Annotated in this window: 118 protein-coding genes, 1 tRNA gene and 1 pseudogene; 65 read left to right on the top strand and 55 right to left on the bottom strand. The window is 58.6% G+C overall.

Annotated elements, in window-relative coordinates:
* The first annotated feature begins 392 nt into the window (after positions 1 to 392).
* From FIV38_RS09930 to FIV38_RS09905, 6 genes are all read left to right on the top strand, one after another.
* On the top strand, positions 393 to 1,487 hold the full coding sequence (locus FIV38_RS09930) for an ABC transporter ATP-binding protein (protein WP_029293318.1): 1,095 nt from the start codon (positions 393 to 395) through the stop codon (positions 1,485 to 1,487).
* A complete protein-coding gene (locus tag FIV38_RS09925; RefSeq protein WP_092239083.1) occupies positions 1,487 to 2,584 on the top strand; it encodes an ABC transporter ATP-binding protein in 1,098 nt (365 codons plus the stop codon). The genes FIV38_RS09930 and FIV38_RS09925 overlap by 1 nt, the downstream gene beginning before the upstream one ends.
* On the top strand, positions 2,581 to 3,447 hold the full coding sequence (locus FIV38_RS09920; protein ID WP_029293322.1) for a carbohydrate ABC transporter permease: 867 nt from the start codon (positions 2,581 to 2,583) through the stop codon (positions 3,445 to 3,447). Before FIV38_RS09925 ends, FIV38_RS09920 begins: the two co-directional genes overlap by 4 nt.
* Before the next feature lie 10 nt (positions 3,448 to 3,457).
* Entirely contained in the window at positions 3,458 to 4,258 is an 801-nt protein-coding gene (locus FIV38_RS09915; RefSeq protein ID WP_017735079.1) for a carbohydrate ABC transporter permease, read from the top strand.
* 10 nt (positions 4,259 to 4,268) lie between these two features.
* The gene (locus FIV38_RS09910) at positions 4,269 to 4,541 is read left to right on the top strand and encodes a DUF2160 domain-containing protein (RefSeq protein ID WP_029293327.1); all 273 of its coding nucleotides are present in this window, start codon (positions 4,269 to 4,271) and stop codon (positions 4,539 to 4,541) included.
* A 166-nt stretch (positions 4,542 to 4,707) separates the two neighbouring features.
* A complete protein-coding gene (locus FIV38_RS09905; protein WP_092239087.1) occupies positions 4,708 to 6,450 on the top strand; it encodes an ABC transporter substrate-binding protein in 1,743 nt (580 codons plus the stop codon).
* Between the two features lie 73 nt (positions 6,451 to 6,523).
* Here the strand turns inward: FIV38_RS09905 and FIV38_RS09900 are convergent, their stop codons facing one another.
* The 23 genes from FIV38_RS09900 to FIV38_RS09785 form a co-directional block, all read right to left on the bottom strand.
* Positions 6,524 to 6,838: a helix-turn-helix domain-containing protein gene (locus FIV38_RS09900; RefSeq protein ID WP_070995473.1), complete on the bottom strand. Its 315-nt coding sequence runs from the start codon at positions 6,836 to 6,838 to the stop codon at positions 6,524 to 6,526.
* Entirely contained in the window at positions 6,835 to 7,179 is a 345-nt protein-coding gene (locus FIV38_RS09895) for a type II toxin-antitoxin system RelE/ParE family toxin (RefSeq protein ID WP_070995472.1), read from the bottom strand. The genes FIV38_RS09900 and FIV38_RS09895 overlap by 4 nt, the downstream gene beginning before the upstream one ends.
* A 236-nt stretch (positions 7,180 to 7,415) precedes the next feature.
* Entirely contained in the window at positions 7,416 to 8,879 is a 1,464-nt protein-coding gene (nuoN, locus tag FIV38_RS09890; RefSeq protein WP_029293335.1) for an NADH-quinone oxidoreductase subunit NuoN, read from the bottom strand.
* A gap of 7 nt (positions 8,880 to 8,886) precedes the next feature.
* On the bottom strand, positions 8,887 to 10,419 hold the full coding sequence (gene nuoM, locus FIV38_RS09885; protein ID WP_029293337.1) for an NADH-quinone oxidoreductase subunit M: 1,533 nt from the start codon (positions 10,417 to 10,419) through the stop codon (positions 8,887 to 8,889).
* 39 nt (positions 10,420 to 10,458) lie between these two features.
* Positions 10,459 to 12,312 (bottom strand): NADH-quinone oxidoreductase subunit L, encoded by a 1,854-nt coding sequence (gene nuoL / locus FIV38_RS09880; RefSeq protein WP_029293339.1) that lies wholly within the window; start codon positions 12,310 to 12,312, stop codon positions 10,459 to 10,461.
* Positions 12,309 to 12,617, bottom strand: coding sequence for an NADH-quinone oxidoreductase subunit NuoK (gene nuoK / locus FIV38_RS09875; RefSeq protein ID WP_003174727.1), 309 nt, complete (start codon positions 12,615 to 12,617; stop codon positions 12,309 to 12,311). Before nuoK ends, nuoL begins: the two co-directional genes overlap by 4 nt.
* Positions 12,618 to 12,619: 2 nt before the next feature.
* Positions 12,620 to 13,123: an NADH-quinone oxidoreductase subunit J gene (gene nuoJ / locus FIV38_RS09870; RefSeq protein WP_092239089.1), complete on the bottom strand. Its 504-nt coding sequence runs from the start codon at positions 13,121 to 13,123 to the stop codon at positions 12,620 to 12,622.
* A gap of 9 nt (positions 13,124 to 13,132) precedes the next feature.
* Positions 13,133 to 13,681, bottom strand: a complete 549-nt coding sequence (gene nuoI, locus FIV38_RS09865) for an NADH-quinone oxidoreductase subunit NuoI (protein ID WP_003174725.1) — start codon at positions 13,679 to 13,681, stop codon at positions 13,133 to 13,135.
* A gap of 11 nt (positions 13,682 to 13,692) precedes the next feature.
* Entirely contained in the window at positions 13,693 to 14,700 is a 1,008-nt protein-coding gene (nuoH, locus tag FIV38_RS09860) for an NADH-quinone oxidoreductase subunit NuoH (protein WP_017737147.1), read from the bottom strand.
* Positions 14,697 to 17,411, bottom strand: a complete 2,715-nt coding sequence (gene nuoG, locus FIV38_RS09855) for an NADH-quinone oxidoreductase subunit NuoG (protein ID WP_070995471.1) — start codon at positions 17,409 to 17,411, stop codon at positions 14,697 to 14,699. The genes nuoH and nuoG overlap by 4 nt, the downstream gene beginning before the upstream one ends.
* 135 nt (positions 17,412 to 17,546) lie before the next feature.
* On the bottom strand, positions 17,547 to 18,902 hold the full coding sequence (nuoF, locus tag FIV38_RS09850) for an NADH-quinone oxidoreductase subunit NuoF (protein WP_029293356.1): 1,356 nt from the start codon (positions 18,900 to 18,902) through the stop codon (positions 17,547 to 17,549).
* Entirely contained in the window at positions 18,899 to 19,396 is a 498-nt protein-coding gene (gene nuoE, locus FIV38_RS09845; RefSeq protein ID WP_029293358.1) for an NADH-quinone oxidoreductase subunit NuoE, read from the bottom strand. The genes nuoF and nuoE overlap by 4 nt, the downstream gene beginning before the upstream one ends.
* A 2-nt stretch (positions 19,397 to 19,398) precedes the next feature.
* On the bottom strand, positions 19,399 to 21,183 hold the full coding sequence (nuoC, locus tag FIV38_RS09840; RefSeq protein WP_029293360.1) for an NADH-quinone oxidoreductase subunit C/D: 1,785 nt from the start codon (positions 21,181 to 21,183) through the stop codon (positions 19,399 to 19,401).
* 72 nt (positions 21,184 to 21,255) lie between these two features.
* Entirely contained in the window at positions 21,256 to 21,930 is a 675-nt protein-coding gene (locus tag FIV38_RS09835) for a NuoB/complex I 20 kDa subunit family protein (protein ID WP_012724951.1), read from the bottom strand.
* Positions 21,931 to 21,940: 10 nt separating this feature from the next.
* Positions 21,941 to 22,354 (bottom strand): NADH-quinone oxidoreductase subunit A, encoded by a 414-nt coding sequence (locus FIV38_RS09830; protein ID WP_003219575.1) that lies wholly within the window; start codon positions 22,352 to 22,354, stop codon positions 21,941 to 21,943.
* A 658-nt stretch (positions 22,355 to 23,012) separates the two neighbouring features.
* Entirely contained in the window at positions 23,013 to 24,338 is a 1,326-nt protein-coding gene (aceA, locus tag FIV38_RS09825) for an isocitrate lyase (RefSeq protein ID WP_003219577.1), read from the bottom strand.
* Positions 24,339 to 24,846: 508 nt separating this feature from the next.
* Positions 24,847 to 25,572, bottom strand: coding sequence for a secretin N-terminal domain-containing protein (locus FIV38_RS09815; protein ID WP_092239091.1), 726 nt, complete (start codon positions 25,570 to 25,572; stop codon positions 24,847 to 24,849).
* 325 nt (positions 25,573 to 25,897) lie between these two features.
* Entirely contained in the window at positions 25,898 to 26,320 is a 423-nt protein-coding gene (locus FIV38_RS09810) for a GNAT family N-acetyltransferase (RefSeq protein ID WP_029293368.1), read from the bottom strand.
* Complete coding sequence (locus FIV38_RS09805) at positions 26,313 to 27,482, bottom strand: ribosomal protein uL16 3-hydroxylase (protein WP_029293370.1); 1,170 nt, start codon at positions 27,480 to 27,482, stop codon at positions 26,313 to 26,315. The genes FIV38_RS09810 and FIV38_RS09805 overlap by 8 nt, the downstream gene beginning before the upstream one ends.
* A gap of 84 nt (positions 27,483 to 27,566) precedes the next feature.
* Positions 27,567 to 28,937 carry an adenylosuccinate lyase gene (gene purB / locus FIV38_RS09800; RefSeq protein ID WP_029293372.1) on the bottom strand — a complete coding sequence of 457 codons (1,371 nt, stop codon included), beginning with the start codon at positions 28,935 to 28,937 and terminating at the stop codon, positions 27,567 to 27,569.
* Between the two features lie 125 nt (positions 28,938 to 29,062).
* Positions 29,063 to 29,686 carry a high frequency lysogenization protein HflD gene (gene hflD, locus FIV38_RS09795; RefSeq protein WP_005789104.1) on the bottom strand — a complete coding sequence of 208 codons (624 nt, stop codon included), beginning with the start codon at positions 29,684 to 29,686 and terminating at the stop codon, positions 29,063 to 29,065.
* Positions 29,683 to 30,807 (bottom strand): tRNA 2-thiouridine(34) synthase MnmA, encoded by a 1,125-nt coding sequence (gene mnmA, locus FIV38_RS09790; protein ID WP_090291412.1) that lies wholly within the window; start codon positions 30,805 to 30,807, stop codon positions 29,683 to 29,685. The genes hflD and mnmA overlap by 4 nt, the downstream gene beginning before the upstream one ends.
* 59 nt (positions 30,808 to 30,866) lie before the next feature.
* Positions 30,867 to 31,313 carry an NUDIX hydrolase gene (locus FIV38_RS09785; protein WP_029293378.1) on the bottom strand — a complete coding sequence of 149 codons (447 nt, stop codon included), beginning with the start codon at positions 31,311 to 31,313 and terminating at the stop codon, positions 30,867 to 30,869.
* 514 nt (positions 31,314 to 31,827) lie between these two features.
* Here FIV38_RS09785 and FIV38_RS09780 point away from each other — a divergent pair.
* Positions 31,828 to 32,724 carry a DMT family transporter gene (locus FIV38_RS09780; protein WP_092239093.1) on the top strand — a complete coding sequence of 299 codons (897 nt, stop codon included), beginning with the start codon at positions 31,828 to 31,830 and terminating at the stop codon, positions 32,722 to 32,724.
* Between the two features lie 107 nt (positions 32,725 to 32,831).
* Positions 32,832 to 33,686 carry a LysR family transcriptional regulator gene (locus FIV38_RS09775; RefSeq protein WP_158682844.1) on the top strand — a complete coding sequence of 285 codons (855 nt, stop codon included), beginning with the start codon at positions 32,832 to 32,834 and terminating at the stop codon, positions 33,684 to 33,686.
* Between the two features lie 52 nt (positions 33,687 to 33,738).
* On the opposite strand, the gene FIV38_RS09770 is transcribed toward FIV38_RS09775, so the two are convergent.
* A complete protein-coding gene (locus FIV38_RS09770; protein WP_092239097.1) occupies positions 33,739 to 35,964 on the bottom strand; it encodes an NADP-dependent isocitrate dehydrogenase in 2,226 nt (741 codons plus the stop codon).
* Positions 35,965 to 36,459: 495 nt separating this feature from the next.
* Between FIV38_RS09770 and icd the strand changes: the two genes are divergently transcribed.
* On the top strand, positions 36,460 to 37,716 hold the full coding sequence (gene icd / locus FIV38_RS09765; RefSeq protein ID WP_029293387.1) for an NADP-dependent isocitrate dehydrogenase: 1,257 nt from the start codon (positions 36,460 to 36,462) through the stop codon (positions 37,714 to 37,716).
* An 82-nt stretch (positions 37,717 to 37,798) separates the two neighbouring features.
* Here the strand turns inward: icd and cspD are convergent, their stop codons facing one another.
* Entirely contained in the window at positions 37,799 to 38,086 is a 288-nt protein-coding gene (gene cspD, locus FIV38_RS09760; protein ID WP_032866679.1) for a cold shock domain-containing protein CspD, read from the bottom strand.
* A gap of 224 nt (positions 38,087 to 38,310) precedes the next feature.
* Between cspD and clpS the strand changes: the two genes are divergently transcribed.
* Complete coding sequence (clpS, locus tag FIV38_RS09755) at positions 38,311 to 38,679, top strand: ATP-dependent Clp protease adapter ClpS (RefSeq protein WP_029293391.1); 369 nt, start codon at positions 38,311 to 38,313, stop codon at positions 38,677 to 38,679.
* 29 nt (positions 38,680 to 38,708) lie between these two features.
* Positions 38,709 to 40,979 (top strand): ATP-dependent Clp protease ATP-binding subunit ClpA, encoded by a 2,271-nt coding sequence (clpA, locus tag FIV38_RS09750; RefSeq protein ID WP_092239099.1) that lies wholly within the window; start codon positions 38,709 to 38,711, stop codon positions 40,977 to 40,979.
* A gap of 186 nt (positions 40,980 to 41,165) precedes the next feature.
* Here clpA and infA read toward each other — a convergent pair whose 3' ends face one another.
* From infA to aat, 3 genes are all read right to left on the bottom strand, one after another.
* Positions 41,166 to 41,384 (bottom strand): translation initiation factor IF-1, encoded by a 219-nt coding sequence (gene infA / locus FIV38_RS09745; protein WP_002553999.1) that lies wholly within the window; start codon positions 41,382 to 41,384, stop codon positions 41,166 to 41,168.
* A gap of 100 nt (positions 41,385 to 41,484) precedes the next feature.
* Positions 41,485 to 42,192: an arginyltransferase gene (locus FIV38_RS09740; protein ID WP_029293558.1), complete on the bottom strand. Its 708-nt coding sequence runs from the start codon at positions 42,190 to 42,192 to the stop codon at positions 41,485 to 41,487.
* Between the two features lie 55 nt (positions 42,193 to 42,247).
* Positions 42,248 to 42,928: a leucyl/phenylalanyl-tRNA--protein transferase gene (aat, locus tag FIV38_RS09735; RefSeq protein ID WP_029293560.1), complete on the bottom strand. Its 681-nt coding sequence runs from the start codon at positions 42,926 to 42,928 to the stop codon at positions 42,248 to 42,250.
* A gap of 521 nt (positions 42,929 to 43,449) precedes the next feature.
* On the opposite strand from aat, the gene FIV38_RS09730 reads away from it, so the two are divergent.
* The 6 genes from FIV38_RS09730 to cysG are packed head-to-tail and all read left to right on the top strand — an operon-like array spanning position 43,450 to position 50,938.
* Complete coding sequence (locus tag FIV38_RS09730; RefSeq protein WP_029293562.1) at positions 43,450 to 45,858, top strand: DNA translocase FtsK; 2,409 nt, start codon at positions 43,450 to 43,452, stop codon at positions 45,856 to 45,858.
* Positions 45,859 to 45,915: 57 nt separating this feature from the next.
* Positions 45,916 to 46,539: an outer membrane lipoprotein periplasmic chaperone LolA gene (gene lolA / locus FIV38_RS09725; protein ID WP_029293564.1), complete on the top strand. Its 624-nt coding sequence runs from the start codon at positions 45,916 to 45,918 to the stop codon at positions 46,537 to 46,539.
* Positions 46,540 to 46,549: 10 nt separating this feature from the next.
* Positions 46,550 to 47,875, top strand: coding sequence for a replication-associated recombination protein A (locus FIV38_RS09720; protein WP_029293566.1), 1,326 nt, complete (start codon positions 46,550 to 46,552; stop codon positions 47,873 to 47,875).
* On the top strand, positions 47,872 to 48,246 hold the full coding sequence (gene crcB, locus FIV38_RS09715; protein ID WP_092239102.1) for a fluoride efflux transporter CrcB: 375 nt from the start codon (positions 47,872 to 47,874) through the stop codon (positions 48,244 to 48,246). The genes FIV38_RS09720 and crcB overlap by 4 nt, the downstream gene beginning before the upstream one ends.
* A 16-nt stretch (positions 48,247 to 48,262) precedes the next feature.
* Positions 48,263 to 49,543, top strand: a complete 1,281-nt coding sequence (serS, locus tag FIV38_RS09710) for a serine--tRNA ligase (RefSeq protein ID WP_029293570.1) — start codon at positions 48,263 to 48,265, stop codon at positions 49,541 to 49,543.
* Positions 49,544 to 50,938, top strand: coding sequence for a siroheme synthase CysG (gene cysG / locus FIV38_RS09705; RefSeq protein WP_092239104.1), 1,395 nt, complete (start codon positions 49,544 to 49,546; stop codon positions 50,936 to 50,938).
* Here the strand turns inward: cysG and FIV38_RS30685 are convergent.
* From FIV38_RS30685 to FIV38_RS09670, 8 genes are all read right to left on the bottom strand, one after another.
* Positions 50,923 to 51,045 carry a hypothetical protein gene (locus FIV38_RS30685; RefSeq protein WP_262499496.1) on the bottom strand — a complete coding sequence of 41 codons (123 nt, stop codon included), beginning with the start codon at positions 51,043 to 51,045 and terminating at the stop codon, positions 50,923 to 50,925. The genes cysG and FIV38_RS30685 overlap by 16 nt on opposite strands.
* Positions 51,046 to 51,067: 22 nt before the next feature.
* Complete coding sequence (locus tag FIV38_RS09700) at positions 51,068 to 52,063, bottom strand: glutathione S-transferase family protein (RefSeq protein ID WP_092239106.1); 996 nt, start codon at positions 52,061 to 52,063, stop codon at positions 51,068 to 51,070.
* Positions 52,064 to 52,151: 88 nt separating this feature from the next.
* The gene (locus FIV38_RS09695; RefSeq protein ID WP_092239108.1) at positions 52,152 to 53,153 is read right to left on the bottom strand and encodes a glycosyl transferase family protein; all 1,002 of its coding nucleotides are present in this window, start codon (positions 53,151 to 53,153) and stop codon (positions 52,152 to 52,154) included.
* A complete protein-coding gene (locus FIV38_RS09690) occupies positions 53,150 to 53,485 on the bottom strand; it encodes a TusE/DsrC/DsvC family sulfur relay protein (protein ID WP_029293579.1) in 336 nt (111 codons plus the stop codon). Before FIV38_RS09690 ends, FIV38_RS09695 begins: the two co-directional genes overlap by 4 nt.
* Positions 53,482 to 53,775: a sulfurtransferase complex subunit TusB gene (gene tusB, locus FIV38_RS09685; RefSeq protein ID WP_092239110.1), complete on the bottom strand. Its 294-nt coding sequence runs from the start codon at positions 53,773 to 53,775 to the stop codon at positions 53,482 to 53,484. The genes FIV38_RS09690 and tusB overlap by 4 nt, the downstream gene beginning before the upstream one ends.
* The gene (gene tusC, locus FIV38_RS09680; protein WP_070995989.1) at positions 53,775 to 54,125 is read right to left on the bottom strand and encodes a sulfurtransferase complex subunit TusC; all 351 of its coding nucleotides are present in this window, start codon (positions 54,123 to 54,125) and stop codon (positions 53,775 to 53,777) included. The genes tusB and tusC overlap by 1 nt, the downstream gene beginning before the upstream one ends.
* Position 54,126: 1 nt before the next feature.
* A complete protein-coding gene (gene tusD / locus FIV38_RS09675) occupies positions 54,127 to 54,519 on the bottom strand; it encodes a sulfurtransferase complex subunit TusD (RefSeq protein WP_092239111.1) in 393 nt (130 codons plus the stop codon).
* 87 nt (positions 54,520 to 54,606) lie between these two features.
* On the bottom strand, positions 54,607 to 55,278 hold the full coding sequence (locus FIV38_RS09670) for a Bax inhibitor-1/YccA family protein (protein ID WP_029293588.1): 672 nt from the start codon (positions 55,276 to 55,278) through the stop codon (positions 54,607 to 54,609).
* 152 nt (positions 55,279 to 55,430) lie between these two features.
* On the opposite strand from FIV38_RS09670, the gene FIV38_RS09665 reads away from it, so the two are divergent.
* Positions 55,431 to 55,521 (top strand) — tRNA-Ser (locus tag FIV38_RS09665).
* A gap of 114 nt (positions 55,522 to 55,635) precedes the next feature.
* Here FIV38_RS09665 and FIV38_RS09660 read toward each other — a convergent pair.
* From FIV38_RS09660 to FIV38_RS09635, 5 genes are all read right to left on the bottom strand, one after another.
* The gene (locus FIV38_RS09660; RefSeq protein WP_092239113.1) at positions 55,636 to 56,685 is read right to left on the bottom strand and encodes a tyrosine-type recombinase/integrase; all 1,050 of its coding nucleotides are present in this window, start codon (positions 56,683 to 56,685) and stop codon (positions 55,636 to 55,638) included.
* A 1-nt stretch (position 56,686) separates the two neighbouring features.
* Complete coding sequence (locus FIV38_RS09655; RefSeq protein ID WP_092239115.1) at positions 56,687 to 56,929, bottom strand: DUF4224 domain-containing protein; 243 nt, start codon at positions 56,927 to 56,929, stop codon at positions 56,687 to 56,689.
* A 2-nt stretch (positions 56,930 to 56,931) separates the two neighbouring features.
* The gene (locus tag FIV38_RS09650; RefSeq protein ID WP_092239117.1) at positions 56,932 to 57,153 is read right to left on the bottom strand and encodes a hypothetical protein; all 222 of its coding nucleotides are present in this window, start codon (positions 57,151 to 57,153) and stop codon (positions 56,932 to 56,934) included.
* A gap of 465 nt (positions 57,154 to 57,618) precedes the next feature.
* Positions 57,619 to 58,374 (bottom strand): hypothetical protein, encoded by a 756-nt coding sequence (locus tag FIV38_RS09640; RefSeq protein WP_092239118.1) that lies wholly within the window; start codon positions 58,372 to 58,374, stop codon positions 57,619 to 57,621.
* On the bottom strand, positions 58,371 to 58,670 hold the full coding sequence (locus tag FIV38_RS09635; RefSeq protein WP_268876942.1) for a DUF4406 domain-containing protein: 300 nt from the start codon (positions 58,668 to 58,670) through the stop codon (positions 58,371 to 58,373). Before FIV38_RS09635 ends, FIV38_RS09640 begins: the two co-directional genes overlap by 4 nt.
* 312 nt (positions 58,671 to 58,982) lie before the next feature.
* Here FIV38_RS09635 and FIV38_RS09630 point away from each other — a divergent pair, with 312 nt between their 5' ends.
* Complete coding sequence (locus FIV38_RS09630) at positions 58,983 to 59,216, top strand: hypothetical protein (protein WP_092239403.1); 234 nt, start codon at positions 58,983 to 58,985, stop codon at positions 59,214 to 59,216.
* 60 nt (positions 59,217 to 59,276) lie between these two features.
* Here the strand turns inward: FIV38_RS09630 and FIV38_RS09625 are convergent, their stop codons facing one another.
* Positions 59,277 to 60,056, bottom strand: a complete 780-nt coding sequence (locus FIV38_RS09625) for a DUF2786 domain-containing protein (RefSeq protein WP_092239120.1) — start codon at positions 60,054 to 60,056, stop codon at positions 59,277 to 59,279.
* 54 nt (positions 60,057 to 60,110) lie between these two features.
* Between FIV38_RS09625 and FIV38_RS29950 the strand changes: the two genes are divergently transcribed.
* Together FIV38_RS29950 and FIV38_RS09620 are read left to right on the top strand one after the other, a co-directional pair.
* A complete protein-coding gene (locus FIV38_RS29950) occupies positions 60,111 to 60,272 on the top strand; it encodes a hypothetical protein (protein WP_159439633.1) in 162 nt (53 codons plus the stop codon).
* Positions 60,273 to 60,367: 95 nt separating this feature from the next.
* The gene (locus FIV38_RS09620; RefSeq protein WP_092239121.1) at positions 60,368 to 61,180 is read left to right on the top strand and encodes a hypothetical protein; all 813 of its coding nucleotides are present in this window, start codon (positions 60,368 to 60,370) and stop codon (positions 61,178 to 61,180) included.
* A gap of 141 nt (positions 61,181 to 61,321) precedes the next feature.
* On the opposite strand, the gene FIV38_RS09615 is transcribed toward FIV38_RS09620, so the two are convergent.
* The 6 genes from FIV38_RS09615 to FIV38_RS09595 all read right to left on the bottom strand — a co-directional run bounded on the left by FIV38_RS09615 (position 61,322) and on the right by FIV38_RS09595 (position 64,525).
* Positions 61,322 to 62,137: a DUF2303 family protein gene (locus FIV38_RS09615; protein WP_092239123.1), complete on the bottom strand. Its 816-nt coding sequence runs from the start codon at positions 62,135 to 62,137 to the stop codon at positions 61,322 to 61,324.
* Between the two features lie 43 nt (positions 62,138 to 62,180).
* Positions 62,181 to 62,528 (bottom strand): hypothetical protein, encoded by a 348-nt coding sequence (locus FIV38_RS09610; RefSeq protein ID WP_078467578.1) that lies wholly within the window; start codon positions 62,526 to 62,528, stop codon positions 62,181 to 62,183.
* Positions 62,529 to 62,636: 108 nt separating this feature from the next.
* On the bottom strand, positions 62,637 to 62,921 hold the full coding sequence (locus FIV38_RS09605) for a hypothetical protein (RefSeq protein ID WP_092239125.1): 285 nt from the start codon (positions 62,919 to 62,921) through the stop codon (positions 62,637 to 62,639).
* Between the two features lie 549 nt (positions 62,922 to 63,470).
* Positions 63,471 to 63,635, bottom strand: coding sequence for a hypothetical protein (locus FIV38_RS29945; protein WP_167362656.1), 165 nt, complete (start codon positions 63,633 to 63,635; stop codon positions 63,471 to 63,473).
* 2 nt (positions 63,636 to 63,637) lie between these two features.
* Positions 63,638 to 64,072, bottom strand: a complete 435-nt coding sequence (locus FIV38_RS09600) for a tellurite resistance TerB family protein (protein ID WP_065948833.1) — start codon at positions 64,070 to 64,072, stop codon at positions 63,638 to 63,640.
* Positions 64,073 to 64,141: 69 nt separating this feature from the next.
* Positions 64,142 to 64,525 carry a response regulator transcription factor gene (locus FIV38_RS09595; RefSeq protein ID WP_092239127.1) on the bottom strand — a complete coding sequence of 128 codons (384 nt, stop codon included), beginning with the start codon at positions 64,523 to 64,525 and terminating at the stop codon, positions 64,142 to 64,144.
* 358 nt (positions 64,526 to 64,883) lie between these two features.
* On the opposite strand from FIV38_RS09595, the gene FIV38_RS09590 reads away from it, so the two are divergent.
* The gene (locus tag FIV38_RS09590; protein WP_092239129.1) at positions 64,884 to 65,201 is read left to right on the top strand and encodes a DUF1654 domain-containing protein; all 318 of its coding nucleotides are present in this window, start codon (positions 64,884 to 64,886) and stop codon (positions 65,199 to 65,201) included.
* 38 nt (positions 65,202 to 65,239) lie between these two features.
* Here the strand turns inward: FIV38_RS09590 and FIV38_RS09585 are convergent, their stop codons facing one another.
* On the bottom strand, positions 65,240 to 66,067 hold the full coding sequence (locus FIV38_RS09585) for a S24 family peptidase (RefSeq protein ID WP_092239131.1): 828 nt from the start codon (positions 66,065 to 66,067) through the stop codon (positions 65,240 to 65,242).
* Between the two features lie 90 nt (positions 66,068 to 66,157).
* Between FIV38_RS09585 and FIV38_RS09580 the strand changes: the two genes are divergently transcribed.
* The 39 genes from FIV38_RS09580 (at position 66,158) to FIV38_RS09390 (ending at position 95,688) form a co-directional block, all read left to right on the top strand.
* Positions 66,158 to 66,364 carry a hypothetical protein gene (locus FIV38_RS09580; protein ID WP_092239133.1) on the top strand — a complete coding sequence of 69 codons (207 nt, stop codon included), beginning with the start codon at positions 66,158 to 66,160 and terminating at the stop codon, positions 66,362 to 66,364.
* Positions 66,365 to 66,510: 146 nt separating this feature from the next.
* Entirely contained in the window at positions 66,511 to 66,735 is a 225-nt protein-coding gene (locus FIV38_RS09575; protein WP_139273603.1) for a hypothetical protein, read from the top strand.
* Positions 66,732 to 67,442 carry a helix-turn-helix domain-containing protein gene (locus tag FIV38_RS09570; RefSeq protein ID WP_092239137.1) on the top strand — a complete coding sequence of 237 codons (711 nt, stop codon included), beginning with the start codon at positions 66,732 to 66,734 and terminating at the stop codon, positions 67,440 to 67,442. The genes FIV38_RS09575 and FIV38_RS09570 overlap by 4 nt, the downstream gene beginning before the upstream one ends.
* The gene (dnaB, locus tag FIV38_RS09565) at positions 67,435 to 68,820 is read left to right on the top strand and encodes a replicative DNA helicase (protein WP_092239139.1); all 1,386 of its coding nucleotides are present in this window, start codon (positions 67,435 to 67,437) and stop codon (positions 68,818 to 68,820) included. The genes FIV38_RS09570 and dnaB overlap by 8 nt, the downstream gene beginning before the upstream one ends.
* The gene (locus FIV38_RS09560) at positions 68,820 to 69,029 is read left to right on the top strand and encodes a hypothetical protein (RefSeq protein WP_092239141.1); all 210 of its coding nucleotides are present in this window, start codon (positions 68,820 to 68,822) and stop codon (positions 69,027 to 69,029) included. The genes dnaB and FIV38_RS09560 overlap by 1 nt, the downstream gene beginning before the upstream one ends.
* Positions 69,026 to 70,321: a tyrosine-type recombinase/integrase gene (locus FIV38_RS09555; RefSeq protein WP_092239143.1), complete on the top strand. Its 1,296-nt coding sequence runs from the start codon at positions 69,026 to 69,028 to the stop codon at positions 70,319 to 70,321. The genes FIV38_RS09560 and FIV38_RS09555 overlap by 4 nt, the downstream gene beginning before the upstream one ends.
* Positions 70,322 to 70,326: 5 nt before the next feature.
* On the top strand, positions 70,327 to 70,662 hold the full coding sequence (locus FIV38_RS09550) for a hypothetical protein (protein WP_092239145.1): 336 nt from the start codon (positions 70,327 to 70,329) through the stop codon (positions 70,660 to 70,662).
* A gap of 3 nt (positions 70,663 to 70,665) precedes the next feature.
* Positions 70,666 to 71,019, top strand: coding sequence for an antiterminator Q family protein (locus tag FIV38_RS09545; RefSeq protein WP_092239148.1), 354 nt, complete (start codon positions 70,666 to 70,668; stop codon positions 71,017 to 71,019).
* Between the two features lie 118 nt (positions 71,020 to 71,137).
* Complete coding sequence (locus tag FIV38_RS09540; RefSeq protein ID WP_092239150.1) at positions 71,138 to 71,818, top strand: hypothetical protein; 681 nt, start codon at positions 71,138 to 71,140, stop codon at positions 71,816 to 71,818.
* Between the two features lie 193 nt (positions 71,819 to 72,011).
* The gene (locus FIV38_RS09535; RefSeq protein ID WP_092239152.1) at positions 72,012 to 72,518 is read left to right on the top strand and encodes a hypothetical protein; all 507 of its coding nucleotides are present in this window, start codon (positions 72,012 to 72,014) and stop codon (positions 72,516 to 72,518) included.
* A gap of 45 nt (positions 72,519 to 72,563) precedes the next feature.
* On the top strand, positions 72,564 to 72,878 hold the full coding sequence (locus FIV38_RS09530; RefSeq protein ID WP_235861141.1) for a phage holin, lambda family: 315 nt from the start codon (positions 72,564 to 72,566) through the stop codon (positions 72,876 to 72,878).
* 88 nt (positions 72,879 to 72,966) lie between these two features.
* Positions 72,967 to 73,227 carry an HNH endonuclease gene (locus FIV38_RS09525; protein ID WP_235861142.1) on the top strand — a complete coding sequence of 87 codons (261 nt, stop codon included), beginning with the start codon at positions 72,967 to 72,969 and terminating at the stop codon, positions 73,225 to 73,227.
* Between the two features lie 156 nt (positions 73,228 to 73,383).
* On the top strand, positions 73,384 to 73,827 hold the full coding sequence (locus tag FIV38_RS09520) for a terminase small subunit (protein WP_092239158.1): 444 nt from the start codon (positions 73,384 to 73,386) through the stop codon (positions 73,825 to 73,827).
* Positions 73,827 to 75,506, top strand: coding sequence for a terminase large subunit (locus FIV38_RS09515; RefSeq protein WP_092239160.1), 1,680 nt, complete (start codon positions 73,827 to 73,829; stop codon positions 75,504 to 75,506). Before FIV38_RS09520 ends, FIV38_RS09515 begins: the two co-directional genes overlap by 1 nt.
* Positions 75,503 to 75,694 carry a hypothetical protein gene (locus tag FIV38_RS09510; protein WP_092239163.1) on the top strand — a complete coding sequence of 64 codons (192 nt, stop codon included), beginning with the start codon at positions 75,503 to 75,505 and terminating at the stop codon, positions 75,692 to 75,694. Before FIV38_RS09515 ends, FIV38_RS09510 begins: the two co-directional genes overlap by 4 nt.
* Positions 75,694 to 76,905: a phage portal protein gene (locus FIV38_RS09505; protein ID WP_092239165.1), complete on the top strand. Its 1,212-nt coding sequence runs from the start codon at positions 75,694 to 75,696 to the stop codon at positions 76,903 to 76,905. The genes FIV38_RS09510 and FIV38_RS09505 overlap by 1 nt, the downstream gene beginning before the upstream one ends.
* Positions 76,883 to 77,542, top strand: coding sequence for an HK97 family phage prohead protease (locus FIV38_RS09500; RefSeq protein ID WP_092239167.1), 660 nt, complete (start codon positions 76,883 to 76,885; stop codon positions 77,540 to 77,542). The genes FIV38_RS09505 and FIV38_RS09500 overlap by 23 nt, the downstream gene beginning before the upstream one ends.
* A gap of 10 nt (positions 77,543 to 77,552) precedes the next feature.
* The gene (locus FIV38_RS09495) at positions 77,553 to 78,758 is read left to right on the top strand and encodes a phage major capsid protein (protein ID WP_092239169.1); all 1,206 of its coding nucleotides are present in this window, start codon (positions 77,553 to 77,555) and stop codon (positions 78,756 to 78,758) included.
* Positions 78,759 to 78,799: 41 nt separating this feature from the next.
* Positions 78,800 to 79,213 carry a HeH/LEM domain-containing protein gene (locus tag FIV38_RS09490; RefSeq protein WP_092239171.1) on the top strand — a complete coding sequence of 138 codons (414 nt, stop codon included), beginning with the start codon at positions 78,800 to 78,802 and terminating at the stop codon, positions 79,211 to 79,213.
* Positions 79,206 to 79,523: a head-tail connector protein gene (locus FIV38_RS09485; RefSeq protein WP_092239173.1), complete on the top strand. Its 318-nt coding sequence runs from the start codon at positions 79,206 to 79,208 to the stop codon at positions 79,521 to 79,523. Before FIV38_RS09490 ends, FIV38_RS09485 begins: the two co-directional genes overlap by 8 nt.
* Positions 79,520 to 79,840 carry a phage head closure protein gene (locus FIV38_RS09480; protein WP_234451244.1) on the top strand — a complete coding sequence of 107 codons (321 nt, stop codon included), beginning with the start codon at positions 79,520 to 79,522 and terminating at the stop codon, positions 79,838 to 79,840. Before FIV38_RS09485 ends, FIV38_RS09480 begins: the two co-directional genes overlap by 4 nt.
* Positions 79,837 to 80,307, top strand: a complete 471-nt coding sequence (locus tag FIV38_RS09475; protein WP_092239175.1) for an HK97-gp10 family putative phage morphogenesis protein — start codon at positions 79,837 to 79,839, stop codon at positions 80,305 to 80,307. The genes FIV38_RS09480 and FIV38_RS09475 overlap by 4 nt, the downstream gene beginning before the upstream one ends.
* A gap of 5 nt (positions 80,308 to 80,312) precedes the next feature.
* Positions 80,313 to 80,660, top strand: a complete 348-nt coding sequence (gene gp17, locus FIV38_RS09470; RefSeq protein WP_092239177.1) for a tail completion protein gp17 — start codon at positions 80,313 to 80,315, stop codon at positions 80,658 to 80,660.
* Positions 80,661 to 80,668: 8 nt separating this feature from the next.
* The gene (locus tag FIV38_RS09465; RefSeq protein ID WP_092239178.1) at positions 80,669 to 81,136 is read left to right on the top strand and encodes a phage tail protein; all 468 of its coding nucleotides are present in this window, start codon (positions 80,669 to 80,671) and stop codon (positions 81,134 to 81,136) included.
* Positions 81,136 to 81,606, top strand: a complete 471-nt coding sequence (locus FIV38_RS09460; protein ID WP_139273604.1) for a phage tail assembly chaperone — start codon at positions 81,136 to 81,138, stop codon at positions 81,604 to 81,606. Before FIV38_RS09465 ends, FIV38_RS09460 begins: the two co-directional genes overlap by 1 nt.
* Before the next feature lie 23 nt (positions 81,607 to 81,629).
* A complete protein-coding gene (locus FIV38_RS09455; protein WP_092239407.1) occupies positions 81,630 to 81,947 on the top strand; it encodes a phage tail assembly protein T in 318 nt (105 codons plus the stop codon).
* Between the two features lie 59 nt (positions 81,948 to 82,006).
* The gene (locus FIV38_RS09450; RefSeq protein ID WP_092239181.1) at positions 82,007 to 82,477 is read left to right on the top strand and encodes a hypothetical protein; all 471 of its coding nucleotides are present in this window, start codon (positions 82,007 to 82,009) and stop codon (positions 82,475 to 82,477) included.
* 223 nt (positions 82,478 to 82,700) lie between these two features.
* A complete protein-coding gene (locus tag FIV38_RS09445) occupies positions 82,701 to 85,892 on the top strand; it encodes a tape measure protein (RefSeq protein WP_159439634.1) in 3,192 nt (1,063 codons plus the stop codon).
* The gene (locus FIV38_RS09440) at positions 85,892 to 86,230 is read left to right on the top strand and encodes a phage tail protein (protein WP_092239185.1); all 339 of its coding nucleotides are present in this window, start codon (positions 85,892 to 85,894) and stop codon (positions 86,228 to 86,230) included. Before FIV38_RS09445 ends, FIV38_RS09440 begins: the two co-directional genes overlap by 1 nt.
* On the top strand, positions 86,227 to 86,913 hold the full coding sequence (locus FIV38_RS09435) for a phage minor tail protein L (protein ID WP_092239187.1): 687 nt from the start codon (positions 86,227 to 86,229) through the stop codon (positions 86,911 to 86,913). Before FIV38_RS09440 ends, FIV38_RS09435 begins: the two co-directional genes overlap by 4 nt.
* 6 nt (positions 86,914 to 86,919) lie before the next feature.
* The gene (locus tag FIV38_RS09430; RefSeq protein ID WP_092239189.1) at positions 86,920 to 87,672 is read left to right on the top strand and encodes a C40 family peptidase; all 753 of its coding nucleotides are present in this window, start codon (positions 86,920 to 86,922) and stop codon (positions 87,670 to 87,672) included.
* Complete coding sequence (locus FIV38_RS09425) at positions 87,672 to 88,268, top strand: tail assembly protein (RefSeq protein WP_229752165.1); 597 nt, start codon at positions 87,672 to 87,674, stop codon at positions 88,266 to 88,268. The genes FIV38_RS09430 and FIV38_RS09425 overlap by 1 nt, the downstream gene beginning before the upstream one ends.
* A gap of 9 nt (positions 88,269 to 88,277) precedes the next feature.
* The gene (locus tag FIV38_RS09420; RefSeq protein WP_092239191.1) at positions 88,278 to 92,195 is read left to right on the top strand and encodes a TipJ family phage tail tip protein; all 3,918 of its coding nucleotides are present in this window, start codon (positions 88,278 to 88,280) and stop codon (positions 92,193 to 92,195) included.
* A 20-nt stretch (positions 92,196 to 92,215) separates the two neighbouring features.
* On the top strand, positions 92,216 to 92,611 hold the full coding sequence (locus tag FIV38_RS09415) for a hypothetical protein (RefSeq protein ID WP_235861144.1): 396 nt from the start codon (positions 92,216 to 92,218) through the stop codon (positions 92,609 to 92,611).
* A 1-nt stretch (position 92,612) separates the two neighbouring features.
* The gene (locus tag FIV38_RS09410; protein WP_092239193.1) at positions 92,613 to 93,338 is read left to right on the top strand and encodes a hypothetical protein; all 726 of its coding nucleotides are present in this window, start codon (positions 92,613 to 92,615) and stop codon (positions 93,336 to 93,338) included.
* A 65-nt stretch (positions 93,339 to 93,403) separates the two neighbouring features.
* On the top strand, positions 93,404 to 94,135 hold the full coding sequence (locus FIV38_RS09405) for a hypothetical protein (RefSeq protein ID WP_146492550.1): 732 nt from the start codon (positions 93,404 to 93,406) through the stop codon (positions 94,133 to 94,135).
* Positions 94,136 to 94,137: 2 nt separating this feature from the next.
* Complete coding sequence (locus FIV38_RS30680) at positions 94,138 to 94,686, top strand: tail fiber assembly protein (RefSeq protein ID WP_092239197.1); 549 nt, start codon at positions 94,138 to 94,140, stop codon at positions 94,684 to 94,686.
* Between the two features lie 61 nt (positions 94,687 to 94,747).
* On the top strand, positions 94,748 to 95,173 hold the full coding sequence (locus FIV38_RS09395; RefSeq protein ID WP_092239199.1) for a cell wall hydrolase: 426 nt from the start codon (positions 94,748 to 94,750) through the stop codon (positions 95,171 to 95,173).
* Positions 95,173 to 95,688 carry a lysis system i-spanin subunit Rz gene (locus FIV38_RS09390; RefSeq protein ID WP_092239201.1) on the top strand — a complete coding sequence of 172 codons (516 nt, stop codon included), beginning with the start codon at positions 95,173 to 95,175 and terminating at the stop codon, positions 95,686 to 95,688. Before FIV38_RS09395 ends, FIV38_RS09390 begins: the two co-directional genes overlap by 1 nt.
* Before the next feature lie 8 nt (positions 95,689 to 95,696).
* Here the strand turns inward: FIV38_RS09390 and FIV38_RS09385 are convergent, their stop codons facing one another.
* From FIV38_RS09385 to FIV38_RS09375, 3 genes are all read right to left on the bottom strand, one after another.
* Positions 95,697 to 96,566, bottom strand: a complete 870-nt coding sequence (locus FIV38_RS09385) for a hypothetical protein (protein WP_092239203.1) — start codon at positions 96,564 to 96,566, stop codon at positions 95,697 to 95,699.
* Positions 96,567 to 96,730: 164 nt separating this feature from the next.
* Positions 96,731 to 97,426 carry an SOS response-associated peptidase family protein gene (locus FIV38_RS09380; RefSeq protein ID WP_092239205.1) on the bottom strand — a complete coding sequence of 232 codons (696 nt, stop codon included), beginning with the start codon at positions 97,424 to 97,426 and terminating at the stop codon, positions 96,731 to 96,733.
* Positions 97,427 to 97,448: 22 nt separating this feature from the next.
* Complete coding sequence (locus FIV38_RS09375; protein ID WP_092239207.1) at positions 97,449 to 97,796, bottom strand: coiled-coil domain-containing protein; 348 nt, start codon at positions 97,794 to 97,796, stop codon at positions 97,449 to 97,451.
* 521 nt (positions 97,797 to 98,317) lie between these two features.
* Between FIV38_RS09375 and FIV38_RS30910 the strand changes: the two genes are divergently transcribed.
* A complete protein-coding gene (locus FIV38_RS30910) occupies positions 98,318 to 98,482 on the top strand; it encodes a lysis system i-spanin subunit Rz (protein WP_139273612.1) in 165 nt (54 codons plus the stop codon).
* Between the two features lie 328 nt (positions 98,483 to 98,810).
* On the opposite strand, the gene FIV38_RS09365 is transcribed toward FIV38_RS30910, so the two are convergent.
* Together FIV38_RS09365 and FIV38_RS30320 are read right to left on the bottom strand one after the other, a co-directional pair.
* Positions 98,811 to 99,110, bottom strand: coding sequence for a hypothetical protein (locus FIV38_RS09365; protein ID WP_092239209.1), 300 nt, complete (start codon positions 99,108 to 99,110; stop codon positions 98,811 to 98,813).
* Positions 99,111 to 99,646: 536 nt separating this feature from the next.
* Positions 99,647 to 99,997: pseudogene (locus FIV38_RS30320) on the bottom strand (hypothetical protein).
* 327 nt (positions 99,998 to 100,324) lie between these two features.
* Here FIV38_RS30320 and FIV38_RS09355 point away from each other — a divergent pair.
* Together FIV38_RS09355 and FIV38_RS09350 are read left to right on the top strand one after the other, a co-directional pair.
* Complete coding sequence (locus FIV38_RS09355; RefSeq protein WP_092239211.1) at positions 100,325 to 100,840, top strand: hypothetical protein; 516 nt, start codon at positions 100,325 to 100,327, stop codon at positions 100,838 to 100,840.
* Positions 100,837 to 101,226, top strand: a complete 390-nt coding sequence (locus tag FIV38_RS09350; protein ID WP_092239213.1) for a hypothetical protein — start codon at positions 100,837 to 100,839, stop codon at positions 101,224 to 101,226. Before FIV38_RS09355 ends, FIV38_RS09350 begins: the two co-directional genes overlap by 4 nt.
* A 216-nt stretch (positions 101,227 to 101,442) precedes the next feature.
* Here the strand turns inward: FIV38_RS09350 and FIV38_RS09345 are convergent, their stop codons facing one another.
* On the bottom strand, positions 101,443 to 102,015 hold the full coding sequence (locus tag FIV38_RS09345; protein ID WP_092239215.1) for a PAS and helix-turn-helix domain-containing protein: 573 nt from the start codon (positions 102,013 to 102,015) through the stop codon (positions 101,443 to 101,445).
* Between the two features lie 171 nt (positions 102,016 to 102,186).
* Between FIV38_RS09345 and FIV38_RS09340 the strand changes: the two genes are divergently transcribed.
* On the top strand, positions 102,187 to 103,530 hold the full coding sequence (locus FIV38_RS09340) for an MFS transporter (RefSeq protein WP_092239217.1): 1,344 nt from the start codon (positions 102,187 to 102,189) through the stop codon (positions 103,528 to 103,530).
* Positions 103,531 to 103,687 lie beyond the last annotated feature (157 nt).

The following is a 103,687-nucleotide window of genomic DNA, read 5'->3' as shown; positions in this document are numbered from 1 at the left end:
TTTGGGCTGCGAAGCAGCCCCAATAAGCCGAATGCGTTGTACCAGATACACCGCAGCGGCTGGTTTTGGGGCTGCTTCGCAGCCCAGCGCGGGGCAAGCCCGCTCGCCACAGGGGAGTTCGTCAGTTTCTGAAAGTTGTGTAAATACTTATGGCCATCGCAGGCAAGCCAGCTCCCACAGGTTGAACGGTTTTGCTGAGCTTATTCAGTGTTGTTCAGAACTGTTCATTGTCAACCCGGCGGTTGTTCAATTGTTCAGCTGTGAATGTTCATTTCTGTTCAGCACTGAGCAACGGTTCTGCCTAAGTCCCTATTAAATAAATGCTTTTTGTTATTGGCACGAAACTCGCTCTGACCTTGGAAGAACAATTCCAATAAGAAAAAGGGCGTGTCATGTCATTGACCCTGGAACATGTGACCCGCGTTGTCGAAGGCCAGACCTGGATCGACGACGCCAACCTGCGCTTTGAAGCCGGCTCCTTCAATGTGTTGCTGGGCCGTACGCTGTCTGGCAAAACCAGCCTGATGCGCCTGATGGCCGGCCTGGACAAGCCTGACAACGGGCGCATCCTGATGAACGGCGTCGATGTCACCCACAAGCCAGTGCGCTTGCGCAATGTTTCAATGGTGTACCAGCAGTTCATCAACTACCCGACCATGACCGTGTTCGAGAACATCGCCTCGCCTTTGCGCCAGGCCGGGGTGTCCAACGAACTGATCCGCAGCAAGGTGCTGGAAACCGCGAAGATGCTGCGCATCGACAAGTTCCTGCAACGTCATCCCCTGGAGCTGTCCGGTGGCCAGCAGCAACGCACGGCCATGGCCCGGGCGCTGGTGAAGGACGCCGAATTGATTCTGTTCGACGAGCCGCTGGTGAACCTGGACTACAAACTGCGTGAAGAGCTGCGTCAGGAAATGCGCGAGCTGTTCAAGGCTCGCAACACCATTGCCATCTATGCCACCACGGAGCCCAACGAGGCCTTGGCGCTGGGCGGCACCACGACCATCCTCCACGAAGGTCGGGTGATCCAGAGCGGCAAGGCCGCCGAGGTCTATCACCAACCGCAGACGGTATTGGCGGCCGAGCTGTTTTCCGAACCGCCCATCAACCTGATGCCGGGGCGTATCAGCGGTAATGAAGTGAGTTTCGCCAACGATGTGCACTTTCCGTTGAACGTGGACCTGCGCCCGATTGGTGAGGGCGAGTTCCGGTTCGGCGTGCGCCCCAGCCATATCAGCCTGGTGCCCAGCAACGACGATGACCTGGAACTGGCGGTAACCGTGGAAGTGGCGGAGATCAGCGGCTCGGAAACCTTCCTGCATGTGCGCAGCGAGCATTTCTTGCTGGTGCTGCACCTGCCGGGAGTCCACGAGTACGACGTGGATGCGCCGATCCGGATCTATATTCCGACCCATAAACTGTTTGTGTTCGATGGCCAGGGCCGGTTGGTCCAGGCCCCCGGGCGTCGTGTCGCGAGGGTTGCCTGATGGCCGAGATCCATTTGCAGAACCTGGCGCATAGCTACAGCCCTACACCTGCAGGGCCTGAAGATTACGCCATTCGCGAAATGAACCACATCTGGGAGCAGGGCGGCGCCTACGCCTTGCTCGGTCCTTCGGGCTGTGGCAAGTCAACCTTACTCAACATCATCTCCGGCTTGCTCAGCCCTTCGGAAGGCCAGGTGCTGTTCGACAGCACGGTGGTGAATGACCTCACCCCGGAAAAGCGCAATATCGCTCAGGTGTTCCAGTTCCCGGTGGTCTACGACACCATGACGGTGTTCGATAACCTGGCATTCCCCCTGCGTAACCAGGGGATGGCCGAGGCGAAAGTGCACAGCAAGGTGCAGGAAATTGCCGAAGTGCTCGACCTGCAGAACCTGCTGGGCAAAAAAGCCCGCAACCTCAGTGCCGATGAAAAGCAAAAGGTCTCAATGGGCCGTGGCCTGGTGCGCGATGACGTCTCCGCGATTCTGTTCGACGAGCCGCTGACGGTGATCGATCCGCACCTGAAGTGGAAACTGCGGCGCAAGCTCAAGCAGATCCACGAGCAGTTCAACATCACCATGGTCTACGTCACCCACGACCAATTGGAGGCCTCGACCTTTGCCGACAAGATAGCGGTGATGTACGGCGGGCAGATTGTGCAGTTCGGCACACCGCGGGAGTTGTTCGAGCGTCCCAGTCATACCTTTGTCGGCTATTTCATCGGTAGCCCGGGGATGAATCTGATTGAGGTGCAGGCCGATGCAGGTGGGGTACGGTTTGGCGGAACACATCTGGCGTTGTCCGAGGTGCAGCAGTGGCAACTCGCGGAAAAGGACTACAAAAAACTCCAGGTCGGTATTCGTCCCGAGTTTATCCATGTCTGGGATGAGCCCAATACCGACGCGTTGCAAGCCGACGTCATACATGTCGAAGACCTGGGCACCTACAAGATCCTGACCCTCAACCTCGACGGCGCGCCGTTGAAAGTGCGTCTGGCCGAAGACAAACCGGTGCCCGAGGGCCGGGCCTCGATCAGTTTTCCGGCGCAATGGCTGATGGTGTATGCCGACGATTACCTGCTGGAGGCGCGGCCATGAACAAGGTGCAGAACAACAAGGCCTGGTGGCTGGTGTTGCCGGTGTTCCTGCTGGTGGCGTTCAGTGCGGTGATCCCGATGATGACCGTGGTCAACTACTCGGTGCAGGACATTTTCGATCAGTCCAGCCGCTATTTCGTCGGGGCCGACTGGTACAAACAAGTGCTGCTGGACCCACGTCTGCATGACTCGCTGTTGCGCCAGTTCATCTATTCGGCATGTGTGTTGCTGATCGAGATCCCCCTGGGTATTGCCATTGCCCTGACCATGCCCACCAAAGGCCGCTGGTCGTCCCTGGTGCTGATTGTGATGGCCATCCCGCTGCTGATCCCGTGGAACGTCGTCGGCACCATCTGGCAGATCTTCGGCCGTGCCGATATCGGCCTGCTGGGCTCGAGCCTGAATGCCATGGGCATCAACTACAACTACGCCGCCAACACCATGGATGCCTGGGTCACGGTGCTGGTGATGGATGTATGGCACTGGACATCCCTGGTGGCGCTGCTCTGCTACTCGGGGCTGCGGGCTATACCGGATGTGTACTACCAGGCGGCGCGGATTGATCGGGCATCGGCCTGGGCCGTATTCCGACATATCCAACTGCCGAAGATGAAGAGCGTGCTGCTGATCGCGGTGATGCTGCGTTTTATGGACAGTTTCATGATCTATACCGAGCCTTTTGTACTGACCGGCGGTGGGCCGGGAAATGCGACGACCTTTCTCAGTCAGACCCTGACCCAGATGGCTGTCGGTCAATTCGACCTGGGCCCGGCTGCCGCGTTTTCCCTGGTGTATTTCCTGATCATCCTGTTGGTGTCCTGGCTGTTCTACACCGCCATGACCCACTCCGACGCCAACCGCTGAGGCCGCCAACATGAGCAAGCGCAAAGTCATTCCGCTGCTGATCTACATCCTGTTCCTGCTGGTGCCGATCTACTGGCTGTTGAACATGTCCTTCAAGAGCAACACCGAAATCCTCGGCGGCCTGACGCTGTTTCCGCAGGATTTCACCTTGGCCAACTACAAGGTGATCTTCACCGACCCCAGTTGGTACACCGGGTATCTCAACTCGCTGTACTACGTGAGCCTGAACACGGTTATTTCCCTGACCGTGGCGCTACCGGCGGCCTACGCGTTTTCGCGCTATCGCTTCCTTGGCGACAAGCACCTGTTCTTCTGGCTGCTGACCAATCGCATGGCGCCGCCGGCGGTGTTCCTGTTGCCGTTTTTCCAGCTGTATTCGTCCATTGGCCTGTTCGATACCCATATCGCCGTGGCCCTGGCCCACTGCCTGTTCAACGTACCGCTGGCGGTGTGGATCCTGGAAGGCTTTATGTCAGGGGTGCCCAAGGAGATCGACGAAACGGCCTACATTGATGGTTATAGCTTTCCGAAGTTTTTCGTGAAGATCTTTATCCCGCTGATTGGCTCGGGAATCGGTGTCACGGCGTTTTTCTGCTTTATGTTTTCCTGGGTCGAACTGCTGCTGGCGCGCACCCTGACGTCCGTCAATGCCAAGCCGATTGCCGCCGTGATGACCCGCACCGTGTCCGCGTCGGGCATTGACTGGGGCGTGCTGGCGGCTGCCGGAGTGCTGACCATCCTGCCGGGCATGCTGGTGATCTGGTTTGTTCGCAACCATGTGGCCAAGGGCTTTGCCCTGGGCCGGGTCTGAGGAAACGATGATGGAATGGATGGCCTGGACCACCCCGACTGCGCTGTTTTTTGCGGCAATTGCCTTGTTGCTGGCAGGCATGACCACGTGGGAACTGCGCTCGCCGAGCATTCCCCGGCGCGGTTTGTTACCGATCAGCACGACACGTGGTGATCGCTTGTTTATCGGTCTTCTCGGGAGCGCCTACCTGCATCTGCTGGTGATCGGCGTTACCGGCTGGAGCATCTGGGTGGCGTCCGCGCTGTCTGTGGTGTGGCTGTTGTCTGTGATGCGTTGGGGCTGAGGTGGTCCCCATACCCCTGTAGGAGCGAGCTTGCTCGCGAAAGTCGTCAACGATAACGCAGGTTGTCTGGATTAACGCGGTGTCTTGGGGTTTTTCGCGAGCAAGCTCGCTCCTACACGGGGCGGGGCTTCTGTCGGACCCGTCTGAAATCAACCAGGAGGTCTCTATGTTCGATAAAAACAATAAGCTGCGACATAGCATTTCATTGGCCGCCGTCTTGGCCCTCAGCGGTTTGAGTGCTGTGGCCTGGGCCGATGCGTACGAAGATGCCGCGAAGAAGTGGATCGGCAGCGAGTTCAAACCGTCCACCCTGACGGAGGCCCAGCAGCTTGAAGAACTGAAGTGGTTTATCAAGGCCGCCGAGCCGTTTCGTGGGATGAAGATCAATGTGGTGTCGGAAACCCTCACCACCCACGAGTACGAATCCAAGGTGCTGGCCAAGGCCTTCAGTGAAATCACCGGGATCAAGCTGACCCACGACCTGCTGCAGGAAGGCGACGTGGTGGAGAAACTGCAAACCCAGATGCAGTCGGACAAGAATATCTATGACGGTTGGGTCAACGATTCCGACCTGATTGGCACGCACTTTCGCTATGGCAAGACCGAGTCCATCACCGACCTGATGGCCAACGAAGGCAAGGACTTCACCTCGCCGACCCTGGACCTCAAGGACTTTATCGGCATCTCGTTTACCACCGCGCCGGACGGCAAGATCTATCAGTTGCCCGACCAGCAGTTCGCTAACCTCTACTGGTTCCGTGCCGACTGGTTCGAGCGCGCCGACCTCAAGGCCAAGTTCAAGGAAAAGTACGGCTATGAACTGGGCGTGCCAGTGAACTGGTCGGCCTATGAGGACATCGCCAAGTTCTTCAGTGAAGACGTCAAGGAAATCGACGGCAAGCGCGTGTATGGCCATATGGACTACGGCAAGAAAGATCCTTCCCTGGGTTGGCGCTTTACCGATGCCTGGTTCTCCATGGCCGGTGGTGGCGACAAGGGCCTGCCCAACGGCTTGCCGGTGGACGAGTGGGGGATCCGGGTCGAGGATTGCCACCCGGTGGGGTCTAGCGTGACCCGTGGCGGCGACACCAACGGCCCGGCTGCGGTATTTGCCACGCAGAAGTATGTCGACTGGATGCGCGCCTATGCGCCACCGGAAGCGGCAGGCATGACCTTCTCCGAGTCCGGGCCGGTGCCGTCCCAGGGCAACATCGCGCAGCAGATCTTCTGGTATACCGCCTTTACCGCTGACATGACCAAGCCCGGCTTGCCGGTGATGAACGCCGACGGCACGCCGAAGTGGCGCATGGCACCGTCGCCACGCGGGCCGTATTGGGAGGAGGGGATGAAGCTGGGGTATCAGGACGTGGGTTCCTGGACGTTCCTCAAGTCCACGCCTGAGAAACAAAAACTCGCGGCTTGGCTCTACGCGCAGTTCGTGACGTCGAAAACCGTTTCCCTGAAAAAAACCATCGTCGGCCTGACGCCCATCCGCGAATCCGACATCAACTCCCAGGCCATGACCGACCTAGCCCCCAAACTCGGCGGCCTGGTGGAGTTCTACCGCAGCCCGGCGCGGGTGCAGTGGACACCGACGGGCACCAACGTGCCGGATTATCCGCGCCTGGCCCAACTGTGGTGGAGCCACATTTCGGAAGCCGCCAGCGGCGAGAAAACCCCGCAACAGGCGCTGGATGGCCTGGCCAAGGACCAGGACGCGATCATGACGCGCCTGGAGCGCTCCAAAGTGCAGCCGATCTGCGGGCCGAAGATGAACCCCGAGCGCGATGCCCAGTACTGGTTCGACCAGCCGGGCGCACCGAAGCCGAAACTGGCGAACGAGAAACCCAAGGGTGAAACCGTGAACTATGCCGATTTGCTCAAGTCGTGGGAGGCGGCGCGCAAGTGAGGTAGGGCGGATAGCAAAACGGCACCGTGAGGTGCCGTTTTTGCTGATGTGGGAAAGATCGCTTCACCTACGATCAGCTAAGCAACGCCAGGCGCTCCACCGTATCCGGGAATTTTGATACCAGACGAATCAACGTGGCTGCCTGGGCATTGGGGCGTGCGCGACCTTGCTCCCAGTTTTCCAGGGTGCGTGTATTGGTGCGTAGGTACATGGCAAATACAGCACGGGAAAGATTGAGTTGTTGTCGTACTGCAATCACGTCTTCAGCGGTAAGAGGGGCCAGTTTGTTTTGCTGCACGGTATGAGTACGTAGGGTGACCTTGCCTTGGCGCTCGTTGGCCAAGGCATCGAAGCCTTCGACCAGTTCGGAATAAATGTCACGTTTCATGTGAATCCTCTCGCGTTGATTTCCCTGTCCAGCAGTTGCTTGAGGGCTTTTTTGTGTTGTGGGCTCAAGTCGCTTTGCTCGTGCTTGCCGTACAGCGTGAACAACCAAAATTGAGTGCCGCCTGACCACCAGTAGTAGATGACGCGTAATCCACCCCGTTTGCCTTTGTTTCGTCGTTCATCGACGAAGCGCAGCTTGCGTAACCCACCGGTGCCTTCCATCACGGCTCCCGCTTCGGGGTTCTTCATTAGCTCTTGTTGAAAGCCGTGAAACAGTTCGTCAGTCAGGTAGTCCTTGCGGTACCGCTCAAAGGGCGGCAATTCGATAAATAGAGCATCCATGTTCTGTACGTAGCCTGCGTATAGTTTGGTGGCCCATCTGCCAGGGGTCAAGTGAGCCTGACGTGGGATTCTTCCTAAAGCGCATACACCATACGAGCGGCTCTGGCAGGTATATGCCAGACACGGAGGCATTTCAGTAAGGAATATTCCTTGAGGGGCAGGGAGCTTGAACCTTTCCCAGAAACGCAAAACGGCACCCTAAGGTGCCGTTCTGTTTACTGCTTGAGCTTAAGCGATCAACCCGCCATCACCGCATGCTGCACCAGGGTGAGCAACGGTTGTGGGTACACGCCCAGGAAGAATGCCAGCAGGGCGATAGCCAGCAGCATCACGCCGCCTGCTTTCTGTTCCCAGTGCAACTCGGCATCCACACGGCGCAGGTTTGGCTCGATCAGGTACAGGGTGACCATCACGCGCAGGTAGTAGAACACGCCGATGGCACTGCCCAGCACCAGGGAGGCAACCAGCCACCATTCGTGCGCTTCGACACCGGTTGCGACGATGTAGAACTTGCCGATAAAACCTGCGGTCAGCGGGATGCCGGCCAGGGACAGCATCATCACGGTCAGCACGGCGGTCAGGTACGGACGGCGCCAGAACAGGCCGCGGTATTCGTACAGGGCGTCGGCGTCACGGCCTTTGTAAGGCGAGGACATCAGGGTAATCACGCCAAACGCGCCGAGGCTGGTGATCACGTAGGTGACCAGGTACACGCCGATGGCTTCCACGGCCAGGCCTTTGCTCGCCACCAGGGCGATCAGCAGGTAGCCGAAGTGGGCGATGGACGAGTAACCCAGCAGACGTTTGAGGTTGTTCTGGGTCAGGGCCAGCAGGTTACCGAATAGGATCGACGCAATGGCGATCACGGTCAGCACGTCGCTCAGCACGCCGGTGTTGGCGGCAGGGGAGATCTGGAACAGACGCACCATCACCGCAAACACTGCAACCTTAGAGGCGGTTGCCAGGAACGCGGCCACTGGCGCCGGGGCGCCTTCGTACACGTCTGGGGTCCACAGGTGGAACGGTACCAGCGACAGCTTGAACGCCAGGCCGATCAGCATCATGGCCAGGCCCAGTTGGGCGATGGGCGCAGGCATGCTGGTGGTGGCCAGGGCGTGGCCGATACCGCTGAAGCTCAGGCTGCCGGCTTCGGCGTAGAGCAGGGCCATACCGAACAACAGGAACGCGGAGCCGGCGGCCGACAGCACCATGTACTTGATGCCGGCTTCCAGGGAGCGCTTGTTGAAGAAGGCGTACGCCACCAGGCCGTAGGTCGGGATCGACAGCAGTTCCAGGCCGATGAACAAACCGGCCAGGTGCTGCGCGCTGACCAGCACGATACCGCCGGCCGCAGCCAGCAGGATCAGCAGGTACAGCTCTTCGCGGTTGCCCGGGTAGCCGGTGCCGCCTTCGCCGAGGTAAGCGTGGGCGAGGGTGACGCAGGCCAGTGTCGCAACGAGGATCAACGCGGTGTACAGCAGCGCGAAGTCATCGATCATGACCAGCGGGGTGACCGCCAGCGGGGCGACCTTGAGTGCCGGGATAATCGACAGCAAGGCCAGGTTCAGGCCTGCGGTGGACAGCAGGAACGTCTGCGAGTGATTGCGGCGCCAGGCGATTGCCAGCATCACCACCACAATGGTGAGGCTGGTAATCAGCAGCGGCGCAAGCGCGATAAAGTGTTGGATCGTGAATTCCATAGCGCTCTTACCGGGCCGAAGCGAGTTGAGTGAAGGCGGTGCTCAACCACTGCTGCACGCCATGCATCGTGGCGGCAGAGGTGTCGAGGAACGGTTGCGGATACACGCCGATGTACACCAGCAGTACCGCAAGGCCGAGCACCATGATCAGTTCGCGAGCATCCATCCCTTTAAGGACGGCGTCCGACTTGGTCGGGCCGAAGTAGGCGCGGTGGATCATGATCAGCGAGTAGACCGAACCGAACACCAGGCCGGAAGTGGCAATCGCGGTGATCCATGGCGCACTGACGAAGCTGCCCATCAGGATCAGGAACTCACCGACAAAGTTACCCGTACCCGGCAAGCCCAGGGACGCGGCGGCAAAGAACAGGCTGATCGCCGGCAGGTACGCGATACGCGACCAGATGCCGCCCATCTCACGCATGTCACGGGTGTGCAGGCGCTCGTACAACTGGCCACTGAGGATAAACAGTGCGGCGGCTGAAACACCGTGGGCCAACATCTGGATCACTGCGCCTTGCAACGCCAGCTGGCTGCCGGAGTAGATGCCGATCAGTACGAAACCCATGTGGGAAACGGACGAGAAGGCAATCAGACGCTTGATGTCGGTTTGCGCGAAGGCCAGGAATGCACCGTAGAAGATCCCGATCAGACCCAGGGTCATGGCGATCGGCGCAAACTCGGCCGAAGCATTCGGGAACAGCGGCAGGGCGAAACGCAGCAGGCCGTAGGCCGCCGTCTTCAACAGGATACCGGCCAGGTCCACGGAACCTGCGGTTGGCGCCTGGGCGTGAGCGTCAGGCAGCCAGGAGTGGAACGGCACCACCGGCAGCTTCACCGCGAAGGCGATGAAGAACCCGAGCATGAGGATGTACTCGGTGGTCATCGACATCTTGGTTTTCAACAGGTCGGCGTAGTTGAAGGTAATCACGCCGGTGTTGTTGAAGTTGACCAGTACCAGGCCCAGGATCGCCACCAACATGATCAGGCCGGAAGCCTGGGTGAAGATGAAGAACTTGGTCGCCGCGTAGATCCGGGTTTTCTTGCCGTCCGAAGAGCTGTGACCCCAGAGCGCGATGAGGAAGTACATCGGCACCAGCATCATTTCCCAGAAGAAGAAGAACATGAACAGGTCGAGGGCGAGGAATACGCCGACCACGCCGCCCAGGATCCACATCAGGTTCAGGTGGAAGAAGCCCACGTGACGCTCGATTTCTTTCCAGGAGCAGAGTACCGAGAGGATACCCAGCAGGCCGGTCAGCAGGATCATCAACAGCGACAGGCCGTCGAGGGCCAGGTGCACGTTGATGCCGAAGCGTTCGATCCAGACGTGCTTGAACTCAAGCGCGAAGGTTGGATCGACACCCGGTGCCGGAGCAAATGAATAGTCGCCATGGGCCCACAGCCAGAGGCCGAGTGCGAGTTCCAGGGACATGGTCAGCAACGCAATCCAGCGGGGCAGGGTGGCGCCGAAGCGTTCACCCATCCAGCAGAGCAGGCCGCCGATAAAGGGGATCAGGATTAGCCAGGGCAGAATCATGACGGGCTCGTTTCCTTTCGCAAGTTCGCAAAGTTCATATCAGACCGCTACCACTACGATGGCGCCGATCACCAGCACGGCACCAGCCGCCATGGAAGCTGCATACCAACGCAATTGGCCGGTCTCGGTGCGGCTCAGGGCGGTGTGACCGGCCTTGGCAGCACGCGGGATCAAACCAATGGTCTGGTCGAGCGGGTCTTTGCGCAGTACATGGCTGATCGCAAGGTAAGGCTTGACGAACAGTTTGTCGTAGATCCAGTCGAAGCCCCAGGCGGCGAACCACCAGGCCGAAAGGAAGCGGCCAATGCCACTGTTGGCCACGGCAGTGACGAAGCGACGCTTGCCGAGGAACAGCATGGCCGCCAGCAGGATACCGGCGATGGCGATGGCGCCCGAGGCGATTTCCAGGCTGTGCTTGGCGTCACCGCCAGCATGTCCAACACTTTGTGGCAGTACGCCAGCCAGTGGCGGGGTGATCATGGCGCCGACGAAGGTCGACAGGATGATCAGCACCGACAGCGGCAGCCAGTGGGAGATGCCGTGGCCTGCGTGGGCTTCAGTCTTGGCTTCACCGTGGAAGGTGATGAAGATCAGGCGGAAGGTGTACAGCGAGGTCATGAACGCACCCACCAGACCGGCGTACAGCAGGCCTTGGTTACCGCTGGCAAAGGCTTCCCAGAGGATTTCGTCTTTGGAGTAGAAACCTGCGGTCACCAGTGGCAGGGCTGCGAGTGCGGCACCACCGACGATGAAGCTGGCGTAGGCCAACGGCAGTTTCTTCCACAGGCCACCCATCTTGAAGATGTTCTGCTCGTGGTGGCAGGCAACGATCACCGCACCGGAAGCCAGGAACAGCAGGGCCTTGAAGAAGGCGTGGGTCATCAGGTGGAAGATCGCGCCGTCCCAGGCGCCGACGCCCAGGGCCAGGAACATGTAGCCGATCTGGCTCATGGTCGAGTAGGCGAGGATGCGCTTGATGTCGGTCTGCACCAGCGCGGCGAAGCCGGCCAGTACCAGGGTCACGCCACCTACCAGGCCCACCAGGTGCAGGATTTCTGGCGCCAGGGTGAACAGGCCGTGGGTACGGGCGATCAGGTAGACACCGGCGGTCACCATGGTGGCGGCGTGGATCAGTGCCGACACCGGGGTAGGACCGGCCATGGCGTCTGCCAGCCAGGTTTGCAGTGGCAGTTGTGCCGATTTACCGACAGCGCCACCCAGCAGCATCAGGGTCGCCAGGGTGATCCAGAAGTCGCCGACCTGGAATTTCTGTGGTGCCAGCACCAGCAGTTCCTGGATATTCAGCGTGCCCACCTGTTGGAACAGGATGAACAGGCCGATGGCCATGAACACGTCGCCGATCCGGGTCACGACAAAGGCTTTGAGTGCTGCATTACCGTTGTTGCGGTTGCTGTAGTAGAAACCGATCAACAGGTACGAGCACAGGCCCACGCCTTCCCAGCCGAAGTACAGGAACAACAGGTTATCGCCCAGTACCAGGAACAGCATGCTGGCGATAAACAGGTTGGTGTAGGCGAAGAAGCGCGAGTAACCGGCCTCACCGCGCATGTACCAGGACGCGAACAGGTGGATCAGGAAACCCACGCCTACCACCACGCCGAGCATGGTGATCGACAGGCCGTCGACGTACAGGGCGAAGTCAGGCTTGAAGCCCTCGACCGCCATCCATTGCCACAGCACCAGGGTGTAGTGACCGGCTTCGGGTGGTGCAACGTTGAATTGCCAGATGACGTAGGCGGCGACAATCGCCGACAAGCCAATGGAACCCACGCCGACCAGGGCCGAGAGGTTTTCCGACCAGCGTCCACGGGAGAACGACAGCAGCAGGAAACCGATCAGGGGGAATACGAAAGTCAGAAAGATCATGTTCATCCGCGCATCTCACTGGCAGCGTCGATATCAAGCGTGTGGAAGCGACGATACAGTTGCAGCAGGATCGCCAGGCCAATACTGGCCTCGGCGGCTGCCAGGCTGATCACCAGGATGAACATGACTTGTCCATCCGGCTGGCCCCAACGCGCACCTGCCACGATGAAGGCCAGTGCTGCAGCGTTCATCATGATTTCCAGGCTCATCAACACGAACAGGATGTTACGGCGAACCATCAGGCCGACCAGGCCAAGGCAGAACAGGATGCCGGCGACCGCCAGACCATGCTCCAAAGGGATAGCAGGCATCGTCATTGCTCCTTGGCTTCGTTGCGGCCCAAGTGGAAGGCAGTGATGGCTGCAGCGAGCAGCAGCATCGAAGCCAGTTCGACCACCAGCAGGTACGGGCCGAACAGGCTGATGCCCACGGCCTTGGCGTCTACGGTGGTGTGGCCGATGGCCTGGCCGCTCTGGTGAGCGAACAGCACATACAGCAGTTCAGCCAGCAGCAGGGCTGACAGGATCACCGGGCCAAGCCAGATGCCGGGCTTGAGCCAGACGCGCTCCTGGGCGACCGAAGCCGGCCCCAGGTTGAGCATCATCACCACAAACACGAACAGCACCATGATGGCGCCAGCGTAGGCGATTACTTCCAGGACACCGGCAAACGGTGCGCCGAGGCTGAAAAAGGTCATGGCCACGGCGATCAGCGAAATGATCAGGTAGAGCAGGGCGTGCACGGGGTTGGTGTTGGTGATCACGCGAAGCGTGGACACCACTGCAATACCCGATGCGAAATAGAAAGCGAATTCCATCTTTCTTCCTTAAGGCAGCAAGCTCTTCACGTTGATCGGCTCGGCTTCGTTTTGTGCGGCGCCCTTGGGCTTACCGGCAACGGCCATACCTGCAACACGATAGAAGTTGTAATCAGGGTTTTTACCGGGACCGGAGATCAGCAGATCTTCTTTCTCGTACACCAGGTCCTGACGTTTGAACTCGGCCATCTCGAAATCCGGTGTCAGCTGGATCGCGGTGGTCGGGCAAGCTTCCTCGCACAGGCCGCAGAAAATGCAGCGCGAGAAGTTGATGCGGAAGAAGTCCGGGTACCAGCGACCGTCTTCGGTTTCAGCTTTCTGCAGGGAGATACAGCCCACCGGGCACGCCACGGCGCACAGGTTGCAGGCTACGCAACGCTCTTCGCCGTCGGGGTCGCGGGTCAGTACGATGCGGCCGCGATAGCGCGGCGGCAGGTACACCGCTTCTTCCGGGTATTGCAGGGTGTCGCGTTTGCGAAAGCCATGGCCGAAAACCATCACCAGGCTTCGCAACTGGGTACCGGTACCCTTAACGATGTCGCCAATATATTTGAACATGGGTCAAATCCTCACTGAACCGCGCCCGCTGGCGTGTTCAACAACACAACGGCAGCAGTCACCAGCAAATTGATCAGGGTCAGCGGCAGGCAGAAGCGCCAGCTGAAATCCATCACCTGGTCGTATCGTGGACGCGGAATGGAAGCGCGCAGCAGGATAAACAACATGATGAAGAACGCGGTCTTGAGGAAGAACCAGAAGAACGCCAACTGCGGCAGGATGCCGAACGGACCGTGCCAGCCGCCAAAGAACAGCGTGACCAGCAGGGCCGAGATCAAGATGATGCCGATGTACTCACCGACGAAGAACATGCCCCATTTCATGCCGGCGTATTCAATGTGGTAACCGTCGGCCAGTTCCTGTTCTGCTTCCGGCTGGTCGAAGGGGTGACGGTGAGTCACGGCCACGCCAGCGATGAAGAAGGTACAGAAGCCAAAGAACTGCGGAATGATGAACCACAGGTTCTGCGCCTGGTACTCAACGATGTCGCGCATGTTGAACGAGCCAACCTGCACCACGATGCCCATCAGCGCCAGGCCCATGAACACTTCGTAGGACACAGTCTGGGCCGAGGCCCGCAAGCTGCCCAACAGGGCGAACTTGTTGTTACTGGCCCAACCGGCGAACAGCACCGCGTAGACCGACAGGCCGGCCATGGCGAAGAAGAACAGCAAGCCGATGTTCAGGTCCGCCACGCCCCAGGTCGGGGTGATCGGGATGATCGCGAAGGCAATCAGCAAGGCGCTCATGGCCACGACCGGTGCCAGGGTGAAGATCACCTTGTCGGCAAACGGCGGGGTCCAGTCTTCCTTGAAGAACATTTTCAGCATGTCGGCAGCGATCTGGAACATGCCGAACGGGCCAACGCGGTTCGGACCGTAACGGTCCTGCCACCAGCCCAGCAAGCGACGTTCGACGAAGCTGAGCAGGGCGCCCGCGACGACCACGGCCAGCAGGATCACGATGGCCTTGACCACCGAGATGATCACGTCGATCACTTCAGGAGTGAACCAAGTCATTGCGCTGCCTCCTGCAGACCGTCAACGGTGTGGCCGAAGATCGCAGGCGGAATGCCAGCGATACCTTTTGGCAGGCCAACCAGGCCAGCACCCAACTCATCGTTGATGCGCAGCGGCAGGCGCAGGGTCTGGCCGCCTACGTTCAAGCTGAGCAGGGCACCGTCGTTGACGCCCAGGCGGTCGGCTTCGGACTTGGCCAGCGCCACGTAGGCAGCCGGGATGCGCTCTTGCACCGGCGCGGCCTTGGAAGAGTTCTCTTCGCTGCCGAACAGGTGGAAAAACGGCACAACCTGCCAGGTGCCCTGGGCCGGGTTGAACGGACGCGGTACGGCCGCGAACCAGTTCAGCGAGTCGCCGGTGCTTTCGATCAGGCGGGTGCCCGGGTCGCCAGCGCGGATATGACCACCGACTTCGTCCTGGAACTTGTTCCAGGCCTGCGGCGAGTTCCAGCCCGGCGACCAGGCGAAAGGCACCTGCTGACGTGGCTCGACCGAACCCGAGTAACCTTCCATGGAGAAGGCAAACGCGGTGTCGTTGTCTTGCGGGGTACGCGGTTCGTGCACGCTGATGTCAGCGCGCATGGCGGTACGCCCGGAGTAACGCAGCGGCTCGCGGGCCAGCTTCATGCCCTTGATGCGGAACGCGGCGGACGGTGCGGCATCGACGATACGCGCCAGTTGCGGTGCGCTGGAGGCGACGGCAGCGGTGACGTGGTCGAGCTGGGTCCAGTCGATCGGCTGGTTCAGCAGGGTTGCGCGCAGGGCATGCAGCCAGCGCCAGCCTTCGTGAACCAGGATGCTGGCGTCCATGTACTTGGGATCGAACACCTGGAAGAAGCGCTGGGCGCGGCCTTCCTGGCTGACCAGGGTACCGTCGCCTTCAGCGAAGGTAGCGGCTGGCAGCACCAGGTGGGCACGGTCGCTGGTAGCGGTCTTCTGGTGATCGGCGACGATCAGGACTTTGGCGGCGTCCAGTGCAGCGTCAACCTTGGCGGCATCGGTGCGGGTGTACAGGTCGTTTTCCAGCACCACGATGGCGTCGGCATTGCCGTCGATCACCGCTTGCAGGGCTGCGTCCACGGACTCGCCGCCGAGCATGGCCAGGCCAAGGCTGTTGGCTTCCGGTACAACCAGGCTGATGGAGCCGTTCTTGTCGCGCAGCTTCAGGGCCTTGGCGATGTTGGCGGCGGCTTCGATCAGTGCCTTGGAACCCAGGGAGGTACCGGCAATGATCAATGGGCGCTTGGCCGCCAGCAGGGCGTCGGCGATGCGCTGGGCCAGGGCCACGGCTTCTGCGTCGAGGCCTTCGACGGCAGGGGCGCTGGCGTCGAGGGCGTGGGCCACGGCGAAACCGATGCGTGCCAGGTCGTCGGGTGCTGCGTGCACGCACTCTTCGGCGATATCGTCGAGCTTGGTTTCAGCGATGCTGGCGATAAACAGCGGGTTCAGCGCGTGCTGGCCGATGTTTTTCACCGCAGCGTCGAGCCAAGGCTGCACGCGCATGGCGTCGGCCATTTCTTCGGCCTTGCCTTTGACCGACTGGCGCAGGGACAGCGCGATACGCGCAGCGGTCTGGGTCAGGTCTTCACCGAGTACGAAGATTGCGTCGTGGTCTTCGATGTCGCGCATGTTTGGCACTGGCAGCGGGCTGTCGTTCAGCACCTGGAGGACCAGGCGGATGCGCTCCAGCTCAGCGGCTTCGATACCACTGTAGAAGTGCTCGGCACCGACCAGCTCGCGCAACGCGTAGTTGCTTTCGAGGCTGGCGCGTGGCGAACCGATACCGACGATGTTACGGCCGCGCAGCAGGTCGGCGGCTTTATCCAGTGCGTCGTCCAGGCTCAGCTTGGCGCCATCGGCCAGCAACGGCTGGCGCGGACGGTCTTCGCGGTTGACGTAGCCATAGCCGAAACGGCCACGGTCGCACAGGAAGTACTGGTTGACCGAACCGTTGAAGCGGTTTTCGATGCGACGCAGTTCACCGTAGCGCTCGCCCGGGGAAATGTTGCAACCGCTGGAGCAGCCATGGCAGATGCTCGGGGCGAACTGCATGTCCCACTTGCGGTTGTAGCGCTCGGAGTGAGTCTTGTCGGTGAACACACCGGTCGGGCAGACCTCGGTGAGGTTGCCGGAGAACTCGCTTTCGAGCACGCCGTCTTCAACGCGACCGAAGTACACGTTGTCGTGGGCACCAAAGACGCCCAGGTCGGTGCCGCCGGCGTAGTCTTTATAGAAGCGTACGCAGCGGTAGCAGGCGATGCAGCGGTTCATTTCATGGGAAATGAACGGGCCCAGTTCCTGGTTCTGGTGGGTACGCTTGGTGAAGCGGTAGCGGCGCTCGTTGTGGCCGGTCATCACCGTCATGTCTTGCAGGTGGCAGTGACCGCCTTCCTCACAGACCGGGCAGTCGTGGGGGTGGTTGGTCATCAGCCATTCGACAACGCTGGCGCGGAACGCCTTGGATTCTTCATCTTCGATGGAGATCCAGGTGTTGTCGGTGGCTGGGGTCATGCAGGACATGACGATACGACCACGGGTGTCGTTTTCGTCGGTGTACTGCTTGACCGCACACTGGCGACAGGCACCGACGCTACCGAGCGCGGGGTGCCAGCAGAAATAAGGGATGTCGAGGCCTAGTGACAGACACGCCTGTAACAGGTTGTCTGCCCCATCGACTTCGAGCGCTTTGCCGTCTACGTGGATAGTGGCCATGGTTCAAAGTTCTTCGTTGGCCCGTTGTCAGCGGGCGTGGCTAATGGAATCTTGTTATTCATGTGCATCAACACAGCCATCAAGGCGTCAGCACATGACAAAGCGAAGGGCACGGACCCTTCGCTTATTGAAGCGTTACGCGCCGACTACGATCGGCTTTGCCAGAGGTGGGACGGCGGCGCTTTTGGGCGCGATGCCGGCTTCGAACTCCGAGCGGAAGTACTTGATTGCGCTGCCCAGTGGCTCCACGGCGCCCGGTGCGTGAGCACAGAAGGTCTTGCCAGGGCCGAGGAAACCGACCAGGCCCAGCAGGGTCTCGATATCCCCCGGCTGGCCTTCGCCTTTCTCGATGGCCATCAGGAGCTTGACGCTCCATGGCAGGCCGTCGCGGCACGGAGTGCAGAAACCACAGGATTCACGGGCGAAGAACTGCTCCATGTTGCGCAGCAGCGAGACCATGTTCACGGTGTTGTCCACCGCCATCGCCAGGCCGGTACCCATCCGGGTGCCCACCTTGCCGATGCCGCCGGCATACATCTGTGCGTCGAGGTGCTCAGGGAGCAGGAAGCCGGTACCGGCGCCGCCTGGCTGCCAGGCTTTCAGGGTGTAGCCGTCGCGCATGCCGCCGGCGTAGTCCTCGAACAGCTCGCGGGCGGTCACGCCGAATGGCAGTTCCCACAGCCCCGGGTTCTTGACCTTGCCGGAGAAGCCCATGAGCTTGGTGCCCATGTCTTCGCTGCCTTCGCGGGCCAGGGATTTGTACCAGTCCACGCCGTCGGCGATGATCGCCGGCACGTTGCACAGGGTCTCGACGTTGTTAACGCACGTCGGCTTGCCCCACACGCCAACAGCAGCGGGGAAGGGCGGCTTGGAGCGCGGGTTGGCGCGGCGGCCTTCGAGGGAGTTGATCAGGGCGGTTTCTTCACCGCAGATATAACGCCCGGCGCCGGTGTGCACGAACAGCTCGAAGTCGAACCCCGAACCGAGGATGTTCTTGCCCAACAGGCCTGCGGCCTTGGCTTCTTCCACGGCACGGTTCAAGTGCTTGGCGGCAGTGGTGTATTCGCCACGCAGGAAGATGTAGCCACGGTAGGTTTTCAGCGCACGGGCGCTGATCAGCATGCCTTCGATCAGCAGATGGGGCAGTTGCTCCATCAGCATGCGGTCCTTCCAGGTGTTGGGCTCCATTTCATCCGCGTTGCACAGCAAGTAGCGGATGTTGATGGATTCGTCTTTGGGCATCAGGCCCCACTTCACACCCGTGGGGAAGCCAGCACCGCCGCGACCTTTAAGGCCGGCGTCCTTCACGGTCTGGACGATATCGTCCTGGGCCATGTCGGCAAAAGCCTTGCGCGCTGCGGCATAGCCGTTCTTGGCCTGGTACTCGTCAAGCCATACAGGCTCGCCGTCGTCACGCAGGCGCCAGGTCAGCGGGTGGGTTTCGGCCGAACGCTTGATCAGGTTGGCCGGGCCAAAGGAAGTCAGGGTCATGGGTAGCCCTCGAGCAATTGGGTGACGCCAGAGGCCTGGACGTCGCCGAAAGTGTCGTCGTCGATCATCAACGCCGGCGCTTTGTCGCAGTTACCCAGGCAGCACACCGGCAGCAGGGTGAAACGCCCGTCTGCAGTGGTTTGGCCGAGGCCGATGCCCAGCTTGCTCTGGATCGCGTCAACCACCGACTCGTGGCCGCCGATGTAGCAGACCATGCTGTCGCACACGCGGATGATGTGGCGGCCAACCGGCTGGCGGAAGATCTGGCTGTAGAACGTGGCCACGCCTTCAACGTCGCTGGCCGGGATGCCGAGGATCTCGCCGATGGCGTAGAGGGCGCCGTCGGGCACCCAGCCACGTTCCTTCTGGACGATCTTCAAGGCTTCGATCGACGCTGCGCGCGGATCTTCGTAGTGATGCAGCTCGTGCTCGATGGCCGAGCGCTCGGTTTCACTCAAGGTGAAACGGTCTGTCTGGATAAGCGTGCTGTTCATGCTTAGCGGTCCACGTCGGCCATAACGAAATCGATACTACCCAGGTACGCAATCAAGTCCGCGACCATCTCGCCTTTGATCACCGAAGGGATCTGCTGCAAGTGCGCGAAGCTTGGGGTACGAATCCGGGTGCGGTAGCTCATGGTGCCGCCATCGCTCGTCAGGTAATAACTGTTGATACCCTTGGTCGCTTCGATCATCTGGAAGGACTCGTTGGCCGGCATCACCGGGCCCCACGAGACTTGCAGGAAGTGCGTGATCAGGGTTTCGATGTGTTGCAGGGTGCGCTCTTTAGGCGGCGGCGTGGTCAGCGGGTGATCCGCCTTGTACGGGCCTGCCGGCATGTTGCGCATGCACTGCTCGATGATCTTCAGGCTCTGGCGCATTTCTTCGACGCGCACGATGCAGCGGTCGTAGGCATCGCCGTTGGCCGCCAGCGGGACTTCGAACTCGAAGTTCTCGTAGCCGGAGTACGGGCGCGCCTTGCGCAGGTCGAAATCGCAACCGGTCGAACGCAAGCCCGCACCGGTGACGCCCCATTCCAGGGCTTCCTTGGTGTTGTACTGCGCGACGCCGATGGTCCGACCCTTGAGGATGCTGTTGTCCAGGGCGGCTTTCTGGTACTCGTCCAGACGCTTGGGCATCCAGTCGATGAATTCCTTGACCAGGCGCTCCCAGCCATTCGGCAGGTCGTGGGCCACACCGCCGATGCGGTACCAGGCCGGGTGCAGGCGGAAGCCCGTGATGGCTTCGATGACCTTGTAGGCGCGCTGACGGTCGGTGAAGGTGAAGAACACCGGGGTCATGGCGCCGACGTCCTGGATATAGGTACCCAGGAACAGCAGGTGGCTGGTGATCCGGAAGAACTCGGCCATCATGATGCGGATGGTGTCGACCCGGTCCGGGACCTTGATGCCGGCCAGCTTCTCGACCGAGAGCACGTACGGCAGGTTGTTCATCACGCCGCCGAGGTAGTCGATACGGTCGGTGTACGGGATGAAACTGTGCCACGACTGGCGCTCGGCCATCTTCTCGGCACCACGGTGGTGGTAGCCGATGTCGGGCACGCAGTCGACGATTTCTTCGCCGTCCAGCTGCAGGATGATACGGAATGCACCGTGGGCCGAAGGGTGGTTCGGGCCCAGGTTGAGGAACATGTAGTCCTCGTTGGTGCCGGAGCGCTTCATGCCCCAGTCTTCCGGGCGGAAACGTGCGGCTTCCTCTTCAAGCTGCTGCTTGGCGAGGTTGAGGCTGAACGGATCGAATTCAGTGGCGCGGGCCGGGAAGTCCTTGCGCAGCGGGTGACCTTCCCAGGTCGGCGGCATCATGATGCGGGTCAGGTGCGGGTGGCCCGGGAAGTCGATACCGAACATGTCCCAGACTTCACGCTCGTACCAGCTGGCGTTCGGCCAGATACCGGTCACGGTCGGGATGCTCAAGTCGCTTTCGTTTAGTGCGACCTTGATCATCACGTCGCTGTTACGTTCCAGCGACATCAGGTGATAGAACACGGTGAAGTCCGCGCCGCTCGGCAGCCCCTGGCGCTTGGTGCGCAGGCGCTCGTCCACGCCATGCAGGTCATAGAGCATGACGTACGGCTTGGGCAGGTTGCGCAGGAAGGTCAGGACTTCGACGAGTTTGGCGCGCGCCACCCACAGCACTGGCATACCGGTGCGTGTGGCCTGGGCGGTGAAGGCGTCAGGGCCAAAACGGTTGTTGAGTTCGACGACCACATCCTGGTCGTCTGCCTTATAAGGCGGGATGTACAGAGCACTGCCTGTAGTCATGGTTTTTTATCGCTTTCGGTCAACGTAAAGAATGAAGCCAGGTTTTCGTTCTATAAAAGAAGCGGTGCTGGATCAGACTTCGTCGGGGCTGCGCAGGTTGGTGACTGCGATTCGCTGTTCGCGGCGCTGTTCCTTTTGTGACGGCATCTCGGCGCGGTACACGCCCTGATCTCCGACAACCCAGGAAAGTGGGCGACGCTCCTTGCCAATCGATTCCTGCAGCAACATCAAGCCTTGCAGGAACGCTTCAGGACGGGGCGGGCAGCCAGGCACGTAGACGTCCACGGGCAGGAACTTGTCCACCCCCTGAACCACGGAGTAGATGTCGTACATGCCACCGGAGTTGGCGCACGAACCCATGGAGATAACCCACTTTGGCTCGAGCATTTGCTCGTAGAGACGCTGGATGATCGGCGCCATCTTGATAAAGCAGGTACCGGCGATAACCATGAAATCCGCCTGGCGCGGCGATGCCCGGATAACTTCGGCGCCAAAGCGCGCGATGTCATGGGGCGCCGTGAAGGCGGTGGTCATTTCCACGTAGCAGCACGAAAGGCCGAAGTTGTACGGCCACAGGGAATTCTTGCGCCCCCAGTTGACCGCGCCACTCAGCACGTCTTCCAGCTTGCCCATGTAGATGTTTTTGTGGACTTGATCTTCTAACGGATCGGAGACGGTTTCCCGTTCGCCGATGGGGTACTGATCGTTAGGAGCATCCGGGTCGATCCTGGTGAGATTGTATTGCATCGCCAAAGCCTCATTGTTTCAGCTTCGCTTGCCGCTTGCGACGAGCTTCCGGAGCCCAGTCAAGGGCGCCCACTCGGAACAGGTAGACAAGACCTGCCAACAGAATTGCTATGAAAACGAGAGCTTCGACGAATCCGGTCCAGCCGCTTTCGCGGACGGACACAGACCAGGCAAAGAGAAAGAGGGCTTCGATATCGAAGATCACGAACAGCATCGCGACCAGATAGAATTTGGCTGAGAGCCGCAAGCGGGCGCCACCTGTAGGTAGCATGCCGGACTCGAACGGTTCGTTTTTGCTGCGGCCCCAGGCTTTTGACCCGAGGAGGCTGGAAACACCGAGCATGAAGGCGCAAAGGCCGACAACACCGAGGAGGAAAATGGCAAAGCCCCAGTTGTGGGCCATGAGTCCTGTCGCTTCGGTCATGCTGGAAATCCTTAACAGAGAGCAAAGGTCTCTGAGCTCGAAAAAGTAACGACGCAGTGACGATATGTCGCAGCGCAATCAATCGCGGTGATTTTATGGCTAAACACCTAGCAAGTAAAATTCCTGTAGCTAATTTATTCGCTGAATTAAGGACATAGTGCACCTTTATGGGGCTGTAGCCCAGACGCTGCGGGCATTAGCTTGATTTTAATCAATTGTGTTTTGTTTAGGGTGTAACGAAGTTTTAATGCTCTAAATGATAATGAATATTGTTTGCGGGAGTTTTAAGCGGGTGTTGAGTGCGTCGCGGGAAAAGTTGTTGTTACTTGCCCGTTAGGCGCAAGTTGTCAGCGCACAACTTTTAACTGAATTTTCCTGGGCGAATACCGCTCTGGATCAAGGTTTTGCGCAAAAACATCAGGCTGGCCGCATTTTTATTGTGGGAGCGGGCTTGCTCGCGAAAGCGGTGCATCAGCCAGCAGTTTTTTGACTGACACACCGCTTTCGCGAGCAAGCCCGCTCCCACATTTTGATCTTCGCAGGGGTGGGAGGGTTTTCTCGGGGCAAAAAAAACGCCCCGAACCAGTCGGGGCGTCAGATCGTGCGGCACTGCGGTTAGCTTTCTATCGGGCCCGCAATGGCCGTGTACTCAGGTCACTTAGTGAAACTGTTCTTCTTCGGTCGAACCGGTCAGCGCGGTTACGGACGAGGTGCCGCCCTGGATCACGGTGGTCATGTCGTCGAAGTAGCCAGTGCCCACTTCCTGCTGGTGCGCCACGAAGGTGTAGCCTTTGGCGGCGTCAGCGAATTCCTGCTCCTGCAGCTTCACGTAGGCAGTCATGTCGTTGCGGGCGTAGTCGTGCGCCAGGTTGAACATGCTGTGCCACATGTTGTGAATGCCGGCCAGGGTGATGAACTGGTGCTTGTAGCCCATGGCGGACAGTTCGCGCTGGAACTTGGCGATGGTCGCGTCGTCCAGGTTTTTCTTCCAGTTGAAGGAAGGCGAGCAGTTGTAGGACAGCAGTTGGTCCGGGTATTCCTTCTTGATCGCCTCGGCGAAGCGACGGGCTTCGTCCAGGTCTGGCTTGGCGGTTTCGCACCAGATCAGGTCGGCGTACGGCGCGTAGGCCAGGCCGCGGGCAATTGCTTGATCCAGGCCTGCACGAACCTTGTAGAAGCCTTCCTGGGTGCGCTCGCCAGTCACGAACGGCTGGTCGTACGGGTCGCAGTCCGACGTCAGCAGGTCTGCCGCGTTAGCGTCGGTACGTGCCAGGATGATGGTCGGGGTGCCGGCAACGTCAGCAGCCAGGCGAGCAGCGGTCAGCTTCTGTACGGCTTCCTGGGTCGGAACCAGTACCTTGCCGCCCATGTGGCCGCATTTTTTCACGGAAGCCAGTTGGTCTTCGAAGTGCACGCCGGCGGCGCCTGCCTCGATCATGCTCTTCATCAGCTCGTAGGCGTTCAGTACGCCACCGAAACCGGCTTCGGCGTCAGCCACGATTGGCGCGAAGTAGTCGATGTAGCCTTCGTCGCCCGGACCTTTACCGGCTTTCCATTGGATCTGGTCGGCGCGGCGGAACGAGTTGTTGATGCGCTTGACCACGGTTGGCACGGAATCCACCGGGTACAGCGATTGGTCAGGGTACATGGACTCGGCGGAGTTGTTGTCCGCGGCCACTTGCCAGCCGGACAGGTAGATCGCCTGGATGCCGGCCTTGACTTGTTGCACAGCTTGGCCGCCGGTCAGGGCGCCCATGCAGTTGACGAAATCTTTCTCGGGACGGAAGGACGGCTTGGCGCCCTGGGTAACCAGCTTCCACAGCTTCTCGGCGCCCAGTTTTGCGAAGGTGTGCTCAGGTTGAACCGAGCCGCGCAGGCGGACGACGTCAGCAGCGGAGTAAGCGCGAGTCACGCCTTTCCAGCGTGGGTTTTCAGCCCAGTCTTTTTCAAGGGCTGCAATTTGCTGTTCGCGTGTCAGTGCCATGGGGAAAAACCTCGTCGCGTCTTTTGTGGAAAAACTACTGGGTTGAAAATTCCGTTTGCCAGCCACGTATTCAGTGCGTGGGATTGGCTGCTCGCTGACCAGAAGCTTAGGCGGTCAAAGTGGGCTTGGCGGGGAAGGCGACGGGATGAACGATAGGCTCAAGGGAGAAAGTGAGCAGGTAGAGGCGAACCGAGAACAGTCTTCGGGCGTCGTGGGCCTTGGTACGATCCATCAGTGTGTTGCCGGGTTACCTGGTTAGCTTCCGTCCCTCGGGACAACTTCGTTCCAGTCGCAACCTCGTCAAACACACCTTGTGGGCGGTACAGACACGAATCGGCTCAGGTGGGTAGCTTAGAGCGACGATCCGAAGGCCCTTGCCAGGGCCCCTGATTAGCGGGAGCGAGGCCATCATGCCCATGCTTTTTTGGATCGTCAAATGTTTTGTAGTGCTTTTTTTATAGCACTACATCTTTGGTCTAATACGACTAATCAGTCAGTTTTTGGTGCTTCAGTTCAAGGTGTCCACTTTGACCCGCAGTGTCAGGTCATCCCGGCCCTGGGTCGAGTAGGTGCGGGTCGCGCCCTGTTTGTCGGCCTGGGTCTGGCGATTGATACCGGCCAGGGTGATCCATTCGCCCAGGCGCCCGCTGACAGTTGTGTCGGTACTTTGCACATTCACTACATCGGGACGCTCCTGGCTCATACGGTCACGATTGGTGCTGATGCTCAGGTGTACGGTCTCGCCGGTGACGCTGGCGGTGACGTAGAAGCCTTGGGTGACGTTGCGGTATTGAGTCTGGTTTTGCGGGCGGCCATAGGTATCGGGCTGGGTGGTGGTCAGTGGCACGCTCTGACCGACCTGGATCAGCGCGGGCACGCCTTCGCTGGCCTGGATCTGCTGGATTCCACCCTCTCGGCTTTCGGTGCTGTAGGTGATGACCTGGCCGTTGCTCTGCTGATTGTTTTCGTTGGTGTCGACGGTGATCAGCAAGCGCTTGGACGGCGTGTCCAGTTGTGCGAGCAGGGCGCGCAGGCCCTGGATCTTGTCCGGCTCGGCATTGACGATCAGTTGATTGCCATAGGCGCTGACCGTGCCATCCTTGCCAATGAAACTCTGTGCGACCGGCAGCAGGTCGGCGCTGGTGCGGTTGCTCAAGGGCAGGACTTCAGTGGCTGCCATCGCCGTGAAACTGGCGGATAGCAGTAGGGCGGTGAGCAGGGTGCGTAGGGACATGTCCGTTATCTCTGCGAGTCATTTGGGCTTGATGGTGCCAGTTTATCGTCCTGGCTGGCAGCAGATTGTTGTGGTGAGCGGGCTTGCCCCGCGCTGGGTTGCGTAGCAGCCCCAATAAAAACGCCGAGTTCTTTCAGGAAGAACTCGGCGTCTGTTGAGGGGGGGGCTGCTACGCAGCCCAGCGCGGGCGATGCGGCGTTCCGACAAGCCCGCTCGCCACGGCAAGCCAGCTTGCAATATCAGGGCCGCTCGCCAGCACCCACAAGGGCCTACATTCCAAGTGTTGGAGCTGGCTTGCCTGCGATGGGAGCGACTCGGACTCGGATCAGCCCTCGCGCTCCATATCAACATGAGGAATCCCGACTTCCAGGAATTCCCCGCTGACGATCTTGAACCCTAGCCGCTCATAGAACGGTGCGGCATACACCTGCGCGCTGAGGAACTGCCGGGTCTGGCCGCGTTTCTCGGCCTCGCCAATCACCGCCTCCATCAGCTTGTCGCCAACCTTCAGCCCGCGCCAGTCCTTGAGGACCGACACGCGACCGATCTCGCCGCTGGGCAGCAGGCGTGCAGTACCAATGGGAAAGTCGCCTTCGAACGCGAGGAAGTGCATGGCTCCAGCGTCGTCTGCGTCCCACTCCAGCTCAGGTGGAACCGATTGCTCAGCGATAAATACCGCTTCACGAATGCGCCGGATCTCGGCGATATCCTTTTGCCAGTCTGCGACACTTACGTGAATTTTATTCATCGGCAAACCCCAGGCTTCCTTGCTTGACCAGTTCGCACAGCAGGTCGCGGCCGTCTTCATCAGCCAGCCATGGACCCAGGTTGTCGACATGCAGAGCGTCGGCCGCGCAGATCAACTTCAGCAGTTCGCGCAGTTTGCCTGGCAGGTAACGGCTCTGGCCGCTGGCGAACAGCAATACGTCGTCGTCCACTTCCGACCAGGCCAGGCGCGCGCTTGGGTTGCGGATCAGTACTGCGCCGTCTTCCAGGCTGCTGATCACTTCATCCTGCGCCAGCTCTTCGGGGCCTGCGACCAGCTCCGGGTAGCGTGGCTCGGTCATGAATTGGCCGAACCAGGTCAGCAGCATGCGCTCGTCGCTCATGTGCTCGGCCAGCAGGCTTTTCAGGCGGTCGAGGGCGTCGCTCTGGATCTGGTGCGGATCGCTAACGGGCTGGGCGTCAGCGTCGGTGTAGCGTTCTTCATCGGTCAGGTACTGGCTGAGGAAGTCGGTGAAGTGGGTCAGCACTTCGGCGGCGCTTGGCGCGCGGAAACCTACCGAGTAGGTCATGCAGTCATCTTCAGCGATGCCGAAGTGCGCCAGGCGCGGCGGCAGGTAAAGCATGTCGCCCGGTTCCAGCACCCATTCGGCGCTCTCTTCGAATTCGGCGAGGATGCGCAGGTCGGCGTGCTGCAGCAGCGGGCTTTCCGAGCTGCACATCTGGCCGATCTTCCAGTTGCGCTTGCCCTGGGCTTGCAGCAGGAACACGTCGTAGTTATCGAAATGTGGACCGACGCTGCCACCGGGGGCGGCAAAGCTGATCATCACGTCGTCGATGCGCCAGCTTGGCAGGAAGCGGAACTGCTCCAGCAACTCGGCCACTTCCGGTACAAACTGGTCGACCGCCTGCACCAGCAGGGTCCACTCGCGCTCGGGCAGGGTGCTGAAGGCGTCTTCGGCAAACGGGCCGCGACGCAGCTCCCAAGGGCGCTCGCCGTGCTCGATCACCAGGCGCGACTCGACTTCTTCTTCCAGCGCCAGGCCGGCCAGTTCGTCGGCATCGATCGGGCTTTCGAAATCAGGAATGGCCTGGCGGATCAGCAGCGGTTTTTTCTGCCAGTAGTCGCGCAGGAATTCCCGTGCAGTGATGCCGCCTAGAAGTTGAAGAGGAATATCAGGATTCATGTGTAACCTATTGAAAAAAAGCACTTTTCAGACGGGAATAAAAACGCCCGGCGCTGCCGGGCGTCTCAAGGGGTCAAGCTGCAATCAGATGCGTTTGGCTTGGTCTACAGCGTTGCCGATGTAGTTGGCCGGGGTCAGCAGTTTCAGCTCCGCCTTGGCCGCGGCTGGCATGTCCAGGCCGTCGATGAAAGTTTGCAGCGCCTCGGGGCTGATGCCCTTGCCGCGTGTCAACTCTTTCAGCTTTTCGTACGGGTTTTCGATGTTGTAGCGGCGCATTACGGTCTGGATCGGCTCGGCCAGGACTTCCCAGCAAGCGTCCAGGTCAGCGGCGATTTTCTGCGCGTTGAGTTCCAGTTTGCTGATGCCTTTGAGGCTGGCTTCGTACGCGATCACGCTATGGGCAAAGCCCACGCCGAGGTTGCGCAATACGGTGGAGTCGGTCAGGTCGCGCTGCCAGCGGGAGATCGGCAACTTGCTGGCCAGGTGCTGGAACAAGGCGTTGGCGATGCCCAGGTTGCCTTCGGAGTTTTCGAAGTCGATCGGGTTGACCTTGTGCGGCATGGTCGAGGAGCCGATTTCGCCAGCGATGGTGCGCTGCTTGAAGTAGCCCAGGGAGATGTAGCCCCAGATATCGCGATCGAAGTCGATCAGGATGGTGTTGAAGCGCGCAATGGCGTCGAACAGCTCGGCGATGTAGTCGTGGGGTTCGATCTGCGTGGTGTACGGGTTGAAGCCCAGGCCCAGTTCGTCTTCGATGAAGGCGCGGGCATTGGCTTCCCAGTCGATCTCGGGGTAGGCCGACAGGTGGGCGTTGTAGTTGCCCACGGCGCCGTTGATCTTGCCCAGCAAAGGCACGGCGGCCACTTGAGCGATCTGACGCTCCAGGCGGTACACCACGTTGGCCAGTTCTTTGCCCAGGGTGGTCGGCGAAGCCGGTTGGCCGTGGGTGCGCGACAGCATCGGCACGTCGGCGAAGCGGATGGCCAGTTCGCGGATGGCATTGGCGGTCTGGCGCATCAACGGCAGCATCACGTCATCACGGCCTTCGCGCAGCATCAGGGCGTGGGACAGGTTGTTGATGTCCTCGCTGGTGCAGGCAAAGTGGATGAATTCGCTGACCTGGGCCAGTTCCGGCAGTTTGGCCGCTTGCTCTTTGAGCAGGTATTCGATGGCTTTGACGTCGTGGTTGGTGGTGCGCTCGATCTCTTTCACACGCTCGGCGTGCTCCAGGGAGAAGTTTTCCGCCAGGGTGTTCAGTACAGCGTTAGCCTCGGCGGAGAACGCCGGCACTTCGCTGATGGCAGGGTGAGCGGCCAGGCGCTGGAGCCAGCGCACTTCAACCAGTACACGAGCACGGATCAGGCCGTATTCGCTGAAAATAGGGCGCAGGGCCTGGGTTTTGCCGGCGTAGCGGCCGTCAACAGGGGAAACCGCAGTGAGCGAAGAGAGCTGCATGGGGTGTTCTCGGACAGTCGGGCAACGAAATGGGGCGCGTATCATACATGAAAAAATCCGCCGGTCCGTCGCCAACTGACCGGCGTATTACGCGTAACGGCTTGAAAATAGCCCGTGGCTGCGACTTATTCGTTGCGCATCAACGGGTAAAGCTCTTTGAGCAATTTGCGACGGCTGATGACCAACTGCCAACGATGACCGCCCAACTGGCGCCACAAGCGCGCCGAACGAATGCCGGCCAGAAGCAGAGCGCGGATTTTCGAGGCGTTGTTGGGTTGTTGCAGGTTGCGCATGTCGCCATGGACCTGGATCCGCTGGCGCAAGGTGCTCAAGGTGTCCTGGTACAAGGCGCCACAGGCGGCGATCACGTTTTCGTGGGCCGGGCCGAAGTGCTCGACCTGGGACTGGATCTGCGGCAGGCGCTTGCCAATGGTTTCCAGCAAGTCGTCGCGTTTGGCCAACTGCCGCTCCAGGCCGAGCATCGACAGGGCGTAGCGCAATGGCTCGCGCTGCAAGGTGCTGGGGTCGCGTTCGAGGGCGCCGATCAGGGCACGATAACCTTCGCGCAGGCTCAAGTCGTCGCCGCCGTACACGTCCAGGGTGTCCTTTGGATCCACCACCAACAGGCTGCCGAGCATGCACGTCAGGCCTGCTTCGGTCACCTGGCCGGTCTTGGCGATCTTGTCCACCAGCACGGCCGCGAGGAAGACCCCGCCCAGTGCCGTCAATTGCTCCTGGGTCGGGCTCATGCCGGGTTGCTCCAGGGTTCGGCGACTTCAATCACGCCGCCCCCCAGGCAGATTTCACCGTCGTAGAACACCACGGATTGGCCAGGCGTGACCGCGCGCTGCGGGTCATCGAACGTGGCGCGGTAGCCGCTGGCGGTCTTTTCCAGGGTGCAGGGCTGGTCGCTCTGGCGATAGCGCACCTTGGCAGTCAGGCGGCGCGGGGTGCTCAGGTCGATCGGGTTGACCCAATAGATCTCCGAGGCCAGCAGTGCACCGGAGAACAACAACGGATGCTCGTTGCCCTGGCCGACGATCAGCACGTTGTTTTCCAGGTCCTTGACCAGCACGTACCACGGCTCTTCACCGGCGTCCTTCAGGCCGCCGATGCCCAGGCCCTGGCGCTGGCCGATGGTGTGGTACATCAGGCCGTGGTGACGGCCGATGACTTCGCCTTCGGTTGTCTTGATCTCGCCCGGCTGGGCCGGCAGGTACTGCTTGAGGAAGTCGCTGAAGCGGCGTTCGCCGATAAAGCAGATCCCCGTAGAGTCCTTCTTCTTCGCGGTAGCCAGGCCGTGTTTCTCGGCGATCTTGCGCACTTCGGGCTTTTCCAGTTCGCCCACCGGGAACAGGGTCTTGGCGATCTGTTCACCACCGACGGCGTGCAGGAAGTAGCTCTGGTCCTTGTTCGGGTCCAGGCCCTTGAGCAGCTCGGTACGGCCATCGATATCGCGACGGCGCACGTAGTGGCCTGTGGCAATCAGGTCGGCGCCGAGGATCATGGCGTAGTCGAGGAACGCCTTGAACTTGATTTCACGGTTACACAGGATGTCCGGGTTCGGCGTGCGGCCGGCCTTGTATTCGGCCAGGAAGTGCTCGAACACATTGTCCCAGTACTCGGCGGCGAAGTTGGCGGTGTGCAGCTTGATGCCAATCTTGTCGCACACGGCCTGGGCATCGGCCAGGTCGTCCATGGCAGTGCAGTATTCCGTTCCATCGTCTTCTTCCCAGTTCTTCATGAACAGGCCTTCCACCTCATAACCCTGCTCCATGAGCAGAACGGCGGAAACGGAAGAATCCACGCCGCCGGACATGCCGACGATGACGCGCTTCTTTTGTGTGTCAGAAGGGGCTGGATCACGCATAGGATTTCAACGGGTGTCTTGAAAAAGGACGCGATTCTAGCAGGCTCGCGCCCTCAAGGCTAAAGAGAAGGGCGGATCAGGTCGAGACTGTGGCACTGGCCGGCCAAATAGTCATCGATACAGCGGATGATCAGCTCGCTGCGCCAGTCGTCGCGTACCGCCATCAGCTCGTCACGGGTCAGCCAGCGGGCGCGCACGATGCCTTCGTCGAGCTGATAGTCCGGGTGGTGTTGCAGGGCTTTGGCAATGAAGCAGACCCGTTGGTAAGTCACGCCATTACTGGGGGCGGTGTACAGGTAGATACCGACGATGCCGGTGGCTTCGACGTCCCAGCCGGTTTCTTCAAGGGTTTCGCGCACGGCGGCTTCGGTCAGGGTTTCGTGCGGGTCGAGGTGCCCGGCGGGCTGGTTGAGCACGGCGCGGCCGCCCTTGAGCTCTTCGACCATCAGAAAGCGACCGTTGTCTTCGACGATGGTGGCGACGGTGATGTGGGGTTGCCAGGTCATGGAAAGCCTCGATTCAAAGGATGGCGCTGTTTTTGGACAGGATTGCTATCAATGCGGGAGCAGGCTTGCCTGCGATAGCCATAGGTATCTACACAACTTTCAGAAACTGACGAACTCCCCCGTGGCGAGCGGGCTTGCCCCGCGCTGGGCTGCGAAGCAGCCCCAAAAAGCCCGCCGCGTTTCTTCAGATAAACCGCGATGGCCGGGTTTAGGGCTGCTTCGCAGCCCAGCGCGGGGCAAGCCCGCTCGCCACAACTGCGCTATCTGTCTGGATTTGGGCGTTGCGGCAAAGTTGTGTAGATACCTATGCTGCGATAGCAGTCTGTCAGTAAGCGAATTAGTGGCTGACACACCGCAATCGCAGGCAAGCCAGCTCCCACATTCTGATTCGGTTTCTGCAGTGGGCATGTGGTGCATAAGCAAAATGCATGCTGCGCCGCACATTATATGATTTTACCGCTTGCAAGCCGGGGCGCAGTTTACCTCTCCAGAACAGTCGTTATTGGAGAGTGTCATGAAGCCGATTGCCCACAAAAGCTACGAAGTACGCCTTACATCGCCATTGCCTATTGCCTTCATCCTGTTGTGGAGCTCCGGTTATATCGGCGGTGCGTTCGGTGTGCGTTATGGCGAGCCCTTTACCATGACGTTCTATCGGTTTGCCTTGGCTGCCCTGGTGTTCCTGGGAGTAGCACTCGCCATCAAGGCCGAGTGGCCTAGGCGGCTCACACCTTACCTTCATGCGGCTGCGGTGGGTTTGCTCTTGCAGGCCCTGCAATTTGGCGGCCTCTACACCGGGATAAGCCAGGGTGTGCCGGCTGGACAAGCTGCGCTGATTGTCGGGTTGATGCCAGTGTTCGTGGTGATCGGTGCCTACTTCTGTTTAGGCGAGCAATTGAGCTGGCGCGACCTGCCAGGCTCGATCCTGGGCGTGGGCGGCGTGGCCATTGTGGTCGGCAGCAGTTTTTTTGGTTCAGAAGCGTCAATCGGCGGTTATGGCGCGGTGGGGCTGGCGCTGATAGGCATCACCCTTGGCACGCTGTATCAGAAACGTTTCCTCGGCGGCGTCAACCTGTGGGTGGGCTGTTTCATTCAGATGGTCACCGCATCGTTGGTCATGTTGCTGCTGGCCTATACCACCGAGACCATGCAGGTGACGCAATGGGTGCCCTTCGCCGCTTCGGTGGCGTGGATCACTGTAATGAACTCAGTCGGTGCGCTGACCCTGCTGTACCTAATGATTCGGCGAGGGGAGGCGAGTAAGGCGACCAATCTGTTCCATGTCATTCCGGCGGTGACGCAGATCATGGCCTCCGTGACCCTGGGTGAGGCTCCAGGTGCGCTGGCAATTGCAGGTTTTGTAGTGTCGGGGGTTGGCGTTTACCTGATGAATCATGCGCGTACCTCTTAGGGGGCCTGGCGTTCTTGACAGATAGGGGCGCAGCCTTGCACTAATGCTCGGGCGTATTTACTCACTCGCTTCGGTGTGCCATGAGAGTCAATCTTGATATTCAGTCTTTGCGCAGCTTCCTCAAGGTTGCGCAACTGGGCAGTTTTACCCGGGCCGCCGAGGCGCTAGCCCTGACGCAGCCTGCGATCAGCCAACAGGTCCGGCGGTTGGAGGAGTTGTTGGGTGTCGGGCTTTTTGTTCGCGATAACCGTCAGGTACTGCTGACCCTGGAGGGGGAGCGGCTGATCGGTTATGCCCAGCAGATCCTGGAGGTCAACGACAAGGTCGGCGGGCTGTTTGATGTCAGTCGCACCCAGGAATCTGTGATGCTCGGCATCCCCGAGTACTTCTCCGAGGAGATCTTACAGCGCGTGATTGCGGCGCTGGCCGTTGAATTGCCGTCGGTGCGGATCGGGGTCAAAGTGGCGCGCTCTCTGGTGCTCGCGCAAGCATTCAATGAGGGTGGGATTGATATTGGCCTGATGATTGATGAACTGCCAAAAGTTGCCGGGGAACCTTTGCATACGCTTTCGCTGAAATGGCTGGGTGGTGAGCATGGGGTTATGCCTGCGCAGGGCCAGGAGGTTTTGCTGGCATTGTTCAAGGCACCTTGCCTATTCCGCAGTCTGGCGATCCGGCGCCTGGAGGAGAGCGGTATCAGATGGCGTTGTGTGTATGAGTCCGAGGACTTGGTGTCGTTGCGTTCTGCGGTCCAGGCAGGGGTTGGCGTAACGCTGTTGCCCTGGTTTGCCCAGGGGCAGGGCCTAAAAAAACTCGAGCCGATCGGTTTTTTGCCGGAACTGCCCAGGTTTGGCGTCGAACTCAGGCAGAGGGTGGGTTGGCAGCCGTGGTACCGATCGCAGTTGCTGACGATTATCGAGAACGCATGGCGTGCGGAGTACGGTGTGCCATTAAAAGGCTGAAAAACACAAACCCCGGCGCATGGCCGGGGTTTGTGGTGTTGCCTCTACAGCCTTACTTCAATGCAGCAATCGCGGCATTGAGGGTAGCGCTCGGACGCATAGCCTTGCTGGTCAGCTCTGGGTTCGGCGCGTAGTAGCCGCCGATGTCCACTGGCTTGCCCTGTACGGCGTTGAGTTCGGCAACGATGGTTGCTTCGTTCTCGGCCAGGGTTTTTGCCAGTTGAGCGAACTGCGCCTGCAGCGCGGTATCTTCAGTCTGGGCGGCCAGGGCTTGTGCCCAGTACAGCGCCAGGTAGAAGTGGCTGCCGCGGTTGTCGATGTTGCCGACTTTGCGCGATGGCGACTTGTTGTTGTCGAGGAACTGGCCGGTGGCCTGGTCCAGGGTCTTGGACAGCACCAGGGCTTTCGGGTTGTTGTAGTTCACACCCAAATGCTCAAGGGAAGCGGCCAGGGCCAGGAACTCGCCCAGGGAGTCCCAACGCAGGAAGTTTTCTTCCAGCAGTTGCTGCACGTGCTTTGGCGCCGAGCCGCCGGCGCCGGTTTCGAACAGGCCGCCGCCGTTCATCAGCGGTACGATCGACAGCATCTTGGCGCTGGTGCCCAGTTCCATGATCGGGAACAGGTCAGTCAGGTAGTCGCGCAGTACGTTGCCGGTCACCGAGATGGTGTCCAGGCCCTTGCGGGTGCGTTCCAGGGTGAACTTCATCGCGTCGACTGGCGACATGATGCGGATGTCCAGGCCTTCGGTGTTGTGGTCTTTCAGGTAAGCCTGAACTTTCTCGACCACTACGCCGTCGTGGGCGCGCAGCGGGTCCAGCCAGAAAATGGCTGGGGTGTTGCTGGCGCGGGCGCGGTTGACGGCCAGTTTGACCCAGTCCTGGATCGGCGCGTCTTTGGTCTGGCACATGCGGAAGATATCGCCGGCTTCGACCGACTGTTCCATCAGCAGGTTGCCCTTGCTGTCGGTGACGCGAACTACGCCGTCAGCCTTGATCTGGAAAGTCTTGTCGTGGGAGCCATACTCTTCGGCTTTCTTCGCCATCAGGCCAACGTTTGGCACGCTGCCCATGGTGGTTGGGTCGAAGGCACCATTGGCCTTGCAGTCTTCAATGACCGCCTGGTAGATGGTGGCGTAGCAGCGATCCGGAATCACGGCCTTGGTGTCGTGCAATTGACCGTCGGTGCCCCACATCTTGCCGGAGTCACGGATCATGGCTGGCATCGAGGCGTCGACGATCACGTCGCTCGGCACGTGCAGGTTGGTGATGCCTTTGTCGGAGTTGACCATCGCAAGCGATGGGCGAGCGGCGTAAACCGCCTGGATGTCAGCTTCGATCTGCGCTTGCTGGTCGCCAGGCAGGGCCTTGATGCGAGCGTACAGGTCGCCGATGCCGTTGTTCAGGTTGAAGCCGATCTGTTCGAGCACGGTGGCGTGCTTGGCCAGGGCATCTTTATAGAACTCGGCAACGATCTGGCCGAACATGATCGGGTCGGAGACCTTCATCATGGTGGCTTTGAGGTGGACCGACAGCAGCACGCCTTGTTTCTTGGCGTCTTCGATTTCGGCGGCAATGAACGCACGCAGGGCGTTCTTGCTCAGCACGGCGCTGTCGAGGATCTCGCCGGCCAGTGCGGAGGTTTTTTCTTTCAGGACGGTGGTGCTGCCATCCTTGCCGACCAGCTCGATTTTGACAGCATCGGCGGCTTCGATCTGCACGGCCTTTTCGCTGCCGTAGAAGTCACCGTTGCTCATGTGAGCCACGTGGGACTTGGAGTCAGCGGCCCAGGCGCCCATTTTGTGCGGGTGCTTGCGGGCGTAGTTCTTGACCGACAGTGGGGCGCGGCGGTCAGAGTTGCCTTCGCGCAGGACCGGGTTTACGGCGCTGCCCTTGACCTTGTCGTAACGTGCACGGGTTTCTTTTTCCGCGTCGGTGGTTACGGTTTCCGGATAGTCCGGCAGGGCGTAGCCCTGGGCCTGCAGTTCCTTGATCGCGGCTTGCAGCTGCGGGGTCGAGGCGCTGATGTTCGGCAGCTTGATGATATTGGCTTCGGGGGTTACGGCCAGGGCGCCCAGTTCGGCGAGGTGGTCCGCAACAGCCTTGGTGCCCAGTTGCTCGGGGAAGCTTGCGAGGATGCGCCCTGCGAGGGAGATATCGCGGGTTTCCACTTCAATATCAGCGGAAGCGGTGAAGGCCTCTACGATAGGCAGCAGTGAATAGGTGGCGAGGGCTGGAGCTTCGTCGGTGAAGGTATAGATGATCTTCGAGCGGGTGGGCATATTCGGATTAACTCTCTTCTTTGCTAAAAGCGTGCGCGGAAACTCGAGATGCGCCGGGTAAAGCGCGTTCGTTCAAAGTCATCCATGAGCCGAATGTCGATGTTTCTTCGCGGTGATGTTGGGTTGCATCAGTCGAGCGTCAAGCGGGTGGGCTGCTGTGGCAACCCGGCTTTTTCGGGCGCAGGTGCTCGATATAGAGCGGTCGGCCGTCGTGACTCTTTGGTCAGCGGCGGCATTATACATAGGTCGCTATGCTTACGCCGAGCCTTCATACAAAAGGTGGGTCGTCCATTGGTCTAAAGGTCGCAGGTACCGGATTGCGCCTAAAGTCGCACGTAATGCTCAAGTTTGGCGTTTTTCCCTTTTGTTTCAAGGTTGTAGGCGACTGAATCTACGGTTTTCGCAGCAAATGTACCGGGCGCAAGGTTCCAGTCCACATTCAACTGGAGTAGGCTCGGGCACAGCCAGATGTTCAATCCACAAACGGAGTTCAGCATGGGATACAAGAAGATTCAGGTTCCGGCAGTCGGCGACAAAATCACCGTCAACGCAGACCATTCTCTCAATGTTCCTGACAACCCGATCATTCCCTTCATCGAAGGTGACGGTATTGGCGTCGACATCAGCCCGGTGATGATCAAGGTGGTCGATGCAGCTGTTAACAAGGCTTACGGCGGCAAGCGCAAAATCTCCTGGATGGAGGTGTATGCCGGCGAGAAGGCCACTCAAGTTTACGACCAGGACACCTGGCTGCCCCAGGAAACCCTGGACGCGGTCAAGGACTACGTGGTTTCCATCAAGGGCCCGCTGACCACGCCGGTCGGTGGCGGCATCCGTTCGCTGAACGTGGCCCTGCGCCAGCAACTGGACCTGTATGTCTGCCTGCGCCCGGTGCGTTGGTTCGAAGGTGTGCCAAGCCCGGTCAAGAAGCCTGGCGATGTGGACATGACCATCTTCCGTGAGAACTCCGAGGATATTTACGCCGGCATCGAATGGAAGGCCGGCTCGCCGGAAGCCATCAAGGTCATCAAGTTCCTCAAGGAAGAAATGGGCGTCACCAAGATCCGTTTTGACCAGGATTGCGGGATTGGCGTCAAGCCGGTTTCCAAGGAGGGCACCAAGCGCCTGGCGCGCAAGGCCCTGCAATATGTAGTGGATAACGACCGTGAGTCGCTGACCATCGTGCATAAAGGCAACATCATGAAGTTCACCGAGGGTGCCTTCAAGGAATGGGCCTATGAAGTGGCCGCCGAAGAATTCGGCGCGACCCTGCTCGACGGTGGGCCGTGGATGCAATTGAAGAACCCGCGCACCGGCCGCAATGTGGTGGTCAAGGATGCGATTGCCGACGCCATGCTCCAGCAGATCCTGCTGCGTCCGGCCGAATATGATGTGATCGCCACCCTGAACCTCAACGGTGACTATCTCTCTGACGCCCTGGCGGCAGAAGTGGGCGGTATCGGTATTGCGCCGGGCGCCAACCTGTCTGATACCGTGGCGATGTTCGAAGCCACTCACGGTACTGCACCCAAATACGCCGGCAAAGACCAGGTCAACCCGGGTTCATTGATTCTGTCGGCGGAAATGATGTTGCGCCATATGGGCTGGACCGAGGCTGCCGACTTGATCATCAAGGGCACGAATGGGGCAATCTCGGCCAAAACCGTGACGTATGACTTCGAGCGCTTGATGGATGGCGCCAAGCTGGTGTCGTCGTCGGGCTTTGGCGATGCGTTGATTTCGCATATGTAATAAGTCGAAGGCGATAAAAAAACGGCCATCCTGAGTGATCAGGATGGCCGTTTTTTATGCAGGGTATCTACTCAGTGGCTGATTAGGCCGTTTGTTTCTTTTTCGACTGAGCGGATCTATCTGCGTTGTCGTGGTCTTCGTGGGGAGTGCCAGTTGCAGCTGCGCAGATTTCGACAGCGTGCAGGCCTTTAGGTCCCTGGATAATCTTAAAGGACACCAATTGACCGGCTTTCAACGTTTTGTAACCCTCCATGGTAATCGCCGAGTAATGCGCAAAGAGGTCTTCATCCTTACCGTCTTCATTAATGAAGCCGTACCCCTTGGCATTGTTGAACCATTTGACCTTGCCACTGATCTTGCTGCCAGACATACCCATATCCCTCTGCACCAGACTCCATCACTGGAGTATCATCCAGTTTATCCGTCCTAACCCGAATAAATAAGGTTGACTGCGCGGACCTTTTTTACCCACTGTGGGTTCTATTGGTTGTAACACCGTTTTGCCGATAGTCAAGGTGACCAGTCGGTCGGAGTTGAATTTCTGACAGGTCGCCCCCATCACTGTAAATGCACAACAGACGAACCTTTCTTTCCATGCATGCATTCAGCCAGATTCGACTAACATTCAATCAGGATCGCCCGGATCATCTAGAAGACGATGACGGTTCTGCAGGCATCGCTGTTCAGGAGGCCAAGCCTGCTTTACAGGCGCCGCCGATGTACAAGGTGGTTTTGTTCAATGATGACTACACGCCGATGGATTTCGTCGTCGAAGTACTCGAGGTGTTTTTTAATCTGAACCGCGAGTTGGCGACCAAGGTAATGCTGGCCGTTCACACAGAAGGACGGGCAGTATGTGGAGTGTTTACCCGCGACATCGCCGAGACCAAGGCCATGCAGGTCAACCAGTACGCCAGGGAAAGCCAGCATCCGCTACTCTGTGAAATCGAGAAGGACGGTTAACTCCGACCACTTGGGTATGAGGTGAAGCTATGTTAAACCGCGAGCTCGAAGTCACCCTCAATCTTGCCTTCAAGGAGGCCCGTTCGAAGCGTCATGAATTCATGACCGTCGAACACCTGCTGCTGGCACTTTTGGATAACGAAGCTGCCGCCACCGTTCTGCGTGCGTGCGGCGCCAACCTCGACAAACTCAAGCATGACCTGCAAGAGTTTATTGACTCCACCACGCCACTGATCCCCGTGCATGACGAGGACCGTGAGACCCAGCCAACCCTGGGCTTCCAGCGGGTTTTGCAGCGTGCTGTCTTCCACGTGCAGAGCTCCGGCAAGCGTGAAGTGACGGGCGCCAATGTATTGGTTGCCATCTTCAGCGAGCAGGAAAGCCAGGCGGTGTTCCTGCTCAAGCAGCAGAGCGTTGCCCGTATTGATGTCGTCAACTACATCGCCCATGGCATCTCGAAAGTGCCAGGGCATGGCGATCACTCCGAGGGTGAGCAGGATATGCAGGACGACGAGGGCGGCGAGTCTTCTTCTTCAAGCAACCCGCTGGATGCCTATGCCAGCAATCTCAACGAGTTGGCGCGCCAGGGGCGGATTGATCCGCTGGTTGGGCGCGAGATGGAAGTCGAGCGTGTTGCGCAGATCCTGGCTCGTCGTCGCAAGAACAACCCGCTGCTGGTGGGCGAGGCGGGCGTGGGCAAGACCGCGATTGCCGAAGGCCTGGCCAAGCGTATTGTGGACAATCAGGTGCCAGACCTGCTGGCCAGCAGTGTCGTCTATTCCCTTGACCTGGGGGCGTTGCTCGCCGGGACCAAGTACCGTGGCGACTTTGAAAAGCGTTTCAAGGCGTTGCTTGGCGAGCTGAAAAAGCGTCCGCAGGCGATCCTGTTTATCGATGAAATCCACACCATCATTGGCGCCGGCGCGGCGTCCGGTGGGGTGATGGACGCTTCCAACCTGCTCAAGCCGCTGCTGTCTTCGGGTGATATCCGCTGCATCGGCTCGACCACGTTCCAGGAGTTTCGCGGGATCTTCGAAAAAGACCGTGCCCTGGCGCGTCGCTTCCAGAAAGTCGACGTGTCCGAGCCTTCGGTCGAGGACACCATTGGTATCCTGCGTGGGCTCAAAGGCCGTTTCGAAGCGCACCACGGCATCGAATACAGTGATGAGGCACTGCGTGCGGCCGCTGAGTTGGCATCGCGCTACATCAATGACCGGCACATGCCGGACAAGGCCATCGATGTGATCGACGAAGCGGGGGCCTACCAGCGCCTGCAGCCGGTAGAGAAGCGTGTGAAGCGCATCGAAGTGGCCCAGGTCGAGGATATCGTGGCGAAAATCGCGCGTATTCCGCCAAAACACGTCACCAGTTCCGACAAGGAGCTGCTGCGTAACCTGGAGCGCGACCTCAAGCTGACGGTGTTTGGCCAGGATGCGGCGATTGATTCGCTGTCGACGGCGATCAAGCTGTCCCGTGCCGGTCTCAAGTCGCCGGACAAACCGGTGGGTTCGTTCCTGTTCGCCGGGCCTACCGGCGTCGGCAAGACCGAAGCAGCACGCCAGTTGGCCAAGGCCATGGGCATTGAGCTGGTGCGGTTCGACATGTCCGAATACATGGAACGGCACACCGTGTCGCGCCTGATCGGTGCGCCTCCGGGCTATGTCGGCTTCGACCAGGGCGGCCTTTTAACGGAGGCGATCACCAAGCAGCCTCACTGCGTATTGTTGCTCGATGAAATCGAAAAGGCCCACCCGGAAGTCTTCAACCTGCTGCTGCAGGTCATGGACCACGGGACCCTGACAGACAACAACGGGCGCAAGGCGGACTTCCGCAACGTGATCGTGATCATGACCACCAACGCCGGTGCCGAGACGGCCGCGCGGGCTTCCATTGGCTTTACTCATCAGGATCACTCTTCCGACGCCATGGAAGTGATCAAGAAGAGCTTCACGCCGGAATTCCGTAACCGCCTGGACACCATTATCCAGTTTGGTCGCCTCAGTCATGAGGTTATCAAGAGCGTTGTGGACAAGTTCCTTACCGAGCTTCAGGCGCAGTTGGAAGACAAGCGCGTGCAGTTGGAAGTGACGGAAGCGGCACGCAGCTGGATCGCCGAGGGTGGCTACGACGCGGCAATGGGGGCTCGCCCAATGGCGCGTCTGATCCAGGACAAGATCAAGCGGCCACTGGCCGAAGAGATCCTGTTTGGCGAGCTCTCCGACCATGGTGGCGTGGTGCATATCGACCTGAAGGATGGCGAGCTGACCTTCGAGTTCGAGACCACGGCCGAAATGGCCTGACCGCTGTAAACCTGTAGGAGCGAGCTTGCTCGCGAAGATCGCCAACGATAACGCATGCTTCCTGATTCGGTGCGTTGTCCTGGGGTTCTTCGCGAGCAAGCTCGCTCCTACAGTTGTTTTGCGACCTCTATAAATCCCACACACACAAAAACGCCCGGCATAACCGGGCGTTTTGTATTGACTTGTTTAGCGAGCGCGGTAAGTGATGCGCCCTTTGCTCAAGTCATAGGGCGTCAGCTCGACGCGCACTTTGTCACCGGTAAGAATACGAATGTAGTTCTTGCGCATCTTGCCGGAGATATGCGCGGTTACGACGTGCCCATTTTCCAACTCCACACGAAACATGGTGTTGGGCAGGGTGTCGACGACAGTGCCTTCCATTTCGAAGCTGTCTTCTTTCGACATGCAGTAAAGCCCTCGGTATCCAGTGAATGGCCCGGTGCAACTGCGCCAGGCAAAAGCGGCGTGCATTGTGCCCGAAAAAGGGTGTTTAAGCCAAGGGGTTCTAGTTAAGCGTGACCCATCTTTGATTAATTAGCAGCTCAATGGGCCGATATTGGGTCTTGTAGTTCATCTTTTTGCAGTTTTTGATCCAGTATCCGAGGTACACCGCTTCCAGATTTTGCCTGGATGCTTCACTGATCTGCCACAGGATGGCGAAGCGCCCCAGGCTACGGCGCTCTTCAGCGGGCTCGTAAAAGGTGTAGACCGCCGACAAGCCATTGGGCAGCAGGTCGGTGACCGCGACCGCCAGCAGCCTTCCTTCAAGCCGGAATTCGTAGAAGCGCGAGAACGGCAGGTCGCGCACCAGAAACGTGGAAAACTGGTCGCGACTGGGTGGGAACATGTCGCCGTCTGCGTGGCGCTGTTCGATGTAGCGCTGGTAAAGATCGAAATATTCCTCGCTGAAACCGGGCTTGGCTGCGGTCACGATCAGGTCGGCATTACGTTTGAGGATGCGTTTTTGATTACGGTCCGCCAAAAATTGCGCCACAGGTATGCGCGCCGGCACACACGCGTTGCAGTTCTGGCAGTGCGGCCGATACAGGTGGTCGCCACTGCGCCGAAAGCCCATCTCTGACAGATCCGCATACACGTGCACGTCCATCGGCTGGCTGGGGTCGAGGAACAGCGTCGTCGCCTGTTCCTCGGGCAGGTAGCTGCAAGAGTGGGGTTGAGTGGCATAAAACTTCAAGCGCGCCAACTCGGTCATGATCAACCCTCGGATAAGCTTTGAAATAAGTGTAAGCCAGGTGTGCGCATGTCGCCTAAGAAACCCACGGCCCACTGCTGGCTTGATCAAGATGGTCGCGCAGGTAACCGGCAAAGTCACTGCGGGGGATGGCGCGGGCGCCGAGGCTGTGCAGGTGATCGGTGGGCATCTGGCAGTCGATCAGGACAAACCCCCAGGCCTGCAATTGCCTGACGAGCGTGGCAAAGCCGAATTTCGAGGCGTTGTCTGCGCGGCTGAACATTGATTCGCCAAAGAACAACTGGCCCATGGCCAGGCCGTACAGGCCGCCAACCAGCGTGCCCTGGTCCCACACCTCGACAGAATGGGCATAGCCCCGTTGGTGCAGTTGCAGGTAGGCGTTCTGCATGGCGTCGGTGATCCAGGTGCCGTCTGCATAGCTGCGAGGAGCAGCACAGGCCTGTATGACGGCGGCAAAGTCCTGGTCGAAGGTCACCTCGTAGCGTTGCTGGCGCAGCAGCTTGGCGAGGCTGCGGGATACGTGCAGCTCTGCGGGGAACAATACCGTACGCGGGTCGGGCGACCACCACAGGATGGGCTGGCCTTCCGAGAACCAGGGGAAGCAGCCATGGCGATAGGCCTGGACCAGGCGGTCGGCGGACAGGTCGCCACCGGCGGCGAGTAGGCCGTTGGGTTCACGCATGGCTTTTGCCAGCGGTGGGAAAGTCAGGGTATTGCGTTGCAACCAGGTGAGCATGGGTAGTCAGGCTTACGGAAGGGGAGGGCGGTGACAGGCCAAGGCCCGCCGCGTAGGCAGTGATTATTGTCGACCCGGCGCCACTCGGCCAGCGCGATCGCGCAATCAGTGCCCAGATGCATGAGCGAGTGTTTCTGCAACTCTATAGCGGTGATGCGGTCGTAATCGCGTCATGTCGCCATCCGTTGGGCGGGAATGCTGGGTAAAGCTTGTCCAGTCTGATAAAAACAGCTCATAAGCCTTTGTCAGTAAAGACAATGCATGCTCAAATTGAAACGTATGGGCAATGCGCTTGTGTATGCTTCAGGAGCGAGGCCGGCAGCGTGGCAACGGGCACACAAACCCGTACAATGGCGGCACTATGTCCTTGTGGGCCGGCGTTAACGCCTGTTCATGACGCAGTCACGGAGTGTTAAAGGACGCTTGACGACGCTCGTTCACTTTTCACCTGCCCGGGTTGGGCAGTATTTTTATAGTCATTCAACTGTTGGACGCGCTTAAGGCGCAGGAAAAGACCCGTTTTGAAGAAATCCGCCGCAGCACCCAAAACAGCAGTGGTACCGGCCTGGCGCCAGCACCTGCACTATCGGCTCAAGGAAGGCGCGCTGATTGCCATCGGTGCTTTATGCCTGTTCCTGATGATGGCCTTGCTGACCTATGGCAAGGACGATCCGGGCTGGAGCCATAACAGCAAGATCGATGATGTGCAGAACTTCGGCGGGCCTGTGGGTTCCTACAGCGCCGATATCCTGTTCATGATCCTCGGTTATTTCGCCTATATCTTCCCGCTGTTGCTGGCGATCAAGACCTGGCAGATCTTCCGCCAGCGCCACGAGCCGTGGCAGTGGAGCGGCTGGCTGTTTTCCTGGCGCCTGATCGGCCTGGTGTTTTTGGTGTTGTCGGGCGCGGCGCTGGCACATATCCATTTCCATGCACCGACCGGCCTGCCGGCGGGTGCGGGCGGCGCCCTGGGCGAAAGCCTGGGCGACCTGGCCCGCAAGACCCTGAATATCCAGGGCAGCACGCTGATGTTCATTGCCCTGTTCCTGTTTGGCTTGACGGTGTTTACCGACTTGTCCTGGTTCAAGGTCATGGATGTGACCGGCAAGATCACCCTCGATCTGTTCGAGCTGTTCCAGGGCGCTGCCAACCGCTGGTGGGCGGCCCGCGTGGACCGCAAACGCATGGTTGCGCAACTGCGTGAAGTCGATACCCGAGTCAATGAAGTGGTGGCTCCGAGTACGCCTGACCGCCGTGAGCAGGCCAAGGTCAAGGAGCGCTTGATCGAGCGTGAGCAGGCGCTGACCAAGCACATGTCTGATCGCGAAAAACAAGTGCCGCCGGTCATCGCTCCCGCACCGGTCAAGGCGCCCGAGCCAAGTCATCGTGTGCAGAAGGAAAAGCAGGCGCCGCTGTTTATCGACAGCGCCGTCGAAGGCACCTTGCCGCCGATCTCGATCCTTGATCCGGCGGAAAAGAAACAACTCAACTATTCCCCGGAATCCCTGGCGGCCGTTGGCCATCTGCTGGAAATCAAGCTCAAGGAGTTTGGCGTCGAAGTGTCGGTGGATTCAATCCACCCAGGCCCGGTGATTACCCGTTACGAGATCCAGCCGGCCGCTGGGGTCAAGGTCAGCCGTATCGCCAACCTGGCCAAAGACCTTGCGCGCTCCCTGGCCGTGACCAGCGTGCGCGTGGTGGAAGTGATCCCCGGCAAGACCACCGTGGGCATTGAGATTCCCAACGAAGATCGTCAGATCGTGCGTTTCTCCGAAGTGCTGTCGACCCCGGAATACGACAACTTCAAGTCGCCGGTCACCCTGGCCCTGGGTCACGACATTGGCGGCAAGCCGGTGATCACAGACCTTGCGAAAATGCCTCACCTGCTGGTGGCCGGTACCACCGGTTCCGGTAAGTCGGTGGGGGTCAACGCGATGATCCTGTCGATCCTGTTCAAGTCCGGCCCGGAAGACGCCAAGCTGATCATGATCGACCCGAAGATGCTTGAGCTGTCGATCTACGAAGGCATTCCGCACCTGCTGTGCCCGGTGGTGACCGACATGAAGGACGCCGCCAACGCCTTGCGCTGGAGCGTTGCCGAGATGGAGCGACGCTACAAGCTGATGGCGAAGATGGGTGTGCGTAACCTGTCCGGCTTCAACGCCAAGGTCAAGGAAGCCCAGGACGCCGGTACGCCGCTGACCGACCCGCTGTACAAGCGTGAAAGCATTCACGATGAAGCGCCGTTGCTGACCAAGCTGCCGACCATCGTCGTCGTGGTCGACGAATTTGCCGACATGATGATGATCGTCGGCAAGAAGGTCGAAGAACTGATCGCCCGTATCGCACAGAAGGCCCGTGCCGCCGGGATCCACTTGATCCTTGCGACCCAGCGGCCATCGGTGGATGTGATCACCGGTCTGATCAAGGCCAACATCCCGACGCGTATGGCGTTCCAGGTGTCGAGCAAGATCGACTCGCGGACCATCATCGACCAGGGCGGCGCCGAGCAACTGCTGGGCCATGGTGACATGCTCTACATGCCGCCCGGCACCAGCCTGCCGATCCGCGTTCACGGCGCCTTCGTTTCCGATGACGAGGTGCACCGCGTGGTCGAGGCCTGGAAACTGCGCGGTGCGCCGGAATACAACGACGATATCCTGGCGGGTGTCGAGGAGGCCGGCAGCGGCTTCGACGGTGGCAGCGGTGGCGGCGACGATGATGCCGAGACCGACGCGCTGTATGACGAAGCGGTAGCGTTCGTGCTGGAAAGCCGTCGCGCCTCGATCTCTGCGGTGCAACGTAAACTGAAGATCGGCTACAACCGCGCCGCGCGTATGATCGAATCCATGGAAATGGCCGGCGTCGTCACGGCAATGAACACCAACGGCTCGCGCGAAGTGATCGCGCCAGGGCCGATGCGCGACTGACCTCGTGCCGCGTGGCAGCACGCGGCGCGCCTTTCACATCATTCTATGAGGACTCCCATGCGTCTTATCCGCATGCTGTTGTTGCCGGCATTGGCCTTGACCGCGTTTTCGGCCCACGCTGACCAGGCCTCCGTCGCGAGCCTGACCAACCTGCTGGACAAATCCAAGACCCTGACCGCGCGCTTCTCCCAGTTGACCCTGGACGGCGGCGGCACGCAGTTGCAGGAAACGGCCGGTGAAATGGCCGTCCAGCGCCCAGGCCTGTTCTTCTGGAAAACCGACGCGCCCAACGAGCAGACCATCGTTTCTGATGGCAAGAAAGTCACGCTGTGGGACCCGGACCTGGAGCAGGCGACCATCAAGACCCTCGACCCGCGCCTGAGCCAGACCCCGGCCTTGCTGCTGTCCGGTGATGTGTCGCAGATCAGCGAGAGTTTCGAGATCACCTCCAAGCAACAGAGCAATGTGATCGACTTCACCCTCAAGCCCAAGTCCAAGGACACGCTGTTCGACAGCCTGCGCCTGTCGTTTCGCAACGGCGTGATCAACGATATGCAGTTGGTCGACAGTGTCGGCCAGCGCACCAATATCCTGTTCACCGGGGTCAAGGCCAATGAACCGGTCCCAGCCTCCACGTTCAAGTTCGACATCCCCAAGGGTGCCGATGTGATCCAGGAGTAAATCGCTGCCCATGGACCTGTTTCGAAGTGACCCGATTGCCCAGCCTTTGGCCGCGCGTTTGCGCTCGACCAACCTGGATGAGTATGTCGGGCAAGAGCACCTGCTGGCCCGCGGCAAGCCCCTGCGCGAGGCCCTGGAGCAGGGTGCCCTGCACTCGATGATTTTCTGGGGCCCGCCGGGCGTGGGCAAGACCACCCTGGCGCGGCTGTTGGCGAAAGTCTCGGATGCACACTTTGAAACGGTCTCGGCAGTGTTGGCCGGGGTCAAGGAGATCCGCCAGGCAGTGGAGGTCGCCAAGCAGCAGGCCGGGCAGTACGGTCGGCGCACCATCCTGTTTGTCGACGAAGTGCATCGCTTCAACAAATCCCAGCAGGATGCATTCCTGCCTTACGTGGAAGATGGCACGCTGATTTTCATCGGCGCCACCACGGAAAACCCCTCGTTTGAACTGAACAACGCCTTGCTCTCGCGGGCGCGAGTGTATGTGCTCAAGAGCCTCGATGAAGCCGCAATGCAGAAGCTGTTGCAGCGGGCGCTGGGCGAGGACAAGGGGCTGGGCAAACGCCATTTGAGCCTGGGGGAGGAGGGTTTCAAGATTCTGCTGGCGGCGGCTGACGGTGACGGTCGACGTTTCCTCAACCTGCTGGAGAACGCCTCTGACCTGGCCGAAGACAACAGTGAGATTGGCGTCGACCTGCTGCAAAGCCTGCTGGGTGATACCCGGCGGCGCTTCGACAAGGGCGGCGAAGCCTTTTACGACCAGATTTCCGCGTTGCACAAATCTGTACGCGGCTCCAACCCGGACGGCGCGTTGTATTGGTTTGCGCGCATGATCGACGGCGGTTGCGATCCACTGTACCTGGCCCGGCGCGTGGTGCGCATGGCCAGCGAGGACATCGGCAACGCCGATCCCCGCGCCCTGAGCCTGTGCCTGGCGGCATGGGAGGTCCAGGAGCGCCTGGGCAGCCCGGAAGGCGAGTTGGCGGTAGCGCAGGCCATCACTTACCTTGCCTGTGCGCCGAAAAGCAATGCGGTGTACATGGGCTTCAAATCAGCATTGCGTGCAGCGGCCGAGCACGGCTCGCTTGAGGTCCCGCTGCATCTGCGCAACGCGCCCACCAAGCTGATGAAGCAATTGGGTTATGGCGACGAATACCGTTACGCCCACGATGAGCCGGATGCCTATGCCGCCGGGGAAGACTACTTTCCCGACGATCTGGACCCTCAGCCGTTCTATCAGCCGGTACCTCGTGGTCTGGAGCTGAAGATCGGGGAAAAGCTCAACCACTTGGCGCAACTTGACCGCCTGAGCCCGAAACAGCGGAGAAAATCATGATTCCCTTGGTCGTCGCAGTCTCCGTTGGCGGTGTAGCCGGGACCTTGTTGCGCTTTGCCACGGGCAATTGGATCAACGCCAATTGGCCGAAACACTTCTATAGCGCGACGCTGGCCGTTAATATCGTGGGCTGCCTGCTGATCGGCGTGTTATACGGCCTGTTTCTGTTACGCCCGGAGGTGCCTGTTGAAGTGCGCGCCGGGTTGATGGTGGGCTTCCTTGGCGGCCTGACTACCTTTTCATCCTTTTCACTGGATACCGTGCGCCTGCTGGAAAGCGGGCAAGTGCCGCTGGCATTAAGCTATGCGGCCATCAGTGTATTCGGCGGGCTGCTTGCCACCTGGGCTGGCCTGTCCTTGACCAAACTTTGATAAACGAGAGACCGACATGCTCGATTCCAAACTGTTACGTAGCAACCTTCAGGACGTAGCGGACCGCCTGGCATCCCGCGGCTTTGCCTTGGATGTTGCGCGCATCGAAGCGCTGGAAGAACAGCGCAAGACCGTCCAGACCCGCACCGAAGCACTGCAGGCTGAACGCAATGCACGTTCCAAATCCATCGGTCAGGCCAAGCAGCGTGGTGAAGACATCGCGCCGCTGATGGCGGACGTCGAGCGCATGGGCAGCGAGCTGTCCGACGGCAAAGTCGAGCTGGACAAGATTCAGTCCGAGTTGGATTCGATCCTTCTGGGCATTCCCAACCTGCCGCACGAGTCGGTGCCGGTTGGCGAAGACGAAGACGGTAACGTCGAAGTACGCCGCTGGGGTACGCCAAAAGCCTTTGATTTCGAGATCAAGGACCACGTCGCCCTGGGCGAATTGACCGGTGGCCTGGATTTTGAAACCGCCGCCAAAATGTCCGGCGCGCGCTTTGCCTTGCTGCGCGGCCCGATTGCGCGCATGCACCGTGCCCTGGCGCAGTTCATGATCAACCTGCACACCGGCGAACACGGTTACGAAGAGGCTTACACCCCTTACCTGGTGCAGGCGCCGGCACTGATGGGCACCAGCCAGCTGCCGAAATTCGAGGAAGACCTGTTCAAGATCAGCCGCGATGGCGAAGCTGATCTGTACCTGATCCCGACCGCCGAAGTGTCGCTGACCAATATCGTGGCCGGCGAGATCCTCGACGCCAAGCAACTGCCGATCAAGTTCGTCGCCCACAGCCCGTGCTTCCGTAGTGAAGCCGGCGCCTCGGGCCGTGACACCCGCGGCATGATCCGCCAGCACCAGTTCGACAAGGTCGAGATGGTGCAAGTGGTCGAGCCGTCGACCTCCATGGAAGCCCTGGAAGGCCTGACCGCCAACGCCGAGCGCGTCCTGCAGCTGCTGGAGCTGCCGTATCGCGTATTGGCGCTGTGCACTGGCGACATGGGGTTCAGCGCGGTGAAGACCTACGACCTGGAAGTATGGGTGCCGAGCCAGGACAAATACCGCGAGATTTCTTCGTGCTCCAACTGCGGTGATTTCCAGGCCCGGCGCATGCAGGCGCGTTTCCGTAACCCGGAAACCGGCAAGCCGGAGTTGGTCCATACCCTCAACGGTTCGGGTCTGGCCGTAGGCCGCACCCTGGTCGCGGTGCTGGAAAACTACCAACAGGCTGACGGTTCGATCCGCGTGCCTGAAGTGCTCAAGCCGTACATGGCGGGCGTTGAGGTCATCGGCTAAATGGAATTTCTGCCGCTGTTTCATAACCTGCGCGGCAGTCGTGTGTTGGTCGTCGGTGGCGGGGAGATTGCCTTGCGCAAATCCCGGCTGCTGGCCGATGCCGGCGCGTTGTTGCGGGTGGTTGCTCCCCTGATCGAAGATCAGTTGCGTGAATTGGTGCAGGGCAGTGGCGGTGAACTGATTGTGCGTGGTTATCGGGAGGCGGACCTTGATGGTTGCACCCTGATCATCGCGGCGACCGACGACGAGCCGCTGAACGCGCAAGTGTCCAGCGATGCCCGACGCCGGTGTGTGCCGGTCAATGTGGTGGATGCGCCGGCCTTGTGCAGCGTGATCTTCCCGGCGATTGTCGACCGCTCGCCCTTGGTGATTGCAGTGTCCAGTGGCGGCGACGCGCCGGTGCTGGCGCGCTTGATCCGTGCCAAGCTGGAAACCTGGATCCCGTCCACCTACGGCCAATTGGCCGGGCTGGCCGCGCGCTTTCGGGCGCAGGTCAAAGGTTTGTATCCCGATGTGCAACAGCGCCGGGCTTTCTGGGAAGAGGTTTTCCAAGGGCCGATTGCCGATCGGCAACTGGCTGGGCAAGGCGATGAAGCTGAGCGTTTGCTGGTAGAGAAGGTCAATGGCAAGCCGCCCCATGCGCCGGGTGAAGTGTATTTGGTCGGTGCGGGCCCCGGTGATCCGGACCTCCTGACCTTTCGCGCCCTGCGCTTGATGCAGCAAGCCGACGTAGTGCTATATGACCGCCTGGTGGCGCCAGCGATTCTTGAGTTGTGCCGTCGCGACGCCGAGCGGGTATATGTCGGCAAGCGCCGCGCCGATCATGCGGTGCCGCAGGACCAGATCAACCAGCAATTGGTGAAACTGGCCAAGCAGGGCAAGCGCGTGCTGCGCCTCAAAGGCGGCGACCCGTTTATTTTTGGGCGTGGCGGTGAAGAGATCGAGGAACTGGCGGCCAATGGCATCCCGTTCCAGGTGGTGCCGGGGATTACCGCGGCCAGCGGTTGTGCGGCTTACGCCGGTATTCCCTTGACCCATCGTGATTATGCGCAATCCGTGCGTTTCATCACCGGGCACTTGAAAGACGGGACTTCGGATTTGCCTTGGAATGACTTGGTCGGGCCGTCGCAGACCCTGGTGTTCTACATGGGCTTGATCGGCTTGCCGATCATCTGCGAGCAACTGATCCGCCATGGTCGTTCGGCAGACACCCCGGCAGCGCTGATCCAACAAGGCACCACGTCCAACCAGCGTGTGTTTACGGGCACCCTGGCTGACCTGCCACGCCTGGTGGCGGAGCATGAAGTGCATGCGCCGACACTGGTGATTGTAGGAGAAGTAGTGGTGCTGCGTGAGAAGCTGAAGTGGTTCGAAGGTGCTCAGTCCCAGGTGTGATCACCGGCACTCATATCAATTGTAGAAGCGAGCTTGCTCGCGAAAAAATCAACTGCGCCGCGTGCCTCCAGAATGCCCGCGTTATCGTTGACGATCTTCGCGGGCAAGCTCGCTCCTACAGTTTTTGCTTCAGCTCCAGACGCCCTTGCTGCTCATCTTCTGCCGGTCATGTTTGCTGTCAAACGCCTGCGACGGTCCCTTCGGCACAATCCCTGTCGGATTGATCGTGCGGTGGCTGGCGTAGTAATGCCCCTTGATATGGGCAAAATCCACTGTCTCGGCCACCCCCGGCCATTGATACAGCTCGCGCAACCAATTCGACAGGTTCGGATAATCCGCAATCCGCCGTAGGTTGCATTTGAAGTGGCTGTAATAAACCGCATCAAACCGGATCAGCGTCGTAAACAGGCGTACATCAGCCTCGGTCAGGTATTCACCTGCGAGGTAGCGGTGACCACCCAAGTGCTGCTCCAGGTGATCCAACTCGGCAAATACATCATCAAAGGCACTTTCGTACGCCTGCTGCGAAGTGGCAAAGCCTGCGCGATACACGCCATTGTTCACGGCGGGATAGATCCGCTCGTTCCACGCGTCGATGGTCGGGCGCAATGGCTTGGGGTAGAAGTCCAGGGTGTTGCCCGTCAGCTCGTTGAACGCGCTGTTGAACATGCGGATGATCTCCGCCGATTCATTGCTGACGATGCGATTGAGCTTCTTGTCCCACAGCACCGGCACCGTGACGCGCCCGGTGTAGTCGGCGGTATCGGCGGTGTAGCGCTGGTGCATGAAGGCAAAGTCGTCGAGCCTGTCGCCGGTAGAGCCATGGGCCTTGTCGAAGGTCCAGCCATTTTCCAGCATCAGCCAACTGACCACTGAAACGTCGATCAGGCTCTCCAGACCCTTGAGTTTGCGCAGGATCAGGGTGCGGTGCGCCCAGGGGCAGGCGAGGGAGACATAGAGGTGGTAGCGGCCGGCTTCGGCTTTGAAGCCGCTGTCGCCGCTTGGGCCAGCTTGGCCATCTGCGGTGACCCAGTGCCGGCGTTGCGCCTGTTCCCGTTGGAAGGCGCCATCTGCGCTACTTTCGTACCACTGGTCATGCCAGTGTCCTTCAATCAGCAAACCCATGACTGACTCCTTGGCTATTAAGCGTTGGAGTGCAGTCTAATCGTCTGGGTTCGAACAAATAGCGCAAAGGCTCGGGGTTAATGATCGATTAAATCGATTTGTCCCGCGCATCCCAATACTGCTGGGCCAGTTCAAAAGCCTGCTCCCGTGGGTGCCCAAGGCCGCGCAGGGCCAGGGCCATGGTGGCGATCAACGCCAACTGCGGGTAGCTATCCTGCACTTCGCCGCGCCACAGTGCCTTCAAATGCTCGGGGTCGAGGCTGGCCGGCTTGACGTGGCGCTGGGCGGAGAGGGCAGGCCACTCCTCATCCCAGCTTGCGCCACCGGTGGTGCCATATAAGTGGCTGGCGGAGTCGGGATTGATCTCGATCTCGCCGCCATCGCCCTTGATCACAATGGTGTTGTCACCCAGCAGGCCACTGGCATCGCGATGTACGCCCTGGTAACCGGGATGGAAGATGCTTTGCAGGCCGCAGCGTGCGCCCAGTGGGTTGAGGATGCGCGCCAGGGAATGGATAGGCGAGCGCAGGCCAAGGATGTTGCGCAGGTCAATCATGCGTTGCAGTTGCGGGGCCCAGTCGCCCAGCGGCATAAACGCCAGGTTGCCTTGCGCAAGGGTGGTCTCGACCTGTTGCCAGTTGCGGCACAGTGGAATCTGCAGCTCGCCCAGCAGTTGTTCGGTGTACAGCCGGCCGGCCGTGTGGGCGCCGCCGCCATGCATGAAAATTCGCACGCCGTTTTGCGCCAGGCACTTGGCGGCCAGCAGGTACCACGGCAGGTGGCGTTTTTTCCCGGCGTAGGTAGGCCAATCGACATCCACCTGCAGTGCCGGCGGGTTCAGGCGTTCGCGCAGGGCCTCGGTGAAGCCGGCGAGTTCCTCCGGGCTCTCTTCTTTGTGGCGCAGCAGCATCAGGAACGCGCCGAGCTGGGACTCCTCGACCTTCTCGTCGAGCAGCATGCCCATGGCTTCCCGCGCTTCTTCGCGCGTCAGGCTGCGGGCACCGCGCTTGCCTTTGCCGAGGATGCGCACAAACGGCGCGAAGGGATGTTCGGCGGGAGTTTCGGTGATCAACGGGGCGAAGTCGGTCATAAACAATTCGTCGGTCTGGGCAGGCCCGCCAGCTTGGCGGCAAGTTTGGCGGGAGTGCCTTTGAACAGTCGGTTGAGGTGCAGGCTGTTGCCCTTTTCCGGGCCCAGCTTCAAGGCGGTGTACTTGATCAGCGGGCGGGTGGCCGGTGATAACTGGAACTCCTGGTAAAAGCCCCTGAGCAGCTCGAGGATTTCCCAGTGTTCGTCGGTCAATTCCAGTTCTTCAGCGCTTGCCAAAGCGTTGGCCACCTCGGTTGACCAGTCATTGAGGTCAGCCAGGTAACCGTCTTTGTCCAGTTCTAGTGCGCGCGCGCCTACGGTCAGCGTATTCATAACCAACTGTTGACCTTGTCATGGTCGATCGACAACTGCACAAAACCTGGGTAGTCAACACTCTTGGCCCACTCCGGCAATGACAGGCCCCGGGCCTGGGCGTCTTCGGCAAGCACGAAGATGACCACGGCACTGACCTCCAGGGCCTTGAAGGGCGCGCTACCGGCTTGCAGGGCATAGGTTGCATCGCCGCACAGCAGGATCGCGTCTTGTGCACCACACAGCCGTAGGCAACTGTCCAGTCTGCTGTCGGAAAAGGGAGAGTGGGACAATACATGCAAAGTCGACATCAGAGGGTCATCACCTGATCGTAACGGTCAATCATCTGGGAAATCTGTTCGCTGCTCAGTGGCTGCGCGCTATCAGGGGCGCTCAATCCACGCTCGGCCAAGCTGTGGCTGCACGCAAACACCTCATCGATGCCGAACAGCGAGAGCGCCTGCAGGTTGGCAGTCACATCCTTCTGCTGCACGGCTTTGGCATTCTGTGCAGGTGCCAGTTGAAACACCCCGTCATCGAGAAACAGCAGCCCAATCGGCAAGTCGAATGCGCCACCGGCCAGTACCACATCCAGTGCTTCCCGGGCGCTGGGCCCGGACCACGGCGCCTGGCGACTGATTACCAGCAAGGATCTGGACATTTCATGGCCCTCCAAAGCAAATCAGGCGGTCGGCGTCCTGGATTGCATCGTGCAATTGCCCAAGGCCCGACAACGCCCAGGGCGCATCGAGGTTCACCGCATTGCGCTGGTAGCGCGCAGCCTCCTCGGCATTGAGCACGCCGCGCCGTAACGCAGCAGCGATGCATACCACGCCATCGAGTTGATGCTCGCTGACCAGGGCGCGCCATTGTTGGGCGATGTCCTGCTCATCCTGCGGCGTGACCACCGAATTGGCGGCGCTGTAGACGCCATCCTGATAGAAAAACAGCCGCACAATCTCATGCCCGCCGGCCAGTGCAGCCTGGGCAAACAGCAGGGCACGGCGCGAGGAGGGCGCATGGGCGGCGGAAAACAGCGCAATTGCGAACTTCATGGAACACTCTGTAGGTAAACCTGTGCCAATGATAAAGCCGCAGGCAACAATAAGCCCGCCGAAGCGGGCTTTTTGATGGGGCTGGGATCAGTCGTCGCGGCTCATGATGCCGAAGATCTGCAACAGGCTGACAAACAGGTTGTAGATCGATACATACAGGCTGATGGTCGCCATGATGTAGTTACGCTCGCCGCCATGGATGATGGCGCTGGTCTGGAACAGGATGCAGACCGAGGAAAACAGCACAAAACCGGCGCTGATCGCCAACTGCAGGCCGCTGATCTGGAAGAACATGCTTGCCAACACCGCCGCCAGCAACACGAAGAAGCCAGCCGTGATGAAACCGCCGAGGAAGCTCATGTCCTTACGGGTGATCAGTACATAGGCCGACAGGCCACCAAACACCAATGCCGTCATGGCAAACGCCGAGCTGACCACTTCCGCGCCGCCCTGCATGCCCAGGTAACGGTTAAGGATCGGGCCCAGCAGGAACCCCATGAAACCGGTCAGGGCAAACGCCGACACCAGGCCCCAGGCCGAGTCGCGCAGCTTGTTGGTGAGGAAAAACAGGCCGTAGAAGCCGATCAACACCACGAAGATATTCGGGTAGCCAACACGCATCTGCTGCGCCACATACGCCATCACGCCGCTAAATGCGAGGGTGAGGGCGAGCAAGCCGTATGTATTGCGCAGGACGCGGCTAACCTCTAGCTGCTCAGCCTGCACGTTGCTATTAACTGCGTAATCCTGTTCGCGCATGGCGACACTCCTTCAGTTTTGAAACGTTCAGTCGCAAAGATCATAACAGACGCTCTGTAACAAGCTATGCAGAGAGTTTGACAGTGTGTTTCATTCGGGTATTATGGCGCCCGCTGAGACAGGATGGGCTACTATAATCCTGTGTTGCACAAGGGAAATTGGCAGAGTGGTTGAATGCACCGGTCTTGAAAACCGGCGAACGTTAATAGCGTTCCCAGGGTTCGAATCCCTGGTTTCCCGCCAAGATTCAAACAAAAGCCCCGCAATGCGGGGCTTTTGTGTTTCTGGGGTTTGGCTGTGGCGGGCTTGTATTTGCTCGGCGTTCCATAACTATTGTGGAACCGTTCCAGAACTTTTCTATTTTGACGGCTTCGCAGTGGCGCCGAGCCTTCTGTAAACGCGCTTTGTGATTTCCTGATTGCTGTGTCCCAGCAGCAGGCTTGCGTCGCCGATATCCACGATTTCCGATGCCGCCTTGGGCCGAATATCTCGGAACTGAAACCCACTGATCTTTGAAGCGAGCGTCGGATCTCCTTGTTCGATAGCTTTCTCGCAAGCCATCTCTCTTGCCTTGTCCCAGCGCAAGCGCAACATCCCCTTCGTCATCCTTTTCCCATGCTTGTTGATCAGCAGATATTTGGAAGGATGGGCGGCATTCCTCTCTGAAATTTCCCGAACTAGCCTTCCCAGGCTGTTTTCCCCTTCCTTTGTGCGCATCAGGATCCTGAGCTTTAGACCCGTTTTCCCCTGCGTAACCAGGAAGTAATCACCATCCACATCGTCACTGCGCATGGCGATCACGTCAGCCGGGCGCTGACCGGTGAGGTAGCCCAGGTCCATCGCTTCCCTGAGTTCAGGCCCAGCCATCCCGTACACCGCATCCCAAACCACGGCATTGGCATAGTAGTCGCGTGGCGTCTCCTTGTTCTTCCTTACCCCCTGGCAGGGGTTCTCGCGCTCTGTGAGCCCCCACTCCCGGGCTATGTTGAAAACGTGGGACAAGAGAGCGATCTCACGGTTGGCGCGCACCTTGGCTGTACGGGCGTCGCGATAACCAGCAATGCTGGCCGGCGTGATCGAGTCGATTGGAGCCTCATCAAACATGGGGCGCAGTTGTTTCAACTCGGCCAGGTTGTCCTTTTGGGTGCGCTCACCTTTCTTCGGTATGACGTCCCGGACGTACCGGTCGAAAATCCCCTTCATGGTCGTCAGGTCAGCCGGCTTGTCCTTCGCCTCCAGTTCTGCCCACTTCAATCGCGCCTTGTCCAGATCTTTGCCCAGCGGCACGTCCTTTCCCGTAGTGTCTCGGTAATAGTAGGCGATCCAGGTCTTGCCGTTTTTACGCTTTCTTGTCCGTTGGTACATGCGCGGCGGCAGGTGTCGGTACTCTTTATTGCGAGGGCGCATATCAGTTCACTCTGGAAAAATCTGGCGTCCATGCCGGCCTCACAGGTGGCGGGCTTGGGTCAATGATGGTTGGGTTGACCAGTCCCAGCTTCATGCGGGCAAACATGCGACCCACCAGAGGTCGACCACCACGGCTTTCGACGTAGACCCAGTTGCGGTCTTTGAGCCACTTCCGCTGGTGGGCTCGGTGTTTGTAACCGGTCAGGTCGGCGAGCTCGTCGTCCGACAGGATCTCTGCCTGCATAACTACCTCCCGCCGCCCGCTGTAGGCCGCGCTGTCTTGATGATGTGGATGATTAAACCGAAGGTGAGCAGCATCCAGGCGATGGTGCCCGCGAATGCCGCGATCAGGTGTTCGTCGGTACCGGTGGCGAGCAGCTCCGGCACCTGCCAGAAAAACCAGAAGGTGGACCCCGCCACGTACAACACGATGGCCGTCAGGAGCAGGGTGAGTTTCGTTGCGTACATGGGGTGTCCTTGCCGCTCTGGGCAGCAGAAGTTGATAGCGAAGTGCCTCGATGGCGAAGGGTGCGAAAAAGAGCTACAAATACTGTTCAACTTGCTCATGTGTCAGGGAGGGCGCGTGTCACACAATCTCGATGTTCCAGTTGTTCACGCCTATCGGGGGCATACGTTGTTTCTTAAGTTCGAATGGAGGCGACCAAACGATGATGTGCCCGCATTTGCGAGAATCATCGAGCCGGCAGCCGTTGCTGGGTTGGGCGAAGTCGCCGCCGAGCTGACGGGTCCATGGCCTGACTATCCGGCGGCACTGGGTGACGCAATGGCAGCAGCGGAGCGATGGGTCGACAGCCAGTTACCGTGAGTTCGCTCACCGGCAGGCATGTAGGGGGATTGGGTTATCGCCGCCATAGCGGCTGACTTTGAAGGGGGAGGGGTTACAGGTTTTGCGGGTGGAGTACGGATGTACTCCTATCGGGATTTGGCGGCACGCTTTCGGAACTCGTAAACCATGCTGCGCAGATCGACTAGAGACTCCTGCAGGTCACCGCGAGCGGAGTCGATATTCTCAAACAGCTCATCTTCGCCGTCGTCACCGCCCTCATCGACGGCCAGCAGAGCCAGTCCGTATGACTGGAACTTCGCCAGCACGTCATCAGCTGACTTGGCCATGTACTCGGCATGCTCGATGGCGTAGTCCTTGTTGGATCGCTCACTGGAGGTAGGCGCCGCATCGCACAGCTCAAGCACCCAATCAATCCATTCCTTGCGCTGTCTGTACTGCGGTTGGTCGTCGTCAATCGCTTTGACCATGTAGTGCGGGCTGCGGTTGATTGACCGTACCGCACTGACCAGTTCGTCCCAGCGCTCATCCGCTGCGGTCAGGCGCTGTTGCAGGGCCGCGATCTTTTCCCGTCCGGCCGCTTCACGCGCCAGGAAGATCGAGTAAGCCTCCTGCGAGACGCGCACCGTTCGCCCGTCGATTCCGAAGTCCACGCCGGCGGATTCTTCCGACGCGGCGATATGTGTGTCTGGAGCGGGGGCGGCGGCGAGCATGGCGGCCCAGCAGAGTTTTGCGCGGAACGCCGCTTGCTGGCAGCCGCTCATCTCTTGGTACTGCTCCCAGACTTCCTCATCTGAAAAGCACTCGTCCGGCGCCGACTCGAAGCCGTGTATCACCATGGCTTCGGTTGGTTCAACCGGCACCAGTTTCCATTGATTGCTCATACAGCCTCCCTCGTTACCAGATCATGGGCATTCACAACCGTCATGCCGAGTTGTTCGGCGATCAGGACTTCCAGGCGGGCGCCTTGCGACTTCTCCCAGTCCGGCAGCAGGGCGATCATTCCGCATAGGCCCAGGCGAGTCAGGTCGTAGGCCATGTAGTCGGCCCACTGCGCACCCTCGACGATGCCGTGGTCTGCCGGGTTCTCGACTTCGTAGCCCAGGCCGCGCAGTTGGTCGGCCACGGCGTTGAAGGCCGGGTAATTGAAATCGGTGATACCCGTCATTGGCGCAGCCACGTAGACGCGGTTGGCTCGGCTGGCCTGGAGCGTTACGAATGGCTCGCCTGGCTGACTTTTACCGCTGAATGCCCATGCGGTAGGCCCCTGACACATCTCGCAAGTGAGGTTGCGCGTGATTTCGTCGATCGCTTCGCGGTCAAGCTTCTTTCCATAATGGTTGACGAGCTCGTTGGCGATCGTAAATACCATCGTGCCGAGTCGGGTGGATTGCGGACCTTGGTTTTCTTTAGTGCGCACGGTGAGTCCTTGCCGGGCCATGCCCGGGCGGTGTGGTGCTACGATGGCCCCTTCCTAAAAATGGGCAGGACCATGACCAAGCACGATATTTACGATGAGATCGAAGGCTTTCAGGTTTGGAACTACATGGAGTGCGACAAGGACGAGGAAGGCCGGGAGACCTGGCGTATCAACGTCGAGGTGAAACGCGGTAGTGAAGTGGTGGTGCCGGTTGTTGCGGGTGAGCGAACCTATGTTGACCGTGGCCTGGCGCAGGTGGCTGGGCGTGAGGTCGGGGCCCGGTTGATAGCTGGGGCAGGCCTATAGGTTTTCTGCGGGCATGGTGAGTTCCGGTCTGGCCATCCCTGGCGGTTGAGGGGAGGGGGATCAGGCGATTGCGGATAGCGCGAGGATATCCTCTCCACCACGCGCGATTCCGGCGTGCAGCTCCACCTTGCTGCCAGCAAGCATCCCGGCGATCTGGGCGTTTAGGTCCAGCTCTACCGCCTTGCCTTTCCTGGACTTCCCGATTTCCTGGGTAGCAAGATATTCGCTGATCAATGCCTTGTCCTGCGCCTCAACCGCGACCAGGCCTTGGCCGGTGGCTGGGTGCCCGAGCGGATCATCGTCGCCTTGAGGCACAAGAGCTTTCAGCTTCGACTGGACCTCCCAAACCCACGCCAGCGCAAAGTGATCACCGGCAGTTTCTGCCGAATACCGGCTGCGATGGACTCCCGACCTGACGGCCGAGCAGTACTCCTTGCGCGCCTGAGTAAGCTTGGTGTGCAGTGCCTCATACGCGTACAGGGCGATGTTCTGGGCGGGAGAAACGCCGACGAATGTCGCGCACTCAATGATTTGGCTTTTTGCGGAACACCACGTCCGGCGCCGCAGGGTTGTGCAACTGAACGCGTCTGCTACAGCGATGCTCAACTGCTGATCCCAGGCTGGTCGACGCTTGGCGCGGAACAGGGCCGACTCAACCTCACCTACGTCGCTCAACTTCACATCCATCTCGGTCAGCCGGTACTCGCGCATCAATGCCTGGGCCTGCCGGAGTGCCGTTGCGGCTTCGTTCTCATTGGCGCTCTGGGCAAGTGCTAAGCAGTGCTTGATCTTGCGGATCGCCCGCTCGAGTTTCTTTTCGTCAATCTGTTGTGCGGACATAGGGAGTCCTTGTCGGGCGATGCCCGGGCGGTGGAGTGGGGGAGGAGTTAAGTCATGTTCGGTTCTGCTACCACGGGTCTTGTCTTGGGCATGCCGATAATCTCGGCATCAACCAAGCCAGAGCGCTACCGCATGAAACGACTGACCGAGTGGGTAAACCTGATTGCAGCCGTGATCAGACTGACGGAGGCAATTCTGCGGGCAGGGTGGTTATGAACAAAAAGAAGAGCCTACCCGCGTCAAGGTCGATGACGTGACAGACAATCTATGGTGGAATCGATAATCTGGAGCCTTAACTCAACGAGCCGCAAATGAAGGTATGTGCACTTTGTAAAAAAGAAGCAGAGTTGATAGATAGCCATTTAATCCCGAAGTCGGCGTACAAAAAATCCAGGTCATTCATTGATGGGAAAAATGTTGGCTTGGTAAAAATTGTCACGGGCGAGGGAAGCGCTTTCTTTTCTGATGAACAAGTAACGAAAAAGCTTCTATGCTCTGAGTGCGAAGATAGGTTTTCGAAGAAAGGCGAACGACCGGTTTCGATGCAATGGGCAACGCCAGCCGGGTTCCCTATGCGCGAATACCTCCAGTCTCTTGGCGCGATTGCAGTCGGTCCTAAATTCTCAGTGTTCAATCCGGCATCCATTGATCCTGAGGTTTTGAAATCGCTATTTTATTTTGCAATCAGTGTATTTTGGAGGGCCAATGTCTGGGATTGGGGGCGCTCATCTGCACAATATCCAGGCTCCCTCGGTCAAAAATATGAGGCTTCATTTAGAAGCTTTCTACTAGGTGAAAGTGTGCTGAAGAATGTCTATTTGCTGATCACGGTGAATAGCACAGATTTCCTTAGCGGCCTGATAGCCTTTCCCGTGTCAAATAAAATTCCACGCGCCGCTGTTCATATTTTCGATGTACTTGGATTTAAGTTTACAGCTGTGGTTGGTGGGCATATTCCAGATGATATAACAAAGCCTTTCGTGGCGGCCGGCTCTAATGTGCTTGTTCTTACAGCGCCTCTAGAGGAATCACAAGACTTTCTTGAGCTTGCAAAGGTGGTTCAAACAAAAGTCACAGCCCGGGGTCGTTTATCTAAAGGCGACAACGGTCAATATAGTAAGTGATGAAGCGTCAGTCACCGCAGAAGCGGTCCATGGCTTATGACTGATCGCTGACTTGGCTCGGTGGCGTGTCCTGGCCTTTGGCCCATCTCGCCAAGAAAGAGAAAGGCGCCCGTAGGCGCCTGGTGGTGTTGCGGGAGTGGGTTACTTCGGATCGAACGCGCCGAGAGACAGCGTCGCTGCCTCACCGATCTTGTCCTGAAGAACCGATTTGAACTCTTGAGCGATGTCTTCGCGCTGTACCTCTTCGCCCACCCAGCGCAATTTCAACACCGGCTGCGAGCCGCTGGTGATCACCGACAGGCGAAGGGTGATCTGCTGTTCGGTCAGGCCTTCAAACGGGACTGTGCGGAATTGCAGGGAGACCGGCAGGGTTTCCTTACTGCGCGCCTCGATCTGGTCCATGGCGCTGCGGCTGGCGCTGGTTTCGCCTACCGTGGTTTCCGACTCGCTCGACGCCTTGATGGTGATGGTGCGCACTGCAGCAATGGCCTTGGCCACCGCGATTGCATTGCCTGCCTCGTCAACCGGGGTGAGGTACTGGTGCCAGTCTTCGATCCAATCGCTCAAATCCTTTTGGCTGATACCGCGCCCGCCGATTTGCTGCGCCGCGGTGTAACCGGCGGTTGGCTTCAGCTTGAGGACGGCGCGGTCATCGGCGTGGCCCGGTACTTCGGCAGTGCCCAGGTTGAACAGGAGGGCACAGCTCATTGCGTCCTGATCAATGAAGCCGCGTGCGCCGAGCGCTGCGCGCTCAACCACGTAGGCGCTGAAATCTGCCAGCGAGTGGGTGCTGTAGGTGCCACGGAAGCGGCTACGGCCGGCCTGGAACTTCTCCAGGTCGATGACTTTCGAACTTTCCGGCAGCACTACGGTAGGGACCAGTGTTTCCAGCTTCTTGCCGTTGGCTTCCAGCGCCGTATCGGTGATGAGCTGAATTGCATCTTTGGTAAGTGACATCGCTTAGTTCCTTGGATTGCGGAGGGAGGGTGAGCGGGGTGAATCAAGTGCGTTTGGGAATTGGTGCGTCATCGCGGCTGAACAGTTGGTCATGCTTTTCCGCGAAGAGGGTCACGCGGCCACCGGTCCCCACGTGCATTGGCGTATCGAGGCTGGTGTTCTCGCTGCGGGTGCCACGCTTGGTTGGCACCTTGTAGTCGAGCTTGTGCTTGATCTTCACCTGGTGCGATTCGCCGATCTGGCTGAAGTCCAGGGTAATAACCAGCTTGCCGGCCTTGCCATAGTCGACAACCCCGGCGGCTACTTCGGATATGGCGTGGCCGATTTGGCTGGCAAAAGCGCCGCCGTTGAGCTCTTCAAGAAACTCGGCTGTATCGGTTGCAGTGGACATGGCTGATTCTCCGGGATGGCCAAGAGGCCGCTGGGTGGAAGGTTGAATTGGGTTTGCCGAAGGCGTCGTCGCGCCTGGTGGTTGATGCGTTTCACAGGGTTGCGCTGATCACTGCGACCACCCTTCGATGTTGATTTTCTTGCCGTCTGCGCGAGCTTCCAGTACCTGGGCGCGATTGATCGCAGCCTTCCAGGTGAAGCACATGCCCATGACCTTGCCGGTGGAGCGCTCGACGACGTGATAGGCGCCTTTGCCCTTGTTGATCACCTGGTAGCGAATTTCTTGCACTGGCTGCTCCTTGCCGATCAAGGCGAACAGGGCGCTGGTGGCGATGGATGCTCGGACACGGAGGGCCGCAAGCCCTTCGGACCGTTGTTGAATGGATGGATGCATGGCTCGACCCTCGATGTTGGTTGGCGTGTATTCGTCAGCACCCTGAACGCCTGGCGGGTGCCGGTGGGCCCAGGGGAGGGTGCTGACGGATAAAGGCGAGATGTAAAAAAGCCCGAGGATTCCCCGGGCTTTAGGTACGCTTCGTAGACCTCCCTACGTCACGCAGACAGACGCTTCGGCGTCTAGGGTGTGTGTGGTTTACATGGCTGCCAATCCTCCGTGCTGTGTGGGTTGAATGCAGGTGGCCGGCGAAAGGCCGGGTGTTCGTCCGCATCGGATATAGCTCGAATCCCTCTGGGTGTTGCCCGTCTATGCCGCGATAAAATCCGCTCAGGCTCGGGGCAAGGTGGCCACCCTGCTATCACGGCCAGAGGGCCGAGCTATATCCGATGCGGCCTGGTGCTGGGGAGTACCAGGTGCTCGGGCCCGGGCTTGCACCGGACTTCCACGTCACCATTACTTTTATATGGGATTCATACGTGTAGTTCGCCCATTCCCGTAGGCTTTCGCCATCCCGCTGCCCACTCATTGAATGGGCAGAAGTGATGCCTAAGCCTTGGGTTTACCGGCCATCAGAACAATCAGCAGAAGCGCGACCAGTACAAGGTCACCAACCATTGAGAAGATCCGGCTCGCCGAGTCGACGAACACCACCCCGCCGGCGAGCCCATAGGCTGCCAGGGAGCGCGCCTTGTTGCTGAGCCTGCCCAGCATGGTTACAGGTGGTCTTTCAGGTTAAGGCCCAGCAGCTTGGCGCTGCGTTCGAGCGCGGTCAGCTCGGCCGGCTCGATCTCGCCGTCAGCTTCGGCAACTGTCAGCATGACGTTGAGGACGGTCAGTGCTTCGGCTGGAGAGTGCGCCAGGTCGCCCAGCTCTTTCTCGGCGTTCTGTCGAAGGATGCGAGCGCCTGACTTGAAGTCGGTCTTGGCACGGTCGATGGTGTTGGACAGCTCAGCACCGAAGCCCTGGAGCGCCGGGTTATTGCTGAGGATCGTTTCGATCTTCGACAGCTCGCTGTCTTCCAGCTCGCCATCGGCGGCGGCAACGTAGATGGAGCCGTACACGACTGCTTCCATCAGATCGCGATTAGCCAGCTTGGCGACTGCTGCGCGAGCCTGGCCGGATTTCTTGCCGAACAATTTACCTAACATGGTGATTCCTCTGGGTTGGGTTACATCCCGCTGCACCCTGTCGCCAAGGTGCAGAAGTGATGCTTTCGGTTATGCGGTGAGGGTTGGCCGTTCAGCCTGGCGCACCATTCGCACCTGGGCGGTACGGCGCTCAGGCGTTCGGCGATCACGGCGCATTGCGTCTTCACCGATCACCGCGTGCATGGCGATCAGACTGGCCAGGACAAAGCACATCGGCGAGATGATCTGCCGGCGCATGGCCTCGGCCACCATCGCGGTCTGGCGATTCACGCCAAGCTTGAACATGGCGCAGGAAAGACGCTTGGCCACGGTGCAGGCCGCCACGCCGTGCAGCCTGGCTATTTCCTTTGCCGTCTTGCCCTGGGCAGCGGACAGCAAGTACTGAAGTTCTCGCGGCGCAAGACCACGGCCGAGATGACCCTTCCATGCGCCGTTAACGATTGTTGCTTCCATCGTTGTGACTCCCGGTTGTTTTCCCGTCTGGCCCTGTTGCCAAGGCCAGCCAGTGAAATCGTTCCGTTCTGCTTAAAGAGCTTGGTCCAGTCGGTCCCGCTTTCCGGGGCTGGGAGATCACTTCGCTGATCCCTTGCTATCTGGCGGCCTCACCAGTCGTGTATCGCCGAGTACTGCTCGGCGATGGAGTTAATTTAGAAAACTAAACAGAATTCGTCAACGGTTATTTTAGTTATCTTAACTCTTGTGTTGGCGAAGTACGCTTTAACGCTGATTGCGTCAAGACTTACGCGATTGGAAAAGTTCGGATAACCTGCGCGGATAACTGTATGGATATACAGCAACCAAGGAGCAGCTGATGGCGAGCCCGCAGAAGAAACCTCAACAGCAAACGCCTGTCTCAGGAGTTGAGCGCCTGACGCTCAGAGTTTCCAGCATGATCAACCACCCCATCGCCCAGGATCGGAAGTGGGCAACCATCCACAGGCTTGAGAGCGATGGAGAGCGCGAGTGGCAGGAGGTAATGGGCGTTCTCGCCGACGTTGACGGTATTGAGATGACGTTCAACGATGAAGATGAGTCGGTCACTTTGAGCTGGGAAGCTGCGGCCGACGAAGATCCTCGGGTCCAGGATCTTGATGAGTTAGATGCGGTTGAAGAGGTCGCGCCTTTCTGAGGCGCATAAAAAAGCCCGCTAGAGCGGCGGGCTTTTGGTTACGCCTTTCGGGCATTCCAGATCAACAATACCTTGGCGTGGATCGTCACGTCGTCAATTCGAGCTGTTTGGTTTTCATAGTGTTTGTTGTCGGATATCAGCCTGTAGCACTCTTCGTCCAGGCGCATTACACGCTTGATGTAGAGCTCTCCATGCCAAGTCAGAACGTATATCCCCTCACCGATGAAATCCCTTACACCCTTGTCGACTATCACGAGGTCTTTATCGTTGATGGTCCCTTCCATGCTCTGGCCCCATCCGTTGATCATGCCGAGAGATGAAGCGGCGGTGTAAGTGACCCCTTTCTCGCGCAGAATCTCCTCGCGCACAACAAGATTTCGAACGACCTCGGTGTAGTCGGGTGGCACCTGGCCGTGCCCCATAGCCGCTCGGATATCGTATTGAGGAATTACGATTTCCTCATTGGTGGGTCGAAGGCTCGACAGGTGCCCAGGGACGAAACCCCCGCCGTGCTCGGCTGGGCTATCTGCTTGCTCTGCTGCCGCGAGCATCGTCTCCCGAGCCTTTTCTGAAAGATTCTTTCCGGCCCTGGACGCGAGCATTTTGGCCATCAACTCAACCGTGGACATGCCGGCCTTGGTGTCGTCGGTGGATGCCTGATCCGGCGTACCCACGCCATCGGACAACCAATCAGGCGAGCAATCCAGAGCCTTTGCCAGCGCCAAAAGGTTTTTTCCCTTTGCGCCATTCGTCCCGCTCACCCAGAAACTGACCGTCGCCTTTGATACGCCAGTCAGTTTGCTGATGTCGGTGGCGCTGAGATTGAGCGCCTTCATGCGTGAGGTCACGCGGTCTTTAAAGTCCATATTTAGGATTCTAAACAATTCGATGTTTAGATAACTTGCCTTGTGTTGTTAAGAACTCTAAACTCGCCAAAGACAATGGAGACCCGCCCCATGACCTTCGACGAAGCCCTGAACCATTTCCGCACCGGTCGCGCCATCGGTGACGCGCTCCGCGTTAGCGGTAGCCGCGTTTCCCAGTGCCGTGCGGCGGGTGGATTTTCGTACCCAATGCAGTGCGTTCTTGAAAAGGAGTCCGACGGTGCATTGATCGCCAAGCGAGACGATGACCCGGCCCAGCCGATGAAACAGTCCGCTTAAGCTTTTTAATGACGCCATTTTCCGCCTTGGCGGGAAGGGCGGATAGAGATTTGGGGTTAGCTGTTAATTCATACAGTGACCAAATCGCAGACATAAAAAAACCGCCTGGCAGGGCGGTTCAGTGCAACGTTTTAGCGAGGTCGATAATGATCAAAAACACTCACGCAGTCAATAGTTCTGGCGATGTCGCGACACTTCCCGGCGAGCCCGAAAATGTGTCACGACACGCAGTCACCAGTCAAATCGCCGCGATGAATGCCGCCCTCATGATTGGCGGACAGTACTCGCTCGCGTCCAAAACCAAATTCCGCCGGGAATGCCTCAATCACTTGAAGGCGTCCCTGGCTCCTGCCCAGGATGTTTCCGCATGAGCACCATCATCATGAGCCTGTGCTGGCCTTTGCAAGGAATGAGCGGCCCGCAGAAAGCTGTCCTGATATCCCTGGCTGACAATGCAAACGACGAGGGTGTTTGCTGGCCTTCGGTAGCCCGTATCGCCGAGCGAACGTGTCTCGCAGAAAGGACCGTTCAGGGCGCCATCAAGTGGCTAGGGCAAGCGAGCATCTTGTCTGTCCGTGAGCGGATGGGCCGCTCGACAATGTACACCCTGACCCCGGCAGCATATGCACCCCTGCAAGACATGCACCCCGCAGCAGATGCACCGCCACCCCCGCAGCTCACGACAGAAACCCCCGCAGCAGCTGCACCCAGAACCGTAATAGAACCATCAAGTGAACCATCACCTCCTGTCGGCGATGAGAACCCGTCGAAAATCGCGAAGCCGAAATGCCCGTCACAGGCAATCGTCGACCTGTTCAACAAAACGCTTCCTGGACTCCCTCAGGTAGCGATGTTGACCAAGGACCGGGTCACAAAGATTTCTGCGCGTTGGAACGACAGCACGGTTCACCAGGACTTGGGGTTTTGGGCTGAGTTCTTCGAGTTGGTCGGTTCGAGCCCGTTTCTGATGGGGGAAGGCGAGGGAAGGGATGGGAACAAGCCATTCCGGGCCACGTTCGATTGGCTGATCAAGCCGAGCAACTTCGTCAAGGTCGTGGAGGGTAATTACCATGCGTGATCCCTACAGCACCGAGGCGGAACACGCACTGCTTGGCGCCATGATGCAGCGCCCTGACCTGATCGAAACCTTGAGCGACGACCTGTCCGCCGAGGCGTTTTACTTCGCCGAGAACGCCGATGTATTCCGGGCGATCACGGTACTCCGCTCGGAAGGGCGGCCAGTGGATTTCCTCACCGTCGGTAATCACATCGGTGACCTTGCCTCAACGGGCACCCCGGCCTTTGCATATTGCGCCGAGATCATAAAGAACACCCCGAGCGTGGCCAACGCTGCAGCGTATGCCGCCATCATTCGAGAGCGGGCCATAGACCGGGCTTTGTACGATCTCGGCAGCCGGGCCATGGAAATTGCGCACGACGATCAGGATGTCCAGGCGAAGATTTCCGCCATCCAAGCCGCCGCCATGGCCATTGATTGCGGGTCCGGCGATGACGACATTGTCAAAATCGGCGATGTACTGACCGATCAGTTGGAGGTTTGGCAGGAGCGGCATGATCGGCACGCCAGAGGCGACACGCTGATTGGGCTCTCTACCGGCTTGCCAGACCTCGACGACAAGATTGGAGGCCTTCAGCCCGACCACCTGTACATCGTCGCTGGCCGCCCAGGCATGGGGAAGACGACTCTTGGAATGGGCTTCATCCTTGATGCGGCAGTTCGGCAGAGCAAGTCCTCGCTCGTTGTCAGCTTAGAGATGAACCAGGGCCAGCTGCTGGACAGGGCCACGGCTTCAGAGGGGCGAATCCCGCTGACGCTGGTGAAGAACGGAACAGCATGCCAGAGCCACGGCGCAGAACTCGCCGCTGCTGCGGGCCTGCTGCGTCGTGCGCCGCTGTACATCGCGGACCGGGCAGGGTCGTCGATTGGGCGTATTCGCTCATTGGCTCGCCGCCACAAGATGCGTTACGGCCTCGACCTGTTGATGATCGACTACCTGCAACTGCTCGACGGTGAGGGCGGCAACCGTACTGAAGAGGTCAGCAGTATCAGTCGCGGATGCAAGCTGCTCGCCAAAGAGCTAAGCATTCCCGTCGTGCTTCTCAGCCAGCTCTCACGAAAGTGCGAAGAGCGTCCAAACAAACGCCCAATCCCCTCGGACTTGAGGGAGTCAGGAGCCATCGAGCAAGACGCCGATGTGATCCTGTTCGTGTACCGGGACGAGGTCTACAACGAAAATTCCGACGCCAAGGGTATTGCCGAAATCATCATCGGCAAGGGCCGTGATATCGAAATGGGCACGGTCCGCGCTGCCTTTCTTGGCCAATACAACCGCTTTGAAACCCTTGCTGCTGGGTGGAGGCCTGAGCCAGTCGAACAGCCGGACGGCAAGGTGACCAGCATGCGTGACCGTTACAAATCAAAGGATAAATTCTAATGGCAGATCCCCGCCTTGCCGTTCCCAAGCCTGACCTGTACCGCTACGCGGTGTTTTGCTGTTCTTCCAAGATAGACCTAGGGAGTGCACCAGATCATGCGCTAGCGCTCTTTTTTGATAAGGCCATGGCAGTTCGATACGGCGGCCAGATGTGGCCGTCGACGTTTGAGGTTATCGACCTCCTTGATCCGGAGGAGGGCGCGTTTTGAACACCCAAATCAAAACCCTGACGGTGAAGCTGTCGGATGCCGAGATCGCCCGCAATGCCAAGCTTGAGCATGTGCGCGACCTGCGGGATGCCGGCCACCCGGCGCTGCACTTTCGTTTCGCCAAGAATCGCACGCGCGGCTCCTGGTACCTGCTCTACAAGCGCAAATGGCATCGCATCGGCGGCTTTCCCGAACTGAACACCAAGCAGGTGATCGCCGCACTGCCGGCGGTGCGCCTGCGGGTCGCTGCCGACGGCGCGGCCAGTGTTTCGGGCTGGGTAACCGTGGGTGAACTGCTCGATTGGTTCGGTGACCGCATGGCCAAGTCGCGTGCGCTCTCCGACAAGCGCCGGGCTGCGGGCAAGTCGGCCATCAGTTGCCAGCTCAAGCCGCGCCTGGACGATCTGCTGCTGCGCGACGTGAGCGCCCAGACCCTCGACAAGCTGCTGATGTGGCCAGCCCAGGCCGAACTATCGCTGTCCTACGTGCAGCAGCTGTACCGCCTGCTCGCGGTAGCCTTCCGTCAGGCGCGCAAGCTGGACCTGATCCCGGTCAACCCGATGGCGGAAATGAAGTTCGTCAACTTCACCACGGCGCGGATCCTGCCCAAACCGGCGCGGTTGCGTGACGTGCAGTTGCAGGACCTGGTGAGCCTGCTGGGCGAGCGCTTCGACAGCGCGCCGGGTGACGCCATGCTGGCCTTGATGATGCTGTGCCACGGCACTCGGATTGGCGAAACCCGCCAGTCCCGCTGGGCCGATATCGCTCTGCCAGAGCGTGAGTGGTTCATCCCAGCAGAACACACCAAGACTAAGACCGAGCTGCGGGTACCGCTGACCGACCAAGTTTGCTCGCTCCTACAGAGATACCGTGGCCTACAGGCTGCCCAAGGGTATGAAGGCGCCTTCCTGTTCCCGTCGCGCCGAGGCAAGCCGCTGAGCGACCACCAGGCGAGTGCGGTATTCACGCGGTTAGGGCAGGGCGCCTGGACCAGTCACGATCTACGCAAGGTGGCCCGGACAGCCTGGACTGACCTCGGCGTCGACGGGCACATCGGCGAGATGCTGCTCAACCATTCGCTGGGAAAGATTGCCTCCACCTACATCAACACCCAGGCCAAGGAGCAGCGCCGCCTGGCCCTGGTGAAGTGGCACAACTGGTTAGATCAGCGTGGCTTCAAGGCGATCCACATGCAGACAGGCGTTAGATATGAAGATTCGCAAAACCTCGTAGACGCCTTGAACGGCGGGGCCTGCGAGCCAGAACCACAATTTGTTAAGGGCGAGGTTTAAAAGTGATGAAAAAGCAGTATGGCCCCGCCTTCAAGGCTCAGCAGCTCGACCTTAATCGGTGTCCGGTATGCAAGGGCAAGGCGGTTACGAAGGGCGTATTCCATGAGTTGCCTTGTGTCCAGTGCAACGCCTCGGGTTGGGTGTCGGCTGATACCGGGCACCCGCTGCCTCTGGAAGTCCTGGTCACTCAGTTGAGTATTCGGCTCCAGGCTACTGAGTTGCAGTTGGAGGTGATGAGTAAGGCGGTATGGATGGGGGTGGATCTGGCTGCGCCGGAGTCGATCCAGTACGAACAGAACAACCGTCGCGGCGCCGGCGGCACCAACTACACAGGGGATTGAATCATGGCCTTCACACCGAGCTTTAAAGAGCGTACCGCCGAGGATCTGCTGGAACATTGGGGCCGCTGGGTTGTCCTGGGCTCAGGTGTGTCGTGCTGTGCGTCCCGCGAGAACACTATCCTGTCGCCTATGATCACCGACGACGACGCCCTATTGATCGACGGGCTCATGGGTCGCCTTCTCAAGCGCTACGCTGAGTGTGGCCAGGTGCTGATGAAGTACTACACCACCCGCGACAGCTCGCTGATGGAGGTCGGCAAGAAGATGGGCTTCGGCGAAGAAAAGACGCGCGGGCTCTGGAAGTCCGGCATTGCCTGGATTGATGGAGCTTTAGATATTCGTCGTCAGGCTGCTTGACAGCCCCGGTCCCGACATATAGATTTCTCGTTACTTTGCGGTTTTTCCGCGAGCAAAGCCCGACCCTGAGTTGGGCTTTTTGCTTTTTGCGTGAAGCAAGAGGAACCATGGAGAGTTCATGTCTTTGCGATCAATCTGGAAAAAGGAAAACCTTAAGCGACTTGCCTTTGAGGGTGAGAGAAAACGCTGTGATCGCAATTGGCTCACGCATAAGCAGCGTGTGCAGCAAGTGTTTGATGAGTTTTTAACGCTCGCCCCTCGATTTATGGTGATGGATTCAGTAACCGCTAGGAGGGCGACTGAAGAAAGCAGCCCTCTGCAATATGGAGAGGACTCGGTGGTTCTTTCGGAGATGAGTTTTTTTACTCGGAGAAAAACTGAGTACAGAAATGGTGTCTCCGTAAAAATAGACCGCGAAAAAGAAGTTGGAGGATCGTTAACCGTCCACTACACAGAAGGTGAGGCGGTGATACAGGTGTTCTTCACTCCTCCTATTTCGGATCAATCGACCATTGAGAAAATGGATGTTTTATTTTGGTATGGGCGTAACACAGATGACCTTACTATTTCTTTCGTTGAAGGCTTGATTAGTAAGTTTTTGATTTTTTGTCGAGTTGAAAGTAATTTTCAGCGGAGCAGCATCTTTGAGCGTGCGAGAGTTCGCTGGTGGCGGTTTATGGATGTCCGTAATCGCTGGCAGTTGTATGGCACTCACATCGGGTTGCTTAACCTTTGGGAAGTAACAGTAGTCACAGGTTTGATCGCAGTTGCCGGCCTTTTAGTAGCTATATTCAATTAGGTTTTTCGCCTTATAGGTCCTGCCACTGGGCAGGTTTTTTGCTATCAACAGTTCATTGAGCCTCGGCATTTGCCGGGGCTTTTTCGTTTTCGGCTCCACCACGCCCATTGCTCCGAGCTGGGAGTGCTGCTGGAGCTGATCTATCTCTAGGCTCGCCATATCGGCGGGCCTTTTCTGTTTCTGGAGCCCGGTAATGACCGATCAAGCAAAACGAGACAAGCAGGCTGTCATCGATGCAGTGGTGGGTGGTGATGTCGCCATGCTTGCCACGGCATTGAAGCGTCTGTCGAACAGCGATCCTTCGGCATTCCTCGACATTACCGGCGACCTGCTCAACACCAAGCAGCGCGAACAGTTCTCGATGATTGGCTTTGGTCGCATGCCTGACGCCTATCACGCAGATGGGGTGGTGTACGGCGCCATGTACACCGATGGCTCTATCTTTCTAAAGCGAGCCCATCCTGCCGGTGTCGGGTTACCCATTGAAGCGGTGCGCCAGGCCGTCGAGAAGGCCCGCGCCGAGTACGAACAGTCTGTGTTGAATGTGGTGCACAACCTTGGGAGCACGATGGAGTTGCTGGACAAGATGCTCGCCGGCCACTCCTTCGTTGATACCAAGCTGACCAGCCTCGCTCATGTCGAGTTGTTGAAAGGCAAGGCGCTGCTGGTTGCAGCACTGAATCCACTCACGCGCGACTAACCACATTCCCTCACTCCCAAACCGGGAGGAAATGAGATGCCGAACATGCCTGATAAAGACCCTTCCTTCTGGGCACTGATCCTCACCGCGCTCAGAGAGAACGGTCTGGCCATGGTGCTGACCTTTGCGTTGACCTGGCTTCGCATTCAGTACGATGCAAAGGAAACCAAGCCTTGGCGACAGTTCATCGAGGCAACACTCGGCGCACTGATCGTGATGGTGGTTGGCCTGACGGTTAAAGAGTTCGGCTTCAGCATTGCTTGGTCGTTCTTTGCCGCTGGGTTCGTCGGCATCCTTGGTGTCGAACAGGCGCGGAAGCTGGGTAATCGCTGGGCTGAACGCAAGGCGGACGAACTGTAATAGGTAGGAGTTCTGATTTATGCCAAGGCTGAAGATGCACAAGTCGCCTCTAAAGATGGCCACGAACCAGACCTTAAAGGTTCACGTCGTGGCTGACAGGCGAATCACTGGTCGCCGGCTCCAGGCCCGGCGCCTGGCTGTGTGGCGACAAGATCCAACCTGCGCTACCTGCGGCCGAGTGGTCAACTTCCCTGATGGTTTCGAGTTGGACCACAAGACTCCGCTGTTCATGGGTGGTGAGGATGTCGAGGCGAACTGCCAGGTGCTCTGCGTGCGCTTCGAGCTGGTCGATGGTCAGCGCATCAAGAAGGGATGCCACGCATCCAAGACCGTGGCCGAAGCATCCTGAGCCTGGCCTGAGAGGATGCACCGAAGTGGTGCGGCATCGGGGGCTTTGGCGTGCCACAAGGGGAGGGGAGGGGGTAAAACCTCACGCCTCTCTTGCCCGGAAACCTCACCCTCTCCCATTCGTAGATTTTTCCCCCGTTAACAGGATCCGTTAACTATGGCGTTAACCGAACAAAAGCGCCGGTACGCCGAAGCGCGGCTGTCCGGTGAGAGCAAAAAGCAGGCGGCAATATCCGCTGGGTGCCCCGAAAAGACAGCATCGCAGGCGGCATCTCGGCTAGAAAAAGATCCGGAAGTTCTGGCAGCAATGGGCAGATCGACGGCGGTTAAGTCTGCCGCGAAATCCGTCACCCCCACGGGGGATCCTGACCCCTATATCCCGAAAGCTGCTACCGATCCGCTGGAGTTCTTCGCGGGGATGATGAATGACTTAGAGGCTGACCCAAAGCTTCGTCTCGATGCAGCCAAAGCACTGGCAAGCTTCACGGTCAGTAAGCCTGGCGAAAAGGGCAAGAAGGATCAGTTGCAGGAGGCTGCCGAAAAGGTAGCGTCTGGCCGGTTTGGCTTACGCAAACCGGGTCAACTTAAGGCGGTGAAGTGATGAACTGGGCTACCGGATGCCCAGACTGGGAGAAGCGCATCGTCGATCAAGAGTCGATTATGCCGTTGTCCCCCATATTTCAAGACCAAGCCGATGAAGCGTTGGACGTGTTTTGCAATTTGCGGATGGTCGACGCGGACGGTAGCCCGTTGATGGGTGATACCTGCCGTCCATGGGTGCTGGAACTGGTCGGTGTACTGTTTGGCTCCTATGACGCAGAGGCACGGCGCAGGCTGATCACCAACTACTTTCTAATGGTCAGCAAGAAAAACGGTAAGAGCACTATTGCTGCCGGAATTATGCTTACGGCGCTGATACTCAATGCTAGGCCTTCAGGTGAGTTCATCATCCTGGCGCCTACGAAGGAAGCTGCCGACAACGCTTATAAGCCGATTCGCGACATGATCAAGGCGGACGATGATCTGGAGGCGCGCTTCCATGAGCAAGAGCACCTCCGCACGATCACCGACCGATTGAATCAAGCAACTCTGAAAGTTGTCGCCGCCGACAGCGCTACGGTTACGGGCAAGAAGGCCATCGGTGTGTTTATCGATGAGCTGCACGAATTTGGCAAGCAGGCCAAGTCAGCAAATATGCTGACCGAGGCAACAGGCGGCCTTGCGTCTCGCCCAGAAGGTTTTGTCTTTTACTGCACTACTCAGTCGGCATCGCCGCCAGCAGGTGTGTTCAAGGCCAAGCTGGATTATGCCCGTGGTGTGCGCGACGGCAGGATCATCGATAAACGATTTCTGCCGATCATTTACGAGTTTCCGAGGCGAATGATTGAGCAAGGCCTCCACAAGGATCTTGCTAACGCTTATGTGACAAACCCGAACTGGGGGGTATCGGTAGACCAGCAAGTCATTGAGCAGAAGTATCAGGAAGCTCAAGAGGCTGGCGAAGAATCCATCCGTGACTTCCTGGCTAAGCACATGAACGTCGAGATCGGCCTAGCGTTGCTCAGTAATCGCTGGCCAGGCGCCGAGTTTTGGGAGGCCCAGGTCCGTAAGTGCATCACGCTGGATTACATCCTTGAGCGCAGTGAAGTCGTGACCATTGGCGTCGATGGCGGTGGCCTTGACGATTTGCTTGGTCTGGCCGTTCTGGGTCGTGATCGTGAAAGCCGGCAGTGGCTGGCCTGGTGCCGGGCCTGGGCGCATCCATCGGTGCTTGAGCGGCGCAAGGACATCGCAGCGAACCTTAACGACTACGCCCGTAGCGATGACCTGGTGCTTGTTAAACATATTGGCGATGACGTGGATGAAGTGGCTGACATCGTGGATCAGGTCGACGCCTCTGGCCTCCTGCATCAGGTAGGTCTCGACCCTGCCGGTATCGGTGCAATTCTTGAAGCGATCACGGCTCGCGGCGTCAGCCAGGAGAAGGTGGTCGGTGTCAGTCAGGGTTGGCGGCTCGGCGGCGCAATCAAAACCACTGAGCGGAAGCTTGCCGAGGGCGGGCTCATTCATGCCGACCAGCCTTTGATGAACTGGTGTTGCGGTAACGCAAGGGTCGAGCCGAAAGGCAACTCAATCTTGATTACAAAACAGGCCAGCGGCTCGGCAAAGATCGACCCGCTTATGGCTCTGTTCTGTGCGGTTTCGATAATGGCAACGAACCCCAAAGTGGAAGGCACCCTTTCTGACCACATCATGAAGCACGGACTAAGAACCTTATGACCGATGAAATTAAGGCGCCAAAGCTTGCAGCGCTGAAGGAAGCCTTGCCTGACGTTATCGGGATACTTGGGCTTGGCCTGCTGACCCGGGGTTTGTGGGCATGGATGGGCGAACCTCTGGCCCTGACTGTTTGCGGAGCGCTCCTGATCACCTTGTCTGTTGTCTCGATAGTGCGGGGTGGCCGGTAATGCTTCGATCACTCCTTGGAAGAAAGAGCGCCTCCCAGGCAATCGATACTTCGGAGAAACTCGCTAAAGCCCTGGGAGAAGGATACGAAAGCAACTCAGGGCAGCGAGTCACCACGAATAGCGCAATGCAGCAGTTGGTTGTTTTCAACTGCGTCCGGGTTTTGGCAGAGTCGATGGGAATGCTCCCTTGCCGTCTGCTGAAGCAAACCGGCCGGGTGAGATTGCCCGCAACGGCTCACCGGCTTTATCCACTAATCACCATGGCGCCCAACAGTTACATGACTGCCCAGGAGTTCTGGGAGTTGCTGGTGGCGTGCCTGTGCCTGCGCGGTAACTTCTATGCCTACAAGGTATCGGCGCTTGGGAATGTGGGCGAACTACTACCACTGAACCCTGACATCGTCACACCCAAGCTAAAAGACGACTGGACGGTTGAGTACACCGTCAACTTCAAGTCAGGCACCAAGGTTCTGACGCAGGATGAAATTTGGCATGTTCGGCTGTTCACGCTGGATGGCTTGAATGGGCTTAACCCGATTGCCTATGCCCGCCAGGCGCTTGGTCTTGGTCAGGCTATGGACGCCCATGCTGCCAAGCTGTTTACCAATGGCGCAGTTACAAGTGGTGTCCTGCGCACCGAGCAGGAACTGTCTCCCGAGGCGTTTGATCGGCTCAAGACGGAGTTTCAGGGCGAGCACATGGGCGTGGCCAACGCCTATAAACCAATGATCTTGGAGATGGGGCTGGATTGGAAACCAATCAGCCTCAGCGCTCAGGATACCCAATTTATCGAATCCAAGAAGCTGACTGAGGCACAGATTTGCGGCTTGTTCCGCGTGCCGCCGCACCTGGTGGCCAGCATGGAAAAGATGACGCTCAACAACATTGAGCACATGGGTATGAGCTTCGTGAACTACTCACTGGTTCCGATCATGACCCGCATCGAGCACCGCATTCGGGTCGGGCTACTCAACGAGAAAGATCGCCTAACTCACTACGCCAAGTTCAATGCCGGTGCCCTGATGCGCGGCGATCTTAAAGGGCGATACGAATCCTACGGCAAGGGTATTCAGTGGGGGATCTTGAGCCCCAACGACTGCCGCGAGCTGGAGGACGAAAACCCCCGTGATGGCGGCGACATCTACCTCACCCCAATGAACATGACCACCAAACCAGAGGCTGCCGACGATGCAGACAAAACAGCGTCTTGACGTGCCGCTGACCCTTAAATCGGTCAGCGACAGCGGCGAGTTCGAAGGCTACGGGTCGGTGTTCGGCGTCGTGGACAGTTACAGCGATGTTGTTGTACGCGGCGCATTCGCTGCCAGCCTGGCCAGATGGAAAGAGAAAGGCCGCCTGCCAGCGATGCTCTGGCAACACCAAATGAGCGAACCGATCGGGGTCTACACCGAGATGCGCGAAGACGACGTGGGCCTGTACGTCAAAGGTCGACTGCTTGTCGATGATGACCCGCTGGCCAAGCGTGCGCACGGGCACATGAAAGCAAGAAGCCTTACCGGGCTGTCCATCGGCTACGTGCTCGAGGACGGCGGTTACGAATACGACAAGGAAAAGGGCATCTGGCTGCTGAAGGCTATCGACCTCTGGGAAGTTTCCCCGGTCACCTTCCCGGCCAACGACGAGGCCCGGATCACTGATGTGAAATCTCTGCTGGCCCGCGGCGAAACACCGCCGCCCAGCAAAGTGGAGCGAGCCCTTCGAGAGGTTGGGTTTTCTGGCTCACAGGCCAAGGCCTTTATGGCCAAGGGCTACGGCGCAGTTTCACCGCGAGAGGCGGGTGCCGACGAAGCACTGCAATTCCTCAAAACCCTATCTGATCGAATGTAAGGAGCCTCTCATGGCTGTTGAAATCAAAGACGTACAAGACGTTGCCGAAGCATTGGGCAAGAAGTTTGACGAGTTCAAAGAGAAAAACGACAAGCGCATCGACGGCCTGGAAGCCGAAAAGGGCAAGCTGTCCGGCCAGGTCGATACCCTCAACGAGAAGTTGAGCGAGCTGGATGAGCTGAAAAGCAACCTGGAAAAAGAGCTGTTGTCCCTCAAGCGCCCAGACGGTACCGGCACCAAGGCCGCCAGTGAGCACAAGACCGCATTCATGCAGTTCGTGCGCAAGGGCATCGAGACCGGTCTGGGCGAACTGCAGGCCAAGGCCTTGCAGGTGGGCGTTGATGCCGATGGCGGTTTTGCGGTCCCTGAAGAGCTGGATCGCAGCATCATCGAGCTGCTGCGCGATACCTCGCCAATGCGCCAGGTATGCAACCAAATCACTGTTGGCAGCCCGGACTACAAGCGTTTAGTGAACCTTGGCGGTAACGGTGCTGGCTGGGTTGGTGAAACCGATCCGCGCCCGGCAACCAATACCCCGAAGCTGGGTAACATCTCTGCCTTTATGGGCGAGCTGTACGCCAACCCACAAGCCACTCAGACCAGTCTTGACGATATCTTCTTCGATGCCGAGGGCTGGTTGAATGGTGAGGTTGCCCGCGACTTCGCCGAGAAGGAAGGCAATGCTTTCCTGAAGGGTGATGGCGTCAACAAGCCTAAAGGTCTGCTGGCCTACGGCCTCGACCTGAAGACCGACGACGACCGCGCGTTTGGCGTTCTGCAAAAGCTCGTCTCTGGCACTGCCGGGGCGATCACTGGCGACAGTCTGATCAACCTGATTCACGCCCTCAAGGCGGGCTACCGCGCCAACGGCACCTGGATGATGGGCAACCTTACCGTTGCCTACGTCCGCAAGCTGAAGGATAGCGAGGGCAACTATCTGTGGCGCCCAGGCCTGGAAGCAGGTGCACCGTCGGTTCTGCTGGGTTACGGCATCACCGAAAACGAAGACATGCCAGATGTTGCGGCTGACGCCAACGCCATCGCATTCGGCGACTTCAAGCGCGCCTACACCGTTGTGGACCGTATCGGCACTCGCGTGCTGCGTGACCCCTACACCAACAAGCCGTTTGTTGGCTTCTACACCACCAAGCGCGTCGGCGGCATGCTGGTCGACTCCCAGGCCGTGAAGATTCTCACTCTGAGCGCCGCTGCCTAAATGGGCGGGCGCCTACGGGCGCCCAGCCTGCCGGAGGATTTATGCCGATCATTATTGTGAAAAAGCCGTTCCCATTCTCTGCGGACGGCAACCATGTAGTTGAGGTTCCTGCCGGCGAGCAGGATGTCTCGGAGCGTTGTGCGCTGGTCGCGGTCGAGCACCTGGGCGTGGCGTCTTACCCCAATCAACTGGACGCCAATGGTTTGAAGCTGGATGGCCCGACCATTGCTGAGTTTTTAGCAGCCGGCTACCTGGCAGTGAATTACCCGCCCGAGGGTTACGCATCGCGCAGCTCTCAGGAAGAAATCGACGCTGCGATCGAGGCTCAGAAAGAAACCGATCCGCTGAAGATGAAGGTTCCCGACCTGAAGGTCTGGCTCACCGGCAAAGGGATTGAGTTTGATCCCTCCGCCAACAAAGAGGCACTTCAGGCGTTGGTGCCAAAGAGTGATTGATCTCCCCATCGTCAAGGCTCACTTACGGGTCGACCATGACGACGAGGATGCGCTGATTGAGGGCTACAGGGATGCAGCCCTCAGCGCGTTTGAGACCTGGACCAATCGCACGCTTGTCAGCCCAGAGACGGCCTTGCCAGATCCGGTCGGCAATGCGCTACGAATGAGCAAGTCTATCCAGCAGGGAGCGCTGCTGCTGATCGGTCATTGGTACAGCAGTCGCGAGACGGTGGTGATTGGAACGATCACTGCTGAGTTGCCTATGGCGACAAACGCGCTTTGGAAGCCTCATCGCTGGGTGAATATATGAGAGCCGGCCCAATGCGTCACCGCTGCATGCGGCGCGGCTACATCGAAGGCAAGGATGCCCTCGGCCAACCCTCGAAGGTCTGGGGCGACCTGGGCAAGCTCTGGGCGGAGATCAACATTCCCTCCGGACGCATGTACGAGGCCGCGTCACAGATGCAGGTCACGGTGAATGCTGAGATCAACATCCGCTACCGCAAGGACGTGGTAGCGGGCCAGCACCTGGTGCATGACGGCACCACTTACGAAATCATCGCGCCGCTGGCTACAAACCAGCGGGACATGCTGAAACTCATGTGCAAAACGGTGAAACCCAAATGAGCAACGGATCGCTGACAGTTCTGGGGCTTGGTGAGCTGCAGATTGACTTCGAGCGGCTGGCCAAGTCTGTCGGTAATAAGGTCGTCCGGGACGCTGTCATGGCCGGGGCCCGAGTTGCCCGGGACAAGGTGCGTGGCACTGCGCCTGTTCGCACCGGCAAGCTGAAGAAGAACATCGCGGCGGTACGTCTCAAGCAGGCTGATACACCGGGCGGCGCGACCGCCGGCATCCGTGTAAAGAAGCCAGCCGGCAAACAATCCAAGGCGCTCAAGCGCCCTGGAAAGAAAGGTCGCACCAGCAAAACCGAGTGGGATGCCCCGTTCTACTGGAAATTCCTGGAGCTTGGCACCTCGAAGATGCAGGCCCACCCCTTCATTCGGCCGGCCTGGGACGGCAGTCTTCCTGAGATTGAAAAGGCTGTCGCTGACAAGTTGGCCGAAGGCATCGACAACGCCATCACCCGGTAAACCCAATGATCGAGAAATCCCTCATCGACAGGCTCACGCCTCTGGTCGACGGGCGCGTGTACTTCGGCGTTGCGCCAGAGGATGCCGCCCAGCCTCGCCTGGTTATTCAAACGGTAGGCGCCACCACCGGTTTCACGCTCGTCGGTTGGGACGGCTCCAGCGACCTGACAATCCAGCTCGACGCATGGGGTGAAAGTTTTCTCCAGGCGCTGACCCTTGCAGGCGAAGCCTTCACCGCGATGACCACGGATGGCGCCGACTTCACTACCGGCAGCGCTGACCGCCTGGCGGACGTATTTGAAAGCGACACCAAACTTTTCAGCGTGAGCTGGGAATACACCCTGCAACCATAGGAGGCCACATGGCCGCTCAAAACCCAACGAAAGCGAAGTTCGTCAAAACGCAGGGCACGGCTCTCAGCGTTTCTAAAACCACCACCCTGGACCCCAAGGATGAGGCCCTGACCTGGGCCGATCTGTCCGTCACCATTAAGCAGCCTCAGTTCCAGGGCGGCCAGTCGGACGAAATTGAAACCACGGTGCTCGCCAGTGTGGCCAAGGAGTTCACCACGGGCCTGGCTGACAACGGCACCTTCAGCATGTCCGGCAACTGGAAGGCAGACGACGAAGCACAGACCGTCCTGCGTACAGCGCGCGACGACGCCGAGCCTCGCGCCTTCAAGTCGGTGTTCAAGGATGGCACCTCCTCGACGTTCCTTGGCCTGGTCACCCAGTTCACCTGGGACGCTGCGCCGAACGGTACCGTGAACGGCACGTTCAACGTGCGTATCACCGGCGCCGTATCCTTCGACCTGCCGGGGGCTCCGTAATGGCCCGGACTAAAGCCGCCGGCGTGGATCTTCGTTCCATGGCGCTGGACCCGATGCGCAACTTCAAGCATGAGCGCCTGACCATCGAAGAATGGGACGGCGCGCAAGTGGTCGTTCGGGCGTTGAGTGCAGGTGACTGGGTTGAGTACCGTCGCCGCGCGTCGTTGGCGGTTGCAGAGGCGCGGCAGGATGCTGGCCTGCCTGTCCAGAACTCAGGAGCCGACGATGCCGAAGGTGCACCGATTGAGTCTCGAGTAGAAATCCACTCTTCGCCGCTGTACGCGTTTGTCTTGGTGCGTGCGCTGCTCGATGAGAGCAACGCGAGAGTCTTCACGGATGACGATGTGCCAGCGGTCGCTGAGGCGTTCAGCCCGGTGCATGACCGCCTTGTCGGTAAGGTGTTCGAGTTGAGCGGCGTTGCTGCTGGTGCCGGTGCAGAGGATCCGGTGGACGCTGCGGGAAACGGCTAAGGGAGGAGCCAGAGTTGGCCTTTATGCTGACTCTGGCCCTCCGGCTTGGCATGACGCTTCAGGATCTGCGCGAGCGGATGAGCGCTGAAGAGCTGTTTCTCTGGATGTCCTACAACCAGGAGTCGCCATTGAGCGATGCCCGTGGCGATATTCAGGCCTCAATCATCGCTGCGTCGGTGTTCCAGGCCCAGGGCGCCAAGGTTTCGGCTGTTGACCTCTTGCCAAGGTGGAAGGAAGAGCCAGAACAAGTAATAGATGAGGCGGCCCAGGCTGAGGAGGGGGTCGAAATGTTCAAGGCTTTCCTGATGGTCAAGGCCGAGGAGAGCCAAGCCGCAGGGTGAGGCTCGTTTTTTTCCGCTGTGCGGTGATAGAGTCGCTCGCTCAAAAAAGGAGGTGGCGAGTGACTTTTATTTTATGGACTGTGACAGCGCTGATAGTTTTTTTTGTAATCGGTCTATGTCGTGAGTTTGCGAAAACTCCCGGGTCTGAGCGTTTGTTACGCTGGACTGTCGGGATCGGTTGTTTAGTGATTGGTGGGATGTGGTGGGGGGCGTTTTTCTATTTTGGTGAACGTTCAGATTCAGAAGTTGTTGTTGACCAATCCTATCTTTCCAGCTACCCGAAAGAGCAATACCCGAAGACTTATGAGGTTTGGGGGGATGCTGGAGTGGAGCGCATAAAGGCAGTGGAGCGCGTTGCTTTAATTAAGGCTGCCAAACAAAGGAAGTGTGACAAGGTTGAATATGTCAGCCTATCTGAAAGGCTTAGTCAGCCCCCATTTGGGATTGTTGTTTTTGTCGATTGCAAGAACCAGTGGCGCTACTACATTGACCAGGATAACGAGATCCTAAGTATAGAAAAAATCAAATAACCCGCCTCGGCGGGTTTTTTAATGCCTGGAGAAATGTATGGCAGGACAAGCTCTGCGGTCGCTGGTTGTGAGTGTATCCGCCGAAACAAGTGCGTATCAGCGAGAAATGGCCAGGGCCGGCCGTATGGGACAGAGCTATCTTCGGACCATCACTTCGGGTAACAGAGACGCGACCAGTTCCTGGCGATCTCAAGAGGCGGCGGTACGCGCCCAGGGGTCGGCAATGCAATCTCTCACCTCAACAGTTGGGGGTTATGCTGCTGCCATGGCTGGAGCGCTGGCTGTCGGGAACGTTATTCACCAAGCGGATAGCTGGAACCAGGTGAATGCGCGCTTGAAACAAGCGTCTACAAGCACTGACGACTTTGCTGTCAGTCAGAAGTCGCTGTTTGAAGTAAGTCAGCGCACCGGCACAGCCTTTGCTGACAACGCAAACCTGTTCAGCAGGTCTTCTGCGTCGATGAGGGAGTTTGGCTATTCGTCGAGCGATGTTCTTGGCGTGACCGAGGCCCTGGCCTTGGGGCTACAGCTTTCTGGGGCGGGCGCCGCCGAGTCTTCCTCGGTGATTACGCAGTTCTCCCAGGCGCTCGGCCAAGGGGTATTGCGCGGCGAGGAGTTCAACGCCGTCAACGAAAATGGCGATCGAGTGATTCGAGCGCTTGCAACTGGTATGGGCGTTGCTCGGAAAGATCTCAAGGCCATGGCGGACCAGGGATTACTGACCATCGACAAGGTGGTACCTGCGCTAATCAGCCAACTGGGGGCATTGCAGGGAGAGTTTAAGGATTTGCCCGGCTCGGTAAGCCGCGCCACGACAACTGTTAGCAACGCGTTCCTGGCCTGGGTTGGCGGAATGGATGGGGCGACCGGGAGTACTAAGCTTTTAGCGCGCGCCGTAACGTTTGTAGCCGAAAATATGGATGTGCTCGCAGCCTCTGCGCTCACCGCTGGAGCCGCTTATGGCGGTCTGAAATTCGGTGAGTTGCTCAAGGGGCTTAAGGATCAAGCTTATGCATTGCGCGAAGTCCGGTCAGCTGAGATTGGTCGCACCTCGGCACAGCTAGACGCCTCAACAGCTGCGGCTCGCCGCACCGCATCAGAGGTTGTCGCCGCTCAATCCCAGGTAGCAGCTACAAGATTTACCGATGCACACGCGGCCGCGCTTAGTCGTCTGCGTTTGGCCCGGCTTGCTGATGTTCAGGCAACGGCCGCCCAGACCGCAGCGCAAGCCGCCCAAACGGCAGCGACATCGCTGGCCGGGCGCGCAGGGTCAGCACTTCTTGGCGTTCTTGGCGGGCCGGCCGGGCTTGCTTTAACCGCTGGCGCAGTTGCTGCCAGCTACCTCTTGTTTCGAGACAACAGCGACAAAGCCAGGCAGGCAACTATCGACTTGAAACGGCCGGTCGAAGAGCTCCGTAAAGAGTTCGCTGAACTTGGCAGAGAGCAGGCCCGCCATAAGTTGGGTGGCGTTATCCAGCAGCAGGCTGACGCACAGGTCGCTGCCCAAAAAGCGCTGCGAGAGATCCGCGCCGCCGCTCAGGGCAATGACAAATGGGGCGATACCTACAACGCCACTCCCGTCCAGCGGGATCGCGCAGTTACCGACTTCAATCGTCGGATAGCTGGCGGCCAGGACATTGACTCTGCAAGCCAGCAGCTTGTCGCTGCAATCGGCCCCAACCAGGAGATGACCAAGGCGATCAACGCATCGGCTTCGGCATATGGCGAGGCAATCAAGGCCTCTGGTGACTATGGCGACGTTGCCAATATGCTCACGGCGCGCCTGAACGATGTTGCAGTTGCCGCCGGCCAGGCCGGCGCAGGTCTCAAGAAAATTGAAGGCCCGGACCAGAAAACCATTGATGGCTGGACCAGCTATTCAAAAACCTTGGTCGAGCGGCTCAATTCCGTTCGAGATGGCGGCGATCTGGTTGGCGAAGTGAATCGTCGCATTGAGCGGGAAGGTGTCGATCCTGCTACAGCGGAGGGCTGGCGAATTCTTGCCGGCGCGATCAAGGGCTCTGAAGCGGCAGCCAAGGCATCCGAGGAAGCGCAGCAGAAGGCGAAAAAGGCATCTGAGGATATCCAGCGCCAAGCGGAGCAACTCAACAACGCATACAAGCAAACCCTGGCGAACCTCACCCAGCAAGTTGCCCTGTACGGAGAGAGCACGGAGTTGGGGCGTCTTCGGTACGACCTTACTACTGGTGAACTGTCCAAGCTGACCGAAAAGAACAAGGTCATGCTTGAGGGCAAGGCTATTGAGTTGGACGCGCTGAACGCCCGAAAAGCCTATGACGGCTTGATGGCTGGCCTGCAAACAAAAGAGCAGGCGCTGCTGGCCACCACGAAAGAACGGATGCTGGTGCTGGAAACAGCCAATCGAGCAGGGAAGCTCAGTTCGGACGACTACCGCGCCGGTGCTGATGCAATCTCGAAAGCCACTGTCACCGAGGCGCCGGAGTTCGGCGGCATCGATTCGTCGGTGGGTGGTCCTTCCGGCGAGCTGGTCAAGATCGCTGAAGCAGAGGCGACACTCAAGAAGTGGCACGACAAGCAGTTGACGATGCAAGCCGATCTGCGCGACCAGATCCTGGCGGACCAGCAAAGCACCAACGAGCAGAAGTTGGCCGCCGAGCAGCAGTATCTGGACCGCGTTGTTGAGATCAATCAGTCCAATCAGTCACGCCTGTCTGATATCCAGGGGGCGTACAAGGTTGCGGTGATCGGCACCTTCAGCGAGCTTTCGGGCCAGGCCGCTGACATGGTCGGCAAGATCGCTGGCGAACAGTCTGGCGCCTACAAGGCTCTGTTCGTGGCGCAAAAGGCGTTTGCAGTTGCGTCGATCATCATGAACGCCCAGATCGCCGCGGCGAAGGCGCCGGCGGAACTGACCATTCTGGGCGGCATCCCTGTCGGTGCGGCGCTGCTTGCGGCCGGCTATGCCAACGCGGGCATGGTTGCCGGCATGGCCTTGGCCGGTTTCTCGGAGGGCGGCTACACGGGGCCTGGCGGCAAGTTCGAGCCCAAGGGGGTCGTTCACGGCGGAGAGGTGGTGATCCGCAAGGAAGTGGTCGACCAGCCCGGAATGAAGGATTACCTGATAGGCCTGAACCGTAGCGGTAAGCCTGGCTATGCCAGCGGCGGGTTCGTTGGTAGTCCGGGCATCTCGCCTGCATTCACCGCGCCCTCTGTTACTGCCGGTGCAGGTTCTGGTGCTGCGCCGGAGATCCACCTGCATATCAATGGCGATGGCTCTGGCGGGGCAGTCAGCGCGCCAGAGGGCTATGAGCAGATGGGTTTGGCGCTGTTGGCCACTGCCCGATCAGAGATGCCAAAGATCGCCCGGCAGGTGATACAGCAGGAGAAGGGCCAGAACGGCCTGCTCGATCCAAACAATCGGAGAAACAGCTGATGGCAGAGGTATTCACCTGGTCGCCACGGGTTGGTGCGTCTGGTGATGACCAGACCGACACCCTCGAATCGAAGTTTGGGAGCGGCTACAGCCAGCGCCTGTCGGTCGGTATCAACAACGTGTCTGGCACCTACGCGGTGTCGTTCACGGGTGGCGAGGCCTATATCAAGCCGATTCGGGAATTTTTCAAGCGGCATAAGGGCGCAAACCACTTCCTGTGGACGCCGCCGCTTGAGGATCAAGGCGCCTACATCACTACCGGTGGCTGGCAACTGCAAACCCACGGTAGGAAGAAATACACCCTAAGCACCACCTTCCAGCAGGTATTCAACCCATGATCACCTTGGACAACCAGAAGCTGGAGCCGGGCGCGATTATCCAACTGATCGAGTTGGATGGTGAGGCGCGGGGCATGGGTATCTTGCGATACCACGCTCACCAGCAGTCGACCCCGATCATCTGGAAGAGGGAGGCATACCTGCCCAGGCCTTACGAAACGGGCGGCTTTGGGCGCAGCGTTGAGGGCAACAACTCAACGCCGATGCTGAAGATCAGCAACATCGACGGCACGATCACTGCGTTGTGCCGCCAGTTCCAGGGGATGAGCGGGGTCAAGCTGACGGTGCGGCAGACCTATGCCAAGTACCTGGATGCCGCGAACTTCCCCGAAGGCAACCCCACGGCCAGCGCCATGGAAAAGCTGGATATCTCCTACATCAACCAGGTGACCAGTTTGTTGCGAGAGGAGGTTGTGTTTTCCCTGGCGCCGCCGACGGCGGTGAAAGGGCAGATGCTTCCCGGCGGCTTGATCATGAACCGCTGCGAGTGGTGCCTGTGGGGCGAGTATCGCGGCCCCGACTGCAACTACACCGGCATCAAGATGTTCGACCTCGACGGCAACCCCGTTGACGATCCGGCGCTGGACCGCTGCGGCGGGCGCGTGAGCGATTGTGAAATACGCCATGGCCGGGGCAACCCTCTGCCATTTGGTGGTGCGCCGGGCGCTTCGCTTATTGGATAGGCAACCATGAATAAAACAATGCTGAAACAGATCCAGGCCCACGCCGCTGCTGAGTTTCCCAGGGAGAGCTGTGGTGTGGTGATCCGCGAGGCGGGGCGCCTCAAGTACGTCCCGTGCCGCAATGATGCCAAGACCCCGAGCGAGCACTTCATCATCAACCCTGGCGACAAGTGCGACGCAGAGGATCGAGGCGAAGTGACAATGATCATTCACAGCCACCCAGACGTACCGCCCATGCCGAGCATGGCCGACCGTGTCAGCTGTGAGTTGCACGAAAAGCCCTGGGGCATTGTGAGCTGGCCGTCTGGAGAGTATTTCGAGTTCAAGCCCTGCGGGTACCAGGCGCCCTTGGTCGGTCGAGAGTTCGGCCATGGCCTGCTCGACTGCTACGCCCTGTGCCGCGACTACTACGAGCGCGAGCATGGGATTGAACTGCCGAACTACCCGCGCCGGGATGGCTGGTGGAACGACGGTGAAAGCCTCTACGAAAAATACTACGAGGATGCCGGGTTCTATCCGGTCTCGATGCCGCGCAAGGGCGACATGATTGTCATGCAGATCAACGCTGCTGCACCGAACCACGCTGGCATCTATCTGGGTGACGGCCTGCTGGCCAGCGATCCGGATCTACACCCGGCCCCGGGCACCTTCCTGCATCACCGCTACAACAAGAAATCCACCCGCGACGTTTACGGCGGCATGTGGGCCGACTACACCGTGCTGATTCTTCGGCACCAACGAGTGCCGGAGGTTGACTGATGGCCATGAGAACAACGGTTCGCCCGCAGCCTCTGGTGGTGCTGGTGATGCTTTACGGCGTACTGGGTGCCCGATTCGGGCGCGTGCATCACCTGGCCGTCGCCTCTTGTGCTGAAGCCGTCCACGCCTTGTGCGTGAAAATCCCGGGCTTCAAGCGCTTCCTGAGGTTTTCCGAAGAGCGCGGCCTGACCTATGCGGTGTTTCGCGGCAAGCAGAACCTTGGTGAAAGCGAAATCGAGATGCGCCAGGACACCGTCGAGCCCATCCGCATCGCGCCAATCGTGATTGGGAGCAAGGGCGGCGGGCTGTTCGCCACCATTGCCGGCCTGGCTCTTGTGGTGATTGGGGCGATTACCCAGCAGTACTACCTGGTGGCAGCGGGTGCTGGACTGATGATTGGTGGTATCGCCATGAGCATGTCTCCTTCGCCGATGGGCGTGCTGGATAAGGAGGGCGATGGCAACAGGCCTTCCTATGCATTCGGCGGCGCGGTTACCACGATGGCTCAAGGCCGTTGCAAGCCACTGCTCTACGGTGAGCGCGATATCGGCGGCTCCCTCATCTCGGCCGGCATCTTCTCGGAAGACCAGCAGTAAGGAAAAACTATGTCCAAGACCGCAACAGCGCCCGCTACCAAGCGCCGGCGCCGGCCTGCTGCTGCCCGCGTTATGGGTGGCAAGAGTGGCGAGAAGAAGCCATACACCCCATACAAGGCGCCAGATAGCGCGCTGTCGGTAGCCACGGTCAAGCTGCTTTATGCCTTGAGCGAGGGGCCGATTGTTGGCCCGGTCAATGACAGGCAATCGATCAAGCTCAACGGTACGCCCCTGATCTCGCCGGACGGTAGCGAGAACTTCCCGGGCACGATCTGGGATTTTCGCCCGGGCACCGTGGACCAAGAGCATATCGCTGGCTTCCCGGCTATCGAAAACGAGGCCTCACAAGGCCTGCCGGTTGAGCTGAAGTCGGACAACGCCTGGACGCGCGCCATTACCGATCAGCAGTTGTCGGCGGTTCGTATCCGTCTGTCCTGGCCGCAGATCTGGCAGGTAAAGACCAACGGTGACCAGATCGGTTATCGCATTGATTACGTCATCGACCTATCCGTCGATGGGGGTAGTTATCAGACCGTTGTATCGGCCACGCTGGACGATAAGGGCACCACGGAGTACGAGCGCACCCACCGGATTGACTTGCCGGAAGGTTTCACCAGCGCGCTTGTGCGTGTTCGCCGGCTCACGCCGAACCGCAATGACTCAAACTTCGCCGATCTCATGCGGGTCAAGGGCCTGACCGAGGTCATCGACAAAAAGCTACGTTATCCAAACCTGGCCCTGGGCGGCCTGCAGTTTGACGCCAAGCAATTCCAGGACACGCCGAAGGCCAGCTTCCTGATGCGGGGCCGGATCGTCCAAGTTCCCACCAACTATGACCCGCAAAGCCGCACCTACACCGGGGATTGGAACGGCACGTTCAAGCTGGCCTACACCAACAACCCTGTTTGGGTTTGGCGCGACCTGTTGTTGCACCGCCGTTATGGCCTGGGCCGTCGCATCACCGCAGACATGGTCGATCACTGGACGCTCTACGAGATCGGTCGTTACTGCGATGTGATGGTGTCCGATGGCAAGGGCGGCTTACAGCCCCGCATGACGACCAACGTTTACATCCAGGATTCGATAGAGGGCTACGCGCTGCTGTCGGACTTGGCTAGCGTGTTTCGTGGCAGCAGTTGCTGGAATGGATCCAAGGTCACCATGGTGGCCGATATCCCGGGCAATGAAGACGGATATGTTTTCACCCGCTCGAACATCATCGGCGAGTTTGAATACGTCGCTGCTGCGTACCCTGACCGGCACACCCGGGCCAAGGTGGCCTGGGACAACCCAGAGAACGAGTTCAAGACCCAGCCGGCCCCTGTTACCAATGACGAGCTTATCGGTTCGCTGGGCCACCGGATGCTCGATATCTCCCGTTTCGGCTGCACCGTCGAGGGCGAGGCGATCCGTCACGGGGTCTGGGCGCTGAAGTCCGAGCAGTACGAAGAGTGGTCTGTCAGCTTCACCACTGGCATGGAAGGCCAAAACGTTGAGCCTGGGCAGATCATCTGCGTGGCTGATGAGATGTTCTCGGGGCGGCCGAACGGTGGGCGTATCAGTGCGGCCACCAGGCGCGTCATCACCTTGGATATCGATGCCGAGGTGCATGAAGAGGACCGGTTAATTCTGAACCTGCCTAGCGGCAAGTCAGAGGGGCGGATCGTCAAGTCGGTATCGGGCCGCCTGGTCACCGTGATGGCGGACTATTCGGAGCTGCCTGAGCCTGAGTGCAGCTGGTCCGTGGAAAGCGCTGACCTGGCTGTGATGCGCTTTCGAGTGCAGACCATCGAGCCTCAAGGCTTGCACCAGTTCAAGATCGCCGCGACTCAGCACGAACCGTTGAAGTTTCCGGCCATCGACACCGGCGCCCGGATTGATCCGCAGCCCACCAGCGTTCTACCGCCGGGTGTCATGTCGCCGCCGGCGAACATCACCCTGGAGGCGCGCAGCGTCGTGTCGCAGGGCATTGCTGTCACCGGCATGCGCATCACATGGGACGCTGTTCCTGGGGCGACTGCGTACAACGTGGAGTGGCGCAAGGACAGCGGGAACTGGGTGCGCCTGCCGCGTACCGGAAACCTTGGCGCGGAGGTAGAAAACATCTACAGCGGGCGTTATGTCGCCCGGGTGAGTTCGGCTAACGCTATGGATGTGACCTCAATCTGGGGTAGCAGTCCAGAGGTCGAGTTGACCGGCAAGGTCGGCTTGCCGCCGGCGGTTGCGTTCCTGACCACCACCAGCCTGGTCTACGGCATCGGCATCCAGTGGGGTTTTCCACCAGGTGCAGAGGACACCCAGCGAACGGAGGTCTGGTATAGCGAGTCTGCCGATCTGGAGACCGCCAAGAAGCTGAGCGACTTCAGCTACCCGCAGGCCACGCACGAAATGCACAGCCTGCTGGCGGGTGCGAGCCTGTTCTTCTGGGCGCGCCTGGTGGACCGGACCGGCAACGTTGGCCCGTTCTTCCCGATCCCTGGTGCGGTAAATGGCCAGGCCAGCTCGGACCAGACCGAGTACGAAAAGTACTTCGCCGACAAGATCGGCAAGGGCGCGCTGTATCCAAGCCTGCGAGAAGAGATCGACCTGATTTCGGGGGACGGCGACGGGTCGGTCAACGAACGGCTGAAAGAGGCCAAGGCAGAACTGGAGGGGTTGCTGGGACAGATCACCGGGGCAGAGCCATACGACCCGGCGAAGCCATACGGCGCCGGCGCATTCACGCAAAAGGATGGCCACCTGTACCAGGCAACTGGCCCGGTACCGGCCGGCGAAGCGCCGCCAAACCCGCTGTACTGGAAGGACATCGGCACGATCCTGCAAACCACCAACGCGCTGGCCCAGCAGGTTCAACTGGTCACCAGCATGATCGAGGAGATCGAGGGCCAGGTGGTGGCCACAGCGACATCGGTTGAAGCTCTACGCTCGGCCGCCCGTGGTGATGATGGCGCGGGCGACCTGGCGGACGCGGTGAAAGGCTGGCAATCGACGGCTGATCTCGGGGTTGAGAAGCGCACGCGAGCTTCTGAAAGCGATGCAATGGCGCGGCAGCTCACCACGATGGAGGCGCGGGTGGGGGCGAACCAGTCCGGGCTGACCGTGCTGGAGCAGGTGGTGGCCACCAACAAGCAGACGGCAGCCACTCAACTGACGCAGCTCAAAAGCGACCTGGAGCTGACCGAACAGAAGGTAGCCGGCAATGCCCAGGCCATTACCGGCCTCGACACCAAGGTCACCAACCTCGACGGCAAGGTCACATCTCAAGCCTCCAGCAATGAGGCGCTGCGGGCTTCGGTGCGCGGCGATGATGGTTCCGGTGATCTTGCCGGCGCGATCAAGGCCTGGGAGGCGACGGCCAGCTTTGAGGTCGAGAAGAAGGTGCAGGCTTCCGCTACTGAGGCGCTGGCCAAGAGGACAGAAACCCTGCAGTCGAGCATCGGCCAGACCAGTGCATCTGTGCAGGCCGTCAGCGAGACCGTGGTCCAGCTCGACGGCAAGGTGTCTGCCCAGACCACCATGAAGGCTCAAACCATTGTGGATGGTCGGAAGGTTGTGACCGGGTTGGCGTTTGGTTCGGATGGTGAGCAGTCGGAGTTCTTGATCTTTGCGCAGCGATTTGCAGTCGTGAACGAGATTGACGGAACAGTTATTCCGATGTTTGTGGTCCAGAACAATCAGGTTGTGTTCAACACAGCGATCATCAGCAAGGCGCTTATCCAAGAGATCATCCTAGGGATGAACATCCGGTCTCCAGCGGTTGACTCGCAAGGGCGGCCACTACTTGAGATCAACGTTCCGGCAGGGAAACTCGTCTTCCGTAGTGAGGATGAAGATGGATCTATCTTGCTTAACAGCGATGGCCTTGCAGTGTATGACGGCAACTACAAGCGCAGAACAATGAACGGCAGGCTCACCCCGCCAAGCTAATTACTTTGGGAGGTATTACCGTGGAGTATGGCTTCTGGGTTTTCGATAAAAACGAAGTTCAAACTCTGGGGATGGAAGATTTCACCCTGCAAAAGTTAGCGGTGATGATAGTTCCTGCCGCAACTGGTGGGGGGCGGGGTTCTAACTACGAGTACATCCTTATGGATGTTCCAGGTTATGACCCTGCCACCTGCTTTGTCACGATCACCCCTAAAGTTTATGCACCATATGACCAGATTGGCCGCCCTGATACTTGGGGCGGACTGCCCACCTATACCGATTTGGGAGGGACGAGAATTGCGATTTATACCCAGATCAATTACCGCGAGCCGGATGGTGGGGGCGGCGGGAAAAACCGGGAGATGTGGACGCGCAATGTCGTAGAGAGTGTTGTGGAAGTGGTCAAGGTGAATTGATATGGACGACTATGGCTTCGTTGCCGAAAACGATTACGGCTCAGTCAGTATCAGTAGCGTCTACAAAGTTTTGGTGTTCTCGGAAAGGGGGCAGTTCAGGATTCAATCTCGCTACACGGATAAGCCCGGCAAAGGGCAGTTTAACTTTGCCAAACCCATCCTAACGGTGGAGCCGCCCCAGATTTTTTTGCGGACGATATCGGCCTCACACGACAACCTCGGTCTGTATATCTCAATCGAAGGATCGTCAGGCAACTGGACCGGCTTTCATGTCACGTCAGCAGTTCGGGGCGGCAGTGTATTGCAGGATTACTTAATGGAATTTGTGTCCTGCAAATACTCTGATCAGCAAAGTGATGCCGAGTTTGGGATGGAGGTAAGAGATGGGCAGGAGCAAATAGTCTATGTCTCAAGTGATCGAGTTGTTCGCTTTGGGAAGTTTGCAAAAAAGTGGACTGTCGGCAGAGGATTTTATGTCGATACCTACTACAGCGATGTAGTGATTGATACGAGCGACTTCATATGCGTTTCAAGTATGGATCGCGGCATCATGTGGTTTGCAAATAACTCACAGTATGCAGGTATCACAATTTTGGATGGTGGCGTTCCGGTGTTGCAGATATTCAACCAGAAGCAATACCTCGACCGGTTTTACTGGCAGGGCTCAGACGGCTTTTTTCTTGGCGTACCTGTCTGCAAGTTTCCAATAGAACGTTACTACAACTAATTTCAAGTGCTGATATTGGCACTCTACTGGAGAAACTTATGGCTTCTTGGTTTTCAGAAGGGACCGTGAGCGTGCAGAACGGGGGCACGACAGTAACGGGCGTCGGCACCAAGTTCTCGAACTGCCGTTCCGGGGATATGTTCGTCGGCCCCGACCTAGGCATCTATCAAGTGATCAACCCAGCCAGCGATACGTCGCTTGCCATTTCGCCGGCGTACCGTGGGCCAGCCGTTGGTGGCGCCGGGTACGGGATTGTGCCTGTCAACGGATACCCCAAAGCCCTGGCCGATGCTGTGAACCAAATGGTTCAGCAGTGGGGCGCCACGCTCGCGGGCCTGGGCGACGTGTCCACTCAGGATGTCGTGCCGGTGGCCATGGGCGGTACTGGTGGCAGAAACCCGGCTGAGGGGCGTGCAGGCCTGGGGCTGGGCACTGCGGCGACAGCGGCCGTGACCGTGGGGAACGGCGACACCACGGGCGGTCGTGTGTTGAAAGTCGGGGATTTTGGCGTTGGCGCAGATTGCGTGATCGTCTCTGACTGGAACGAGGCTTATAACAGCCTTGGTGGCGCCTTTATCGCCGGCAATGCCGTCTCGCCTGGCGGTACTGGAGAAGCGATCAACGCAACCGGTATCAACCTCAGGCGCGGGGGGCTGGTGGGTGCCCAGTTGATGATTTACAACGGCGATAACCGACTCTTCTTTCGATCTGCGTTCGGTGGGTTCGCCCCATGGGTGCAGGTCTACCACACCGGTAACACCACCCGCATGGCCGACAACACACTGAGGGCAATCTGATCATGGCAAGAGCAGCAATTAACATCACCGGAACGGGTGAAAAGTTCGATTTCGTTTCGCTGGGCGGGACCGAGGTGACCTGTTCTCGAAAGGACGTGGGCGTCTACTGCGTCACCGGCACCCGGGGCATGGTCCCATTTCCACCCATAGATCAGGGCTGGGGCTACGGGCTCCACCCAGCAGACAACCCCGCCGAGGTGGACATTGCGTTTGATGACGGCCTGCTCACGGTCACCGTGACGAAAGAGGGCAAGCCGTACGATTTGAAGGTCATGATCACTCTGCACATCCTGGTGCCTGACCGCCCTCCACAGGCAGAGCTGCCGGCGCCGGCAATTGATCCTGTGGCGGCTGCACAGACCCAGATCGCGCACCTGCGAGCCGAGGCGGATTACGCAATTGCGCCACTTCAGGACGCCGTCGATATCGACGAAGGGACCGAGGCAGAGCTGGTGACCCTCAAGGCCTGGAAGAAATACCGCGTAGCCCTGAACCGCGTGCCCGAGCAGGACGGGTACCCACTCGCCATTGATTGGCCTGCCGCGCCTTAGGGCCGCGCTGTCGTCGACCACACCCGCCATCGAGCGGGTTTATTTTTGCCTGGAGAAAAGCATGACCACTTCCGATAAAGACCGGGACATCCTGGCGCGCACGCTGTGGGGGGAGGCTCGCGGTGAAGGGCTGGACGGCCAGATCGCCGTGGCCTGGACCATCCGCAACCGCGTGTTCGACGGCAAGGCCAAGTCCTGGTGGGGCGAGGGCTACGCCGGCGTGTGCCTGAAACCATGGCAGTTCAGCTGCTGGAACCAGAACGACCCGAACTACGCCTACCTCAGCGGTGCGAAGCCGATCCCGGCCGCGCAGCTCGCCCAGGCCCAGCGTGCTGCTGACCAGGTGATGGCCGGCGCGGTACCGGATCCAACCGGCGGGGCCACGCACTACTACGCAACCACGATGCCCAAAGCCCCGGCCTGGGCGGCGAAGGCCAAGCAAACGCTGCGCCTGGGGCACCACATCTTTTTCAAGGACGTGCCGTGATGACGCCGGTACAGAAGCTGGCCGGGCTGGTGGTACTGATCCTGGCGCTGATGGCCAGCGCCGCCGGCGTCACCTGGCAGGTTCAGGAATGGCGCACGGGCAAGATGCTGGCCGAGCAGGCCGGCCTGCACCAGGGCGAGCTGGCCGGTGTCAGCGCGGCAGCCGCCAAGCAGGTAAGCGAAGAGCAGGGCAGGCGCCTGGCCCTGGAGAAGACGCTGGCCACCTCCGATCAACAACACACCCGAGAACTTTCCGATGCTCAACGCAACCAGACTCTCCTACGCGACCGCCTTGCTACTGCTGATGTGCGGCTGTCAGTCCTTCTCGACGCCACGGATTCAGCCAGTAGCTGCAACGTGCCTTCCACCCCCGGCGCCGTCGGCGTGGTTCATGGAGCCCAGAGAGCCCAACTTAACCCAGCGCATGCTCAGCGAATTATCGCCATCACCGATGCCGGAGACCAAGGACTGATCGCGTTGCGGGCGTGCCAAGCTTACATCCGCAAGAGCCAGTGAGTGATTGTTTAGTGGAACTCAATTAATTCAATGTCTGCAATTATATTGGCGCAACCGAATGAACCAAGCTCGTTGATAATCATGCCTGTGTGCGCGCCTGATACTGTCGCGCCCGAAAGAGAGTTTCCCAGTAATTTAAAAGCAAGCATCTCTAGTCCATTATGCTCAATTATTACTGGGCTATGTATGGCGTGAGGGTGGTTTAAAGTAAATATCGATTTTGATCCGTTTTTTAGGTGTGTGGTCATGGTTACGGTTTTGCCAGCATGGAATTCGGATTCGCTGAGTTTGCCAAATTCCATTCTAATCAAAAGATCAGCTACATTTGCCTCTATATCAAGATACCTCGCATCACTGTTGGGTAAGGATATTGGTGACCATATTGCTCTGTGTTCCATTTGTGTTGAATAGTCTAATGGTTTCATTGTGCAGATTTCGGTGGTGGACGCTCCTATATTCATCGTGTGGTGTGCATCTATTGAAAATGTCCGGCTTGGCACGTACTTGCAAGTTCCTCCATAGTCAAAAACCAAATTAGTCTGATAAGCATCGGTTATTCGCTTATAGAACTCTTCAGGATCCAGTATCATTACACAGCATTCTTTGTTTTCTCTAATGGCCCAGAATAAGGAGTCTGAAAGGAAGTGGCTTGTGCTGCAAAATATAAATTTATTATCTATGGTTATATTTGTAGTATCTGCGTGTCTTTTAAGTGCGGCTGTTCCTTCTCCAATGTCTAGTATTTGTCCTTTGTGGTATTTGCTGTCTCTAAAGTCTTTTATGTTTGAGATTCGTAGCTTGTTTTCAAACATTAAATCTGCGTGTTTCTTCTCTTGAAATTTGAAAATTGGATGCTTTAATTTGTATTGCGTTGGCATTTTATTTCTCTTTTTCTGTTTTGCGGTTTATGGATTATTTAATGGTATGTGCTTTTGTGGTTGAGCATTTCTGGCAGTGTGCATCCTGATTTTCGAGGCAAGACTCTTCAGACCACATCACGACCCTCTCTATCACAGCTGCGTTCATGGACCAGAGTAGCTGATTACTCATAAAAAGCTGGCAAGAAGGGCATTATCAAAGCGGGGCCTTTGTTCCTGACATTGCCCACGGCAGTGTCGACCTTGAACCACTCGAAAGCCTCGGCCGGCTCGCCCTGGTGCAACGCCATCTGCTCGGCACGCTCCTTGGGCGTGGCAGGGTCCAGCCATTCCCTGGCCAGCTCCGGCGTTAGCACCACGGGCCGCCGGTCGTGAATGTCCACCATGCCGCCGGCGCTGTCGGCGGTGATGATCACAAAGCCGTCATGCTCGCCCGGGCCTTCATCCGCGTCGGGTAGTTGGCCTATGGCCGCGCACAGCACCGGCGCACCATCCCGCCGGCGTATCAGGTAGGGCTGTTTCTTCGGCCCGCCTTCATCAACCCATTCAAACCAGTTGTCCACGGGCGTGATTGCCCGGTGTGGCCAAATAGCCCGGAAGAATGGGCCGTGGGCCACTTTCTCGACTCGGGCGTTTATCGGCGCAGCACGGTCCTTGGCCCAGTGCGGCCGCCAACCCCACCGCACCAGGTCTGCGTGCAGCGTTTCATCCTGCTGGTGGAGCAGGGCGACCTGGGTGGTTGGTGCTACGTTGTACCGCTCAAGCGGTGCCCCACCCACTGAGTTTGCCAGGGCGTTGGGCATGCTCAGTACCGCAACGAAGTCATGAATTCCGCTGTACTGTGAAAGTCTTCCGCACATCGGCAAGCCCTCGGTAGAAACTTCAGCTTAGATCACTCGGCAGAATCTTCATGGGAGTGCTTCCCCAGGCCCCGTTTGTAGCCCGCGCAAGCGCCCATTCAAGTGAATTGAGCTTGCTTGTGACAAAACCCAGGTCTGTATTGCAGCTAGAAAGAGCGCTATCTGACGCCTTGAGCTCTGCCCGAAGCTTGTCGCGCTCGGTAGATAACTCAGCGTGCATTCGCACCAAGCCGTAGATGTCCTCTCTGGCTTTGCGAAGCTGCAGTTGCAGTTCCTGAATCTCGTTCTCCAAGAGCAGCGCGTGTTGCTTGTGCATTTCGAGAGGCGTGGGGCATCCAAGCCACTCGCAGGTGTCTTCATCGATGTTCATGGTGGGTCAATCCGAATGCTGTATGCACATACAGTAATCGAGGTTTGTGGGTTGTGCGATTTGAGGCGACGAACTGTAGGGGATTTTGGTTTGGTGCTCGGTCGGCAGGACGCCGGGGATGGGTTAAAAAGGTACCAGAACTAAAGCCGTGCCTCAGATAGAATGCGGTCTCCAGCCCTGCTTTTTTCTTCAAGTTATGGGACGCCGTGGAACCTCTAGGGCTATCCCTGCTGGCATTTGCATATCGGTCTTGAAAACCGGCGAACGTTAATAGCGTTCCCAGGGTTCGAATCCCTGGTTTCCCGCCAAGATTCAAACAAAAGCCCCGCTTATGCGGGGCTTTTGTGTTTCTGGGGTTTGGCTGCCGCGGGCTTGTACTTGCTCAGCGTTCCATAACTATTATGGGATCGCTCCAGAGCTTTTCTACTTCGACGGCTTCGCAGTGGCGCTGAGTTGGGCGGCCTGCATCAGGATGACTTGGCCGCGATCAGCAATGCCGCAAGTGCTCAGACCGCCAGACACTGGAGAAGCAACAGGCCGCCGAGCAGGCCAGGGCCGACCTCGACGCTAAGGCTGCCAAGGAGAAAGCGGATGTTCTTGCTGAAAATGAAAGGCTGCGCCGTGCTGCTGACGACTCTGCTCGCCGGCTGCGCATTGCGGGAGGTTGTCGTGCCGATACTTTTTGACGGTTCTTCTTATTCAATTGGTAGCCCAACCGAAGTATGGCGATGCCAAAAAACCAGTAGTGCTATCTGATATATGGGCACTATTTCTCTCAGCAAAAATTAGACGCGCAGAGGGATTAGGTTGCATCGTGCAATATTCTTCCGGAGCGCTCAGGTGCGTGATGAATAAGCGGCGATTTGGTGGTGGGCTGATCAAGGCTTAAAGAAAGCAAGACCTGCGAGCAGGCCATGGCGGCCTGCTGCAGTGACATTCATGAGTAGCGAGAGCAATAGTTTTTTTGTTCCTTTAGGTTTTTAGGTTACTGCTCTCTAGTGTTGCCTTATTGTTTTAAGACGCGCTTCGGCAGCTCTCGCAACGCCATCCTTTATAAGTTTCGGATTTCTCAAGCGCTGTAAGCAAATCACGACCGACTATACTATTTTGGCAGTTGTTATGTTTTTCATTTGGTTCTTTCATTCCCACGCATTGTTTTTTCAGGAAGGGGCTTACCACCGCCTGCTGCTTTGACGAAAGCGCTCTAAATCCCTTGTCCACGGCTAGCTTGGCGTAGCTTTGTACGCTCGGCTTTTCACCTTGAAATGCGTTCTGCGCGATAAGGGCCGAGAAAATCTCTCGCTCGATAGTCATTCGTTAATCCTTTGTTCAATCAACAAGTTTGCTCATGTTTTTTCTTATTCTGAGCAATGCGAAGGCATACGTTACCATTGGTTGTTTTTTTATTGAACTGGGTTTCCATCCAGCTATAAAAGGCAAGGCTTCTCATTTTTGCTCAGTAAATGTTGATATCTTGGTGTTTAGAATATTTCAATAGGTCTTTGTTTCAATTTGTTTCCTGTTAGATGAGGTGAGGAAGTTACGCTTTGCACTTTAATAAGGTCGTGCGCCGTGGGGGGCTCCTGTTTTTTTGCGTTAAATTTAAGGGTGAAAGTACCGCTTTTGAGTTTCTCTAAAGTTCCGTGATTCCCTATTCCGGGCCGTCGATAAAATTTGCAAGGCTGGTACTTTGTGCGTAGCGACCTATACTGCTTTGACTAACTAACAGGAGTGCGAAACTCTCTAATCTCCACAGAGCAGGTGGTGCGTTTGTAGATAGAGGCTGAGTCCCTGGTCGAGTCGGTTCGGGAGTGCCAACAGAAAGCCATAAGTGACGAGGGCGCTACTCATCATTGAATCCGATGGATCAGCTCAGGCCCTCTGTTCTGCAAATTTCCCTTAGCCGTGTCGACCTTGAACCACTCGAAAGCCTCGGCCGGCTCACCCTGGTGCAACACCATTTGCTCGCCCTGGCCTTCATCAACCCATTCAAACCAGTTGTCCACGGGCGTGATTGCCCGGTGTAGCCAGCCGCACTAGGTCTGCGTGCAAGGTTTCATCCTGAAGGTGGAGCAGGGCGCTTGGGTTGTGGGGGCTACGTTGTACCGCTCAAGCAGCGCCTCACCCACTGAGTTTGCCAGGCCGTAGATGCCCTCTAGGGCTTTGAGATTTGAGGCGACGAGCTGCGATCGATACCTGATAGGTCAAGGGACAGAATGGGGTGATCCGTAAGACATTCGGCGTGTAGTTCCGGTGGAACCACCCGAAAACAGGCGAGGAACAACGGCCGGAGTCATGCACGAGTTGGTTGGTTACATCCGAGCCTGTTTTCAACGCTCTACGGTCGTCGCACAGGGATTTTTCGTACGAAAACTAAGGGATGAAGGCGTTTGGCTATTAGCACAAGCGTGCTATTTGATCCTTCCCACTCACGGCTCATATTAATCCTCCTAAATTACAGAAATCGGGAAAGGACCTCCATGAGCTACAGACTTCCACCCCCTTGTCGATGGCTGGCTATCTTGGTCATGGCCTGCAGTACCTCGGCCATGGCCGAACAAGCCTCGGGCGACTACTGGATCATCTACGGTAAAGGGGAGCGTCTGCACAACGAGGTCTACGTCGCCGATGCCGCCGGCATCATGCAAAAGCCTGGTGGCGTGCAATCGGTGCAGGTCATGCAGCTGTTCGAAGATCCGGCCTTCCCAACCCTCGCCGCCTATGAGGTGCAGGTCAAATGCAAACAGCGCCAGATCCGCCTGGACAGCGCCCGGGCGATACGTCGCTTCGACGGTGCCGTGAAGGATGTGAAGACCAACATCCAAGGCTGGGTCGCACCGAAGGATTACTGGTTGCAGCGTACCTTTGCCTTCGTCTGCGCCCCAGACAACCGTGTGCGCAACCAGATGTTGCCGATCGGCAAGATGCCGGCGACGCGGATGGTCGCCACCATCCAGGCCATGTTCATTCAGTTGATCGGTGTTCAAGCCAACAGCCAGGCGGTGCAAGAGTTGGATGACATGCTAGACAGCAGCGCCCGATGAACACACGTTCTTTGCTGTTTCTCAGTGTGCTGCTACCTACCCTGGTCGGCTGTATCCCGACCCTGCCGGAGTTGCGCGCCAGCCACCAATGGCAGGGGCGCGACGCCAAGCAGGCCATCGACTTCTTTGGCCCGCCCGGGCGCATGGAACCGTTGCCCAGCGGAGGTGGGGTGCAGTTGGGCTGGTACCGCGACACCACCTATGTGCGCCAGGAGGTGGTCGGCAGCACCGCCGAGAGGCAAGGCAATGTGATGGTCCACACCAATTACTGGGATGACGTGACCCATCCTGGCGGCTGCACAATCCTCATGACGGTGGACAAGGCGCGGCAGATCAGCGACTTCTCTATCAAGGGCCGCTGTAACGGCGTGAACCTGGCGCCGTAGCAGCCCTGGAGAAAAGCAGGCTAAGGCTCGTGGAGGGCGGGCTTGTTCTGCGATTGCAGTGCCCCGACTGGTCAGGCACCGCGAACCTTTTTTCCTGCTGTCCCGGTGTATGCCGATGAAGGTTGTGGTCAGCAGCATCCTCGCCGACGACCAGGCCAAAGCTATTCGGCAAACCCAAGTACCGGGAGCGCAACATGAGCGAGCAACTATCGAATTTCATTTGAGCACGATGATTTTTGAAACCAGCTCGGCACTGTTCTTCGACTTCAATTTTTTCATCAATCGCCCTCTGTGTACTTCGACCGTACGATGCGAGATACCGATCTTGCGCCCGATTTCCTTGCAGGTCAGGCCATTGACGATGTGGGCCGAAATTTCCCGCTCTCGAGGTGTCAGGTTGACGGTCGGCCGAAACACTTGATCCACAGGTTCAAAGTGCCAGACCATCAGTTGAAAGGGGTCATCCGGTGTTAGCGTATAGCCATTGGCCCTGGCCCAGAACACCTCTCCACTGCGGTGCTGCATGAAGCGCTCATCCGAGTAAGCCCCGTTGGTGGCATGGCGCAGCCAGCTGAGGCTGCGTTCGCCCACTGTTTGGTAGTCGGCCTGTGACGGATAAAGCTTGAGGAGTCGCTCGCCTATCAACACTTCTCGGTCAAAGCCGAATAGCCTTTCGAACGCTTTGTTGAGTTCGAGTATGCAGCGATTTCCAGTTATCACTTGGGGAGCCGGGGATACTTGGAAGGCTAAACTTTTGAGGTCATGCAGTTGTTGCTCAGGATTCATCATGGCGAGCGACCTTAAACCAGCGGTATCTACCGGAATAATTACATACTCAAAGCTACACATCTATGTACGTAGTTACACGAATAGCGGAGGGCTAAATGCTGGGGCAGTCTAGGCGTACCTGATGGGTATTCCTCAGCGTAATTACTATAAAAACAAGGCAGGGCTTTCGTCATGGCTTCTCACAACAAAAATCCGGCCCAGCAACGCCGGCGTGCTTTCATAGGGGCCACCTCGGGCCACCTGATTGAGTGGTACGACTACGGCGTTTATGGATTCCTGGCGGTATACATTGGCCAAGCTTTCTTCGTGTCAGAAGATCCTACCACTAGCTTGTTGAGCAGCTTCGCTGCATTCGCGTTGAGCTTTTTTATTCGCCCACTTGGAGGTCTGTTTTTTGGCCCCCTCGCGGATAAGATCGGTCGGCGCCGGACGTTAATCACTGTCCTGATGCTCATGTCGGGTTCTACTTTTTGCATAGGTCTGTTACCCACTTATCATACGATTGGTATCGCCGCACCTATTCTTCTGATCCTTATCCGTTGCGTACAGGGTTTTTCCGCCGGTGGCGAGATCGGTACTATCACAAGTTTCATCTCTGAATATGCAGGGCCGGGGCGCAGAGGGTTTTCGACGTGCTGGCTTATGGTGACAGCGGTCTTAGGACTGGTGCTTGGCGGTGTGGTGGCCAATGGTATGACTTGGTTAATGGGGGCTGAGCTGATGCAAGAATTGGGTTGGCGAATTCCGTTTCTGGTTGCGGGACCAATGGGGCTGGTCTCCATGTACATCCGCTTGAAGCTCGAAGACAGCCCGGAGTTTCTGGCTTTGCAGAAAGCTGGCGAGACTTCGAAGGCCCCTTTACGAGAGGTGTGGCAGTGGAAGCGCTCGATCACGCTAGTGTTCTTCATCATTACCCTACATAGCTCGATCTTTTATCTGGTACTAACGTTTGCCTCCACCTATATGTCTCGCATCTTGAAATTCGATAGCGGTGTAACGCTGCTGTTTGTGTTCATCGCTAGCGTGAGCGCAGCGTTTGTAATGCCATTTGGAGGTATTTTCACCGACCGTTATGGCCGTAAGCCCTTTCTACTGGTCGTGGGAGGTCTGGCAACCCTAGCGATGTTCTGGTTCTTTAAATCCGCTCCCGGAGCCACACCCACGAGCTTCTTTCTGCCTTTGATGGCCGTCGCCATCCTATTCGGACTTTACGCTTCATCCACCTACGCTACGATGAGTGAGTTGTTGCCTACCCGGGTACGTTCAACAGGTATCGCTATAGCGTATAACATTCCGGTGGCGGTGTTTGGCGGAAGCGCTCCATTTATTTCTACTTGGCTAATCCAGCAAACAGGGGATATCACCTCGCCGTGGTATTTTTACATAGGTACAGGTGTCGTTTCACTTATTGCGCTTCTAATGCTACGCAAAGAAGATTTCGTAGGAGGCGATGCCACAATTCAAAATTCTAACAATTACAAAGTCGCTAATAAGAAAGACACCATTCCCGTTTGAGTCTTCAAGGAATACGTTATTACCGTAATGCCATAGTGGGCTGTCGTTTCTCGTGAGTTAGTTCTCGCGGTAATGGTCGCGGCGACGTCATACTGCCTCTCGGTAGAGAGTACTGATGCTCTCACAAATTAATTGGGTGATGGGCGTTGTGCGCCTT

The organism is Pseudomonas proteolytica, assembly GCF_007858275.1.
Taxonomy (GTDB): Bacteria; Pseudomonadota; Gammaproteobacteria; order Pseudomonadales; family Pseudomonadaceae; genus Aquipseudomonas; species Aquipseudomonas proteolytica.
Note: the sequence above shows the minus strand (reverse complement) of the source record. Positions and strands in the feature narration are given on the sequence as shown.

Coding starts and splice junctions, on each gene's coding strand:
- FIV38_RS09930 (WP_029293318.1), top strand. CDS start 393: ATGTCATTGACCCTGGAACATGTGACCCGCGTTGTCGAAGGCCAGACC.
- FIV38_RS09925 (WP_092239083.1), top strand. CDS start 1,487: ATGGCCGAGATCCATTTGCAGAACCTGGCGCATAGCTACAGCCCTACA.
- FIV38_RS09920 (WP_029293322.1), top strand. CDS start 2,581: ATGAACAAGGTGCAGAACAACAAGGCCTGGTGGCTGGTGTTGCCGGTG.
- FIV38_RS09915 (WP_017735079.1), top strand. CDS start 3,458: ATGAGCAAGCGCAAAGTCATTCCGCTGCTGATCTACATCCTGTTCCTG.
- FIV38_RS09910 (WP_029293327.1), top strand. CDS start 4,269: ATGGAATGGATGGCCTGGACCACCCCGACTGCGCTGTTTTTTGCGGCA.
- FIV38_RS09905 (WP_092239087.1), top strand. CDS start 4,708: ATGTTCGATAAAAACAATAAGCTGCGACATAGCATTTCATTGGCCGCC.
- FIV38_RS09900 (WP_070995473.1), bottom strand. CDS start 6,838: ATGAAACGTGACATTTATTCCGAACTGGTCGAAGGCTTCGATGCCTTG.
- FIV38_RS09895 (WP_070995472.1), bottom strand. CDS start 7,179: ATGGATGCTCTATTTATCGAATTGCCGCCCTTTGAGCGGTACCGCAAG.
- nuoN (WP_029293335.1), bottom strand. CDS start 8,879: ATGGAATTCACGATCCAACACTTTATCGCGCTTGCGCCGCTGCTGATT.
- nuoM (WP_029293337.1), bottom strand. CDS start 10,419: ATGATTCTGCCCTGGCTAATCCTGATCCCCTTTATCGGCGGCCTGCTC.
- nuoL (WP_029293339.1), bottom strand. CDS start 12,312: ATGAACATGATCTTTCTGACTTTCGTATTCCCCCTGATCGGTTTCCTG.
- nuoK (WP_003174727.1), bottom strand. CDS start 12,617: ATGCCTGCTATCCCTTTGGAGCATGGTCTGGCGGTCGCCGGCATCCTG.
- nuoJ (WP_092239089.1), bottom strand. CDS start 13,123: ATGGAATTCGCTTTCTATTTCGCATCGGGTATTGCAGTGGTGTCCACG.
- nuoI (WP_003174725.1), bottom strand. CDS start 13,681: ATGTTCAAATATATTGGCGACATCGTTAAGGGTACCGGTACCCAGTTG.
- nuoH (WP_017737147.1), bottom strand. CDS start 14,700: ATGACTTGGTTCACTCCTGAAGTGATCGACGTGATCATCTCGGTGGTC.
- nuoG (WP_070995471.1), bottom strand. CDS start 17,411: ATGGCCACTATCCACGTAGACGGCAAAGCGCTCGAAGTCGATGGGGCA.
- nuoF (WP_029293356.1), bottom strand. CDS start 18,902: ATGACCCTGACTTCCTTTGGCCCGGCCAACCTGATCAAGCGTTCGGCC.
- nuoE (WP_029293358.1), bottom strand. CDS start 19,396: ATGAACAGCACGCTTATCCAGACAGACCGTTTCACCTTGAGTGAAACC.
- nuoC (WP_029293360.1), bottom strand. CDS start 21,183: ATGACTACAGGCAGTGCTCTGTACATCCCGCCTTATAAGGCAGACGAC.
- FIV38_RS09835 (WP_012724951.1), bottom strand. CDS start 21,930: ATGCAATACAATCTCACCAGGATCGACCCGGATGCTCCTAACGATCAG.
- FIV38_RS09830 (WP_003219575.1), bottom strand. CDS start 22,354: ATGACCGAAGCGACAGGACTCATGGCCCACAACTGGGGCTTTGCCATT.
- aceA (WP_003219577.1), bottom strand. CDS start 24,338: ATGGCACTGACACGCGAACAGCAAATTGCAGCCCTTGAAAAAGACTGG.
- FIV38_RS09815 (WP_092239091.1), bottom strand. CDS start 25,572: ATGTCCCTACGCACCCTGCTCACCGCCCTACTGCTATCCGCCAGTTTC.
- FIV38_RS09810 (WP_029293368.1), bottom strand. CDS start 26,320: ATGAATAAAATTCACGTAAGTGTCGCAGACTGGCAAAAGGATATCGCC.
- FIV38_RS09805 (WP_029293370.1), bottom strand. CDS start 27,482: ATGAATCCTGATATTCCTCTTCAACTTCTAGGCGGCATCACTGCACGG.
- purB (WP_029293372.1), bottom strand. CDS start 28,937: ATGCAGCTCTCTTCGCTCACTGCGGTTTCCCCTGTTGACGGCCGCTAC.
- hflD (WP_005789104.1), bottom strand. CDS start 29,686: ATGAGCCCGACCCAGGAGCAATTGACGGCACTGGGCGGGGTCTTCCTC.
- mnmA (WP_090291412.1), bottom strand. CDS start 30,807: ATGCGTGATCCAGCCCCTTCTGACACACAAAAGAAGCGCGTCATCGTC.
- FIV38_RS09785 (WP_029293378.1), bottom strand. CDS start 31,313: ATGACCTGGCAACCCCACATCACCGTCGCCACCATCGTCGAAGACAAC.
- FIV38_RS09780 (WP_092239093.1), top strand. CDS start 31,828: ATGAAGCCGATTGCCCACAAAAGCTACGAAGTACGCCTTACATCGCCA.
- FIV38_RS09770 (WP_092239097.1), bottom strand. CDS start 35,964: ATGCCCACCCGCTCGAAGATCATCTATACCTTCACCGACGAAGCTCCA.
- icd (WP_029293387.1), top strand. CDS start 36,460: ATGGGATACAAGAAGATTCAGGTTCCGGCAGTCGGCGACAAAATCACC.
- cspD (WP_032866679.1), bottom strand. CDS start 38,086: ATGTCTGGCAGCAAGATCAGTGGCAAGGTCAAATGGTTCAACAATGCC.
- clpS (WP_029293391.1), top strand. CDS start 38,311: ATGCATGCATTCAGCCAGATTCGACTAACATTCAATCAGGATCGCCCG.
- clpA (WP_092239099.1), top strand. CDS start 38,709: ATGTTAAACCGCGAGCTCGAAGTCACCCTCAATCTTGCCTTCAAGGAG.
- infA (WP_002553999.1), bottom strand. CDS start 41,384: ATGTCGAAAGAAGACAGCTTCGAAATGGAAGGCACTGTCGTCGACACC.
- FIV38_RS09740 (WP_029293558.1), bottom strand. CDS start 42,192: ATGACCGAGTTGGCGCGCTTGAAGTTTTATGCCACTCAACCCCACTCT.
- aat (WP_029293560.1), bottom strand. CDS start 42,928: ATGCTCACCTGGTTGCAACGCAATACCCTGACTTTCCCACCGCTGGCA.
- lolA (WP_029293564.1), top strand. CDS start 45,916: ATGCGTCTTATCCGCATGCTGTTGTTGCCGGCATTGGCCTTGACCGCG.
- FIV38_RS09720 (WP_029293566.1), top strand. CDS start 46,550: ATGGACCTGTTTCGAAGTGACCCGATTGCCCAGCCTTTGGCCGCGCGT.
- crcB (WP_092239102.1), top strand. CDS start 47,872: ATGATTCCCTTGGTCGTCGCAGTCTCCGTTGGCGGTGTAGCCGGGACC.
- serS (WP_029293570.1), top strand. CDS start 48,263: ATGCTCGATTCCAAACTGTTACGTAGCAACCTTCAGGACGTAGCGGAC.
- cysG (WP_092239104.1), top strand. CDS start 49,544: ATGGAATTTCTGCCGCTGTTTCATAACCTGCGCGGCAGTCGTGTGTTG.
- FIV38_RS09700 (WP_092239106.1), bottom strand. CDS start 52,063: ATGGGTTTGCTGATTGAAGGACACTGGCATGACCAGTGGTACGAAAGT.
- FIV38_RS09695 (WP_092239108.1), bottom strand. CDS start 53,153: ATGACCGACTTCGCCCCGTTGATCACCGAAACTCCCGCCGAACATCCC.
- FIV38_RS09690 (WP_029293579.1), bottom strand. CDS start 53,485: ATGAATACGCTGACCGTAGGCGCGCGCGCACTAGAACTGGACAAAGAC.
- tusB (WP_092239110.1), bottom strand. CDS start 53,775: ATGTCGACTTTGCATGTATTGTCCCACTCTCCCTTTTCCGACAGCAGA.
- tusC (WP_070995989.1), bottom strand. CDS start 54,125: ATGTCCAGATCCTTGCTGGTAATCAGTCGCCAGGCGCCGTGGTCCGGG.
- tusD (WP_092239111.1), bottom strand. CDS start 54,519: ATGAAGTTCGCAATTGCGCTGTTTTCCGCCGCCCATGCGCCCTCCTCG.
- FIV38_RS09670 (WP_029293588.1), bottom strand. CDS start 55,278: ATGCGCGAACAGGATTACGCAGTTAATAGCAACGTGCAGGCTGAGCAG.
- FIV38_RS09660 (WP_092239113.1), bottom strand. CDS start 56,685: ATGCGCCCTCGCAATAAAGAGTACCGACACCTGCCGCCGCGCATGTAC.
- FIV38_RS09655 (WP_092239115.1), bottom strand. CDS start 56,929: ATGCAGGCAGAGATCCTGTCGGACGACGAGCTCGCCGACCTGACCGGT.
- FIV38_RS09650 (WP_092239117.1), bottom strand. CDS start 57,153: ATGTACGCAACGAAACTCACCCTGCTCCTGACGGCCATCGTGTTGTAC.
- FIV38_RS09640 (WP_092239118.1), bottom strand. CDS start 58,374: ATGAGCAATCAATGGAAACTGGTGCCGGTTGAACCAACCGAAGCCATG.
- FIV38_RS09630 (WP_092239403.1), top strand. CDS start 58,983: ATGACCAAGCACGATATTTACGATGAGATCGAAGGCTTTCAGGTTTGG.
- FIV38_RS09625 (WP_092239120.1), bottom strand. CDS start 60,056: ATGTCCGCACAACAGATTGACGAAAAGAAACTCGAGCGGGCGATCCGC.
- FIV38_RS29950 (WP_159439633.1), top strand. CDS start 60,111: ATGTTCGGTTCTGCTACCACGGGTCTTGTCTTGGGCATGCCGATAATC.
- FIV38_RS09620 (WP_092239121.1), top strand. CDS start 60,368: ATGAAGGTATGTGCACTTTGTAAAAAAGAAGCAGAGTTGATAGATAGC.
- FIV38_RS09615 (WP_092239123.1), bottom strand. CDS start 62,137: ATGTCACTTACCAAAGATGCAATTCAGCTCATCACCGATACGGCGCTG.
- FIV38_RS09610 (WP_078467578.1), bottom strand. CDS start 62,528: ATGTCCACTGCAACCGATACAGCCGAGTTTCTTGAAGAGCTCAACGGC.
- FIV38_RS09605 (WP_092239125.1), bottom strand. CDS start 62,921: ATGCATCCATCCATTCAACAACGGTCCGAAGGGCTTGCGGCCCTCCGT.
- FIV38_RS29945 (WP_167362656.1), bottom strand. CDS start 63,635: ATGCTGGGCAGGCTCAGCAACAAGGCGCGCTCCCTGGCAGCCTATGGG.
- FIV38_RS09600 (WP_065948833.1), bottom strand. CDS start 64,072: ATGTTAGGTAAATTGTTCGGCAAGAAATCCGGCCAGGCTCGCGCAGCA.
- FIV38_RS09595 (WP_092239127.1), bottom strand. CDS start 64,525: ATGGAAGCAACAATCGTTAACGGCGCATGGAAGGGTCATCTCGGCCGT.
- FIV38_RS09590 (WP_092239129.1), top strand. CDS start 64,884: ATGGCGAGCCCGCAGAAGAAACCTCAACAGCAAACGCCTGTCTCAGGA.
- FIV38_RS09585 (WP_092239131.1), bottom strand. CDS start 66,067: ATGGACTTTAAAGACCGCGTGACCTCACGCATGAAGGCGCTCAATCTC.
- FIV38_RS09580 (WP_092239133.1), top strand. CDS start 66,158: ATGACCTTCGACGAAGCCCTGAACCATTTCCGCACCGGTCGCGCCATC.
- FIV38_RS09575 (WP_139273603.1), top strand. CDS start 66,511: ATGATCAAAAACACTCACGCAGTCAATAGTTCTGGCGATGTCGCGACA.
- FIV38_RS09570 (WP_092239137.1), top strand. CDS start 66,732: ATGAGCACCATCATCATGAGCCTGTGCTGGCCTTTGCAAGGAATGAGC.
- dnaB (WP_092239139.1), top strand. CDS start 67,435: ATGCGTGATCCCTACAGCACCGAGGCGGAACACGCACTGCTTGGCGCC.
- FIV38_RS09560 (WP_092239141.1), top strand. CDS start 68,820: ATGGCAGATCCCCGCCTTGCCGTTCCCAAGCCTGACCTGTACCGCTAC.
- FIV38_RS09550 (WP_092239145.1), top strand. CDS start 70,327: ATGAAAAAGCAGTATGGCCCCGCCTTCAAGGCTCAGCAGCTCGACCTT.
- FIV38_RS09545 (WP_092239148.1), top strand. CDS start 70,666: ATGGCCTTCACACCGAGCTTTAAAGAGCGTACCGCCGAGGATCTGCTG.
- FIV38_RS09540 (WP_092239150.1), top strand. CDS start 71,138: ATGTCTTTGCGATCAATCTGGAAAAAGGAAAACCTTAAGCGACTTGCC.
- FIV38_RS09535 (WP_092239152.1), top strand. CDS start 72,012: ATGACCGATCAAGCAAAACGAGACAAGCAGGCTGTCATCGATGCAGTG.
- FIV38_RS09530 (WP_235861141.1), top strand. CDS start 72,564: ATGCCTGATAAAGACCCTTCCTTCTGGGCACTGATCCTCACCGCGCTC.
- FIV38_RS09520 (WP_092239158.1), top strand. CDS start 73,384: ATGGCGTTAACCGAACAAAAGCGCCGGTACGCCGAAGCGCGGCTGTCC.
- FIV38_RS09515 (WP_092239160.1), top strand. CDS start 73,827: ATGAACTGGGCTACCGGATGCCCAGACTGGGAGAAGCGCATCGTCGAT.
- FIV38_RS09510 (WP_092239163.1), top strand. CDS start 75,503: ATGACCGATGAAATTAAGGCGCCAAAGCTTGCAGCGCTGAAGGAAGCC.
- FIV38_RS09505 (WP_092239165.1), top strand. CDS start 75,694: ATGCTTCGATCACTCCTTGGAAGAAAGAGCGCCTCCCAGGCAATCGAT.
- FIV38_RS09500 (WP_092239167.1), top strand. CDS start 76,883: ATGCAGACAAAACAGCGTCTTGACGTGCCGCTGACCCTTAAATCGGTC.
- FIV38_RS09495 (WP_092239169.1), top strand. CDS start 77,553: ATGGCTGTTGAAATCAAAGACGTACAAGACGTTGCCGAAGCATTGGGC.
- FIV38_RS09490 (WP_092239171.1), top strand. CDS start 78,800: ATGCCGATCATTATTGTGAAAAAGCCGTTCCCATTCTCTGCGGACGGC.
- FIV38_RS09480 (WP_234451244.1), top strand. CDS start 79,520: ATGAGAGCCGGCCCAATGCGTCACCGCTGCATGCGGCGCGGCTACATC.
- FIV38_RS09475 (WP_092239175.1), top strand. CDS start 79,837: ATGAGCAACGGATCGCTGACAGTTCTGGGGCTTGGTGAGCTGCAGATT.
- gp17 (WP_092239177.1), top strand. CDS start 80,313: ATGATCGAGAAATCCCTCATCGACAGGCTCACGCCTCTGGTCGACGGG.
- FIV38_RS09465 (WP_092239178.1), top strand. CDS start 80,669: ATGGCCGCTCAAAACCCAACGAAAGCGAAGTTCGTCAAAACGCAGGGC.
- FIV38_RS09460 (WP_139273604.1), top strand. CDS start 81,136: ATGGCCCGGACTAAAGCCGCCGGCGTGGATCTTCGTTCCATGGCGCTG.
- FIV38_RS09455 (WP_092239407.1), top strand. CDS start 81,630: ATGCTGACTCTGGCCCTCCGGCTTGGCATGACGCTTCAGGATCTGCGC.
- FIV38_RS09445 (WP_159439634.1), top strand. CDS start 82,701: ATGCAATCTCTCACCTCAACAGTTGGGGGTTATGCTGCTGCCATGGCT.
- FIV38_RS09440 (WP_092239185.1), top strand. CDS start 85,892: ATGGCAGAGGTATTCACCTGGTCGCCACGGGTTGGTGCGTCTGGTGAT.
- FIV38_RS09435 (WP_092239187.1), top strand. CDS start 86,227: ATGATCACCTTGGACAACCAGAAGCTGGAGCCGGGCGCGATTATCCAA.
- FIV38_RS09430 (WP_092239189.1), top strand. CDS start 86,920: ATGAATAAAACAATGCTGAAACAGATCCAGGCCCACGCCGCTGCTGAG.
- FIV38_RS09425 (WP_229752165.1), top strand. CDS start 87,672: ATGGCCATGAGAACAACGGTTCGCCCGCAGCCTCTGGTGGTGCTGGTG.
- FIV38_RS09420 (WP_092239191.1), top strand. CDS start 88,278: ATGTCCAAGACCGCAACAGCGCCCGCTACCAAGCGCCGGCGCCGGCCT.
- FIV38_RS09410 (WP_092239193.1), top strand. CDS start 92,613: ATGGACGACTATGGCTTCGTTGCCGAAAACGATTACGGCTCAGTCAGT.
- FIV38_RS30680 (WP_092239197.1), top strand. CDS start 94,138: ATGGCAAGAGCAGCAATTAACATCACCGGAACGGGTGAAAAGTTCGAT.
- FIV38_RS09395 (WP_092239199.1), top strand. CDS start 94,748: ATGACCACTTCCGATAAAGACCGGGACATCCTGGCGCGCACGCTGTGG.
- FIV38_RS09390 (WP_092239201.1), top strand. CDS start 95,173: ATGACGCCGGTACAGAAGCTGGCCGGGCTGGTGGTACTGATCCTGGCG.
- FIV38_RS09385 (WP_092239203.1), bottom strand. CDS start 96,566: ATGCCAACGCAATACAAATTAAAGCATCCAATTTTCAAATTTCAAGAG.
- FIV38_RS09380 (WP_092239205.1), bottom strand. CDS start 97,426: ATGTGCGGAAGACTTTCACAGTACAGCGGAATTCATGACTTCGTTGCG.
- FIV38_RS09375 (WP_092239207.1), bottom strand. CDS start 97,796: ATGAACATCGATGAAGACACCTGCGAGTGGCTTGGATGCCCCACGCCT.
- FIV38_RS09365 (WP_092239209.1), bottom strand. CDS start 99,110: ATGACTATCGAGCGAGAGATTTTCTCGGCCCTTATCGCGCAGAACGCA.
- FIV38_RS09355 (WP_092239211.1), top strand. CDS start 100,325: ATGGCCTGCAGTACCTCGGCCATGGCCGAACAAGCCTCGGGCGACTAC.
- FIV38_RS09350 (WP_092239213.1), top strand. CDS start 100,837: ATGAACACACGTTCTTTGCTGTTTCTCAGTGTGCTGCTACCTACCCTG.
- FIV38_RS09345 (WP_092239215.1), bottom strand. CDS start 102,015: ATGATGAATCCTGAGCAACAACTGCATGACCTCAAAAGTTTAGCCTTC.
- FIV38_RS09340 (WP_092239217.1), top strand. CDS start 102,187: ATGGCTTCTCACAACAAAAATCCGGCCCAGCAACGCCGGCGTGCTTTC.